This is a genomic window from Bacteroidota bacterium (assembly GCA_016718825.1).
In the GTDB taxonomy this organism is placed as follows: domain Bacteria; phylum Bacteroidota; class Bacteroidia; order J057; family JADKCL01; genus JADKCL01.
Map to the genome: position 1 here is coordinate 1 of JADKCL010000007.1, position 115,343 is coordinate 115,343.

The 115,343-nt window shown below is 51.8% G+C and carries 90 protein-coding genes, 5 tRNA genes and 3 rRNA genes; 56 read left to right on the forward strand and 42 right to left on the reverse strand.

The genetic code is table 11. The features are described 5' to 3' along the window. The first annotated feature begins 917 nt into the window (after positions 1-917). From IPN95_09605 to cydB, 3 genes are all read left to right on the forward strand, one after another. The gene (locus IPN95_09605) at positions 918-1,571 is read left to right on the forward strand and encodes a hypothetical protein (protein ID MBK9449658.1); all 654 of its coding nucleotides are present in this window, start codon (positions 918-920) and stop codon (positions 1,569-1,571) included. Between the two features lie 577 nt (positions 1,572-2,148). Further along, positions 2,149-3,477, forward strand: a complete 1,329-nt coding sequence (locus tag IPN95_09610; protein MBK9449659.1) for a cytochrome ubiquinol oxidase subunit I — start codon at positions 2,149-2,151, stop codon at positions 3,475-3,477. A gap of 4 nt (positions 3,478-3,481) precedes the next feature. Continuing rightward, positions 3,482-4,558 (forward strand): cytochrome d ubiquinol oxidase subunit II, encoded by a 1,077-nt coding sequence (gene cydB / locus IPN95_09615; GenBank protein ID MBK9449660.1) that lies wholly within the window; start codon positions 3,482-3,484, stop codon positions 4,556-4,558. A 216-nt stretch (positions 4,559-4,774) separates the two neighbouring features. Here the strand turns inward: cydB and IPN95_09620 are convergent, their stop codons facing one another. From IPN95_09620 to IPN95_09655, 8 genes are all read right to left on the reverse strand, one after another. Then, entirely contained in the window at positions 4,775-6,898 is a 2,124-nt protein-coding gene (locus IPN95_09620; protein MBK9449661.1) for a leucine-rich repeat domain-containing protein, read from the reverse strand. A 338-nt stretch (positions 6,899-7,236) separates the two neighbouring features. Next, positions 7,237-9,882, reverse strand: coding sequence for a T9SS type A sorting domain-containing protein (locus IPN95_09625; GenBank protein ID MBK9449662.1), 2,646 nt, complete (start codon positions 9,880-9,882; stop codon positions 7,237-7,239). 188 nt (positions 9,883-10,070) lie between these two features. Next, on the reverse strand, positions 10,071-11,705 hold the full coding sequence (locus IPN95_09630; protein MBK9449663.1) for a choice-of-anchor D domain-containing protein: 1,635 nt from the start codon (positions 11,703-11,705) through the stop codon (positions 10,071-10,073). After that, positions 11,602-12,549, reverse strand: coding sequence for a VCBS repeat-containing protein (locus IPN95_09635; protein ID MBK9449664.1), 948 nt, complete (start codon positions 12,547-12,549; stop codon positions 11,602-11,604). The genes IPN95_09630 and IPN95_09635 overlap by 104 nt, the downstream gene beginning before the upstream one ends. Next, positions 12,546-13,043 (reverse strand): VCBS repeat-containing protein, encoded by a 498-nt coding sequence (locus IPN95_09640; GenBank protein ID MBK9449665.1) that lies wholly within the window; start codon positions 13,041-13,043, stop codon positions 12,546-12,548. Before IPN95_09640 ends, IPN95_09635 begins: the two co-directional genes overlap by 4 nt. 75 nt (positions 13,044-13,118) lie before the next feature. Continuing rightward, positions 13,119-15,959, reverse strand: coding sequence for an HYR domain-containing protein (locus IPN95_09645; GenBank protein MBK9449666.1), 2,841 nt, complete (start codon positions 15,957-15,959; stop codon positions 13,119-13,121). Between the two features lie 318 nt (positions 15,960-16,277). After that, positions 16,278-20,204: a response regulator gene (locus IPN95_09650; GenBank protein ID MBK9449667.1), complete on the reverse strand. Its 3,927-nt coding sequence runs from the start codon at positions 20,202-20,204 to the stop codon at positions 16,278-16,280. Between the two features lie 649 nt (positions 20,205-20,853). Next, positions 20,854-23,223, reverse strand: a complete 2,370-nt coding sequence (locus tag IPN95_09655; protein ID MBK9449668.1) for a T9SS type A sorting domain-containing protein — start codon at positions 23,221-23,223, stop codon at positions 20,854-20,856. Between the two features lie 263 nt (positions 23,224-23,486). On the opposite strand from IPN95_09655, the gene IPN95_09660 reads away from it, so the two are divergent. The 7 genes from IPN95_09660 (at position 23,487) to IPN95_09690 (ending at position 28,104) form a co-directional block, all read left to right on the forward strand. Beyond that, positions 23,487-23,888, forward strand: coding sequence for a hypothetical protein (locus IPN95_09660; GenBank protein MBK9449669.1), 402 nt, complete (start codon positions 23,487-23,489; stop codon positions 23,886-23,888). A gap of 230 nt (positions 23,889-24,118) precedes the next feature. After that, a complete protein-coding gene (locus tag IPN95_09665) occupies positions 24,119-24,703 on the forward strand; it encodes a hypothetical protein (protein ID MBK9449670.1) in 585 nt (194 codons plus the stop codon). Between the two features lie 22 nt (positions 24,704-24,725). Next, the gene (locus tag IPN95_09670; GenBank protein ID MBK9449671.1) at positions 24,726-25,178 is read left to right on the forward strand and encodes a hypothetical protein; all 453 of its coding nucleotides are present in this window, start codon (positions 24,726-24,728) and stop codon (positions 25,176-25,178) included. 146 nt (positions 25,179-25,324) lie between these two features. Continuing rightward, a complete protein-coding gene (locus IPN95_09675) occupies positions 25,325-26,377 on the forward strand; it encodes a PQQ-like beta-propeller repeat protein (protein MBK9449672.1) in 1,053 nt (350 codons plus the stop codon). Between the two features lie 19 nt (positions 26,378-26,396). Beyond that, the gene (locus tag IPN95_09680; GenBank protein MBK9449673.1) at positions 26,397-26,978 is read left to right on the forward strand and encodes a T9SS type A sorting domain-containing protein; all 582 of its coding nucleotides are present in this window, start codon (positions 26,397-26,399) and stop codon (positions 26,976-26,978) included. 128 nt (positions 26,979-27,106) lie between these two features. Next, the gene (locus IPN95_09685) at positions 27,107-27,835 is read left to right on the forward strand and encodes a hypothetical protein (protein ID MBK9449674.1); all 729 of its coding nucleotides are present in this window, start codon (positions 27,107-27,109) and stop codon (positions 27,833-27,835) included. Continuing rightward, the gene (locus IPN95_09690) at positions 27,832-28,104 is read left to right on the forward strand and encodes a T9SS type A sorting domain-containing protein (protein ID MBK9449675.1); all 273 of its coding nucleotides are present in this window, start codon (positions 27,832-27,834) and stop codon (positions 28,102-28,104) included. The genes IPN95_09685 and IPN95_09690 overlap by 4 nt, the downstream gene beginning before the upstream one ends. A 154-nt stretch (positions 28,105-28,258) precedes the next feature. On the opposite strand, the gene IPN95_09695 is transcribed toward IPN95_09690, so the two are convergent. Next, a complete protein-coding gene (locus IPN95_09695; GenBank protein MBK9449676.1) occupies positions 28,259-29,749 on the reverse strand; it encodes a hypothetical protein in 1,491 nt (496 codons plus the stop codon). A 312-nt stretch (positions 29,750-30,061) separates the two neighbouring features. Between IPN95_09695 and IPN95_09700 the strand changes: the two genes are divergently transcribed. Continuing rightward, entirely contained in the window at positions 30,062-32,866 is a 2,805-nt protein-coding gene (locus IPN95_09700; GenBank protein MBK9449677.1) for a T9SS type A sorting domain-containing protein, read from the forward strand. 538 nt (positions 32,867-33,404) lie between these two features. Then, complete coding sequence (locus IPN95_09705) at positions 33,405-33,917, forward strand: hypothetical protein (GenBank protein ID MBK9449678.1); 513 nt, start codon at positions 33,405-33,407, stop codon at positions 33,915-33,917. Between the two features lie 494 nt (positions 33,918-34,411). On the opposite strand, the gene IPN95_09710 is transcribed toward IPN95_09705, so the two are convergent. Further along, complete coding sequence (locus IPN95_09710) at positions 34,412-36,652, reverse strand: T9SS type A sorting domain-containing protein (GenBank protein ID MBK9449679.1); 2,241 nt, start codon at positions 36,650-36,652, stop codon at positions 34,412-34,414. A gap of 1,434 nt (positions 36,653-38,086) precedes the next feature. On the opposite strand from IPN95_09710, the gene IPN95_09715 reads away from it, so the two are divergent. Then, entirely contained in the window at positions 38,087-38,431 is a 345-nt protein-coding gene (locus IPN95_09715; protein ID MBK9449680.1) for a DUF4372 domain-containing protein, read from the forward strand. Positions 38,432-38,732: 301 nt separating this feature from the next. Here the strand turns inward: IPN95_09715 and IPN95_09720 are convergent, their stop codons facing one another. Next, positions 38,733-39,077, reverse strand: a complete 345-nt coding sequence (locus IPN95_09720) for a hypothetical protein (protein ID MBK9449681.1) — start codon at positions 39,075-39,077, stop codon at positions 38,733-38,735. Between the two features lie 1,405 nt (positions 39,078-40,482). Between IPN95_09720 and IPN95_09725 the strand changes: the two genes are divergently transcribed. The 5 genes from IPN95_09725 to IPN95_09745 all read left to right on the forward strand — a co-directional run bounded on the left by IPN95_09725 (position 40,483) and on the right by IPN95_09745 (position 47,215). Beyond that, positions 40,483-43,242 carry a hypothetical protein gene (locus IPN95_09725; protein ID MBK9449682.1) on the forward strand — a complete coding sequence of 920 codons (2,760 nt, stop codon included), beginning with the start codon at positions 40,483-40,485 and terminating at the stop codon, positions 43,240-43,242. Between the two features lie 326 nt (positions 43,243-43,568). Beyond that, on the forward strand, positions 43,569-44,624 hold the full coding sequence (locus IPN95_09730; protein MBK9449683.1) for a hypothetical protein: 1,056 nt from the start codon (positions 43,569-43,571) through the stop codon (positions 44,622-44,624). Continuing rightward, entirely contained in the window at positions 44,624-45,565 is a 942-nt protein-coding gene (locus IPN95_09735; protein ID MBK9449684.1) for a hypothetical protein, read from the forward strand. The genes IPN95_09730 and IPN95_09735 overlap by 1 nt, the downstream gene beginning before the upstream one ends. Beyond that, positions 45,540-46,526: a PKD domain-containing protein gene (locus IPN95_09740; protein ID MBK9449685.1), complete on the forward strand. Its 987-nt coding sequence runs from the start codon at positions 45,540-45,542 to the stop codon at positions 46,524-46,526. The genes IPN95_09735 and IPN95_09740 overlap by 26 nt, the downstream gene beginning before the upstream one ends. Next, a complete protein-coding gene (locus IPN95_09745; protein ID MBK9449686.1) occupies positions 46,520-47,215 on the forward strand; it encodes a T9SS type A sorting domain-containing protein in 696 nt (231 codons plus the stop codon). The genes IPN95_09740 and IPN95_09745 overlap by 7 nt, the downstream gene beginning before the upstream one ends. Positions 47,216-47,294: 79 nt before the next feature. Here the strand turns inward: IPN95_09745 and IPN95_09750 are convergent, their stop codons facing one another. Genes IPN95_09750 through IPN95_09760 form a run of 3 tightly spaced genes read right to left on the reverse strand, consistent with a single transcriptional unit; the run spans position 47,295 to position 48,560 of the window. Then, on the reverse strand, positions 47,295-47,525 hold the full coding sequence (locus IPN95_09750; GenBank protein MBK9449687.1) for a hypothetical protein: 231 nt from the start codon (positions 47,523-47,525) through the stop codon (positions 47,295-47,297). Then, a complete protein-coding gene (locus IPN95_09755) occupies positions 47,512-48,198 on the reverse strand; it encodes a hypothetical protein (protein MBK9449688.1) in 687 nt (228 codons plus the stop codon). The genes IPN95_09750 and IPN95_09755 overlap by 14 nt, the downstream gene beginning before the upstream one ends. Then, complete coding sequence (locus IPN95_09760; GenBank protein ID MBK9449689.1) at positions 48,177-48,560, reverse strand: hypothetical protein; 384 nt, start codon at positions 48,558-48,560, stop codon at positions 48,177-48,179. Before IPN95_09760 ends, IPN95_09755 begins: the two co-directional genes overlap by 22 nt. Positions 48,561-48,691: 131 nt before the next feature. Between IPN95_09760 and IPN95_09765 the strand changes: the two genes are divergently transcribed. Continuing rightward, positions 48,692-48,976 (forward strand): hypothetical protein, encoded by a 285-nt coding sequence (locus IPN95_09765; GenBank protein ID MBK9449690.1) that lies wholly within the window; start codon positions 48,692-48,694, stop codon positions 48,974-48,976. Next, entirely contained in the window at positions 48,972-49,847 is an 876-nt protein-coding gene (gene nadC / locus IPN95_09770; protein ID MBK9449691.1) for a carboxylating nicotinate-nucleotide diphosphorylase, read from the forward strand. The genes IPN95_09765 and nadC overlap by 5 nt, the downstream gene beginning before the upstream one ends. A gap of 286 nt (positions 49,848-50,133) precedes the next feature. On the opposite strand, the gene IPN95_09775 is transcribed toward nadC, so the two are convergent. After that, positions 50,134-50,766, reverse strand: a complete 633-nt coding sequence (locus IPN95_09775) for a hypothetical protein (protein ID MBK9449692.1) — start codon at positions 50,764-50,766, stop codon at positions 50,134-50,136. After that, positions 50,763-51,110 carry a helix-turn-helix transcriptional regulator gene (locus IPN95_09780; GenBank protein ID MBK9449693.1) on the reverse strand — a complete coding sequence of 116 codons (348 nt, stop codon included), beginning with the start codon at positions 51,108-51,110 and terminating at the stop codon, positions 50,763-50,765. The genes IPN95_09775 and IPN95_09780 overlap by 4 nt, the downstream gene beginning before the upstream one ends. 255 nt (positions 51,111-51,365) lie before the next feature. Between IPN95_09780 and IPN95_09785 the strand changes: the two genes are divergently transcribed. The 10 genes from IPN95_09785 (at position 51,366) to rrf (ending at position 61,792) form a co-directional block, all read left to right on the forward strand. Continuing rightward, positions 51,366-52,163: an SDR family oxidoreductase gene (locus IPN95_09785; GenBank protein ID MBK9449694.1), complete on the forward strand. Its 798-nt coding sequence runs from the start codon at positions 51,366-51,368 to the stop codon at positions 52,161-52,163. Between the two features lie 256 nt (positions 52,164-52,419). Beyond that, the gene (locus IPN95_09790) at positions 52,420-53,832 is read left to right on the forward strand and encodes a M23 family metallopeptidase (GenBank protein MBK9449695.1); all 1,413 of its coding nucleotides are present in this window, start codon (positions 52,420-52,422) and stop codon (positions 53,830-53,832) included. Between the two features lie 124 nt (positions 53,833-53,956). Next, on the forward strand, positions 53,957-54,688 hold the full coding sequence (locus tag IPN95_09795; GenBank protein ID MBK9449696.1) for a T9SS type A sorting domain-containing protein: 732 nt from the start codon (positions 53,957-53,959) through the stop codon (positions 54,686-54,688). Between the two features lie 179 nt (positions 54,689-54,867). Next, a complete protein-coding gene (locus IPN95_09800; protein MBK9449697.1) occupies positions 54,868-55,530 on the forward strand; it encodes a DivIVA domain-containing protein in 663 nt (220 codons plus the stop codon). After that, positions 55,531-56,067, forward strand: coding sequence for a dCTP deaminase (locus IPN95_09805; GenBank protein MBK9449698.1), 537 nt, complete (start codon positions 55,531-55,533; stop codon positions 56,065-56,067). It begins immediately after the preceding gene. Between the two features lie 567 nt (positions 56,068-56,634). Next, positions 56,635-58,157, forward strand: a 16S ribosomal RNA gene (locus tag IPN95_09810). Positions 58,158-58,295: 138 nt separating this feature from the next. Then, positions 58,296-58,369 (forward strand) — tRNA-Ile (locus IPN95_09815). Between the two features lie 77 nt (positions 58,370-58,446). Next, positions 58,447-58,520: transfer RNA gene (locus IPN95_09820), tRNA-Ala, on the forward strand. A 216-nt stretch (positions 58,521-58,736) separates the two neighbouring features. Further along, positions 58,737-61,580: ribosomal RNA gene (locus IPN95_09825) — 23S ribosomal RNA — on the forward strand. A 100-nt stretch (positions 61,581-61,680) separates the two neighbouring features. Continuing rightward, positions 61,681-61,792, forward strand: a 5S ribosomal RNA gene (gene rrf / locus IPN95_09830). Together the 16S, 23S and 5S rRNA genes with 2 tRNA genes alongside form the textbook arrangement of a ribosomal RNA operon. 334 nt (positions 61,793-62,126) lie before the next feature. Here rrf and hslV read toward each other — a convergent pair. Both hslV and IPN95_09840 read right to left on the reverse strand, forming a co-directional pair. Then, positions 62,127-62,660, reverse strand: coding sequence for an ATP-dependent protease subunit HslV (hslV, locus tag IPN95_09835; protein ID MBK9449699.1), 534 nt, complete (start codon positions 62,658-62,660; stop codon positions 62,127-62,129). Then, on the reverse strand, positions 62,660-63,235 hold the full coding sequence (locus IPN95_09840) for an NADH-quinone oxidoreductase subunit I (GenBank protein MBK9449700.1): 576 nt from the start codon (positions 63,233-63,235) through the stop codon (positions 62,660-62,662). The genes hslV and IPN95_09840 overlap by 1 nt, the downstream gene beginning before the upstream one ends. A gap of 136 nt (positions 63,236-63,371) precedes the next feature. Between IPN95_09840 and IPN95_09845 the strand changes: the two genes are divergently transcribed. After that, the gene (locus IPN95_09845) at positions 63,372-64,235 is read left to right on the forward strand and encodes a geranylgeranylglycerol-phosphate geranylgeranyltransferase (protein MBK9449701.1); all 864 of its coding nucleotides are present in this window, start codon (positions 63,372-63,374) and stop codon (positions 64,233-64,235) included. On the opposite strand, the gene IPN95_09850 is transcribed toward IPN95_09845, so the two are convergent. Further along, positions 64,232-65,233 carry a rhodanese-related sulfurtransferase gene (locus IPN95_09850; GenBank protein MBK9449702.1) on the reverse strand — a complete coding sequence of 334 codons (1,002 nt, stop codon included), beginning with the start codon at positions 65,231-65,233 and terminating at the stop codon, positions 64,232-64,234. The genes IPN95_09845 and IPN95_09850 overlap by 4 nt on opposite strands. Before the next feature lie 461 nt (positions 65,234-65,694). On the opposite strand from IPN95_09850, the gene IPN95_09855 reads away from it, so the two are divergent. Together IPN95_09855 and IPN95_09860 are read left to right on the forward strand one after the other, a co-directional pair. Next, positions 65,695-67,488 (forward strand): mechanosensitive ion channel family protein, encoded by a 1,794-nt coding sequence (locus IPN95_09855; GenBank protein ID MBK9449703.1) that lies wholly within the window; start codon positions 65,695-65,697, stop codon positions 67,486-67,488. Between the two features lie 990 nt (positions 67,489-68,478). Further along, positions 68,479-69,468: a class I SAM-dependent methyltransferase gene (locus IPN95_09860; protein ID MBK9449704.1), complete on the forward strand. Its 990-nt coding sequence runs from the start codon at positions 68,479-68,481 to the stop codon at positions 69,466-69,468. Positions 69,469-69,872: 404 nt separating this feature from the next. On the opposite strand, the gene IPN95_09865 is transcribed toward IPN95_09860, so the two are convergent. Both IPN95_09865 and gmd read right to left on the reverse strand, forming a co-directional pair. After that, positions 69,873-70,817 carry a GDP-L-fucose synthase gene (locus IPN95_09865; GenBank protein MBK9449705.1) on the reverse strand — a complete coding sequence of 315 codons (945 nt, stop codon included), beginning with the start codon at positions 70,815-70,817 and terminating at the stop codon, positions 69,873-69,875. After that, positions 70,801-71,835: a GDP-mannose 4,6-dehydratase gene (gene gmd / locus IPN95_09870; protein MBK9449706.1), complete on the reverse strand. Its 1,035-nt coding sequence runs from the start codon at positions 71,833-71,835 to the stop codon at positions 70,801-70,803. The genes IPN95_09865 and gmd overlap by 17 nt, the downstream gene beginning before the upstream one ends. Before the next feature lie 193 nt (positions 71,836-72,028). Here gmd and IPN95_09875 point away from each other — a divergent pair, with 193 nt between their 5' ends. From IPN95_09875 to IPN95_09905, 7 genes are all read left to right on the forward strand, one after another. Then, positions 72,029-72,943 (forward strand): LD-carboxypeptidase, encoded by a 915-nt coding sequence (locus tag IPN95_09875; protein ID MBK9449707.1) that lies wholly within the window; start codon positions 72,029-72,031, stop codon positions 72,941-72,943. Then, positions 72,943-73,617, forward strand: coding sequence for a tRNA (5-methylaminomethyl-2-thiouridine)(34)-methyltransferase MnmD (mnmD, locus tag IPN95_09880; GenBank protein MBK9449708.1), 675 nt, complete (start codon positions 72,943-72,945; stop codon positions 73,615-73,617). Before IPN95_09875 ends, mnmD begins: the two co-directional genes overlap by 1 nt. 178 nt (positions 73,618-73,795) lie before the next feature. Then, complete coding sequence (locus IPN95_09885; protein MBK9449709.1) at positions 73,796-74,311, forward strand: hypothetical protein; 516 nt, start codon at positions 73,796-73,798, stop codon at positions 74,309-74,311. A gap of 58 nt (positions 74,312-74,369) precedes the next feature. Beyond that, positions 74,370-74,591, forward strand: a complete 222-nt coding sequence (locus tag IPN95_09890; protein MBK9449710.1) for a hypothetical protein — start codon at positions 74,370-74,372, stop codon at positions 74,589-74,591. Positions 74,592-74,606: 15 nt separating this feature from the next. Next, complete coding sequence (locus IPN95_09895; GenBank protein MBK9449711.1) at positions 74,607-76,154, forward strand: S8 family serine peptidase; 1,548 nt, start codon at positions 74,607-74,609, stop codon at positions 76,152-76,154. 100 nt (positions 76,155-76,254) lie between these two features. Continuing rightward, positions 76,255-77,055, forward strand: a complete 801-nt coding sequence (locus tag IPN95_09900; GenBank protein ID MBK9449712.1) for a hypothetical protein — start codon at positions 76,255-76,257, stop codon at positions 77,053-77,055. Positions 77,056-77,119: 64 nt separating this feature from the next. Then, positions 77,120-78,799, forward strand: coding sequence for a M28 family peptidase (locus tag IPN95_09905; protein MBK9449713.1), 1,680 nt, complete (start codon positions 77,120-77,122; stop codon positions 78,797-78,799). A gap of 4 nt (positions 78,800-78,803) precedes the next feature. Here IPN95_09905 and IPN95_09910 read toward each other — a convergent pair whose 3' ends face one another. The 4 genes from IPN95_09910 to IPN95_09925 form a co-directional block, all read right to left on the reverse strand. Then, positions 78,804-79,064: a hypothetical protein gene (locus IPN95_09910; protein MBK9449714.1), complete on the reverse strand. Its 261-nt coding sequence runs from the start codon at positions 79,062-79,064 to the stop codon at positions 78,804-78,806. Between the two features lie 254 nt (positions 79,065-79,318). Next, entirely contained in the window at positions 79,319-79,525 is a 207-nt protein-coding gene (locus tag IPN95_09915) for a hypothetical protein (GenBank protein ID MBK9449715.1), read from the reverse strand. Between the two features lie 110 nt (positions 79,526-79,635). Beyond that, positions 79,636-80,379, reverse strand: coding sequence for a hypothetical protein (locus IPN95_09920; protein ID MBK9449716.1), 744 nt, complete (start codon positions 80,377-80,379; stop codon positions 79,636-79,638). A 67-nt stretch (positions 80,380-80,446) separates the two neighbouring features. Continuing rightward, the gene (locus IPN95_09925; GenBank protein MBK9449717.1) at positions 80,447-81,910 is read right to left on the reverse strand and encodes a M81 family metallopeptidase; all 1,464 of its coding nucleotides are present in this window, start codon (positions 81,908-81,910) and stop codon (positions 80,447-80,449) included. Positions 81,911-82,058: 148 nt separating this feature from the next. Between IPN95_09925 and IPN95_09930 the strand changes: the two genes are divergently transcribed. Beyond that, positions 82,059-82,577: a hypothetical protein gene (locus IPN95_09930; protein MBK9449718.1), complete on the forward strand. Its 519-nt coding sequence runs from the start codon at positions 82,059-82,061 to the stop codon at positions 82,575-82,577. A 2-nt stretch (positions 82,578-82,579) separates the two neighbouring features. Here the strand turns inward: IPN95_09930 and IPN95_09935 are convergent, their stop codons facing one another. Further along, positions 82,580-83,629 (reverse strand): DUF3089 domain-containing protein, encoded by a 1,050-nt coding sequence (locus tag IPN95_09935; protein MBK9449719.1) that lies wholly within the window; start codon positions 83,627-83,629, stop codon positions 82,580-82,582. 355 nt (positions 83,630-83,984) lie between these two features. Between IPN95_09935 and IPN95_09940 the strand changes: the two genes are divergently transcribed. Beyond that, complete coding sequence (locus tag IPN95_09940; protein MBK9449720.1) at positions 83,985-84,938, forward strand: ankyrin repeat domain-containing protein; 954 nt, start codon at positions 83,985-83,987, stop codon at positions 84,936-84,938. A gap of 94 nt (positions 84,939-85,032) precedes the next feature. Here the strand turns inward: IPN95_09940 and IPN95_09945 are convergent, their stop codons facing one another. Beyond that, entirely contained in the window at positions 85,033-86,370 is a 1,338-nt protein-coding gene (locus IPN95_09945; protein ID MBK9449721.1) for a beta-glucosidase, read from the reverse strand. Positions 86,371-86,711: 341 nt separating this feature from the next. On the opposite strand from IPN95_09945, the gene ygiD reads away from it, so the two are divergent. Then, a complete protein-coding gene (gene ygiD, locus IPN95_09950; GenBank protein MBK9449722.1) occupies positions 86,712-87,476 on the forward strand; it encodes a 4,5-DOPA dioxygenase extradiol in 765 nt (254 codons plus the stop codon). A gap of 17 nt (positions 87,477-87,493) precedes the next feature. Here ygiD and IPN95_09955 read toward each other — a convergent pair whose 3' ends face one another. The 3 genes from IPN95_09955 to IPN95_09965 all read right to left on the reverse strand — a co-directional run bounded on the left by IPN95_09955 (position 87,494) and on the right by IPN95_09965 (position 91,010). Further along, positions 87,494-87,949 (reverse strand): hypothetical protein, encoded by a 456-nt coding sequence (locus tag IPN95_09955; protein ID MBK9449723.1) that lies wholly within the window; start codon positions 87,947-87,949, stop codon positions 87,494-87,496. A gap of 359 nt (positions 87,950-88,308) precedes the next feature. Next, complete coding sequence (locus IPN95_09960) at positions 88,309-90,360, reverse strand: hypothetical protein (GenBank protein ID MBK9449724.1); 2,052 nt, start codon at positions 90,358-90,360, stop codon at positions 88,309-88,311. A gap of 8 nt (positions 90,361-90,368) precedes the next feature. Further along, entirely contained in the window at positions 90,369-91,010 is a 642-nt protein-coding gene (locus IPN95_09965; GenBank protein MBK9449725.1) for a sigma-70 family RNA polymerase sigma factor, read from the reverse strand. Positions 91,011-91,422: 412 nt separating this feature from the next. Between IPN95_09965 and IPN95_09970 the strand changes: the two genes are divergently transcribed. Then, a complete protein-coding gene (locus IPN95_09970) occupies positions 91,423-92,001 on the forward strand; it encodes an N-acetyltransferase (GenBank protein ID MBK9449726.1) in 579 nt (192 codons plus the stop codon). A gap of 99 nt (positions 92,002-92,100) precedes the next feature. Here the strand turns inward: IPN95_09970 and IPN95_09975 are convergent, their stop codons facing one another. Beyond that, entirely contained in the window at positions 92,101-93,216 is a 1,116-nt protein-coding gene (locus IPN95_09975; protein ID MBK9449727.1) for a PD40 domain-containing protein, read from the reverse strand. Between the two features lie 89 nt (positions 93,217-93,305). Further along, positions 93,306-93,836 carry a TonB family protein gene (locus IPN95_09980; GenBank protein ID MBK9449728.1) on the reverse strand — a complete coding sequence of 177 codons (531 nt, stop codon included), beginning with the start codon at positions 93,834-93,836 and terminating at the stop codon, positions 93,306-93,308. 75 nt (positions 93,837-93,911) lie between these two features. Here IPN95_09980 and IPN95_09985 point away from each other — a divergent pair, with 75 nt between their 5' ends. Further along, positions 93,912-94,394, forward strand: coding sequence for a type I restriction enzyme HsdR N-terminal domain-containing protein (locus tag IPN95_09985; protein ID MBK9449729.1), 483 nt, complete (start codon positions 93,912-93,914; stop codon positions 94,392-94,394). 3 nt (positions 94,395-94,397) lie between these two features. Here the strand turns inward: IPN95_09985 and IPN95_09990 are convergent, their stop codons facing one another. The 7 genes from IPN95_09990 to IPN95_10020 form a co-directional block, all read right to left on the reverse strand. Further along, the gene (locus IPN95_09990; protein MBK9449730.1) at positions 94,398-95,582 is read right to left on the reverse strand and encodes an aspartate aminotransferase family protein; all 1,185 of its coding nucleotides are present in this window, start codon (positions 95,580-95,582) and stop codon (positions 94,398-94,400) included. Positions 95,583-95,585: 3 nt separating this feature from the next. After that, positions 95,586-95,996 (reverse strand): SufE family protein, encoded by a 411-nt coding sequence (locus tag IPN95_09995; protein ID MBK9449731.1) that lies wholly within the window; start codon positions 95,994-95,996, stop codon positions 95,586-95,588. 48 nt (positions 95,997-96,044) lie between these two features. After that, entirely contained in the window at positions 96,045-96,845 is an 801-nt protein-coding gene (locus IPN95_10000; GenBank protein MBK9449732.1) for a TonB family protein, read from the reverse strand. A gap of 34 nt (positions 96,846-96,879) precedes the next feature. Further along, a complete protein-coding gene (locus tag IPN95_10005) occupies positions 96,880-97,713 on the reverse strand; it encodes a TonB family protein (protein ID MBK9449733.1) in 834 nt (277 codons plus the stop codon). Positions 97,714-97,829: 116 nt separating this feature from the next. Beyond that, positions 97,830-98,207, reverse strand: a complete 378-nt coding sequence (locus tag IPN95_10010) for an energy transducer TonB (GenBank protein MBK9449734.1) — start codon at positions 98,205-98,207, stop codon at positions 97,830-97,832. Between the two features lie 71 nt (positions 98,208-98,278). Next, the gene (locus IPN95_10015; GenBank protein ID MBK9449735.1) at positions 98,279-98,980 is read right to left on the reverse strand and encodes a TonB family protein; all 702 of its coding nucleotides are present in this window, start codon (positions 98,978-98,980) and stop codon (positions 98,279-98,281) included. A 160-nt stretch (positions 98,981-99,140) separates the two neighbouring features. Then, positions 99,141-100,532, reverse strand: coding sequence for a PhoH family protein (locus IPN95_10020; protein MBK9449736.1), 1,392 nt, complete (start codon positions 100,530-100,532; stop codon positions 99,141-99,143). A 304-nt stretch (positions 100,533-100,836) separates the two neighbouring features. Here IPN95_10020 and IPN95_10025 point away from each other — a divergent pair, with 304 nt between their 5' ends. From IPN95_10025 to IPN95_10035, 3 genes are all read left to right on the forward strand, one after another. Next, positions 100,837-101,430: a YceI family protein gene (locus tag IPN95_10025; protein ID MBK9449737.1), complete on the forward strand. Its 594-nt coding sequence runs from the start codon at positions 100,837-100,839 to the stop codon at positions 101,428-101,430. A 117-nt stretch (positions 101,431-101,547) separates the two neighbouring features. Then, positions 101,548-102,783, forward strand: a complete 1,236-nt coding sequence (gene sbcD / locus IPN95_10030; protein ID MBK9449738.1) for an exonuclease subunit SbcD — start codon at positions 101,548-101,550, stop codon at positions 102,781-102,783. Next, positions 102,780-105,854: an SMC family ATPase gene (locus tag IPN95_10035; protein MBK9449739.1), complete on the forward strand. Its 3,075-nt coding sequence runs from the start codon at positions 102,780-102,782 to the stop codon at positions 105,852-105,854. Before sbcD ends, IPN95_10035 begins: the two co-directional genes overlap by 4 nt. 50 nt (positions 105,855-105,904) lie before the next feature. Here IPN95_10035 and IPN95_10040 read toward each other — a convergent pair whose 3' ends face one another. Continuing rightward, a complete protein-coding gene (locus tag IPN95_10040) occupies positions 105,905-106,525 on the reverse strand; it encodes a methyltransferase domain-containing protein (GenBank protein MBK9449740.1) in 621 nt (206 codons plus the stop codon). A gap of 202 nt (positions 106,526-106,727) precedes the next feature. On the opposite strand from IPN95_10040, the gene IPN95_10045 reads away from it, so the two are divergent. Continuing rightward, on the forward strand, positions 106,728-107,741 hold the full coding sequence (locus IPN95_10045) for a DUF4349 domain-containing protein (protein ID MBK9449741.1): 1,014 nt from the start codon (positions 106,728-106,730) through the stop codon (positions 107,739-107,741). Between the two features lie 352 nt (positions 107,742-108,093). Here the strand turns inward: IPN95_10045 and IPN95_10050 are convergent, their stop codons facing one another. Further along, positions 108,094-108,291 carry a hypothetical protein gene (locus IPN95_10050; GenBank protein ID MBK9449742.1) on the reverse strand — a complete coding sequence of 66 codons (198 nt, stop codon included), beginning with the start codon at positions 108,289-108,291 and terminating at the stop codon, positions 108,094-108,096. Positions 108,292-108,297: 6 nt separating this feature from the next. Between IPN95_10050 and IPN95_10055 the strand changes: the two genes are divergently transcribed. From IPN95_10055 to IPN95_10085, 7 genes are all read left to right on the forward strand, one after another. After that, entirely contained in the window at positions 108,298-108,621 is a 324-nt protein-coding gene (locus tag IPN95_10055; protein ID MBK9449743.1) for a hypothetical protein, read from the forward strand. A gap of 148 nt (positions 108,622-108,769) precedes the next feature. Beyond that, positions 108,770-108,841: transfer RNA gene (locus IPN95_10060), tRNA-Gln, on the forward strand. Positions 108,842-109,067: 226 nt separating this feature from the next. Next, a tRNA-Ala gene (locus IPN95_10065) sits at positions 109,068-109,140 on the forward strand. 92 nt (positions 109,141-109,232) lie between these two features. Further along, positions 109,233-110,750, forward strand: a complete 1,518-nt coding sequence (locus IPN95_10070) for a TROVE domain-containing protein (protein MBK9449744.1) — start codon at positions 109,233-109,235, stop codon at positions 110,748-110,750. Between the two features lie 222 nt (positions 110,751-110,972). Next, a tRNA-Asp gene (locus tag IPN95_10075) sits at positions 110,973-111,047 on the forward strand. 1,259 nt (positions 111,048-112,306) lie between these two features. Next, a complete protein-coding gene (locus IPN95_10080) occupies positions 112,307-112,744 on the forward strand; it encodes a hypothetical protein (protein ID MBK9449745.1) in 438 nt (145 codons plus the stop codon). A 63-nt stretch (positions 112,745-112,807) separates the two neighbouring features. Next, on the forward strand, positions 112,808-114,202 hold the full coding sequence (locus tag IPN95_10085) for a hypothetical protein (GenBank protein ID MBK9449746.1): 1,395 nt from the start codon (positions 112,808-112,810) through the stop codon (positions 114,200-114,202). 891 nt (positions 114,203-115,093) lie between these two features. Here the strand turns inward: IPN95_10085 and IPN95_10090 are convergent. Next, a complete protein-coding gene (locus IPN95_10090) occupies positions 115,094-115,294 on the reverse strand; it encodes a hypothetical protein (GenBank protein MBK9449747.1) in 201 nt (66 codons plus the stop codon). Positions 115,295-115,343: the final 49 nt, after the last annotated feature.

The following is a 115,343-nucleotide window of genomic DNA, read 5'->3' on the forward strand; positions in this document are numbered from 1 at the left end:
TGTGCCACTTCGTCCTTCCAGGGTGCCCGTTCGTCCATTCTTGCTGCGCGGGGTTTTGAGATGTTGTATTATTGAAACATGTTGCACGGAGTCTGCCAGGCGGGTCCGGACACATCATGCTGTAATACTCTTGCTAACCACTGGCTGCCACCCGAAATAATGAGGGTGGTGCGTTCTTCCGCTACGGGTGTTATGCATCCGGAGTGACGGGTCAAACCTAGTTTGCCCATGTGCAAAATGACCTATCAAAAGGTAATGCTTTGACCACAATCATTGCGCCGTCTTGCGGTGCAAAGGAGGATATTTATTATGGCCAAAATGGGTTGATATACAGGCCGATCAGGAGAGGTATGTCAGTGCGGGAAAATTGAGGTGAAAAAATTAAAAATATTTTCGTTTTGATGTACCATAATTGAATTCTTGGCGTATAGATTTGCAAAGAATGAATTTGAAGAAATAAACTGTTGCTGTTCCCTGACTCTGGCCACTAAGGCACTAAGGCACCAAGGTAACTTTTAGCCACCAAGACACATTAAGGCACGAAGAGAATTAACGATATTATGGTTTTAATTAGAAAGGAGTAGAACATGTAAATCATTGCTGGCTTCAGAACTTGCACTCCCTCTTGTAACAGCCGTTAGCCGCTCCACGTCGGCGTGATGTGGGGCATAAAAAATCAAGTTTTTTGCCAGTCGCCGTGTGTGATTCGAGCGGAATTGACGTGTGCGTATTGGTGTGTTTTACTTACCCATAAACAAAATGACATGGGAAAGCAATTTCGGAGTTGTTCATTTGAGCGGACAGTACGGTAACGTCCGCATGGTCATCGACCGAGGCAAGGCGCGCGCCCATTTGTCGGATGTTGTGACCAAGGATCGAATCATGACGGAGGAGGCTTTGCCCCGACGCGTGAAAACATGTCGGAATTCACTGGCGCAGCTTTGGCCGCGAGTGCATTGCGCAAGTGCCTTGGGAACCAAGCTACGGGATTTGGTGAGCGCTATTTGACTTCGCGTATGCAAGGGTTGATGCGCAGGATTGTGTCTCAAAGCAGTGGCATTGGTGGTGAACGTTCGGTCGAAATTGCAGCGAATGCAGCTATGGCCTACGATTTCGACCTGAACCGGGAAGAGCCATTAGCGGGAAGGTTCAAGGCAGATTATGATCTGCTGCCAAATCTGGACCGCAATATGGTGCAGCTGGATGTGCCCACGTTTGACACGCGTCTTGACTTGGCCAAGCCGCAAGGCGCAACGCATTTTCGCGTCTACCTTGTTGCCGGACTTCTTGCGGACTACACGTTTGTAGGTGGTACGATTCCCTATCAACCCGTCAATGCTGCGCTGAATGGCTTGAAGGCATCGGACCAAACGGCGGTATTGCCGTTGCGTGGCCCGTTGGTTCCGACGAGCATTCAGCTGACTGCGACGATCGCGAATGCGCCGGTCGTGCCTGTGGACGTGAGCCTGGTCGTCGGGCTCGGCATTGAGTTCTACCGACAAATCGGCGGTGCCAATACGCTGATGGGTTCGGGCAATGCCATAGAATTGAGCGTTTGTTTTAAACGCTGAAGAATTGGTTTTTTGCCGCTTGGCTGGCGGCTGGGTCCCGTTACTGAAAAGTAGCGGGACTTTCTATTGAAGCAGAATTTACAGAATTTGCAGAATCACACCGCGGGTTGAATTGTTGGGGTGATTGTCTGGATCAGAATCTTTAGATCAGCGAAGCTAATTTACAGGATTTGCAGAATTTCCGGAATTGTATCTTGGGTTGAATTGATTTGGCTTTTCGGGATCAGAACTTTGCCCGGTTTTCGTGTACCATGACTGCTCTCCGCTGTGCGTGACCAAAGTGACATGGGTTCCCGATGGGTGCATTAGCTTTGTATTCGATTCTTGTTGCGTGTCGCTTCAGGCTTCAAATCGGCTGGCTGCAGAAGGGTTTGCACACTGTGTTTCGCGTAGCGGAAAGGGCATGTGGTGTGGTCGTGAGGCAACAGCGTCTTAAACTGAAAGTCGGTGCGAGTGGTAGAAAGCAAAACGATTCGCCCCAAAGGATTTTTTTGCGGATCATCGGCAAGGATGGATTTGATTTGTTGTCATGTAAGTTTGTTGGGCTCCAACCGGAGCTGACCAAAGGAGGTGAATGATGGAAGATGCATTGCTTTATGATCGGATACAATTTGGCTTCACCATTTCGTTCCACTACCTGTTTCCGCAGCTCACCATGGGTTTGTCGTTGCTCATGGTTTGGTTCAAATGGCGGCATTTGCGCACAGGGGAGGAGATTTACAACGACGCCGCCAAGTTTTGGATGAAGATTTTTGCCATCAATTTCATGATGGGTGTGGTCACTGGCATCCCGATGGAGTTTCAATTCGGCACGAACTGGGCCAAATTTTCTGAACGCACGGGTGGCATCATCGGGCAAACGCTGGCGATGGAGGGCATGTTTTCGTTTTTTCTCGAAAGCTCTTTCCTGGGCTTGTTTCTGTTTGGGGAGAAACTGCTCGGTCAGCGCCTGCACTTCTTGACGGGATTTCTGGTTTTCCTGGGTTCGTGGCTGAGCGGATGGTTGATCATTGCGACGCATTCTTGGATGCAGCATCCTGTGGGCTATGAAATTGTGGAGAATGGCCGCTTTGTCCTGAATAATTTCTGGGCGTTGTTTTCGAATCCTTGGTTGTTGCCCTCCTACCTTCACAATCAGGCGGCTTCGTTGGTGACTTCGGCCTTTGTGATGGCGGCGGTCGGGGCATTTTACCTACTGCTCAACCGGCATGCGGCCTTTGGGAAGCTGTTTTTGCGCACGGGCGTGGTCGCAGGCTTGGTTGCAAGTCTGTTCGTGGCATTTCCCACCGGGGATTGGGCAGCCAAAAACATGGTACAATACCAACCCGTGAGCTTTGCGGCGATGGAGGGTCTATTTCATACGGAGGAGGGGGCCGAAATCGTGCTCATCGGGCAACCCGATATGCAGGCGGAGAAGCTCGACAACAAGCTGGCGGTGCCCAATGTCTTGAGCTTCCTTACCTATAACCGCTGGAATGCAAAGGTCAAGGGCTTGCACGAATTTCCCCGGGATACTTGGCCTACCAACGTACCGGGACTGTATTATGCCTATCATATCATGGTCGGTTTGGGCACGATCTTCATCGGATTGATGTCGTTGGCGGGTTTTATGCTCTGGCGAAAGAAACTGTTTGAGGCAAGATGGCTGTTGTGGCCGTTGATGCTGATCGCGCCTTTGGCCTATATCGCCAATCTTGCAGGTTGGTACACCGCCGAACTCGGTCGGCAGCCTTGGCTCGTGTATGACCTGATGCGCACGACCGAAGGTGCATCGCCCAATGTATCCGCCGGAAATACCCTCTTTACGCTGCTGGGATTCGTCGGACTTTACATGCTTTTGGGCTTGCTGTTTTTGCTGCTCACGGGCAAAATCATTCACAAGGGACCGCAAACACTTCAACACTAAGGCCATGGAGACTTTTTGGTTCATCATCCTTATGACCATGCTCACCGTCTACGTCGTGCTCGATGGCTACGACTTCGGTGCAGGCATCATTCACCTGTTTTTTGGCCGCGACGAACGTGACAAACAATTGATTACGCGATCCATCGGACCTTTTTGGGATGCGAATGAAGTCTGGCTCATCGCTGCTGGCGGTGTCTTGTTTTTTGCATTCCCCAAACTGTATGCAGCGTCCTTTTCCGGATTTTACCTGCCCTTGATCATGATTCTCTGGCTGCTGATTTTCAGGGCTATCGGTCTCGAGTTGCGGGGGTTGGTGGACAATGCACTTTGGCGAACTGCTTGGGACAAGGCCTTTGGGGTGGCGAGTCTATTGCTGGCCCTGTTTTTTGGATTGGCCTTGGGGAATGTCGTGCGCGGCGTGAATTTGGGGGGATTGGAAGGGAATGTCAGTGCCTTCGAACCGCATTATTTTTTCTTGCCACTCTGGGTCAGTGACTTTTCCCCGTTGGGCATCGACCTTGGGATCATTGACTGGTTTACCCTCATTTTGGGCCTTGTCGGATTGGTGACATTGACCATTCACGGAGCCAATTGGATTCGCTTCAAAACCCGGAGCAGCCTTCACGAGCAACTCCGAACCTGGGTTTTTCGGCTGAGCTGGGTATTGGTCGGCTTGGTCGCCTTGTCGCTCGTCGCTTGGTTGACGGTGCGGCCCGATCCCTTCCGCAATTTCCTGGACATGCCTGTGTTCTGGATCTTTCCGTTGCTCACATTGGCCGGATTGGTGGGGTTGCTGAATATCAAACGGTTCAAGCACGATGGCGCCGGATTCCTTGCTTCGACAACCTTCATCGTTGGTGCTGCTGCAAGCACGGCGGTTTCCGTCTTCCCTGTCTTATTGCCCTCCTCCAACGCCCTCCATCCCGACCTCACAGTGTACAATACCGCCACAGATGCGTATGGACTCCAAGCGGGACTGTATTGGTGGCCCTTTGCGGCGGTGCTTGTGGTGATTTATGTCGTCGTCCAATACCGCATTTTCAAGGGCAAAATGGACGATGTTGAATATGGGGAGCATTGAGCGGCCATTCCAGAACAAAGCGAAGGCGGCGCTACCCAAAACATGGTGTGAGCGCCGCCTTCGCTAATTCCTTGAACTGTGATCTTGAACTCCAACTCCAACGCAAACTCTAGGGTGCGTCATTGGCGTCCATAGTGTTACTGCTCAGGTGGGCTGATATCGCACGGAGGTAGTGTACAGTCAACCTCCCGATAGCCACAAAAAAACTTCTCTCAACTATTTTTTCAAATAAAGCCCATTCGCGATTTGAACAGCAATCGGCGCTAAATCGGTCACTTGCGTTTCCGAAATATCCAAATCTTCCAAACTCGTTAAGTAGCGCAAGGCTTCGATGTCCGACACTGCGGTATTAGAAAGATTCAACGTTTTGATTTTCACCAAGTCGCGCAAGGCTTCGATGTCCAAGATTGCCGTTTGGCTTACATCCAGCGAAGTCAAACGATGGAGGGATCGTACTGCGTCGATGGTTGTGATGCCTGTCAATGCGAGGTTTAGTTTTTCAAGCGACTGCAATTGCGCTAGTTCGTCGATCGCCGTCACCTTGCTGTTAGCCAAATCCAGATCTTGCAGGGCGCTGAGTGACCCAAGTGCCGCAACGGAATTCACATTCGAGAAGCCCAAGCTGAGTTCCTCCAAGGCCAGAAGGTTGCCCAATACGCCAATTTCCTGCAACGGATTGGACCCGAGATCGAGATGCGTCAACGCTGTCAAGTTACCTATCGGATCAATGTCCTTGATCTTGCAACTGAAAGCCCTGAGTTCTCGCAGCTGCAGCAGCCCGGACAAGGCGGAAAGGTCTGAGATGCTGGTGCTCCCAATGTCCAAACAGCGTAGCCCGTGCAATGCCTGCAGTGGAACAAGATCCCGGATCGGATTGCCTCTTAAATCAAGGGAATTTAGCCTTTGGAGTCCCTCAAGCCCTGAGATCACTTCAATCCGGCAATGCTTCACATCTAATTGCGTTAAGGCAACCAAGTTTTCAAGCGGACGGAGGTCATTGATCTGCGAACTGGGTGCGGTCAATGTCGTCAATTCCAGGCAGTTCTTGATCGGGCTCAAGTCGCTGACTTTGGTGTTTCCGATGACCAATACCGCGAGTCGAGGCATGCCGGCAAGCGGGCTGAGGTCCGCCAACTTGGAATTGTTGAGGTGGAGTTCCTTGAGATGGGTCAGTCCGTTGAGTGCCGAGATGGACGGACTTTTGGTACGACTCAAATTCAAAGTCTCCAATGCAACAAGTTGCTCCAGACCGTCGAGGGAAGTGGCTGGAACCTCGCTGAGATCCAAGGTGGTTAGTTGCGTGAGTCCCGACAATGGGCGCAAATCTTCCACGAATGTCAATTGCAATCCCAAGGAGCGCAGTTCGGTGAGTCCACTGAGCGGATCAAGGTCCTCAATGGACGAACTGTCGAGTTCAAGCTGCTCGAGCTGCGTCAATTCGGCCAAATGACTCCAATCTTCCAATTGGAGGTCGCTGAGGCAAAGCTTGCGAAGGGTGGGTGCGCAGGCTACCAAGGGGGCAAGGTCGTTGATGGAGGTAAAGTTCAGGTGCAGTTCCCGCAAGGCGCTCAGTTCACCAATCGATTCGAGGGAAGACACAGCTGTATAGCCGATATTCAAATGCTGCAAAGCCGTCAATGTGCGGATGCTTTCAAGATTCGTGAACGCACTACAGCCATGCAAACTGAGGGTTTCCAGGCAAACAAGGGAAGTCAATGGCGAAAAATCTTTCACCTTGCTGTTTTCGAGCGCCAATTGGGTCAATTTCGTAAGTTGGGAAAGCGGTCCAATTTCCGTAATGTGATCGCCAAGGAGCATCAACGATTCCAATTCTTGTAAGCCCCTGATTGGTTCCAAATCAGCAACGGGAGCTATCGAGCAATGAAGTATCCGCAACTTTCTCAGGTCCGACAATGGCCCAAGATCGGAAACAGGTGTAAGGCTCAGCCTGAGTTCCTCCAAGTTGACCAGTTGTTGTAAGGGACTGAGGTCACGAACTGGATTTTGGGTCAACGTCAGTACGCGGAGATGCCAAAGATCCGCCAACGGCTTCAAATCCTCAATTTCACAGTAGTCGGCTTTCAGACTACGCAGCCGAGGAGGCAGTTTGGAGGGCAATGTTCGAATGCGGTTGGGATTTCCTGCATTTTCAGATTGTAGCATCACCAATTCGCCGTTGATGATTTCAGGCCAACCATTGCTCAAAATCAATTCCTCCAGTTCCTCAAGATCCCCTACAGATGCAGGGACTATGCCCACGATGCCCGTTTGCCCCAAGTCTAATTTCTTCCATCCTTCGGCTTTCGCCTTGGCAATGAGTTCAGATGCTAAATCCTTCATATTATTTTATTTGCAGCATAGTGATTGCGGAAAAAGCTCGGGAAAATAGGCGAAACAAACAAGCATTCGTTGCAATTCCAGGCCTGAGTTTGTCAACTGCATGTGCGAGTGCCAGAGTCATCTTGAACTCCAACTCAAACTTCGGGCGCATTGGCACTGGCGGGGTTGCAGGCAGGGCGCATTGGGTGGCCAACGACCCACTGCGAAGGCGGCGCTACCCAAAACATGGTGTGAGCGCCGCCTTCGCTAAATCCTCGAACTGTGATCTTAAACGCAAACTCACCGGGCTGCCCTCCAAGGAAGACAGCCCGATCTCGTTAAGTTGGTTGCAAATCAATCTACTCCACCACAAACTTGATCCGTTTGGGCTCCGACATTCCTTGGGTGAGCGGCTCAATCCGGAAGAAATACACCCCGCTCGCGAGTTGGAAGTCCATGTCCCAGGTGTTTTCACCCTCGTTGGTGGACTTTTTCTCGCAATAGACACGCTTGCCGTTCATGTCCCAGACGCAGACTTCGACTTCGCCCATTTCGGCAGCATCATATTTCACGGTGAACTTGCCATCGTTGGGATTGGGGAAGAGCGTGGGTTCGGGCGCTGATGCCTCGGCGGAGACGGCGGCGGCCTTCGCGAATGGCGTTGAGAACTGGTAGTAGACTGACCAGGCAGAAGCCGGACCTTGTCCGCAATCCGTGTTGATGCGCCATTGGTATTGGGTCCCGGCTGTCAAACCCGTGATCGTGACACTTGTCGCAGGCGCAGCAACGGTGACCGTGGTCCCGGGAGGGATTGTACCTACCTTGCGGTACTGGATCGTATATCCCACCGCACATGGAACCGCGATCCAATTGAGCGTGGCAGACGAGTTGTTATTCGCCGTGACCGGAAGTCCGCCAGGTGTGGGGCAGCTGCTGCTCGGATTCACCTGGATCGTTGCCGAATTGGTGCAACCATTGGCATCGGTTACCGTGACCGAATAAGGACCCTTTTGCGTCACATTGATGGTCGGCGTCGTTGGACCCGTCGACCAGGCATAACTGACGAAACTCGGTGTGGTTGCCAGCGTACCGTTCACACCCGTGCAACCCAAAGGAGAATAGTTGATTGCTACAGCAGGCAAAGGATACATCACCACCGTCTTGGACGCAGTAGACTGACATCCCGCCAATGTCGTGACCGTCACCGAATACGTACCCGCAGCACTGACCGTGATCGTTTGTGTCGTTGCGCCTGTCGACCAGAGATAGTTACTGTAGCCCAATCCGGCGTCGAGCGTGACACTTCCGCCTTGGCAGAAGCCCGATTGTCCCGCAATCCCGTATTTGGGCGGAATCGGAGCAGTAAGCGTCGTGCTCAGGGTTTGGCTGCAGCCCGTCTCCATATCCGTGACCGTCACGGTATAGGTTCCAGCCCCGAGGCCGCTGATGTCCTGGGTTGTTTGCCCGCTCGACCATTGGTAGGTAAAGGTCGTGCCCGGTGCGCCGCCTGATACCGTGAGGTCGATCATGCCGTTGTTCACGGTATTGCAGGAAGGATTCATCGAGATGGCACTGAGCACAACTTTCGGGAACACGCAGACTTTCTGGCTTTGGGTGGAAATACAGCCATTGGCATCGGTCAATTGCAGGTTCACCGTGTAGGTGCCGGCTATCCCGTACGTATGGGTGGGCGCCTGTTGGGACGAGGAGCTGTTGTCTCCAAAATTCCAGGCATAGGCCAACCCGTTGATGGCCGCTGGCGTGAAGGTCAGCCCCCGGCCCACGCAGGTGACCATGTCACACTCCGCCCGGTACAACAACCGCGCGATGCGGTTTCTGCCTGTTCCGTTGAACAACGTAAATGTTCCCCCTGCCACCGTTTTGCCATCTGACTGGAGCGCAACCGCGTTGACCCCGCTGTTAAAGCCCGTCCCCGGACCAAAGGACGCGTCCAAGGTCCCATTGGCATTGAGTCGGACGATGCGGTTTCGTGCCACCCCGTTAAATAGGGTGAAAGCACCACCGACCACAAATTTCCCGTCGCCTTGGATGCTGATGGCATGGACAGTGGTGTTGAAGCCCGATCCCGGGTTGAATGTGGCGTCCAGCGCACCCGTTGTCGTGAGGCGGGCCATCCGGCTCCGTGCCGTGCCGACGTAATTCGTAAAGAGACCCCCAGCCACTATTTTCCCGTCGGATTGGATGCGAATGCAAAGCACACCATCGTCGAATCCGTTTCCGTTGGCAAAGCCGGTGTCCAAGGTGCCATTTGCATTGAGGCGCGCGATACGGTTGCGGTTTACCCCGTTGAAGGCGATGAAAATCCCTCCGATCAGGATCTTGCCGTCTGTTTGGATCGCCGTCGCCGAAACGTTGTTGTTTGCCCCGGAACCGGGGTTGAAGGACGTGTCCAAGCCGCCACTTGCATTCAAGCGCAGAATGCGGTTCCGTCCCACGCCATCGAAGGTGGTGAAGGTTCCGCCAACCACAAAAAAGCCATTGGGCTGAATCGAAATCGAAGCCACCCTGCCGTTACCAAAACCCGAACCGATGGTGAAACCGGTATCAATGCTTCCGTTGGCGTTCAACCGGGCCATTCCGTTTCTGGGGCTGCCGCTGTAGGTCGTGAAAGCCCCGCCCAACACGATCTTCCCGTCTGACTGGATCGCGATGGCATACACAGTGCCGTTGCAGCCCGTGCCGGGGTTGAAGGTGAGGTCCAGCGTACCGTCGGTATTGAGCCGGGCGATACGGTTTCTGGCCGTTCCGGCATATTGGGTGAAGGTTCCACCGATCAGGATTTTCCCGTCGGGCTGGATGGCAACGGCATGGACATCGCCGTTTGCCCCGGTGCCCGGATTGAACGCGAGGTCCAAGCTCCCTGCTTGGGCGCGAAGTTGGCTACCAGCGCAGACCATCAGCATCAAACAGATGCTCAACCGCAAAAGCTTCGAGATTTTTCCGTTGTTGCGCATCATCCGATCTGAAATATCATTCTTTGACATCTGCAAAGCAATCTTCATTCTTTTGGTCAAAAGTCCGGAGGGCCTTGGTTTCACCACTGATTCAACTGTCGTTGTTGCCTCCATTGCTTTTCGTTTTATTTTTCTTCTGAGAGGTGCAAAGGCTGGGACCGTATTGTCCCAGCCAATTGCAAAATTCATTTCCCAGCGGCGCGCGCCAGGTCAAGCCATTAATGGCTGATGATAAAGCTCGCCGGTGTGCCGGGGAAGGTGCCGACCGTCGTACTGCCGGTGGCAGTACAGCCATTGGCATCGGTGACGGTCACGTTGTAGGTGCCTGCGCCGACGTTGTTCACGTTTTGCGTCGTGACGTTGCCCGGTGTCCACAAGTAGGTGTAGCCTGGCGTGCCGCCCGTGGCGTTGGAGAGCAAGTTGGAGTTGCTACCCGCCTGACAGACGTTGCCGCTGTTGCTAGGTGCGACGGCAAGGGCGGATGCTGGTTCGCCGACCGTGGCAGATGCCGTCGTCGAGCAGCCGTTGGCATCGGTGATGGTCACCGTGTAGGTGCCCGCGGCGAGGCCTGACAGATCCTCGGTAGTAGCGCCATTGCTCCACAAGTAGGTATAAGCGCTGGTACCGCCCGTGACCGTGAGGTCGATCGCGCCGGTGGATGCACCGAAGCAGCCGACATTCGTATGGGTCTCGGTAGCTGCAAGCGCAGCGGCAGGTTGGGCGATGGTGACCGATGCGGTCGTGGAGCAACCATTGGCATCCGTCACGGTGACGGTGAAGTTTCCAGCTGCAAGGCCGGTGGCGTTGGCAACTGTCTGACCATTGGACCAAGCGTAGGTGTAAGGAGTGGTTCCACCCGTGGCAGATGCGGTGGCTGTGCCTGTGGTTGCGCCGAAGCACAGCACGTTGGTACCGACCGTGGCAGCTGCAGCAAGCACAACCGGTTCGGTCAGGGTCACGCTCAAGGTCGAGAAGCAAGTGGTGGTGCCATCGGTCACGGTGACCGTGTACGATCCCGCACCTACGTTGCTGAGGTCTTGCGTGGTAGCACCATTGGACCAAACGTAAGTGAAGGTCGTTCCAGGTGCACCACCCGTCACGCTCACGTCGATGGAGCCGTTGGTGGCGCCGTTGCAAAGCGGATTCAAGCTGGTGTTGGTCACGACAGGGGCATCATAGACGCAGACGATCTGTGAATTTGTGGTAACGCAGCCGTTGACGTCTGTCAATTGGAAGGTGACAGTGTACTGCCCGGGTGCGGTGTAGGCATGGGACGGGTTTTGTGCCGTGGAAGTGCCGGCATCGCCGAAGCTCCATGCGTAGGATGCACCGCTATTGGTGGCGTTGAAGGTGAGCGTTTTGCCCACGCAGGTGCTGAAGTCGCAGACTTGACCACCGCGCAAAGCAAAATTGTAGGGTGCCTCATCACAGTCGTTGTTGGCAACGTTGAGCGTGACCGTCTTTGCACCTTGGGAGGTGGGTGTAAAGGTCACGACGAATGTCCTGGTGCCACCTGCAGCAATGGTTGCCGGCAATGTGATGCCGCTCAGTACAAACATCGATGCATCTGTACCGGTGAGCGTGATGCCGCCTGTCGGGATCGTGAGTGCGGTGTTGCCCGTGTTGCTGATGGTGTAGGTACGTGCCAAGGATGAATTGGTGGCTACAACCCCGAAGTCGGTATGGTTGGTGGTCAATGGGGAAGTCGAACCATCTGCGATGGAAACACTGTTGCCAAGGACGTCGATTTCATTGGCTCCGCCCAGGCGGATCGCACAATTTTGATAGTTGGATACGGTAGTAATGAAATCTTGCTTGCCATCGGTGTTGAAATCGCCTACTCCAATCGACATAGGGTTCTGGACCTTGCTTACGCCAAATTACTGGAAGGATGTAAGTGCCCATTGCCCAATCTTCGAGACGTACAGAATGGCTATTGTCAAGGAAATTGACAGTGATGAAGTCGGGATTCCCATCACCGTTGAAGTCGCCTGCGGTGATCGACCTGGCACTGCCCCCAACAGGAACGATCGTCGGATTGGAAAAGGCACCCAATCCATTGCCAAAGAAGACCCGTACGTCATTGCCGCCACCGTCTCCACGCCCAACAGCAAAGTCTGGATTGGAATCTTTGTTGAAGTCGGCCACCGTGACAGACCAAGCACCGTTGTTGGATCCAGTTTGGAAGGGTACAGAAAGCGTTGATGAAAACCATCCAGCACCATCACCAAAAAAGACTGCAGCCGAATACAAATTGCTGTTGGCAATGACCACATCCGGCTTGTTGTCCTTGTTGAAATCGCCAACTGCAATTGCCCGTGGAAAGTTTACGACGGTGCCGTTGACAAAGGTGCTGCCAGCGGTGAATGTCCCCGATCCATTGTTGGTGAAAATCAAGAATCGCGAATAGCTCCAAGTCGTTACGGCCAAATCGATATCACCGTCGGAGTCAAAGTCAGCCCCGGCCATGGCAGAAGGCTCCCATGCCTGAGCATTCACGACGACGTTGGTTGTGCCCGGAATCGCCCCTGATCCATCTCCAAATCGGATCGAAATGGCGTTGGAGCTGCCATTGGCTACAGCGAGGTCTTGCTTTCCATCTCCATTGAGGTCAGCTACAACTATTGCGATGGCGCCTGCAGCAACCGGCACATCCGGCATATCCGAAAAGACACCGGTACCACTGCCCAATTTCACCGAGACAATATTGCTGGTCTGATTGGCAAAGCCAAATCTTGGTGGCCATCGTTGTTGAAGTCGCCAACGCCAACAGCAGTTGGGCTTCCAGATCCAGTCAGAAATGCAGGACCAGGGATAAAGTTACCTTGACTGCAGACAGGGTTGGTTACTGTGAGAGAAAAGCTGGTCGTGGCACTGCTCGCTGCACTGTAAGCTTTTACAGTGACAACAAAGGTACCCGCATTCTTGGGTGCAGTTATCCTTACATTTCCTGAAACGGGGTCCATCGAAAGCGTGCCGGAAAAATTGGCGCTTGCCGTGGCAAAGGCCCTAAGCGCACCCGATGGTGGAATTGAGGGTGTAACAAGCGTATTCTGCCCTGCCATTACCGTCGCATTGTTATAGGTTCCCAGCGTCGGTGCCTGCGCCATCACGAGTTGGGGAATGAAGAATGCCAGCATCAGCAGGAGGCCTGCGGTAGCATTGATCGAAAGTAATTTGTAGCCTTTCATACAATTGAATCGTTGAATTTTTTTTGTTGCCCGGGGCATGGAAAGCCCCGATGTTTTGACCTTGATTTCCATAGTTTATTGACTGACGTTGAACGTTGAAGGAGTTACAGGATGCGTGCCTACCGTTGTGCTGCCCGTGGCCGTGCAGCCGCGTGCATCGGTGACGGTCACGCTATGGGTGCCTGCGCCCACACCTGTGAGGCTGGAGGTCGTGAGGTTGCTCGGCGACCAGAGGTAGGTATAGCCCGGCGTGCCGCCGCTGGCATTGGCAAGCACCGAGGCGGTGTTTGCGTTGACGCAGACATTACCTGAGTTGGAGGGAGCAACGGTGAGCAGCGCAGGCACCGTTACCGTCACGGTGAATGCACACGTGGCGGAATTGGAGCTCGCATCGGTGGCAGTCGCTGTCACGGTGGTGACGCCTGCGCTGAATGTCGAGCCCGAAGCAGGCGAAAAGGTCACACTGCCACCTGCGCAATTGTCGGTCATCGATGCGGAATAGGTCACGGTGGCCGTGCTGACACAGCCTGGTCCTGCTGCCACGACGATGTTGCCGGGGCAAGTGACGACCGGCGCCTCATTGTCCACCACCGTTACGGTCTGCGCACAGGTGCTGGAATTTCCCATCGCATCCGTTGCAGTCCATACGACGCTCGTGTTGCCAATGGGGAAGATGCCAGGGGCGTTGCCGGTTACAGCCGCGTTGGGGGTGAGCACCGTGCCAGCGACCCAGTTGGATGCCGCGCCAGACAGCGCAAAATTGTTGAGGGTGCCGGATGTGTTGTTGCCGGAAGCATCGGCCGCCGTCGTGATGCCGGTATTGCTGGCTGTGGGCGCTCCCTCATTGAGATGATAGACACGCAGCAAGCCCGGTTCTGCATTCAGCTCCAGTTGCATATTCGCTTGAATCTGGGCTTGCGTTCTGGAATAGTCCCAGACACGGACCTCGTCAATCGCGCCATTGAACAGGCGTGACGCAAAATCGTCCTGCCCCAGCCTGAAAATGCCGCTGAGATTGATCGCAGGATGGGAGATGGGATTCACATAGCCGACGCCATTCAAATAAATCGTAGCCTGCGACGGTTCGATCACCAAGGCCACATGGTTCCAGACATTCACGTTGTAAACAGGACCGCCTGTCCAGGAGAAGGAATTGGTTTGATTATTCCAGGTATACCCGATTCTCGTCGGGTCCGAGTCGCCGATTGCAAGACCCGTGGCCACAGCGCCACTTCTCCTGAAAACGATGCCGTCGGTGGCGCTTTGCGGCCCGTTGGGTTTGATCCAGCACTCGATGGTAAGGGTGTTGGAGGTGATGTTGAAGCCATTGAATCCCACATAATCATCCCCTCCATCGAACTTAAGGCCATTGCCAAGCCCACCGCAATTGTCAGGCGCAAGGGGTGCTACGAGCGTTGTCGCGCCGGTGCAGAGGCCAGGTGAAGTGTTGATGGTCAATGCTGTGGGGCAGGTCAACGTGGGTGGTGTGACGTCATTCACCGTGACGGTGAAGGAACATGCTGCGCTGTTGCCAAAACTATCGGTCGCCGTGGCGGTGACGGTGGTCGTCCCCAATGCAAAGTCCGAACCCGAGACCGGGCTATAGGTCACCGCGTGCGTACTGCAAAGGTCTGTGGCGGTGGCAGAATAAGTGGCGGTTGCCGTGCAGTTTGTCCCCGCATTCAAGATTTGATTGCCGGGGCAAGTGATGACCGGGGCCTCATTGTCCACGACCGTGACGGTCTGCGTACAGGTGCTGGAATTTCCCATCGGATCGGTAGCAGTCCATACGACACTCGTGTTCCCCATCTGATAGGTACCGGGGGCATTGTTGGTGAAGACCGCATTGGGTATGGTCGCCGTGCCAACGACCCAGTTGGATGCCGCGCCAGACAGCGCAAAATTGTTGAGGGTGCCCGATGCGTTGTTGCCGGAAGCATCGGCCGCCGACGTGATGCCGGTATTGGTGGCTGCGGGTACTCCCTCATTGAGATGATAGACACGTAGCAAGCCCGGTTGCGCATTCAGCTCTTGTTGCATATTCGCTTGAATCTGGGCTTGGGTCCTGGAATAATTCCAAACGCGGACCTCGTCGATCACTCCATTGAACAAGCGCGACTGCAAATCGTCTTGCCCCAGCCTGAAGAGCCCGCTGAGATTGATGGCCGGATGTGGAACAGCGTTCACATAGCCCACGCCATTCAAATAGATGGTCGCTTGGCCAGGTTCGATCACCAAAGCCACATGGTTCCAGACATTTAGATTGTAAACGGGGCCACCTGTCCAGTTGTGAGTATTGGAATTGTCATTCCAGTTATAACCAATTCTGGTAGGATCCACATAGCCGATACTGAGGCCCGTGGCGACACCGGTCCCTCGCCTGTAAACGAGGCCATCGCCAATGCTTTGCGGCCCGTTGGGTTTGATCCAGCATTCGATGGTAAGGGTGTTGGTGGTGATGTTGAAGCCATTGAATGCGACATAGTCATTGCCACCATCGAAATCCAGGCCGTTGCCGATTCCGTCGCAGTTGTCCGTCGCAGCGGGGGGTAGGAGGGTTGTCGCGCCGGTGCAGAGGCCCGGTGAATTGTTGATCGTCAAGGCTGTGGGGCAGGTCAATGTCGGTGGTGTAACATCCAAATGGGTGAAACCCGCCATGCTACCTGTGCCATTCCCGTTTTCCACCGTCACGCTCCCCGATGCACTCCCCGCGACTGTTGCGGTGATCTCTGTGCTGGAATTCACCGTGAACAATGCCGCATTCGCCCCGCCGAATTTTACACCGGTCACCCCCGAAAAGTCCGTACCCGTGATCACCACCGTGGTACCGCAGGAACCGCTGCTTGGGCTGAAAGCCGTGACCGTCGGCACCTGGGCCTGCAGGGCGCCAGCGGAGAAGCCTGCCAGGGCTAGCAAAATCCAAGCACCCCTTTGTAGCAGGGCGGTCAGCGTTTTCCTTTTTCTTGTAATTCTGGTGTTTTGCATAACAAATCTCGATTTCCGCAGACCTATCCGCGCCGTTGCATCCGAAGCCATCCATGAAGTTTGCCCTGATCAGGATTCCGAATCAGGGTCGGACTTCCAGACGGGATTCATGCATGACCACAGCTAAAACGGCAGTGATCGCCACGATTGAACCGAGACAAAGTTGGGGTGGGCAGGCCTGAACGATCTTGCCAAAAAGGTGAACAATTCTGCCAAAAAAGGGCGTTTAGCGTGTCTTTGCGAAGGAAATTACATGTTTCCTCTTGCCAAGGGCTCCTTTCCGAAGCGTTGCCGGAAAAGTTTGGAGAAGTAGGCAGGGGTATCAAAGCCTGACATCAGTGCACCTTGCTTGATGGATCCCGCCTTGCCGCTATCCAACAATTCGCGGCCGACTTGCAGCCTGATTTCTTGCACGTATTTCCCGGGCCCCATCCCTGTGAGCTTGTTCAGGTTCCGGGTAAATGTGCGGACGCTCTGATGGAATTGTTCTGCGAGAAGGTCTGTGGACAGCCTTGTGTCGGTGACACGTTCCCTGACGAATGTTTCGATGGCTTGGAGCCAAATCAGGTCTGCAGGGCTGAGCGCTTGGCCCGGTTCTTCTGCTTCGTCCACATCGTTGCCTTCGGGTTCAAGCGTGTTTCTCGCCTCGACGTGATGGAGCAAGTTGAGGATGCGAATCTTCAGCTCTTCCTCGTCGAATGGCTTGGTGATGTAGTCGTCCACGCCTGCACGCAACACCAGGAGGCGTTCTTCACGGCCGCTGCGGGCGGTGAGCACCATCACCGGAATGGAGAAAAACCGTGGGTCCGTCCGTAAGCGATGGATCAAGGAAAACCCATCCATCACGGGCATCATCAGGTCGGTGAGCACCAGTGAGATTTCCCGATGTTCAGCCAGCAGCAACAGGGCTTCTTCCCCGTTGCCTGCCAGCAAAATTTCGTAATCGGGTGCCAAAATCGAGCTGAGAAAGGTCGCAAGCTGCGGATTGTCTTCGACGATGAGCAGGGAATGCCGCCGGCTGAGTACCGGGGGGGCCAGATTCTCGAGGTCGGATGTTGTTGCAAGTTGCGAAGGATCCAGCGGCAAGGCATCCATGTTCAACGCGCCGTAAACCTTGGGCATGGTGAAAACAAACTCCGAACCTACGCCGCGCTTGCTTTCCACTTCGATGTGGCCCTGCATCAATTCGGCGTAGTCCCGGGCCAGCGAGAGGCCGATCCCGGAGCCGCCCGCCATGTATTTTTTGCCTTCCTCGGCTTGGTAAAACCGCTCAAAGATCAGCGGCAACTCCGCCTCGGCGATTCCTTTTCCCGTATCCTTCACGGAAAACGAAATGTTGTCTTGGGTCTCCAGGACCTCCAATGTCACCGTTCCATTCTTGTCGGTGAACTTGAAAGCATTGGAAAGCAGGTTGGTGAGGATGCGCCACAGCCCCTTGTGGTCGGCTTGAATCACAAGGTCGGGCTTGCATTCGACCTTGCGCAGGAAAGTGAGACCCCTTCGATGTGCTTCCTCGCTGAAGGGCAGGGTCAATTCCTCCAGAAATCGTCCCAAATGCACCGGACCGAGGTTCAGGACCAAGTCGCCCTTTTCAAGCCGGGAAATGTCGAGCATTTCCTCGATGGATGAAAGCAGTTTTTTACTGTTTTCCTTGACGATGCTGAGGTCGTGTTGTACCGGATCGTCGGATTTCAGCTTTTGGGATGCCGCATTGATCGGACCGAGGATCAGCGTGAGCGGTGTGCGCAGTTCGTGGGAAACATTGGCGAAGAACCGCGACTTGGCCTCGTCGAGCTTCGCCAATTCCTGTGCTTGCTGCTCGATACGGGCCTTGTCTTCTCGGATTACCTCTGTGCGCGACTCCACCTCCCGCTCCAGCGCGATCCTTCTGCGTTTCAAGTTGCGAAATCGGACATAAACGAAGAAAAATGGCAAGCTCACCACCAGCAGGATAAACCAGATGCTGCGATAAAATGGCAGGGCCACATGCACCGGAATCACGATCTCCTCGGGCAACCAGTTTCCACGCGGGGTGCGTGCACGGATGCGAATCTTGAAATCCCCCGACGGCCATGCATCGATGCGGATGGTGTTTTCGGAGGTATATTTCCAGCGTTCGCTTTGTCCCTCGACAAGGTAGCTGTAGGCCGCCTGCCCCGGGGCATCCCAATCGAGCAAGGCAAAGCTGATTTCAACGTCGTTTCCAGACGAAGGCAACTCCAGCGTTTCGCCGGGTTTCCATGCCTGCGCCGTCGCGGCAGTCAAGCTGTCGCCTTGCAATTGTCGGATGGAAATGAGCCGAAAAGGAGGCTGAACCTGTGCGGTGGGCTGAATCGAATCGGGGTGGAAGGATACAATCCCGTTTACCGTCCCGAAATAATACCTCCCATCCGGATCCTCAAAGAATGCTCCCGAATTGAACTCTTCCTCTCCGATGCCATCTTCCTTGTGATAGACGTTGATCCTTCCATCCAGCTTGCTGATGGACATGAGGCCATAGTCGCTGCTCAACCACAACCGCTGATGCTTGTCCTCGACGACTTTGTAAATCGTTTCATTGCTGAGACCGTCCTTGTGTCCGTAAGCAGTCCATTCCCCGGTGGCAATGTTCATTTTGATCAGGCCCCGGTTTTGTGTGCCGACCCAGAGCATCCCTTCACCGTCTTCATGGACGTCATAGACCCTTACACCGGAAGGTTTTTGGCCTGCCGGGGTGAACCGGAACCATTGCCTTTGACGGGTGCGTGGATCGTAGGACACAAGACCTTCGCTGCTGCAAATCCACCAGTTTCCATTGCTTGCCTTTTCCATGCCATAGACTGAGGTATGGTTGAGCGGGTCTTCGGGCGTGTCGGCAAAAGCATGTTTTGCCTCCTTGTCGAGGGGATCCGCTGTAAAAAGGCCGCCGAGCAGGGTACAAATCCAGATTTTGCCCCCGGGTTCCTCGATGACGTTTCTGACTTCACCAGACCCATCCGGCACGAGACAATATCTTTTGACGCCTTGATGGGGACTCCAGAGCGTGGCGGCCCATTCACCGAGCCATTTGGCCTTGCCATCATCGGCCTTGCTGTTGCTGATGCTCAGGCCCATCAAGTTCCAAGGTTCATCATCCAGATGTTTCCCGATCTTCAGATGACGTGTCGCCCCTGATTTTGGGGACATCATGAAAAAGCCCATGTAGGTACCTACGATCAGGCTGTCGCTGATCCGGTCTATGTCCCGTACGCTGATCCTGTCGACGGCATCCGAACCGGTGAGGTAGTTGCGGAAATGGCGCGGCCTGCGGCTGAGGATGAAAAAACCATTGTTGGTGACGACCAATGCAACTTTGCCGAGGGTAATCACTTGATTGATCGTGGTAAATGAACGCGATGATTCCCCTTGCAAGATGTTCGTTTCCACGATGTGAAACTGGTCATCCAGAAAGTCGATCCGCTTCTCATTGAATAAATAATAACCGTCATGCGCCCGACTCAAGTACGGAGGCCATTGTAACATCTCCGCGGCCTCGTAAGGCGCAACTGCCTGCTTCAGCTGTTGTGACATCGATTCGATTTCATGCACGCCCTGAGGGTCTGCGCGCAGGATGTGTCCCCCTCTTTGTCCATCGTTCTCATCGACCAAGCGTATCAGAACGCCGTTTCCGTCCCATGGCCGCAAGAATTGCATCGTTCCCGCCAAGACCACCTTCGAACGATCCAATACCTTGGGCGGCAAATACCACAGCCCTTCCCCGCGATGGAAAAAATGGCTGCCATTCTCGGAAACCTCGATGATCCCATCGATCCGACCCAGGTTGCGTTCCCCAAAAGCTTTCCAGCCATCGGCGGGTGACCATCTCCAATTTTCGCCGGGATGGTTGGAAACAACGATGACGGAATCATTCACCGCGACGAGGATGTCGATCTTGGTCGGATCAAAAGGGAAATTCAGCTCCGGGCGCTTGGTTTCCAGCGGTTGGAGGGTATGCCAATCCATTAGCCCCAGTCCGCCCTCTGCCGAAACGTACCAAAGCGTATGGTCCTTCAGGCAGCGGATGTTGATGATGTTGTTTCCGTTCAAGCCACTTTCCTCCTTCGAGAAACGTTGGAAGGAATAGCCATCGAAGCGATTGAGCCCATAGCCGGTACCGATCCACAGAAAACCCGCTGCATCCTGTGCGGCGAATTTCACTGACCTGGACGACAATCCTTGCTCGAGAGAATAGTGCTGGATGAAAAAATTGTCTGGGCTCGTCTGACCCGCAACCCAATAGGGTAGGTGCAAGCCCAAAAGGATTATGAACAAGGATAGGTGTCTCAGAACCAAGCCTTGCATTCGACAAAAACGGTTGAATCTGAAGACGTCGTTGATGATCGAAACAGCTTAAGGCCAAATCCTTTTCTGGCCTATAATCAAAGGCAAGCTAGCACCTTCGCATGGATTTCCCTCGATTTTTTGAAGCGAACACTCGAATTCGTGGATCAGGAGGGGTTCTCCCGCCCGATTCCAACGGCGAAGTACACGGGGGCTTGTGCCCCAACTTCGAAACAGATGGCAACCCAATAGGTTGCTGATCTGACGGACTTTTGAATAGGCGGCCCGCCAGGGCGGGCCGCAAACTGTGGGGGCCGCTTTGCACCCGAGGCTTCCACCTCGGGCTACCGATAGACGGCCCCTTCGGGGCGGAAAAGCCAAGGGCTGTAAATTGCTACTGTTCAGTAATTTAGTGTCTTGTTATAGTAGAACGCAAAGAGCCGCAAAGTCGGGTTTCATTTGACTTTGCGGCTCTTTGCGCCGGCGCCTGTCCCGCGAGCGGGGCACCTTTGAGGTTGAATCTACCTCAATCCACAATCAGCCTAAACACCTTCCGTTGTCCAACCTCCGAAGTCACCTCCACCACATAAGTCCCCGCCGCCACGGCGCGCAAATCCAGCTTCATTGCATGATCAAGCTCCGAAACCTGCTGCGCCAAAATCTGGCGGCCAAACATGTCGTGGACCGTCACCGTCACGCCATAGCCGATCGGCGAAGCCGTCCGCAACCAAACTTCCCCATCCGTCGGATTGGGATACAGCGCCAAATCAGCCCATTCGCCGAGCTGATTTGCGATGCCGACGATGGTGATGTTGACCGTGTCGGTCACCGCTGTGCAGCCATTGGTATCGGTCACGGAGAGGGAGTAGCTTCCCGTTGTCGTGGCGGTATAGCTGTTGGCATTCGCGCCGCTGATGTTGCTACCGTTGAGGAGCCATTGGTAGGTGGTCCAAGTTTGAACCGATGTGAGCGTATTGCCGGATTGGGAAATCGTCGGATTCAAAACAAAGGCACTGACAGTGACGGTATGCGTGCTCGTGCAGCCGCTGCCATCCGTCACGGTGACCACGTAGTTGCCCGGACCGACATTGCTGAGGTCTTCGGTCGTGGCGCCATTGTCCCAGAGATAGGTAAATCCGCCGAGGCAGGTGCTGCCACCCGAAACGCTCAGGTCGATGCTGCCTTCGGTGCCATTCGGGCAACTCAAGGTCGAAGTCGCCGTCGTCACGATCGCAGGTGCAGCCGTCAAAGTGACGCTCGCCACGGAAGTCGTTCCGGCAAAGTCCGTTACCGTTACGGTATAGGTGCCCGCCCCCAAGCCGCTTGCGATGGAGGAAGTCGCACCATTGCTCCATAGATAGGTGTAGCCAGGGCATCCGCCGAATCCATTCGCTGTTGCAATCCCATCCGTTCCGTTGGCGCAGCTCACATTGAATCCGCAGGCCGTGGTATCTGTTGTTGCTGTCGCCGTAATTGCCTGACCGAGCACCGTCACCGACGCTGCGCAAGTCGAAAAATTTCCCATGACATCCGTGACGGTCAAGAAGACCGTGTTGGCGCCCGCATTGCTGCAGGTAAACGTTGTCTGACTCAAGGTGAGGCCATTGACAGCGCAATTGTCGGTGCTGCCATTGTCCACTGCGGCTGCGGTGGTGCTTGCATTTCCCGTCGAATCCAATGTCAAGGTAAGCGACTGACAAACAGCAGTCGGCGCAACGCTGTCCACGACAACTGTAACGGGAACCCTTACTGAATTCGTACAGGTTGCGGCATTGTAGGTCAGGATCACTTGCCCATTGCCTGTGCGTACGCCCGCAGCAATTGCGCCGCCGGTCACGCCACCGATGTAGGCCGATCCGCCGCCACCGCCGCCGCCAGCCCAAGCACCGCCGCCACCACCTGCACCACCGCCGCCGCCGCCACCACCATAGTAGCCGCCGCCACCGCCGCCGCCGCCCGAACCGGTATAGCCGCCGCATCCGATTACGCCGTTGCCGCCGTTTCCACCCACGCCCAAGGCGCCTGTAACACCGGTCACGCCAGAAGTGCTGCAATTCGAATTGCCAGCTCCACCATTGCCGCCATTGCTTGCCGTTGCACCAATCCCACCAGCACCGCCATTGCCGCAGCCGGCACCTTGGGTACCGCTGACGCCGGACGTGCCGCCACCGTTGCCGCCGGATCCGCCCGGACCTTGCAAGCATGAACCTTGAGGAGCACCTGCGCCACCTCCACCACCGGGCGCCACAATGACGCGATCGGTCAAGGCAGTTCCGACCAAACGCACATCAGAAGCACCGCCGCCAGCGCCGCTCGGGAAGGAGGGACTTCCGCCAACGCCAAGACCCGGTGTGCCGGGAATACCACCTCCATTGTAGCCATTTTGTCCGCCGACATAGATGTTCAAAACTTGGCCCGGGGTGACCGCCAATGTGCCGGTAGCGCTGCCGCCGAGTCCGCCGGTGCCGCCGGGTTGTGCGCCATTGAGGGTGCCCGCAGTACCTTGCGCGCCAAAGGCTTGAATGTCGATCGAGGTCACGCCAACAGGAACCGTAAACGTCTGCACGCCACCGGTGAAGTTGAAGGTATTGGTCCCACTTGCTCCGGAAACCGCTTCGGCATAATACATTGCCGTTCCTGAAGGTGAAACGGCAAAATTGGCGCCGCTCGCGCTTGTGCCGAGGGGAGAGCCGCCTACGGCAACGGTGTACCAATCGATGTTATTGCCCGTGGAGGTAGCATTCAATTGGGCAACGTCACCGGGACAAATCATGCCCGGCGTAGCCGTGACATTGCTCGGTGTGGCGCAAGGGCCTTGGGAAAACAAGCCTGTTGGCAGAATTCCCGCGAACAGGAGCAGCAAGCAAAACGTTTTGAGATGTAGCTTTTGAATCATTCTTTTCAATTTTTGAATATGTAGTTCATCCAAGTTGGACGCACGAGGCCCAATCGACCTGAAGTTGGAGAAACAAGATAGGGAAAAGGAGCGTGAGTGGCGCAAGGCCCATCGGAATTTATTTGCAAGTGGTTCGCAATTGGGTGCCGGTAGGTTTACCTTTATGATTTTGCAGACCTGCCAAGCGTTTAGAGTTACGTTTTTCGCCAGTTGAGCTGGACATCAAGTGGAACTTAAACGCACAAGGCATTTATTTACAGCTGATGAAACTTCAATTCCTTTCACATATTTCACCGATTGGCAGTGATGTCAATACCAATTCGATGAATGTGATGCGGCTTTATTTATTTGAGCCAGCGGAGGTCGTTGGTTTGCAATCGGCCATTCGGCATACCTTGCTGATCTCGATGGAGCCACTGGTCCTTGATTCATTGCCATTTGTCCAAGCTGAGAATTGTCGGCTGACTTTGCGAATTGCCGATCATGATGCTGGCATTTCCACCGAAGATGCGTTTCAATTTTATTGCGACCTATTGCCATCCAGCTACGAAGAAATGCTTGGGCTGTTGCAACCTTTTACCTCCGCGTCCTTGAACACATATCAGTGGCTTTACGACCTACCATGTGAGATCGAATTGCTGATTTCACCTACGGGGCAATGGTAATTTGTTGTTGGTCAATTAGTCCCTGCTAATGCAATTTGTAATCGTGATCGTAATTTATCCCCGTTGTGTAGGGACAGGTCGTCCCGATTCTCGGGATCCCTACACAACGGGATTGGAAATCAATGATGTATTCCAATCGTGCTTCTTGTTGATTCCCCATTCGCATACATCCCCAAAATCCCTATCTTTGAATCAACCGCCATTTTCGAGGCTACAAAATTCGAAGGAAAATGATCGACCGCGACATAGAAAGGGAATTGCTGCCGTTGCTGGGTTCGGGGGAAGAAATCCTCTGGGCTGCGCGTCCGCAAACGGGGATCAAATTGCGTACCTCGGATGCAGTTATGATCCCGTTCAGCATTGTTTGGTGCGGTTTTAGCATCTTTTGGGTGGTAATGGCTTATTCAATGGATGCGCCAATTCCCTTTGTGCTCTTTGGCGTTCCCTTCGTTTTCATCGGACTATATCTGGTATTCGGACGTTTTTTTGCAGATGCCAACCGTCGGGCCAAAACCATTTATGCCTTCACCCGCGAGCGTGTCATCATCCGCACGGGTGGGGGCAATACGACAGTCGAATCGATTCCCATTGCAAGTCTCGCCGAATTGACGCTCGAACAAAAGGCGGATGGCAGCGGGACCATTTTGCTGCGTCCCGATATCAGTACGCCTGGCGCATTGAACTATTCGCACAATTTCAATTCGAGCCGCGGACCCGCAAGGTATGTGAAACAAGGGCCCCGCCTCGAAATGATTGACAACGTGCAATCGGTCTATCAGCGCCTGCTCGACTTGCAACGGCAAATTCGGGTCTGAGAAATTTACCTTGGTACAAGCGATGGAATCCACGACACTGCTGAATGACCTCCTCTCTCGCGATGCCACCAAAATCTGGTCGGCTGCCGGTGCAATATTGAACAGTTGGGATCGCCCGATGCTGCTGGAATTGGCCCAACAGCTTCCTGAAATTCGGGAGAAAACCAAGGGCATTGACCTCGGCGGATTGCTGCATCCCAATTCCGTTCACCTTGAGAATGCCCTTCGCCGCATCGAATATGTCCGTGATTCAGAAGCCTGCCTCTGCAAATTGTACGGCGCCACACAATTCGACAATCCCCATCAGGAATCCGAACGCGGTCATGTGAAAATCCTGGAAACCAAATTTGCAGACGGCTATTATGTTGATTTTTATACCTGCGAATGCCAACATTGCCATGCAAAGTACAAGGTCAGCGAGCGGGAATACCATTATACATTTTGGACTTGGTCGGTTTTGGATCAAGTCTCCTAATAGGTATTCGGGTAGAAAAATCTTGCCACGAAGACACAAAGGCACAAAGGTGAAATGCTTTCCTTCGTGTCTTCGTGCCTTCGTGGCCAAATTCTAACCAAAAAAACGGCAAAATCATTATATTGCCTACTATTCAATCACTAGGTATGAAAAATCGTCTGCGTTCAATCGCTCTCACACTCGCACTCACGCTCCCTCTCACACTCATTTACGCCCAGTCATTTCCTGGCCTAAACTGGTCCTACGCATTGCCTGCGCCATCTTTTGGTTCGGCAGCATCGGCAGATGTGGATGAAGACGGTTTCCTCGAAATCATCTTCACCACCTATACCGCCGACGGCAAGGCCCACTGCCTGAACGCCGAAGATGGCACCGTTCGCTGGACTTTTGACATCGGTGGCTGCGGTGATGTGGCGCCGCTGATTTATGATTTTAATCAGGACGATACGTTGGACGTCTTCATCAACGGCAGTTGCAACCCCACCTGCTTTTGCATCAATGCCCGCACTGGACGCCTGTTGTGGTCGATGCCTTCGGGTGGAGGCGATTCGCCACCCACCGTTGCGGACATTGACGGGGACAACAAACCGGAGATCCTCTTCGGCAACTTCTCCGGCCAAGTCCGCATTCTCAACGGCGAAGATGGCAGCCTCAACCGCACCGTCATCTTTGCACCCGGGATCGGTGCGATTCAAACCGAACCGACCATCGGCGACTTGGATGGCGACGGCGACCTCGACTTCATCGCCTGCAACCACTTCAACAATGGTGGATTTTATACTTGGGCCTACGATTACGCCACCGACGACACCCTCTGGACGAATTACAAATTCGATACCGCGGCCACATATTATGCTTACCATGGCGGCGTTTTGGCAGACGTGGACAACGATACCAAACTCGAATATGTAATCGGTGACAATGCCGGCGCCATTCGGGCCTTGAATGCAGAGGACGGTTCGGTACTTTGGGAAGTCACGGGCCTCACCAACGTCATTTCGGCCCTTTCCTGCGCCAATTTCGACAATGATCCCGCCTTGGAAATCGTCTATTCCAACAACGATTACATCCTCCCTTACGACGACCATATCGGGCTGCTCGATGGAGCAACGGGCAATTTGGATTGGTCCTATCCGCTTGGTCTTTTCGGCGTTCAGGGGCGTCGCAATATCCGACATCAATGGCAATGGCAAACTTGATTGTGTATCCGGACATTATATGGGCGAAGTCATTGCGGTCGAACCCTTTACGGGATTGATTTGGAACTTTGATGCTGACCCTTTGTTGCCGTCGGGTTTGCCTTATTGGGATGTGGACCACGGCCCTGTCATTGCCGATTTTGACCATAATGGCACGATGGATGTATTTATGGTCGCAGGCTACGGCACCTATTTCCCGGATTCGCAGAATGTCGGCGTCGCCTTCTGCATCGAAGGCGGCCAAAATGCCACCGGCTGCCCCGAATGGCGGATGTTCCGGCAAGACGTCGAACGCAGCGGCTACCTTTCCGACCAAGACATTGCGGCAAGCTGCGCCCAAGTGAGCGTGGAAGCACCGGTTGCACCGGGAGCCACCGCTTATCCCAATCCTGCGACGAATTCCATTCGCTTTGAATGGCCATCTCACACGACGGAGCCCGCAAAACTGACGATTTTTGACCTCCAAGGTAGGATCGTCGCCGCGGAGGCAGCCTACAATATCGGCGAAAGGGTCGGATTGGAGATGGCTCCCGGGATGTATTTCTGGCGCTTGCTGCAGGGTGGGGAAAGCACATCCGGGAAGATCGAGGTTGTGCGGTAGGGGGGACGAACTTTAGAATTCAATTTCTGGCCACCACAAGGCACCAAGACACCAAGGGATAAGCGGTACATCTTTGTGTCTTGGTGCCTTCGTGGCGAAAACTCAGCCCAAAAACCATACATTTCAATATGAAATCAGTCCTCCTCGCACTCACCCTCACACTCGCTCTCACACCGTGCGAAGCACTTGCCCAGCCCACGATCACCATGTGCAACCGCACATTCATCAACGCTGAATTTATCAATTACCATACCATCCAATACGACACCTTTGGTGTCACGGCAGGAGTGGGCGGTGCCAATGCTGTCTGGGATTATTCAAATTTGGCAACGCAGAGTTCAATGGCGAATTTTGAAGGGTTTTATTATCCACAGAATACGCCTTACGGGTTCTTTTTCCTTTTTGCCAATATTGCTTCGAACTTTGATCTCAATTACAGTTTCAAGTATTATGCCTATTTGCCCAATGCGATCACCTATTACGGGTTTCATTATTCGCAGCAGGATTGCAACAAATACAGCGATCCTGCTTTGGAAGTAGTCTGTCCGATGAATTTCATGGATGCTTTTTACGATACTTATGGAGGTCGAAATTGCCAAAATGTCTATTTTTCGGGGGCTCGATCCGTTTCGTATGATGGATTTGGAACCCTGATGTTGCCTTCGATGACAGTGCAAAATGTGGTGAGGTTGCATACTTTGGATACAATGACCATTGCGGGAATAGCCCATTACCGCGAGACCTACAGTTGGTATGAAACTTGGCGCTATCTCCCGCATTTTACGATTGTGCGCGAGCGCATTGCAGGAACGTCCAATTCTACTTTTACCGCGACGCGGTACGATCTTTTAATGTGAATTCTACCGCCGAGGGGATTGGGGCTGAATCTGGTATTGTGCTGTTTCCCAACCCAGTCAACGATTTTTTGACGGTCACTGCGCCTGCGAATCTGAAAGCCAGGCATTTTGTGATTGCTGATGTAGCCGGGCGGGAACTTCGGAGGTTCTCATTGGACGGGGTACGGACCGCTGTTTCGATGGAAGGTTTGACCACTGGGATTTATTTGTTTCGTGTTTTGGATTTCAAGGGGAATTTGGTGGATTCGGGGACGTTGGTAAAGGAATGAGGTTGCTGTTGGGTTTGCATGTGTTGGCCTTGACTCCCGTGGACATCGAAGAGACTTGGAGGCAAGTCGCGAAATGGATTCCAGATTGCAAGGTGATCTTGCGTTAAGGTCCGAGCTCAAAGGCAAATAGGCCGGCTGAATTTAACAAAACCTCCTACTTCCCACCCCGCCCCTTTTTTTCGGGCGCAGCCTTCGTGGGCACTTGCGCGGGTGGGGTCTGCAAACTGTCGGTGGGAGTGGTTGCTTCTTCCTCGGTCACGGATGTCGCATCCTTCTTGAATTCAGCGGTGATGTCCAATTCGAAGGGTTTATCGGCAGCTACGGTCACCTCACGTGAAAGCAGTGCACCGCTGACTTCAATGTCGATTTGATTGACACCGAGGCTCAGATTCAGCTGTGAGGGTGACTGATAGGTTCGCATTTCACCCTGCGGATTCGTGACCGTAATAAAGTATTCCGGTTGGGTCGGGTTCACGAATTTTGCAGCCGCCGCCGGTCCTGTCAATTGATATTGGATCTGCTGTGAAGGATGTGTTTCATCCACCACAAACTTTCCGCTCGCATCCTCGTGTCCGGGAACGGATATGATATAGTGAAACTCGCCATATTCCGCATTCAGCGGCTTTCCTTTGGCGTTGAGACGCACGGGTTGACCATTCACTTTGAGCGTGGCACCTTCCGGTAAACCTTGGAAACCTACCTGACCTTTGCCCTTGGATTGTGCGTATTTGCTGTTGATCGACTCGGTTTTGAGTTTCCCGTTTTCCTCCGAAAGGGTGACCAAACTCGATTCCTCCAAATCCAACAAGGAATACCAGGCATTTCCCCGGAATCCCTTGACCTCCTTGTATTTGGAACCTTTGTCATAGGGATTCCATGCCGTCCACATCACCCTGTCTTGCGGATCAAAATAGGAGCCATTCGCGTTGAAATCCAGCAGCACGCAATTGACACCGTCCGCACCTTTGGCCGACATGTAGCTGGGATTCTGCAAATAGTGTTTTCCCTCTTTTTCAAATACCGTCAAGTCCTGATTGTCGCCCAAGTGAAAGGAATAATGCTTCGAAGGAATAATTTTAGGCTGCAATTCCGTGACTGTGGTCCAGTTCCAAGTCGTGACATGTCGATATGCTCCACGGTAGGCGGTATAAAACTGCGTTTGGTAGGTCGTTTGCGTGCTTTTGGTGGATGGGTTGTACCTCGATGTCGCAACCATGCGCGAGGCCTGATAGGGTTGGGAGTACCATTGCATCGTGTAGCTCGGATAATAACGCGAGACGGTACGCGGAACCCAAACCACGGAGCGATGATCAAAATAGCGTTTGTCATCTGTCGTTGCAGTGGCGGTCAAAACTTTGCCATCCGCGGCCTTGACGGTGATTTGGTCACCTGCCCCTTTGGAAAAAGTGAGTTCTTTGCCTTTGAAGTTGACCTTGACCTCGCCACCGGAAGCCGGCAATTCCCGACCGGAAATTTGTGGTTTTGCCCAGCCATATTGCTCAAAAATGTCCGCGCCGACTTCGAAGGGTGTTGCCGTCGAAACGTTGGGCGCGTCTGACGCCCGCGACATGCGCTTGAGGGTCTGCGCGTGCAGGGGGGAAATGAAGAAGAGAAAACCGAAAAGGAAAGGGAGTGAATGTTTCATGTTTCTTTCAATGAATTGAATGCAAAGGTAATGATTTAAGTGCCTAAAAATAAGGGGAGTTTGTGAAAAATCCGCTGCATTTGTGTCATATTTCTGTAGGGCCGTTGAATGTTTGCTTATGGAGTAGTTTGTTTATAATGAGTGGTTTTTGCTTTTCGCCGGAGGCAAATGTTCGATAGCCCTGCGGCAGGATGCCGCGGGCTCACTTAATAGCTTGGTGTCTTGGTGCCTTGGTGGCCAGACTACCCCACAACCCCAGTCAAAAAAATCCCTATCTTCACAGTCCCGAATCCCAACTTCAGGAATGTTAAGATGAAAAAATACGCACTCCATCTCTTTGCAGCCGCGACCGTCGTCGCTGCCATTGCTGCATTCGCCCCGGTCACGCAACCGCATCCGGCGAAATCCACCGACCTCCGCGCATTGTATTCCGCGCCGATGGAGAACAGCGCTGCCCGCAAGGCTTGGGAACGCAAGCGTCTCGCCGATCCGGCAACGGGCAACATTCCCGCCGGGATTCGCGCCCTCGAATTGGCATTCGCAGACAACCTGCCCAATGACCTCACCCAGAAGGTCGATTCGCTGAATGCCCCGTGGACACAGCTTGGCCCTTTTAACCTCGGCGGACGTACGCGTGCTTTTGCCAAGGACATTGCCAACCCTGCAATTCTGTTGGCCGGCGGCGTCTCGGGCGGAATATGGCGCAGCACCGACGCAGGCGCCACATGGACGCGCACGACCGCCGCAGCAGCGCACCCGGGCGTGAACCATATTGTGCAAGACATTCGCCCCGGACATACCGACACTTGGTATGCACTTTCCGGCGAAGCTTATGGGACCTCTGCCAGCGGTGGCAGCGCCTTTTACCTCGGCACCGGCATGTTCAAATCCACCGACAATGGCCTCAGTTGGGCCGTCATTTCCAGCACCAATTCGGGGACACCGCAAACGTTTGACAATGTCTGGGACGCTACCTGGAATGTCGCTGTGGACCAGGCAGATACCGTCAACAACGTCGTCTATGCCGCATTGCTCGGCGCCATCATGCGCAGCACCAACGGCGGCACAAGCTGGACCTTGGTGCGCGGCAGCAATTCGACGAATTTATCCTACTTCACCAACGTCATGACCACCCCTTCGGGCAAGGTGTATGCCGGACTGAGCAGCTACGATGGCGGCGGCACACATTTGGGCACGCACAAGGGCATTTGGCGCAGCGACAACGGCACCACTTGGCGCGACATCAGCCCGAGTTTTATGCCCACCACCTACCGCCGCATCGTCAGCGCCTGCAATCCCCTCGACGAAAACCGCATCTATTTCCTGCTCGCATCCGTCGATCCGGCATCCGGCAAACAAACCCGCGATTTCCAAGGCACACCCGAATGGAATGCCCTTTACCGTTACACGTACATCAGCGGCGATGGCACGGGTGCAGGTGGCGCGTGGGAGAATCTGACCGCAAATATTCCGGCGACCGGTGGCCCATTTGACCATTTTGTCGTGCAGGGAAGCTACAACTTATGCATCAGCGTCAATCCGGTCGATACCAATATGGTCATTCTCGGCGGGACGAATCTTTACCGTTCGACCACGGCCTTCAACGACAGCACCAATACCACGCACATCGGCGGCTACGAAGTCGGGGCAGGCACGCCGGTATTGTACAATGGTTTGTATCCGAATCAGCATCCCGATCAGCACGTGATGTTTTGGGATGCCAATCAGCCGAATGTCCTCTGGAATGCCAATGACGGCGGTATTTGGCGCTGCGACGACGTGACGGCCACCACGCCCAGCTGGACTTCGCTCAACAATGGCTATCAGGTTTCGCAGTTTTACACCGTTGCCCTCGACCACGGTACGCCCGGCAGTGACCTGATTGTCGGCGGATTGCAAGACAATGGTTCGTACTGGAACAATACCTTGGCCACGACCGATCCCTGGGAATGGGTGGCAGGCGGCGACGGCTCCTATTGCCATATTGCGGATGGCGGCAGCACCTATTATTTCTCCAAACAATTGGGCGTATTGGCCAAATGTGCGATCGACGCGAATGGGACTGTGACGGCCTTCGAAAGGATCGACCCGATCGGTGCGACGGGGTATCAATTTATCAATCCTTATGTCTTTGACCCTAATAATCAGAATGTGATTTACGTTCCGGCGGGGCAATCGATCTGGCGCAACAGTGACCTCTCCACGATCCCGATGAATGGCGGTTGGGACAGCATCACGACGAATTGGAGCCAACTTGCGGTGACCTTGCCCAACGGCCCCGAAATCACCGCGATTGGCATTTCCAAAACCCCTGCGAATCGGATTTATGTAGGTACGGACTCCAAAACCATTTACCGCATTGATGACGCCGACACGGGTAGCCCCACGATGACCTCCATCGCCGCTGCCACCATGCCCGCCGCCGGATTTGTCAGTTGCCTCGCCGTGCATCCCGATGACGGCGACAAGGTCGTGGCCGTCTATTCGAATTATGGCGTTTACAGTATATGGTACACCGCCAATGCCGGCGCCACCTGGGTCAAGGCAGGCGGCAACCTCGAGGCAAATTCGACGGGAACAGGGAATGGCCCTTCGATCCGATGGGTGCAAATCCTGCCATTGTCGAGCGGAGACGCCTATTTGGCCGCCACAAGCACCGGATTGTATGCCACCGACAGCCTCAATGGCATTGGCACAATATGGACACAACTTGCCGCCAATACCCTCGGCAAATCCGTCGTGGACATGATCGACTACCGTCCGTCGGATGGCCGCACCGTCATCGCAACCCACGGCTACGGCATTTGGTCCGCCACCATCACGGGACCACCACCCGTCGAGATTTCCCCTTCGAATGGAATCACAGCTGCCGAATTGACGGTCTTCCCCAACCCCTTGCAAGTAAATTCGAAGGTGGAACTCTCCCTGCCGAATGAAGAAAACGTCACCGTCGCCCTCTACGACGCCACCGGAAAGCAGGTTCATACCCTCTTCGAAGGCCAACTCCAATCCGGCAACCACCAATGGCGCCTCCCCCAATTGCCCACCGGCGTCTATTTCTGCCGTGTGAATGCCGCAAATTGGAGCAAGGTCGTGAAGTGCGTGGGGATGCGTTGATGTGGCATCACCCAAAAGGCAAAGCCTCGCACGGCTTGATAACCCGCAATGGTGATCCGGGTTCACCCAGAATGGGCCGTCTAAAGGTGCCGGGCAGCGGAAGCCCACGGTAAAAATGCCCGTTTGTTGGTTTTTTCGCGCCGAAGAGCCTGCCCGCCGCACGTGATTGCCGTCTATCGGTAGCCCATTCAGAGCAACAGAACCCTACGGTCAAGATACCCGTTTGGTGGTTGGTTTTCCGCGCCGAAGGTGCCGTCTATCGGTAGCCCGAGGCGGCAGCCTCGGGTAAAGAGGCCCCCTTCGAACATGCGCCCCGAAGGGGCCGCCTGTTGACCATTCTCGTTACCATTCCCAAGAACAGACGGCTCCTTCGGAGCGTTTACTGTAACCGATTTCCGTAACCTGACGCTTACGCATCAGGCTACCAACAGACGGCTCCTTCGGAGCGGAAGCACGGGGGAAGGATGGAAAAATTACAGCCCAACCGAGCCAAATACTGCAATTCCCTTCCCTATCTTTAACACTCAAAAAAAGGAACATGGGTAAATGGAGCGATTTTTGGGAGCTGAAGTTGCGTCCTTGGCGCCTCCGCCTTGAATCGAGGGCCCATCGCCGGATGGTCAAGCGCGACAACCGTTTGAAACCCGCCCCCTTCGACCACCTGACCGACGCCGACTATTTGGATGCCGAAATCACCCTCACGCGCACGCCCTGCTTCGGTTCTTGCCCTGCCTACACGGTATATGTTCGCGGGGACGGTTGGGTGGAGTACAATGGCGAAGTATTTGTGGAAGTGGAAGGCCACCAAACCGCGCAGGTCGATCCGGCCGAGGTGCGCAGATTGATTCAAGCCTTCTACCGGATCAATTTTTTTGCGCTGCACAATGAATACAAAACCTTCTGGACTGATGGCCCCATGTTGGGGGTGAGTATTTTGATCGCCGGGCAGTTCAAAGGCATCGTGGATGCCGGTGACGGCCCCATGCGGCTGTTCGAGCTGTCCAAAGCAATCGATCAAGTCGCGGGTACCAAGCGCTGGATTGGGGAGTGATGTGGAGAACTGCTGATTCGTCATCGCCCAGAATGGGCCGTCTATCGGTAGCCCGAGGCGGCAGCCTCGGGTAAAGAGGCCCCCTTCGAACATGCGCCCCGAAGGGGCCGCCTGTTGACCATTCTCGTTACCATTCCCAAGAACAGACGGCTCCTTCGGAGCGTTTACTGTAACCGATTTCCGTAACCTGACGCTTACGCATCAGGCTACCAACAGACGGCTCCTTCGGAGCGGAAGCACGGGGGAAGGATGGAAAAATCAAAGTACAAGGCTGGGTAATTTTGCGGTTCGGCGCCTGTCCAGCGAGCGGGGCGCCTTTGCGGTTTTCCCCGGCTTCGTGTCTTGGTGTCTTCGCCGTGTCCGCCGAAGGAGGGTGGCAAGAATACAGCACAAAATTGGATGAACACATCAGACTGCCGCCAAGTCAATTCAGCCATTTGCAGGTGGCGGCCCAATATGGGACACGCCAAACCTGCATACGACTGATTTTCCATTTATTCCAGAATCAATTTCTTGGTAATCACCTTGCCTTCAGCCATAACCCGTACCAAATAAACCCCTTTGGCCTGACCAGACAAATCGACACCATAAGAATAGACATCCTTCACCAAATCCATCGCCTGTACAACAGTCCCGGAAACATCCGAAATCTCAATCCTGCCCGCGTCCAATGTCTGCGTGTACACCGTAAAGCTTCCCGCGGTTGGATTCGGATAGATCGCCACCACATCCACAACCTCATCCATGACAGATGCCCCCTTTTCTGCTGGCGAATCCACCAAAGCCGCCACAAGCTGCTGCAATGCCGCGATTTGGGCCTGCTGCTTTGCCAGCGTAACATTTTGCGCCTCAATCATTCCTTGCTGCTCCTGCATTCCCTTCACCAACGGCACTACAAATTGGCTGTAGGCGAGGCTATAATTGTCATTCTCATCCTGTGGAACATGCACCCCGTTAAAATCATAGCCGATTTCCTTGGCTGCCTGCTCCACCTCCTGCGCAATAAATCCACTTTGGCGAATGGCAGTCGAGGCCGAAAAATCCTTGTCCAAATAGATCGCACGTACGCTGTCGGCCATGTTTTTGGTCAAAAATTCCTGGAACTTCCGCGTATCCAGGTTGTAAACGACAGGGCGCAAGCGGTTGATGAAATCCAAACCCTTCACATCCTCTTCGCTGATATTGTTTTTAAACCGACCATCCGATGGATTCGAAAAGGCCACTTGACCTTCTATTACGGTCACCGTCGTATTGCCGATCCGCACCTTGTTGCTTGCATTCACCACGGCATTGGCGCCAACAGCCGATGCATTGGTGAGGTTGTTGGTGCTGACATTGGCAAGGTAGCCTAGCCCCACGTTTTGGGTACCGGTTGTATTGGTGCCCAAGGCAATACAGCCCAAGGCCGTATTTTGACTGCCAGAACTATTCAATGACAATGTTCCCCAACCCATGGCAACATTTTCTGATCCTGAACTGCTGACAATCAAAGCTGCTCCCCCCATTGCCGTATTATGGCTGCCAATGCTATTTCCGTGCATGGCTTGATATCCCGTGGCTGTATTTTCGTAGCCTGTCGTATTGTAATAAAGTGCGTACGAACCCGTTGCAGTATTCTCGAAGCCACTCCAATTGTTGGCCATGGACGCATAGCCCGTGGAAGTGTTCTGATAGCCTGTCGAGCAAGCTTCCATTGCTGCAAACCCAATCGCAGTATTGTGGTTGCCAGTCGTATTGTAGCGCAAGGCATAGTATCCATTCGCCACATTTTCACGGCCACTTGTGTTCGCTTGTAGTGCATAATATCCAATCGCAGTATTCTTCACGCCAGAGCCGCCAGGCATGTTCCCGGACCGAAATCCAAAGGAGGTGTTGCCGCTAGCTGAACTCTCGATGCGGCCAGCCACCTGATTGTTTACCCTGAGATTCAACGGCACATTGTCGGTCGTTCCGATGAAATTCGTACCGTCCACGGTGCCGCCATTGCCCACCAACGACCAACCACTACCGCTTGCTCCCAATGTCTGCCAAGTCGCATTCCCCAGCGCATCGGAAACCAGCACCTTGCCCGCCGCAAGCGTGCCACCTGTGACTTGAAGGCCACCTGCAATCAGCTTGGCAGTCGTTCCTGTACCTGCGTACACCGCTGTGACGGCATTGTTCCCCAGCTGAATCGTATTGCTCGCACTCACCTTCGCCTCATTGCCGATCGCAGTCGCATTGCTCAAATTGTTGGTCGTCACGTCCGCATAAAAGCCGAGGGCCGTATTCCCGCTGCCGATCGTATTCGTCAGGAGTGTGGCCGCGCCATGCCCGGTATTGTTTAACCCTGTGGTGTTGTATTGTAGGGAAACCAATCCGCTCGCCGTATTGTAGTTTCCACTCGTGTTGCTGTACAAGGTTTGGTATCCATGGGCCGTATTCGCAATACCCGTACTATTGGCATTCATCGTTTGGCTCCCGACGGCAGTATTGTAGGCACCCCACGTATTGGCGGTCAATGCATGCTCACCGATCCCTGTATTGAAGATGCCACTTGTATTGGCTTTCAGCGCTTCATAACCCAATGCACTGTTTCTAGACCCCGAAGCAGACGTCAAGCTCTGAAAACCAAAAGCCGTATTGTAGGCTCCACCGATGGGAACATTGTTGATATTGTAGGACACATTGCTTTGCGCAAACGTCGCCGTCATGCATAGCAATACCATGCTGAGTAAAAGCAGATTCTTTTTCATTTTAGATTTTTGATTTACTTTCAATAAATGCACTACGAAGTGCGATGGCACAATGGTAGATGAATTAAAGCGATTTGACAGCAAAACTTCAGCAATGGCAACTATTGCTCATTAACGGCCATTATCCCGACTGAGTGAAGTTCTTCGACATAGCGTACCCTTTGGATGCAAACAACGGAAAATGAGCAGATTGGCCTACTTCCCCTCCCTCAAAGCCCTGCAAGGGCGACATCCCCTAGCGAAGGGTGCAGCCCTTCGCTGCGCGGGAACAATGACCCCGCCGATAACCGGGATTCGTTTTGGCCGAGGCCCCCGAGGTGGTAAGCTTTGGGCTGGAATGGGTTAAATGAGGGCAGAAAATAATTACTTACCAGTCTTGGTTTCCCGCCCAGAATCTTTAGATCGCCGCAGGCAATGGGCCGTCTATCGGTACCGCGTTCCGCGCAGCGAAGGCCTACTCTGAAAATGCCGTTTGTTTGTTCGCCCAGAATGGGCCGTCTATCGGTAGCCCGAGGTGGAAGCCTCGGGTGCAGCGAACCCCCAAAGTTTTTTCGGCTCTGCCGGGTCTCCTCAAGATTGCCATTGTTCGATGGTGATGGACTGCCTTCGAATTGGGCCCTCTGAGCGACGTTTAGCAAAAAGAGGTAGTGAATGCCAAAACTCCGGTGAGGCATTTTGTTTTAAAAGCCAGTTGGGATCGGGGTTTGGCGGATGGTTACAGGCTTTTTTCAATAGAATTCCTACGTTTCGTTGCTTAATTCACTGGCATATTACACTTCTCCTGACGACATATTTATTCTTTACTGTAAAGTTCCCTGAGTTCGTATATTCGCAAACCAGCAAAAGCCGTATATGAGTAATTTTACCATTGATTGATTGAAGGATTTCGATTGAGGGTGTGAGATAAGCCGAATCTTTGTATAAGATTCTATCAAAGTAAAGTTCCAACCAACTTTCCCATGGACAATTGACAAACACTTCAATTCCGCTAAATCGAATCACTGGACAGTCCGAATTTGCAATGTGAGAACGAATATTGTTTATGTATTCGTCGTAGGGTTGTCGGAAGAATCGCCAAGGTCGTTGGGGAATCCCCTTGTTATCATCCTGGCTTGGGGGGTAAAAAAAACGTACGGAAAATATCCATTTTCATCCATTTCGTTTAATTGTAAATAGGGATATGAATAATTTCCATACAATATACTTAGGCTATCCTTCGTTTTGGAAAATTCATGCTCGAAAAAATCTTGGATACAATACTCGAATTTCAGGAACAATCCCTCATCCAACAATGATTGCCCTTTAACATTTGTGAAGAGCAAAACACCCAAAACCAAGAATGCTAGTCGTTTCATACTCACTTCCCTCCAAAACAATTTCTAAAACAGTCATCAAGACAAGCAATAATGCCTACCTTCCCGCTACACCACAAAAATAGTCATCCCGCCCACAATCAATATTACAATTTTCGCCCAAAGGATCAGCATCCTTCCCCGAAATTTGTTCCAGAGGGAGGTCGCGCAGCACAAGTCCGACTTTGCCAGCAAGGGCCTTGATGTTTGGACGCACCTGACCGCGATTCGAATCCTTCCCATCGCGAAGGGCTTCAACACTCACTCAGAAAAAGCGCCATCTCAGGCCAAAAAACCGTCCTCCAAAGCCCTGAAAGGGCGACATCCCCTAGCGAAGGGTGCAGCCCTTCGCTACGCGGGAACCTACAACCCCGCCAACAACCGAGATCCGCATTCGACGAATGCCCCCAATAGTGGTACAGGTTGACCGGAATAATTGAACACTCGATGAAACTGATTCCTAGTGCCGCCATGATGGTAGAGGGCCAGCATATTGCTCCTGAGTATCGGGATAGGTGTATTCACGGCACTAGCCTACGGTACCACCTGCAGAAGTGTCAGTCGTCAAAGAAGATGCCGCCTTCCGCGGTTCGAATGGCCATCCCAAGGGATACCAGATAGTTTGAGGAATTACTCTTTTTTTTGAACGAGCGGTATTCGTCAGACTCATTATGGGTGTCGATATGGAAAAAACAATGAGATTGATTTATTGTCCTTGGAAGCGTTGATCAAATCACAATTTCCTCGTTTCCTCTCAGAACATCACCTTCTTCAAAGTAGTAGAGCATTTCATAGTCTGAAGCTATTTTGATTTCAGGCCATTTGGAAAAGTCGAAATAGTTGCTCTTATATTTTCTGGCCGAATCCAATTCTGGACTAGTTTCATAATTAAAGACTTTGCCAGAAAACCATATAGGTCGTTGCTTGCGTTTGTAAGTTTCGTAAATAATAAGGTCAATGTTCATTCGAAACTCTGTCCCGACAAATACGCGATAGCTATCCTGAAGACTCTTTTTTTCGTCTTCCGAATAATTCCGCCACCGATCTTGTTTCTCACAGGATGAAAGGGACATGAGCAAAACAATCAATTGGAAAATTGAATGTCTGATAACAATTGAACCCTTGGAAAATTGGATTTTCATCGGAAACACGAGAAAAATGATTCTCAATGACCAAAATAATGAAATAGCCTCGATATCGCAAGTGGAGCACAATTGATAACAAAGCTGCCAAGAAATGTTAGGATTGAAACCAAAAGATCAAGAACCAATCGCGATAAGACTGCCTGCTATCGACGATGCCAACTTCCTTTCTGGGCCTGTCCTCGGACCACAAGCCTCGACGTTTTTTTTACTTGACGTTCATGGGTATGAACGCCCATATTTAATTGTTTCTAGGGTATTACTGGGGGGCTGAACCGCTGCGCAACGACAACCTTATTCGTGGCTGAGATGCTTAGAAATGGCGCTTTCCACCCAGCATCTGACCATCAGGTCATCCACCAGACAATTTGACCCATTGACGGAAGCATCGATGAACCCTTCACCAAATTCCACCTCCTTCAACGGCCCTCCATCCAGCTCGGTCAGCAATTGCAGAAATCATGGAAACAAGATTGGTAGCGTCTGTATCCTACGTAGCTGCAAGCCGTAACCGTCTCAAATAGAATCGCCCAATTGCCAATAGCTATCGATTCCAGCGTTTGACTTCCACAGAATCGCTGATACATTGCCCTGATCTGTTCCAAATCAGCGCTCAAGAGATCGGTCATGAGTACGCTGTCAGTTAGGAACTCAGGAGAAACGAAAAGCTCCTTCCAGAAAGAAGGGCTTGCAACAGGTACAAAAACAAACCATACCCCCGCCTTTTGGTGGGAAACGCACCATGAGGTAGAATGTCCTTGAGAAGTTCCGACCTCTAAACGCGAATTCAGACCAAAGGGCTTCCTTTTCTGGCAAATCTGGAAGCACCAAAAGGGGAGTTTGGATTCACCGAAAAACTCCGAGAGAATGGATGACGCAATTTTCGTCCATTCTTCGAAACTCCAGTGCAAGTCATACCCGATAATTCCTTCGTGGAAGGAGGTATAGACCAGGAAGTCGCTTTGTCCTCGCTGTTGATAATTAAGGATTGGACGATCAGGGTTCGTGAGATTCTGCGATACCTTTAAGAGCGTCGAATGATCTATCGGCGAAGTCAAATTTGGCGAAACTTCCTGACATGGGGATGAAGTGCCGTCATGAATCGCTTCGCAAGCCTCAGAGCCAAGCGCAGAGCTGATTATTCCACCAAGGAGTGTCCGTCCCTGAAATCAATTGACCAGTTTCAAGAATTAGCCTCAATCTTTAAAATCGGAAAATATAGCAACACCTACACCCTGCCACACCCCGTCCGCAATTCCCACTTGCACCTTGCAAAGCAACAAGGAAAATTCTACCTTGGTCACTGTGGACCGGCCACGCATCTACCTTGTTTTCAATGATTCAAAAGCGCTTTTACCTGCTTTGCCTTGTTGGTTTCTGGACGATTGCCCTCCTTCGGGTTCCCCTGTTTGCGCAAAGATTTGACTGGGCGGCACAATCGACGACTTCCGGTGGGGCAGGAGCACTTGCGGTGGCCATCGGGGCACAAGGCGAAGTGATCACCGTGGGCAACTTTATGACCAGCACGGACTTGGATCCAGGTCCGGGCACATTCGTGGTTACGGGCTCCGCGACGGGCAGCAATGCCTACATCCAAGCATTGACTGCAAGCGGGTCCTTCTTATGGGGGGCCGCGATCCAAACGACCACGGGTCAGGCGCATGCGCGATCGGTGGAGGTGGACCCCTTGGGCAATATCGTGGTCGTGGGAGCCATAAGCGGAACCGTGGATCTGGATATCGGGACGGGGACCGACTTGCACACTGTGAGCACGCAGGGCATCTTCATCGTGCGGATTTCCCCGAGTGGCGGCTACCTCGGCGGGACCAGCATTGACCAGCCCAGCTTGCAATACGATAATGGTTCGGTATTGGCCTTGGATGGGGTCAATGGAATCTATGTCGTCGCCAATTTTATCGATTCGGTGGCCTTGTCTCCCGGGGTTGTACTCCACGACTCCGGTACGGGTGATGTGTTTTTGGCCCGTTTCGATTCTTCCTTGAATTATGTTTGGCATACGCATCTGGGTTCTCCGTTACAGGAACTCGGCTTCTGCGTCGCGACAGATGCCAACGGTGTCGTGATTGGTGCAAGGCTTATGGATCCTGTGGACGTTGACCCCGGTCCGGCGACTGTGCTTGTGGGATCTACTACCGCTGCAAGTGGACTTGTAGCACGGTATTCCCACGCAGGTGCCTACGAATGGGCCAGTGTATTCGTCAACACCACCTTCGGGGATGTAATGTTGATGGGGATCGCGGTGACGCCCAGCCGCGACATTTTGGTCACCGGGCAATTTTACGGCACAATGGACATGGATCCCGGCCCTGGGACAACATTCATTTCGTCACCCGCAAGTGACGATGTTGTGATCGCGCGGTTGTCTTCCACGGGGGCACTTGAATGGGCAAGGAGCATGGGAGGCAACAACCCCGACATGGGCCGCAACATCGTTACGGACACCGCCGGCAATGCCTATGTGGAGGTTCTGTATTATTCGGCCATGGACATGGATCCCGGTCCCGGAATTTATCAGGCAACCCTGCCCACCCCGGCAAACGTCCTTGACGCAGCGGTAGTGAAGCTGGATTCCCTCGGCGATTTTGTCTGGGCAGGAATTTTGACCGGCAGCGGGTCGGAAGGGCTCGGGGATTTGACGGTGGATGCAGCAGGTGAAGTCTTTGGCGTCGGCGGATTTGAAAACGCATTCGATGCAGATCCATCTCCCACCGCCACGTATGTCCTCAATACCCCCGTGCATGGAGAAAGCTTCATCTTTGCATGGAGGCAAGATTCATGCACCGACCTGCGGATGCGACTGGACAGCGTAGCGGGCCTCAATTGCACCGTCAACCAAGGGACGGCCTTCACCCATGCCGCTGGCGGACTTCCGCCCTACAGTTACGCTTGGTCCACCATTCCACCCGACCTGGACAGCATCTGCACCGTCGCGTCGGCCGGACTCTACACGGTCACGGTCAAAGACAGCAGAAATTGTGTGGATGCGGCGCAGGTATTCATTCCCGGACCCTCTACGAATGGCTATGATTTGCAAATCAACCTTGTCGCTGCCGCCTTCAGGCCGGGTGTCACGACCAATCTCACGCTTGATGCATTCAATGCAGGCTGCGCACCCATCTCAGGACAGGTGAAACTCAAGCTTTCGCCCTTCACGACCCTCGTGGCGGCGAATCCTGCGGCCACCCTCATTGCCCCCGATACCTTGAGTTGGAGTTTCGCCGCAATGAACCTTGACAGCGGCCATTTCGTCATTCAACTGAGCCTTCAGACCGCCATCACCGCAAACATCGGCGACACCATCCACCTACCCTTGGTGATCACGCCTACTGCCGGTGACGACTCCCCCATGGACAATCTCCGCGAAGATTACAGCTTCCCGGTGCAGAATTCCCTGGACCCCAACCGCATCGATGTCTATCCTCCCGGCGAATGCACGGAACACTACGTTTTGTCCGGCACACCCCTCACCTATACCGTTCAATTCCAGAACACCGGCAATGCAGAGGCCTTGGAAGTCGAAATTCTGGACACACTGCCGCTCACCCTGAACCCGCAGAGTTTTACCTTGCTAGGCAGTAGCCATACCGTGGTGGCCTCCTTCGTCGAGGATCAGGTGCTCGCCCTCACATTTCACGACATCCACCTGCCAGACAGCACCTCCAACGAACCGGCAAGCCACGGGTACGCCCTCTTTCGGGTAATGCCGCGGCCCAGCCTGCCGAGTGGTACGATCATCGCAAATCGAGCAGCCATCTATTTCGACTACAATCCGCCCGTGATCACCAACGCAGCCCGGGTTACGATGGTGGATGTCATACCCGCCTGTGCAGTCGGGGTAGCCCCCGTGCAAACCAGCGAAACGATTCACCTGTATCCCAACCCCACGACAGAGGCTTTTTGGATCACGGGCTTGACCGAAGATACCCAACTCCGCGTAGTGGACCTCTGTGGACGCACAATATGGTCAGGCCAAGCCTTGGCGGGCCAACCCCTCAAAGTCAGCGTAACCGGTTGGGCGCAGGGCCTCTATTGGCTCGACGCAGGGAGGGAAGGCCTTCGCCTGCAAGTGCGGTAGTAGCCGAATTTTTGAAGGAGGCAGGCGTCGCAAACGCAATTGAGGGACGGCATCTACCGGAGGCGGGTAGGCGCTTCTGCGCGAAAGCCCGTGGTAAGGATGTCAAAACCACAACTCGAAGCTTGGTGTCTTTGCGACCTTCGCGGACCTTTGCGACTTTGCGGTTCAACGGGGGCAGGGCTTTGTTAGCGGTTAAACCGGGGGCGGGGATACATGTCTTGGATACCCAACCCCGCAACACCTACCCAAATTGTCCGTTCCCGACACTTCCATCCGAAGCCCGCCACGCACTTTGTTAAAATCCACTGATTTCCTATTTTCGTCCTATGAATCGGAATCTTCTCATCGGTATAGTATCCTTTGCTTTTGTTGCTGGCTTGTTTTTCATCCCCTTGACCAAAAAATCCGACGCCCCCTTTCTAGCGAGATCCGGGGGTGTTTTCGAGGGCGAATCCGAAGAAAAGGAGGGTGGAAAAGAAGAAAAATTGCGGCAAATCCGTGCCCGCTACGCCCAGGAATTCAAGCAAATGCGCGACCCCAAGACCAATACCGTTCCCATGGAACGGCTTCGTGCTGCCTATACCTACATGAATAGCCTTCAAGCCACAGGCAAGACCGAGGCCGCCATCGCTGGCGTCAATTGGACCGAACGCGGCCCCGACAACGTCGCCGGTCGCACACGCGCCATCCTCGTGGATCCCAACGACGTCACAGGAAACACCGTCTTCTCTGCAGGCGTATCCGGCGGATTGTGGAAGACCACCAACATGAATGCGACCAATCCCACTTGGACCGTCGTGGACGATTTCTTCACGAACTTGGCCATCACCAGCCTCGCCGCAGACCCTTCCAATCCACAAGTGATGTATTTCGGGACCGGCGAAGGCTACTCCAACCTCGACGCCGTACGCGGTGACGGCATCTGGAAAACCACCAATGGCGGCACCACTTGGACGCAACTTGCAGCCACCACGGGCGCGACATTTGATTTTATCCAACGCATCGCCGTCAATTCGACCGGCATCGTGTTGGCCGCGACAGCTACCGGTGGCTTGCAACGCTCCAGCAATGGCGGCACTACCTGGACCAAAGTCCTCGGGACGGGTCTTGGCATCACCGGGGCAGCGAGTAATTTTGGCTACGACGTCGAAATCGCCGCCAATGGTGATGTTTATGCCTCCATCAACGGCTCCGTCCACAAAAGCACCAATGCGGGAGTCACCTTTGGCGCAGCGCAAACACTTGGCATTACAGCAGGTCGCGTCGAATTGGCTTGCGCTCCCAATGACGCCAACTATGTCTATGCGGTCGTCGAGAATGGAACCGTCGTGAACGGCATCTTGCGCACGACGAATGCCGGTACAACTTTAGCGATGCATTGATGGTGGGTGGAATCGACCTGTTCAAATCCACCGACGGCGCAGGAACCTGGACGCAGATCGCGCATTGGTATGGCGGCTTTGGCTTCCAATACACCCATGCCGACCAACATATCATTTATTATCAGCCCGGCAGTTCGACGATCTGCTACTTTGGCAACGACGGCGGCATCTACCGCACAGCGAACGCCAATGCAGCTACGCCCACCATCGACTTCAAGGGCAATGACTACAACGTGACGCAATTTTATTCCTGCGCGATCCACCCGACCGCATTTACCGACTATTACCTCGCCGGTGCGCAGGACAATGGCAGCCATCAGTTTACTGCCGCTGGCATCAATACGACCACCGAAGTCACCGGCGGTGACGGCGCATTCTGCCACATTGACCAGGATCAACCGCAATTTCAGTGGACGCAATACATCTTCAACGACTTCTTTGTGTCGACCAATTCCGGCTCCTCTTGGACGAATGTGACCGCTGGCGGCACCGGACAATTCATCAATCCATCCGATTACGACAATACGGCCAATATCCTGTATTCCGGGCACAATGCGGGTCAATACCTCCGTTGGAGCGATCCGCAGACCGGTGCCACATTTACCGGGGTAGGAGTAGCGGCCTTTGGTGGGGGCTCTGTGAATGCAGTTACAGTTTCTCCGAATACCGCCAACCGCGTTTTCTTTGGCATCGACAATGGCCGTGTGGTCAGTTGCATCAATGCTAATGCAGTTCCTGCCGGCACCAATATCAGCACGGGCTTGCCGGCAGGAGCATCTGTCTCTTGTATCGAAGTGGAGACCGGAAATGACAATCACCTTTTGGTGACATACAGCAACTTTGGCGTCAACAGCGTCTGGGGAATCGCTCAATGGCGGTACTTCTTGGACCTCTGTCGAAGGCAACCTGCCCGACATGCCCATCCGTTGGGCGCTGTTTAATCCCAACAACAGCGATCAAGCGATGATTGCCACCGAACTTGGCGTCTGGACAACCGACAATTTGAATGGCGGTGCCACTGTTTGGGGCCCCTCCAACACCGGCTTGGCCAACGTGCGCACCGACATGCTCCAAATGCGGCAGTCGGATGATTTTGTGATCGCCGCGACGCATGGCCGTGGCCTCTATTCGACGGATGCATTCACCACACCGACCGCCCTCTTTACCTCCGACAAGCAGCTCACCTACACCACCAAAAGCGTGCAGTTTACCGACCAAAGCTACCGCGCCACTTCCTGGCTCTGGAACTTTGGGGACGGATTTACCTCCACCGCGCAGCACCCGTCACACGTGTACGCGACCGCGGGTAAATACAACGTGAGCCTGACGATCAATGGCGGCGCATCGAGCGTGACCAAAAACCAATTCATTCACATCCTGCCCGACCGTCAAACGCCCTATGTGGTCGCTTCAGATGGCAGTACCTTCGAAATCAACCCCGATGACTTTGGTTCGCAATCCATCCGCGGGGGCGTCAACAAATGGGAGCGGGGTGTCCCTGCCAATTTCCTTGTCACCGTCAATTCGCCCACCAATGTCTGGAAGACGGATTTGGATGCTGACCTGACGGCGGGAGATTATGCCTGCGTTTTGCAGACCCCAAGCTACAACTTCACCTCCTCGGCTTCGGCCTATACGCTGCGCTTCCGACGTAGCATGGAAATCGTGTCCTGCAATGCTCCCTTTGCCGCGCAGGTACAGTATTCAACGGACAAAGGAGATACCTGGACCAGGTTGGGTGTCAATGCCGACCCTGCATCCACCAACTGGTACAATCGCGGTCCTGCGACGGGATGCCCTGTCGATGCCTCCGTATTCGCCGACCGCTATGGTTGGACGATCACGAGCAACAATACGCTTTGTACCTACAATCTCACGGTCGGTGTGTGCCCGCCTTGGTAGGCCAGGCAAACGTCTGCTTCAGATTTGTCTTGTCGGTCGCGGCTGGCTCCAGCCCTCTAGGGTATGCTGCAGACGGTTTTATGGTGGATGACTTCGAAATTCTGGGTCCTGTCAATGCACCCAGCGGACTCGACGTACAGGGGAGCCCACTCAAGGGGATTTGGTCGGGCAATGACGTGGCGTTGACTTGGGAAACCTATCAGGAAATGAACAGTGCAAGGTTTGAGCTCGAGCGCTCCACCGACGGCATCAACTTCATTGCCATTGGTTCTGTGCCGGCACAAGGAAATTCGGCCGTGAACCATGCGTATGCTTTTGTGGATCAGCAACCTGCCGGCGAGCGCATTTTCTATCGGTACCGTCAGTTTGACCTCGATGGCAGTGCCCAATTTTCCAATACCGTCGAATTGCAGCGTTCCGCTACCGATGCCTTTGCCATGATCGATGTCTTCCCTAATCCATTCACGGATGCCTTGTACATCCGCTTTGGGGAGGTCTTTCCTGCGGGTGGTGAATTGGGAATTTTCGATCCTTCAGGACGCCAAATCCACCGCGAAACGCTTGCAGCCTCCACGACGGAGCTCCTGCCCCTCCGCGAACAGGTGCAATCCCTGAAGCCCGGCATCTACTTCATCCGCCTGAGCTACCAAGGAAAAATGCGCACCGCGAAGGTGGTGAAGCAGCCATGATGGATGTTCACCATGCGCTAGGTCTCAGTTGAAATGAATCATTTGTTTGCGACGATCCTAAGCGTTCCGGATGGGGCGATTACTCATACGAATGGCGCTTGAGTCCAAGCGAAAGCTGTTTCAGTAGGGAATCCAAGGGCAATTTGTTGCCTGATATCAAAGTCAGGTTCGGATTGGTTGAGACTGTGCGCGCATTCGTGAAGGAATCGATTTGTATCGAATCCAACGCGAAATTGTAAAGCAAAACGTTGCTTTCGACCGTAGATCTCTCTGCAAGATAGACCCAAGTCCGGCGTTCATAGACATTCATGATGGTCTTGGGAAAAGCTTCCTGTACCAGCGGACAACCATAATTGTAAAATTCCATATTGGGGACGTTGTGTTCCCAATTGGGTACGAAAACGATCAGATCGATTTTTTCCTTCGAAGCAAGTTCCGCCAACTTGGCACAGTCTTGCTCCAGATGCCGTTTTTCTTTTGACGGGCATCGCGCCACCGGCAACGGCTTTGTTGACATGCTGATTGACCACCATTTCGGAAAAGCTCGACTTGGAAAAGACCACGGTCACGACCATGGCAACCATTCCGAATTTCAGGTACTTGTCACTGACTTTCAGCAAGTCGCGGTTCCAGAAAAAAGCCAGCCCACTCAACAGTGGAATCCCCAAAAACATCCGTGTGGAGGAGAGGAAAATGGTATCGATATTGTCATTGACCTTGTTGATTCCCAATGTGATAACAATGAACACAATGCCGAAGACCAAGGAAAGCCCTTTGCGCCAATCCCGCTTCAATTGATAGATCCCCAGCAAAAGAATGACCACCAAAATCAGCCATCCCAATGGCCAAATCAAGGGGGTGAAGTAGCCGAAGAATTTGTCAAGGCTCGAGAAGTTTTCGAAGATTTTGCCGAAATCGAATTGGATCTCCCACATCCGATGGACAATGTGCTCGGGGTGGCTCACACGAAGGATTTGGCCCAAAACTCCAGCAACAGCACCGGCATGATCGCAAGGAGGTTGATCGCATAAAACGAAATCTGCCGATAGTTCAGCGTCAGCAAATACAGCATGACGGGCAATGAAAAAACCAGCGAATTCGGATTGAAAATATACCCCAAGGCAAACGAAAAAGCGGCAAGCAGCCATCCCGACTTTTTGGAAGGATGCATCAACGCCGGAGCGAGGAAGCTGCAAAAAAACAAGCCGCTAATGAAGCCCCGCGTGATGGACGTCAAAATCCCATATTCGATCGGCAGCAAAACTGGAATGACCAGAAACACCATTCCTTCAACTTTGAAGCCGTTTTTGAAGAGTTTTCGAGAGAAATATACAAACGGGAACATGGCCAAAAAGGTGGAGCTAATCGGCAATGCATAGAAGTGGGAATACGAAGGAGCAGCAAAGGAACCGCAAATAGCGATTCCAACATGAAATTGTAGTTCTGCCCGTAGAAATACGGCTCGTGAAATTGGCCATGGAGGTAGTCTGTAGCTCCTTGCCAAAAGATCAGGTCATCACTCCCTACGAATTTGAAATTGAAAGTGGAGAGCAAGACGATCCGGTCGATCAACAGCAAAGTGAGCAACAAGGCGAAGGTATTTCTATCTTGATTGCACCATACCAATACTTTTTTCATAGACGCAAGCCAGCCTTTCCACGCCTAACGAGGCTTTCATTGGTTCAAGTTTCACGATTCCAAGGCAGAAATCCAAATCTGAGCAGTCAGCTGCATTTTTCGCTATTAATTGTTCACGATTAATGATTCATTTGCACATGGATTTTCTCAACCACCCCGAAACCGACCGCATCATTGCCGGTGCGCATTGCAAGAAGACGTCCACGAAGGCGACCACACTACTTTGGCATGTATTCCCGCCGAAGCCGTGCAGCGGGCGCGTTGCCTTGTGAAGGACGAGGGCATCATCGCCGGCGTCGCTTTAGCCGAAAGGATCTTCAAGCGTCTCGATCCGGAAATGAAATTCGAGTTGATGATCCCCGACGGCAGTCCCGTCAAGTACGGTGATGTTCCTTTTTACATCGAAGGCCGTACGCAGGCGATCCTCACCGGCGAGCGCCTTGCCCTGAACTGCATGCAGCGCATGAGCGGCATTGCGACGATCACGCATACCATGAATGCGCAATTGGCCGGTCTCCACACCAAATTGCTTGACACGCGCAAGACCACGCCGCTCATTCGCCACCTTGAAAAATGGGCCGTGAAAATCGGCGGCGGAGAGAATCATAGATTCGGACTCTATGACATGATCATGATCAAGGACAATCACCATGATTATGCCGGCGGAATTGCGGCGGCCATCCACCGCACCCACGAATACCTCAAAGCCAAAGGCCTCGACCTCAAAATCGAAGTCGAGACCCGTAATTTGGACGAAGTCAGGGAAGTGCTTCGCACGGGCGGCATCCACCGCATCATGCTCGACAACATGAGCCCGGAACTCATGAAGGAAGCCGTCGCCCTGATCGGCGGGAAGTACGAGACCGAAGCCTCCGGCAATATTGTGTTGGAAAATATCCGCGAAAAGGCGCTGTCAGGCGTGGACTACCTGAGCATGGGTGCGCTCACGCATAGCGTCAAGAGCTTGGATATTTCGCTGAAGGCGGTGAAGTGAAGGGGGGAAGCGGTGGCCTCCCATTAGAAGCGGCGGCCTCCGGCCGCAACGCTGATGCTGCATTCCAGCCTCCGGCTGCTAAAAGAAGAGAATCGCTGACATTGCATTTCCAGTGTCCCGCATGGTGGAGCCTCCGGCTGCCAAAAGAAGAGAAACATTGACGCTGCATTCCAGCCTCCGGCTACCAAAAGAAGAGAATCGCCGACGCTGCATTCACCGTCTTGTCCAGCATGCAAGCGCCTCCGGCTGCCAAATGAAGAAACAACCGTCAGCCGAGAATTGGAGATCACGCCACCGCCCCAGCCGACTCATTAAACTTCCGGTACCACCCCAAAAACACTTTCGGGAACAATACAAATGCCAGCAACGACTGCCCAATAACGAACACCTCACTCGAGCCAGGCATATTGAACTGCTTGTAGGGCATCACAGCTGCCAATACCATGACCAACAACAAACTAAAAACATAATTGAGCACCGGCTTGGAACGCCCCATGGCTTTGTCAGCATTGTATTTCAACCGGAAATACATCGGCAAAAAGGCAAACGTAAACACGAGCGCACCTCCCATAATCATGATGTTGGCCCACGGCCAATGCATGTTTTTGAAAATGTAGCCCACGCCGAATAAAAACGCGGAACTGAAACCCATTGAAAACACAAACTTTTTCATAAGAGAATATTTTTGGTGAAGAATTACAAGGGTCATGGAGTGGTCGATTTCTTCCAATCCGTTGGGGCTCACTTGCATATAGACCTTATGGTAAGCTTCGTGGAAGCCCAATCCGGCCTCCATCGCATCCTCGATCCCACAAGCGAAATGGTCCAGCAATTGATCTCCAAGTCCGGGATGCGAAATCCCCCGCTGCTGAATTTCCTGCTCCAGGAATTCCAGTTGTTGATCGGTGAGTGTGATCATATTGAAAAGGCTAAATCAGGTAGGGGATCAATGAAACGTCGAACGGTGGCAAAAAAGGCAACAAGTTCGGAGACTTGGCTCGCCGCCTCTGTTTTGCCGGTTTCGGTGAGGGCATAATACCGGCGCAAGCGCTTGCCGATATGTTCGTCTTGCACGGTCACGTGGCCGTCGGCCTCGAGCTTGTGCAAGATGGGATACAGCGAACCTTCCTTGAGCAGAATGCGTTCTTCGGAAAGTTCCTTGACCTTCTGCGCGATTTCATAACCGTACATGCGGCCGTGTTGCTTCAGCACCTGCAAAATCAAGGTGTTGAGCGTGCCTCTGAGAAGTTCTTTTGAATACATAGTGCAATGATACATCGGGTATCGATGCATTGCAATAGCAGGTATGATTTTTTTTTTCTTGTAAACCCCTCCTGAAAGGTTAAAAAGAAATTGCGACTGATTCAGGACGATACCAACCCGTTTTGAATCAAGTACATTGTAGGCACTGTTTTCATTGGGCTGTCAGAAAAGCTGCCAAAAGTCATCTTTTGGATTTTCGAATGTCAGGAGATGCAAGTCCTGACCAATTTAATTTTGCACCCAAATCATCTCACTATGAAAACGATTCAGGAAATTTTCTCTCTCAAAGGTAAAGTCGCCATCGTGACGGGCGGCGCCAAAGGGATCGGTCAAGCGATCGCGATTCGATTGGCAGAAGCTGGTGCCCATGTCGCCATTGCAGACATCGACCCAAAAGCTGCGGCCGAAACACAAGCACTCATTGAGAAACTAGGCGGTTCCGCCCGCGTCATTGTGGACGATGCCGCAACGATCGATGATGCAGCAGCGGTCGTGAAATTTGCCGTGGACGCCTTTGGAAGATTGGACATTCTCGTGAACAATGCCGGCATTTTCCGATTTCAATCCTTCGTCGACCTTACCCCCGAAATGTGGGATGCGACCATCAACATCAACCTGAAAGGCGCTGCATTCCTTGCCCAAGCGGCCGCCAAACAGATGATTCAGCAGGGCGAAGGCGGGCGCATCATCAATATTTCCAGCATCGATGCCTACCATCCGACCGGAAATTTGAGCCACTACGATGCCAGCAAGGGCGGACTCGAAATGCTGACCAAGTCGATGGCCCGTGAACTCGCGCAGTTCGGTATTTTGGTCAATTCCATCGCACCGGGCGGAATTGCCACCCCGGGCGTTGCAAGCATGATGGGGGCGGGGACGATGGATGCCGAGACTGCCAAGGCGGTCACTGCTGGATTTTTGGCCACCTTGCCGCTCAAACGCATGGGTGAACCCGAAGAAATCGCCAACATGGCGCTGTTTTTGGCGAGTGCAGCAGGATCCTATTGCGTAGGTTCATCGTTTGTCGTCGATGGCGGTGCTTTGATTCGATAGGATTTTCCGGGATTGGACATTTCGGAAGCGGTAGGTCGATTTTCGAACTTGCCCCGAGGATGGAATTTTCCGATTTCCATGCCGATTCGACCATTGGCCAAGATAAATGCGCCAACGGGAAACTACACCTTATATATATAGGAGGATTTGTCGATTATCGTGTAATCCTTGGACGCGTATTCCATCATTGAAAAAGGGTCGGAGTACGGCATCAGTCAGAATTGTCCGGGAGGAATCAACGTGAACGACCAATCGTATGAAGATCCACAAAATTTGTTTTGTTCTGCTCCTGCTTGCAATTGTTACCAACCTCACTGCTCAGGATATTCGTGAATCCGCGGGGCGGAATTCCGATTTGGACGAGCAAAATGCGGTTACCCCTTGCTTGACCGACCGCGATTATGCCTTGCTGGAACAAGAGGTAAGTACAAATCTCATCCGCCTTGGACTGCAACCTGGGACGAAAAAATCCACGGATGTCGCTTCAGTTTCGCTGGGTTGGCCACTTGAGGCTGATCCGAGCCTGCGCGATTGCAGTTATTATCACGTTTCGGCCTACGTGGACCAAGATACGCTTCCCGGCACGTTTCGGGATTGGAACTGCGGCACCGATACCTACAATGGTCATCGCGGCACCGACATTTCTACATGGCCGTTCAACTTCCACAAGATGGACAATGACCTCGTCAAAGTGGTCGCAGCGGCCCCGGGCACAATCATTGCAAAGCATGATGGCGAATTTGACCGCAACTGCACCGGCAACAATCTCACGGCCAATTACATCATGATCCAGCATGGCGACGGTTCGAGTGCGCTCTATTGGCATATGAAAAATGGCTCCGTGACGCAATCACCCGTGGGTGCTACTGTAGCTGCAGGCGAATATCTGGGTGTGGTCGGTAGTTCCGGTAGTTCGTCTGGGCCCCATTTGCATTTCGAAGTATGGGCGGGTTCTGTTGTCGCAACGCGGATCGATCCCTTTTCCGGTTCCTGCAATGCATTGAACCCAACCACTTGGTGGGCAGCCCAGAGGGATTACAAGGAAACGGCAATCATGCGGGCCTCTGCCCATACCACCGATATCGTGATGCCGCCATGCCCGACCACGGAAACCCTCAACGAGGGCGCTTCCTTCACCATTCCATTCCAAGGGGCTGGATTACCTGCCGGCTACGCCAAATTCTACGTCTTTTTCAGGGAGGAAACGGCGGGATTGACAGCAGACATGAGCATTCTTGATCCTCAAGGCAGTACCTACCTCAACTGGAATTACGTGAGCAGTTCCAGCAACGAAGTCCGGGTGCAGGGTTGGTCCAAGGTCCTGCCGACGACTTCGGGGACCTATACGTTCAGGGCAACCTACAATGGAGTCACCTGCGAATCAACCTTCGACATTGTCGGAATCGTAGGTGCGCAGGAGGCAATGGGGGATGGAATTCGAATCTATCCTAACCCAACCCATGGATCATTGACGGCGGAGCTAGCATCTTATCAGGATGGACTCACCTTTGAGATGTGGGATTTTGCAGGTCAAAAGGTTTTCGAGATGCCGGTCGAAGGGAAGCAGCAACGCTTGGATCTTCCCAGCGAATTGCGTGGTCTGCATTGCTATCGGTTTCTGCGAAACGGTGTGTCGGTAGCATCCGGCAGGGTTCTCGTTGCGGAATAGGCGGCGTCCAAAGGGTTCTGAACAAATCAATCTCGGATGGTAGGTGTCAGTTCGCAGCGAAATAGTCGTTAGATTTTGGTAGCTTAAGGGCTGAATCGGCCCGATGCCTGTTCAAATCTATCCTATGAGACGTTTTTCCCAGGTCCTTCTTTTGATCATCGGATGCCTTAGCCAGGTGCCCTCTGTTTTTTCACAATGCAGTCCTTCACCCAATACGGGCGGCACAACCTTCGCTTATGGCGTCACGGACTCCATTACGCCCGCGGTATTCGAGCCGCAGCCGTTCGTTGCCTGTGACAATTCACTCATTTATTATAGTGGCAACAATCCCGACACTATATATATGGAGTCAAGTTCAAGACTTGTGGTGAGGAGCAGCTTCAATTTGGTCGTCTATCTGCGCAACAATTGTCAGCTGCATATCGACACAACTTCCCCGGGCCTCAAACATTTCAAGGAGATTGTCTACGATCCTACCTTCACCATGTTTGTCGATACCGCGGGCATCACCGTCGTCAATGGATTGACGAGTTGTCCTGGATTGACCTATTCCTATGCTTCATTTCCAAATGGCGTGTCGCCTTGCACCCTTCCAAGCGCTATTGTAGAAGGTCTTGGGAGCTCCGAAATTCATGTCTATCCCCAGCCTGCCCAAGACAGATTGAACATATCCGTTCCCATCTCGATGTCGCAGACCATGTTGACCCTTACCGCGAGTGATGGTCGCTTGGTCGGGCAGCAGCTGATTGGCGCAGGAAATTCGCAGATTGACATTTCCAACCTTTCCGCCGGCATTTACATTTTGATGGCTTCGAATTCAAAACAAAGGATCATTCGCAGGATAGTGGTCGAATAAACCCTTTTAGGCTTCTTAAGCCCTCAACCGTTCATTGGATTGAACGCAAAAAAGGTCAGGCAATTCTATTCTGTGTAAAAATGGGGTTCAGTGGCGATGGCAGCTTCCGTAATTTTGAATTTTGGGGCGATCTGATGGCCTCGAATTCTAGAAAGTTGCATTAAATAAGCACGCGCCAAATGGTTACTCCAATCGAAATTCGTCAACACACCTTTAAGAAAGCATTTCAGGGCTATAACAAAGACGATGTCCACAACTATTTGAATCAGCTTTCGATGGAGTGGGAGCGCATGGTGGAAGACCTCAAGCGCTTGAAACTCGAATTGGAGAAGACTTCTTCGGCCCTCGACAACCTCCGTCAGGTCGAGTCTGCATTGCACAAAACGCTGCTGCAGGCCGAGGAGACTTCCAAATCGACCATTGAGAATGCAAAATCCACTGCCGAACTCCGTATTCAGGAGGCAGAAGCCAAGGCTAAGGAAATGCTGAAGAATGCGATTGAAGACCGTAGCCGCGTCGAAATGCAAACCAATGAACTCGTTGCGCGCAGAAATGAGATCCTGAACCAGCTCAAAAGCTACCTGACGGCGCAGACCGAGCGGTTGCGCACATTTGAGGAAAAGGAAATGAAGGGACCGCTCGCCATGCCGGTCGATATTCGCCATGAACAACCTGTGAAGCCCGAGTCAGAAACCGTAGTGGAGATCAAGACGAAGCCCGAGAATGTTGTGGTAGAGGAAAATGAAACCGGCAACGACAAGGAAAACCATTCCTTTTTTGAAAAATCCGTAGCTTCGACGTCCGTTTCGACTGTCATCAACGACATCGCGGATGAATTGTAAATGATACTTTCAGATTCGAAGATCCTGGAGGCCATTGCCAAAAAGGAGATCGTGATCGAGCCCTATGACAGGGATTGCTTGGGCACAAACAGTTATGATGTACATCTCGGCAAGCACCTTGCCGTTTACGTCGATCCCATTCTTGACGCGCGGAAGCACAATTTGATCCGGGAATTCGAGATTCCGGAGGAGGGATTTGTCCTGATGCCCGGCACACTCTATTTAGGTGTGACCGAGGAATACACGGAGACCCATACCTGCGTACCCTTCTTGGAGGGGAAAAGCAGTGTCGGCCGTTTGGGGATCGACATTCATGCAACGGCGGGAAAAGGAGACGTTGGCTTCTGCAATACCTGGACATTGGAAATTTCGGTTTCGATGCCAGTACGTGTTTATGCAGGAATGCCGATCGGTCAACTCATCTATTTTGCCGTCGATGGCGACATTGTGAACGCATATAACAAGAAGGCTTCTGCGAAATACAACGACCGAACGGTGAAACCTGTGGAGTCCATGATGTGGAAGAACAAATTTTAAGTTCGGCTTTGGTGGATAAAGCAGGTCCATCTGAGCAGAAAAGAAGATTTTATTATCCGATTCGGTATCGTTTTGAAGAATTTTGAAAATTAATTTCCCTCAAAATCCTGCCTTCTGATCACTGAGAATGCGTTTTTCCGACCGGGTGATCAAAAATACTACGAAGGTTCGTAATTTTTTCAAGCTGATTATCAGGTGATTTACGGGATACTTCAAAAAAACTTTCACCCTGCGTTTGCGAATCCAAAACAACCCTCTACCTTTGTCATCCCTCCACAGAAATAGTGGACGGTTCCTCTGGAAAATGAGGAAAAATCTTTGAAAAAAAATATTGCAAAATCGAAAAACACTCGTACCTTTGCAATCCCTTTACGAAAGTAAGGTACTCGACAGGGTTGGATGACCCGAAACGAGTCTAAAAAATGGTTCTTTGACTAGACGAGACAAGAGATCGACATTAAGCACGGGCGCCCAAAATGGCAACGTCCACTTCTATGATCGGGACTGACAGCAGCGATGTTTGTTGGCGAAGGTGGTAGGAGTTGGAAGCTAAAAACAAAAATTATTACAATGGAGAGTTTGATCCTGGCTCAGGATGAACGCTAGCGGCAGGCCTAATACATGCAAGTCGAACGGTAAGGCCCTTTCGGGGGTACACGAGTGGCGGACGGGTGCGTAACGCGTATGCAACATACCTTCAAGCGGGGGATATGCCAGGGAAACTTGCAACACCCCATAGCATTTCGGGACCGCATGGTCTTGGGATTAAATATTTATAGCTTGGAGATTGGCATGCGTGACATTAGCTAGTTGGCGGGGTAACGGCCCACCAAGGCGACGATGTCTAGCTGGTCTGAGAGGATGATCAGCCACACTGGGACTGAGACACGGCCCAGACTCCTACGGGAGGCAGCAGTAGGGAATATTGGACAATGGGGGGAACCCTGATCCAGCCATGCCGCGTGAGGGAAGAAGGTCCTCTGGATTGTAAACCTCTTTTGGCGGGGGACAAACCTGCACTATACGTGCAGCTGAGGGTACCCGCAGAATAAGCACCGGCTAACTCCGTGCCAGCAGCCGCGGTAATACGGAGGGTGCAAGCGTTGTCCGGATTTATTGGGTTTAAAGGGTGCGTAGGCGGTCGAATAAGTCAGCGGTGAAATCCTCCGGCTCAACTGGAGAACTGCCGTTGATACTGTTTGACTTGAGTTCGTCCGAGGTCGCTGGAATGCGTGGTGTAGCGGTGAAATGCATAGATATCACGCAGAACACCGATTGCGAAGGCAGGTGACTGGGACGCGACTGACGCTGAGGCACGAAAGTGTGGGGAGCAAACAGGATTAGATACCCTGGTAGTCCACACCGTAAACGATGGATACTAGGTGTCCGGCCTTTCGGGGCTGGGTGCCCAAGGGAAACCGATAAGTATCCCACCTGGGGAGTACGTCCGCAAGGATGAAACTCAAAGGAATTGACGGGGGCCCGCACAAGCGGTGGAGCATGGTTTAATTCTAAGATACGCGAGGAACCTTACCTGGGCTAGAATGCCCCTGACAGGCCGTGAAAGCGGTTTTTCCTTCGGGACAGGGGTGCAAGGTGCTGCATGGTTGTCGTCAGCTCGTGCCGTGAGGTGTTGGGTTAAGTCCCGCAACGAGCGCAACCCCTATCATTAGTTACCATCGGGTCATGCCGGGGACTCTAATGAGACTGCCTGCGCAAGCAGAGAGGAAGGTGGGGATGACGTCAAATCATCATGGCCCTTACGCCCAGGGCTACACGTGCTACAATGGACGGTACAATGGGTCGCAACACTGCGAAGTGAAGCAAATCTCAAAAAGCCGTTCTCAGTTCGGATCGGAGTCTGCAACTCGACTCCGTGAAGCCGGAATCGCTAGTAATCGCGCATCAGCATGGCGCGGTGAATACGTTCCCGGGCCTTGTACACACCGCCCGTCAAGCCATGGAAGCCGGGGGTACCTGAAGTCGGTGGCCTAACCGCAAGGAGGGAGCCGCCTAGGGTAAAACTGGTGACTGGGGCTAAGTCGTAACAAGGTAGCCGTACCGGAAGGTGCGGCTGGATCACCTCCTTTCTGGAGCTCACGGACGATTGTCCGGGTGTTCGTGCAGTGTCGTCTCTCTTGTCTCAATAGCATAGCTTTGGTACCGCGCTGCGGTACCGGGGATTCTGGAGTCTGGGGCATGGTCGCTTCACGGGCGGCTTGGCACCGGGGCTTGTAGCTCAGGTGGTTAGAGCGCGACACTGATAATGTCGAGGTCCGTGGTTCGAGTCCACGCAGGCCCACGAGGACAGAGCGGGAAAGCAGTGCGAGTGAGGAGAATGAACCCTCTTCACTCACACTCCACCCTCGCACTTCTTCCGGGGGATTAGCTCAGCTGGCTAGAGCACCTGCTTTGCAAGCAGGGGGTCGTCGGTTCGACTCCGACATTCTCCACTAAAAACAGCATGCGTACGGTTCGGTAAATCCGAGCCAGGGATCGACCCCTTCCCGGGGCCCCTTGGCAGGAAACGGACTATGCGGCGCAGCTTTGGTTATTTGACGTACGGCGAAGGGAGGAAGCGGTTGTGCAGCGATGCACGACCGGGCAAAAGAAATTGTATTCGAGCGTTTGGCAAGGCCTTGCCTCGGACGCCCCAGGCGGGCGTCAAAGAGAAAGCAAGGTAGGGCGCACGGTGGATGCCTAGGCATACAGAGGCGAAGAAGGACGCGGTAAGCTGCGAAAAGCTGTGGGTAGGCGCAAACGGCCTTTGATCCACAGGTGTCCGAATGGGGAAACCCTTTAAGTCCGCAAGGACGGCGAACCCCGTGAACTGAAACATCTAAGTAGCGGGAGGAAAATAGAACAATAGTTATTCCCCAAGTAGCGGCGAGCGAACGGGGAACAGCCCAAACCAGGGGAGTCTCGGCTTCCCTGGGGTTGTAGGGCGGGCATAATGGATCCATGAACGAGACCGGAGGACCGTTGGAAAGCGGCGCCAAAGAGGGTGACAGCCCCGTACGGGAATCGAGAGTGGCCAGGCCCTGTCCCTGAGTACCGCGGGACCGGAGAAATCCTGCGGGAATCCGCCAGCACCATCTGGCAAGGCTAAATACTACTGTATGACCGATAGTGTACCAGTACCGTGAGGGAAAGGTGAAAAGCACCCTGGACAAGGGAGTGAAATAGACCCTGAAACCGTGCGCCTGCAATCAATCGGAGCCACTTCGGTGGTGACGGTGTGCCTTTTGCATAATGAGCCTACGAGTTGCTCCTCGGCGGCAAGGTTAAGTCCTTAAGGGACGCAACCGAAGCGAAAGCGAGTCTTCACAGGGCGTGAAGTCGCCGGGGGCAGACGCGAAACCTTGTGATCTACCCATGAGCAGGATGAAGGTTCGGTAAAACGGACTGGAGGTCCGAACGAGTAAACGTTGAAAAGTTTTTCGATGACTTGTGGGTAGGGGTGAAAGGCCAATCAAACTGGGAGATAGCTCGTACTCCCCGAAATGTCTTTAGGGACAGCCTTGTGTATGAGTGTCACGGAGGTAGAGCTACCGATAGGGCTAGGGGGCCTCACCGCCTACCAAACTCTGACGAACTCCGAATGCCGTGACATGCTCCACAGGAGTGAGGGCGGGGGTGCTAAGGTCACCGCCCGAGAGGGAAAGAACCCAGACCACCGGCTAAGGCCCCAAAGTCTGCGCTAAGTTGAGCTAACGAGGTCCGACTGCAGAGACAGCTAGGATGTTGGCTTGGAAGCAGCCATTCATTTAAAGAGTGCGTAACAGCTCACTAGTCGAGCGGTCGGGCATGGATAATGATCGGGCATCAAGCGCAGCGCCGAAGCCGTGGATTGTACAGCGATGTACACTGGTAGGGGAGCATTCTCGTCGCCGGGAAGCTGTGATGCGAGTCATGGTGGAGCGTCGAGAAAAGCAAATGTAGGCATGAGTAACGATAATCAGGGTGGGAAACCCTGACGCCGTAAGACCAAGGTTTCCTGATCAACGCTAATCGGATCAGGGTTAGTCTGGACCTAAGGATAAGCCGAAGGCGATTCCGATGGACAACGGGTTAATATTCCCGTACTGTTTGCATTGCGATGGAGGGACGCAGGAGTGACACTGCCGCCACGAGACGGAATTCGTGGTTAAAGGGTGTAGGGAAACCGAAGCCCGACAGTACCGCAAGGCCCCGGCCGAGCGGATAGTGCAGGTAATCAAGCTGCCTAGAAAAGCTCCTAAGCTTCAGATGCAAATACCAGTACCGTAAACCGACACAGGTGGTCGAGGAGAGTATCCTAAGGCGCTCGAGTGATTCACAGCTAAGGAACTCGGCAAATTCGTCCTGTAACTTCGGGAGAAGGGACGCCTACCCTCGCGAGAGGGAGGCCGCAGTGAAGAGGCCCAGGCGACTGTTTAGCAAAAACACATGGCTTTGCGAATTCGAAAGACGACGTATAAGGCCTGACACCTGCCCGGTGCTGGAAGGTTAAGAGGGGGGTCATCCGCAAGGAGAAGCTCTGAATCGAAGCCCCAGTAAACGGCGGCCGTAACTATAACGGTCCTAAGGTAGCGAAATTCCTTGTCGGGTAAGTTCCGACCTGCACGAATGGTGTAACGATCTGGGCACTGTCTCGGCTGTGAGCTCGGTGAAATTGTACTGCCGGTGAAGATGCCGGCTACCCGCAATGGGACGAAAAGACCCCGTGAACCTTCACTACAGCTTTGCATTGACAACGGGCCAGGGATGTGTAGGATAGGTGGGAGGCTGCGAACCGGTATCGCCAGGTATCGGGGAGCCAGCGGTGAAATACCACCCTTCCCTTGCTTGTTGCCTAACCCCGCGAGGGAGACAGTGCATGGCGGGTAGTTTGACTGGGGTGGTCGCCTCCAAAAGGGTAACGGAGGCTTCCAAAGGTCTGCTCAGCACGCTTGGTAACCGTGCGTAGAGTGCAATAGCATAAGCAGGCTTGACTGAGAGACTTACAAGTCGCACAGGTAGGAAACTAGGGTATAGTGATCCGGCGGTACCGCGTGGAAGGGCCGTCGCTCAAAGGATAAAAGGTACTCCGGGGATAACAGGCTGATCTCCCCCAAGAGCTCATATCGACGGGGAGGTTTGGCACCTCGATGTCGGCTCGTCACATCCTGGGGCTGGAGAAGGTCCCAAGGGTTCGGCTGTTCGCCGATTAAAGTGGCACGCGAGCTGGGTTCAGAACGTCGCGAGACAGTTCGGTCTCTATCTATTGCGGGCGTTAGACGTTTGAGAGGGGCTGGCCTTAGTACGAGAGGACCGGGTCGGACGAACCTCTGGTGCACCTGTTGTGACGCCAGTTGCAGCGCAGGGTAGCTATGTTCGGAAGAGATAAGCACTGAAAGCATCTAAGTGCGAAACTCGCCTCAAGATGAGACGTCTTTATAAGGGTCCTGGGAGACGACCAGGTTGATAGGGTGTAGGTGTAAGCGTGGAGACATGCTCAGCCAAGCACTACTAATTACCCGTAGCTTTCCCCCGCCGCGTGGAGTCCGCGGCGAGGCCGGGCCAGACGCAAGAAACATTCTTCAATTGCCCAAATAAAACGCTTCCTCCCATCCCATGCGCCATCAAGACATTGATGGTGGCTTTAGCAAGGGTGTCCACCTCTTCCCATCCCGAACAGAGAAGTTAAGCCCCTTAGCGCCGATGATACTGCAGTAAAATGCGGGAAAGTAGGTCGCCGCCACTTTTTCATACACAACCCGTTCACCAAAAGTGAACGGGTTTGTGCGTTTTATGGGCATTTCGATTGACTACAGACTTCCAATCTCAATCTTTACAGGTCCAGCGGGCAGACGTTGAGTTCAAAAGGACTCGGCCACAAGACCAATTCTCGCTGCTAAGTGACATTCGGTAATGGCGGGACTCGCATGGGAAACAAATGGTTTACTCCCTGGCTTTGCAATGGCGACTTTGAAGGCTGAGATTTGGCTGGAGATCGATAGGCATTGGCATGAAGCCTTCGACGCCATCATTTGAATTCGCCCCAAGTGACCCCTCTTAATTGCGGTCCGAAACCGAAATTACAATTCGAAAATGGTGAAGTTGTGGTTTGTATAGATGCAAATGTCGGCTGCGATGGTGAGCGCTTCTTCAACCATTTGCCTTGCAGTCAAATGTGGAGCGTGCTTTTTCAAGGCCAAGGCAGCTGATTGGGCATACATTGAGCCTGATCCAATCGACAAAACTTCCTGATCTGGAGAAAGTACGTCTCCTGATCCACTGATGATCAATCCCTCATCTTTGTTCATCACGATCAACATGGCTTCCAAACGACGAAGGTACCTGTCGGTTCTCCAGTCTTTGGCTAATTCAATTGCTGCCCGGCGAAGGTTAGCACGATGCATGTTCAGCTTTTCCTCAAGACGTTCGATCAAGGTCAGTGCGTCGGAGGTGCTGCCGGCAAAGCCGACCAAGATGCCACCCTCTAACTGCCGAACTTTCTTGACGGTACTTTTCGCAATGGTCGTGCCCATCGTGGCTTGTCCATCAGCACCGAGTGCCAATTTGCCATCGTGGAATATTCCTAAAACGGTAGTAGCGTGAATTTTTGGAATCACTTGGTTTTGCGGTCGCGTACGCTGTGCTGATTGTTGTGCGTCTCAAAGGCGTAGATGTCGCCAAAGTTTGCATTGCGCTTTTTGCGCAAAAACTCAAGACGGCCCTTCAAGTCGTTGACTTCCACCAACAATTTGCTCTTGTCAAAAATTGCTTCCGAGCGATAACGGAAGTTGAAGTCGTATTCGTCGCTCATCACAATTGCTTCCTCGGGACAGACATCCTCGCAAAAGCCGCAATAGATGCAACGCAACATGTTGATTTCAAAAGTTTCCGGATACCGCTCCTTGGAGTCGGTAGTCTCCGCAGCTTGCATGCTGATCGCAAGCGGTGGACAGGCGCGTGCGCAGAGTCCACAGGCTACACAGCGTTCCTGACCAAGTTCTTTCACCAATACGGGCCGGCCTCTGAATTCGGCTCCCAAGACAGGACGCTGTTCTGGGTAATTGATCGTGACCTTCTTTCTAAACATGTGTTTGAAAGAAAAGGCCATTCCCTTGAAAATCTCAGGAAAGTACATCTTGTGTACGAAGTTGAGATCCCGCTCTCCTTGTTTTCCGCTTTGGATACCCATATTTCCGAACTAGGAATTAATTGACGTTGCGACACAAAGTAAAACAAAAAAACTAAGAAATTTGTTCCAGAAAAAGGGTTCTTGCCAAATTGATCTGGACAATTGGAGATCACTTCGCAGTGGGTCATGCTGTTCTATGAAAGACATTCGCTATTTCTTTTATTTGTCTCGTCCCATCAACGTGTTCATTACGTTGATAGCCTTTGCATTGGCAGTGCATATCGCGAATGGGAACCTGGCTGTGGCCCTTTCAGATCCTCAGTTTTGGTGGGCTTGCTTGTGTCTTACCGTGATTTCGGCCACAGGCTACTGGGTCAATGATGCGTTTGATTTTAAGATAGACAGGGAAAATAAGCCTCGCAAAGTCATTGTCAATGCCCACCTTTCAGTCAAGAAGGTTTTGACCGCCTACTTCACAACGGTTGTGCTTGTGCTGGCGTTTTCCGTTTTGATGCAGCCTCCTGTACTTTTTGCGGTAAATGCGGGCGCGATCGTTCTCCTTTTTCTATATGCTTCATTGCTCAAGCGCACGACAGTTGTCGGTAATATCGTCATCGCAACGCTCACGGGGTTGGTCGTTTACTACGCAGCATTGTTGTATGTGCCACGTACAGCCTTGATGTGGACGATCATGTTTGCCTTTGAGGTTACTTTCATTCGAGAGGTGGTGAAGGATATGGAGGACATCAAGGGTGATTTGAAGTTTAAATTGCAGACCCTGCCCATTAGGATTGGCCTCAAGGCAACCACAAGGGTGGTCTTCGCGAGTTATTTCGTCTTCGTCGTGAGCTGCTACGCCCCAATCGCAGAGGTTTTGTTACGTGGGTTGCCGTTGAACGTGGCCTATCTCATCAGTTCAATCCTATTTGTGCAAGCACCTGCAGTTTTTTTGGCATCGAAAATCCTCAATGCCAGGGAAACACATGAATTTGGACGGCAAAGTAAAATGCTGAAGTACTTGATCTTCTCCGGGATGCTGTCGGTGTTGTTCCTGATCTAGTGAATCTGCTTTTTGAGATAGTTGGGGTCAGGATTTTCAACGTACAGCTTCGAATTGAGTCCACGCAGGTAATAGCCGCGTCCATCCCACATACGGCGACGTGGATTTTCCATACAGGACTCTGAACAGCATCCTTCAAGTCGATTGGCACAGGAATCGCAGATGAGAAAATGCGCATTGCAGTCTGGGCTGGCACAGTTGATGTATTTTTCTGTTGCCGAACCGCAAACTTTGCATTGTGCGAGCACATCAGGATTTACGTGGTTCACAGGTACCACGACGCGCTGATCAAACACGTAGCAAGAACCCTCAAAATCCTCACCTCCGGCTTCATGACCATAGCGGATGATGCCGCCATGGAGTTGATAGACCTCCTGAAACCCCTCGCGCATGAGGAGCCTGGAAACCTTCTCACATTTGATTCCGCCCGTACAGTAGGTATAGATTTTTTTGTTCTTGTAAGCTTCAAGTTCGGCAAGCTTCTCGGGCAGCTCCCTGAAGTTGTCGATGTCCAGGCTGATAGCGTTTTTAAATTTCCCGAGTTCTGTCTCATAGTTGGACCGCGCATCAAAGATCACGATGTCAGGATCATTGGAATGAAGCATTTCGCGCCATTCTTCGGGCTCCACATAATTGTTGACGGGTTGCGTCATATCCAAGTCTTCCAATCCCAAATGCACGATTTCCGGGCGCACGCGAACGTGCAGTTTCAGGAAGGTATGGCCAGGAACATCGTCAATCTTGAATTGGGTCTCATGAAAAACGGGATGGTCTGCGATCCATTTCATGTACGCACGTATCGGCTCCAAGGGGCCCGATACCGTCCCATTAAGACCTTCCTTGGCGATGAGAATCCGTCCAAGAAGACCATTCGTTTTGCAAAATTCTTCCATTGCATCACGCTCGGCCTCAGGGTCGGGTACTGGAACAAAGTTATAATAGAGCAGCACTTGGTAGGGCTGCGCATTCGCCGATAAAGCAGTATTAGAAGCTTCCATTTTCGGATGCAAAAATAGGCAAAAATAGGTTTTGGAATATGACTTGCCTCAGTTCCCGCCTGCCAATGTGCTTTTTAGGCCTTTGGGATCCGCAGAATTGCAGCTTTTGGTGCCGAAGAAAGCGCTTCCATCCGCAAAAAATATAGGCAAGAAATAGTCCACCCACCCAAAGTCGGGGCAGGAAACGAGAGAAAATTTTTGTCGCAGTTTCAACGAGTTCTGCAACTTTTAAGCGATGGAGCGTGGAGGAACAAGCAGCACTTGGAAAGATAGAATATGCGCTTTGCCGCATCCCAGCCACCACCCTCTACGGAGAGAAGAGGACCATCGTACGCCTAAGATGCAACAAACCGTTGGATTGCACAATTTGACTGGAGATTTACTTCGAATCGTTTTCCATGGGTTTATTCAGTGACAATCCTTTTGCCGGCTTGCCGCTTCCTTTTTTCTAAATTCGCAGCATGAAATCCCCATTCTCAAGACCCTTTGGCTTCCTCGGCATTTTGACCTTTTTGCTCGCATGGCCGACTACCGTTTTGTTCGCACAAGACTCGGTTCCCACGGCTGCGGACACGTCTGCCTTCGTTGTGGGACTACAATCGACGGTGCTGTTTGATTCGTTGGACTATATGGAAACCGGGCAGCACCGCTTCAGTCTGCGGTCGCCCTACGAAACGGTACTGACGCACCTCTATTATTTGCAGGACCAGAATTGGCATCCGGATTCTGCCGCGATGACGCTCAACATTGCAAATCCAATGGGGGAGGAGGCAAAAGAGAAGGCGATCAAGCTTAAGCAGTTTCTCGATGGTGGCGGATATTTCATTGACGTGGATGCATTGCCGCGCAACTCCAATTACACCGATACTGTCTCCGGCCTTCAAAAGTTCGTGCTGACAACTGCCGAGCCAGACGTCTTTTTATATAAGAAGCCTCGGGGTTGGGTCTATTCGTGGACAACGGTTCAGGCAATCGATCGGTTGCATGCGCGTGTTTTTCCATTTGGAACGATGAAATGGCTTCCCAAATGGTCACAGCAGCCCTTTTTGGGGATCAAGTTGTGGCAATTTTTCGGAGTGGTGCTTTTCATCGTGTTTACCGTGCTGCTTCATCAGTTGCTCACGAAGCTGATCGGCGTCTTGCTCGAGTCGGTGTTGCAACGCCACGTTCGCAAAGACAGGGCACTCAAGTTTTTCACAAAAATTGCCCGTCCGATTAGCTTGTTGATCCTGTTTGCCATTTTGAATGTCTTTTACCCTGCACTTCAGTTCTCCGGTGAGGTCAACAAGTGGGTGGTCAACGCGTTTAGAATCATGATTCCGGTCTACCAAATGCTGATCGCGTTGCAAGTGGTAAATCTCCTGATGGCTTATTTTGAGCAACGTGCCAAGGCAAGCAAAAGTACCCTTGACGATCAGCTCATTCCGATGATTCGCAACTTGCTCAAGGGAATCGTCGTGGTGGCAGCGATCATCTACATCATGAACAGATTGGCGGTGGACGTAACTGCCTTGATCGGCGGGGTTGCTTTTGGAACCCTGGCATTTGCATTGGCAGCCCAGGACACGATCAAAAATCTGTTTGGTTCAGTGGTGATTTTCCTGGACCGCCCGTTTCAAATTGGCGATTGGATCATCATTGGTGAGCATGAAGGCGTGGTAGAGGAAGTGAGTGTACGTTCCACCCGCATCCGTACGTTTGGAAATTCGCTGATTTCGATTCCCAATGGAAATATTGCTTCTGCTGCCATCAACAACATGGGTGCAAGGGTTTATAGGAGGTTTGTCACTCGAATCAATCTGCATTATACGACGCCACCTGCCCTCATCGAACTGTTTGTCGAGGGTATCCGCGAGCTCGTAAGGCAACACCCGGGTACAAGAAAGGAAGCGTTTGAAGTCCATTTCGAGACGATGGACGACAATTCGTTGCAGGTTTTGGTCTATGTTTTCTTTTCCGTACCGTCCTGGACGCAGGAATTGGAGGGCCGACAGTCCCTCTTATTGTCCATTTTGGAGCTGGCAAAGCAGTTGGATGTCAATTTTGCCTTTCCCAAACAGGTCATTAACATCCACACAGCGCCGCCGGAAGCCGGGTTGGTTGAACCGTTAGCCTTTGACTTGGAGTCTGCCAAGGCCGCCATGGTCCGATTTCTTGCCGATAACAAGGCGCGTCAGGCGCAACCCAGACCTAGAACGGAAGTCCTCTTGGGCGGTTCCGACGTTGATTCCGACAGCGGACAGGTAAATGTGTGAAGATGGCGTGAGCTCTGGGGAGATGATTGGATAAAACCATCCAGAATCAAGGTTACAGCCCGTTGATCGAAAGAAAATGGGCCTGAAAAAGTGGGCTGTAATCATGTATGCTTGAAATTTTGCCCCAATCCAGCGGCAGATGTCTTCGTCGTTGTTAACGTAGGCAGACCGTCTCACCCTGATCAATGAAAGGATCCGAGTTTTTAGGCGTTAGCTTCCAGAATCTAATTGGTGGCAAACTAGGTTGCTCGCAAAAAAGGTCAACCCAGACCTGCATTTTTTTGCAATTGACCTGAAAATCGCTATTTTTGAGTTGGAAGATAGGAAAACACAGTTTTCCCTGCAGGTTTGACTCGTGCCTGCCAGACATTTTAGATTGCGCCATCCCCTGATAGGAATTTCGGGGTGGAGGTCCATTTTCTAAAAAATAGCAAAAATATCTTACATGCTTCATTGGGAAAATGTGCCATGATTGGGCCTTGCTGGGCCAAGGGCCGAAGTCCATGGACTACTTTTGTACGGCTAAGAATAAGTCGCAAATTGATCGGTGTTTGTTGGGTCTAAAGTGGCGGTAGAATGTGCCCATTTGCATGAATGGGTTAGTTTTTCAACCGTGATAGGGTTGTTTTGCGAGGATTGGAATCTTGCTAATTTAGATTTGGCCACTCAGGTTCATTGCAAGATGCAAGCCTGATGAAATGTGATATGTTTGCCTGCATTTCTTTCATGCATCAGCGATAGCACGAAACTTTTTATTTGCATTTTCCGAATACGATGTGAGATATTTGCACTCATAGAACTCGTGATTTAGAACTCGGTATTGTATTATCTGTAAGAATCCCACTCGTTGAACTCGTAGAGAAGTCTGTGTATCAGTCTGTCTTCCAATCGGTTCTTCCAGATGCAATGCTGTAGTGTTTGTTTGTGTATTGATAGATATAGTAGAATTTTTTTGTAGTTACATTATGTTTCACCGTCCAGCATAATATTATGTTGGCCAAAGAACTTTTTGTTATGAAACAGAGAGAACTCGTTCCATGTGCCGCTTGCGGCAGTGACAATTATGCTTTGTACCCTGTGCACCTAAACCCTTGGCTGCCACAGAACTACACGTACTCGAAATGCAACGAATGCGATTTTGTGTACGTGAACCCTCGTCCTCTGCCTGAGGAGGTGGAGGAAATTTATGCTGCGCATACGAATCCCTTTGACCAGGAAGAGTATGAAGGCTTGGACGTTGAAGGTGAAACCCTCGAAAGATTGGTGCATCGCCTCAAACGCGAAATGCCCGAAGGTCACATGCTTGACATGGGATGCGGTCGTGGCGATTTCCTGAAAGTTGCTCACAATCATGGATATACGGTTCAGGGTTCTGACCTCTCAACCGCCGATGGGCCACACAAAGACATCCCGATTTTTCAGGGATTTCTCAAAGATGCCAATTTCCACGCTGAGGAATTTGACATTATCGTCACCAGAAACACGCTAGAGCACATTTTTGACCCGAATGAAGACCTACGGGAACTCAATCGTATTTTGAAGCCCGGAGGCTTACTTTATGTCAAAGTGCCGCACGTAAAATATGAAGAAGGTTGGAGATGTAAGGCGTTTTTTGGGTTTAAATCCCTCTTTACACCTCCTGTGCACCTCAACCATTTTAGCACCTCTACCTTGAGCGGAATATTGAACCGTAACGGATTTGAGGTCATCTCCTGGGAGAGTGAAAAGCCTTCTAAATCAAAGAATAAGCTCAAAAATGCCGTTCTTGAAACAGGTTATGCTGCCATCGATACGATGAAGGCTGTGACCATGGGAAAGGCATTTCCAAAGCCCGTACTTTGTGTTTTGGTACGCAAAATTGGCGTGCCAACCTACTCCGTAACGTTGGATCTTCCACTTCGTGAGCCAATTCATCCAGTATCAACCGATGCTGTAACGAAATTGCGCAAAGATGTGAAAAAGAGACAGCTCACGGCTTGATTGAAATCTAAGTTTGCAGCGTTCTTTTTCAGTTTTTATTCAGATCGTTTCCTCAGGAATTTTCCAAAGTTTCTTGACTGGAATCGATATGCATGAAAATTGTTAAAAATCGTTCTTTTTCGGCAAGCGCTGATCAGTTTGGGAGGAACGCCTAGGCTGAAAGGTTTTGCCGCTCGTGTACTGCAACGAGTTCTCTATATCTATACACTAATGAAACTCGGGGCTCCCCGCCCCGGTTTCATTTTTTTTTGTGTATACCCCAAGACGGAACACAACGCCTTCACCCCAAGGCGGAACACAGCTCTTCCACCCCAAGACGGAACAGAGCGCCGCCACCCCAAGTCGGAACACAGCTCCGCCACCCCAAGCATCCCAGCTTCAGTCTCGCAGTTCGGCAAATACCCTCAACGATTCAAGTACCGTTGTGAATTCGCTTTGAAATCTTGAATGGTCCTTTGGATTCCTTCCGCCAAGTCAATCGTATGGTGGAATCCCAGCGCGTGCAAACGACTTACATCGAGCCATTTCCTTGGGGTTCCATTGGGTTTGCTGCTGTCCCAGACGATTTTTCCTGCGTAGCCGATGGCTTCTTGGATCGCTTCTGCAAGTTGTTTGATCGTGACGTCGATTCCGGTTCCAATGTTCACAAATCCCGGCTCGTTGTAGGTTTCCATCAGGTGTAGGCACGCAGCCGCGCAGTCGTCCACATGAAGAAATTCGCGACGTGGACTGCCGTCGCCCCAAAGTGTGACTTCAGGCTGCGAACCTTCCTTTGCTTCCCAGAATTTTCTGATCATCGCCGGCAAGACGTGGCTTCCTTGAAGATCATAGTTGTCATTGGGGCCGTAAAGATTGGTGGGCATCGCAGAAATGAAGTTGTCGCCGTACTGCGCCCGATAGGTTTCACAGAGTTTGATGCCCGCGATTTTTGCGATCGCATAGGGTTCATTGGTCGGCTCCAGCAATCCTGTCAGGAGTGCATCCTCTGTGATGGGTTGCGGTGCCATTTTGGGATAGATACAAGATGAGCCTAAAAAGAGCAGCTTTTTCACGCCATTCAGATGCGCTTGATGAATCACATTGCTCTGAATCATCAAGTTATCATAAATGAATTCGGCGCGACGGCTATTGTTGGCGACGATGCCGCCGACTTTCGCTGCTGCCAGGAATACATAGTCCGGCTTTTCCTGTGCAAAGAATTCGGCGACTGCCGCCTGATTGCAGAGGTCGAGTTCGTGGTGCGTTCGCACCATGATGTTGCTGAAGCCGGCAAGCTCCAATTGGCGCACAATGGCCGAGCCGACCATTCCGCGGTGGCCCGCAACATAAATCTTAGCTGATTTTTCCATAAGAGGCGACTTGGGATGCTTCCTTGAGATCGTTTTCCATCATGATGGAGACCAATTCCTCGATACCGACTTTGGCCGTCCAACCCAATTCACGCGCTGCTTTAGAGGCATCGCCAATCAGCAGGTCCACTTCGGCAGGCCTGAAATACCTGGGATCAATCACCACGATGGTCTTTCCCGTTTTGCGGTCAATGCCCTTTTCATTGATTCCTTCGCCTTCCCATGCAATCTCGAATCCTGCGTATGCAGCCGCCAATTCGACAAAGTACCGCACCGTATAGCATTTTCCAGTAGCAATCACGTAATCCTCGGGCTGCGGCTGCTGCAACATCAACCACATCGCTTCCACATATTCCTTTGCATATCCCCAGTCGCGTTCGGCATCCAAATTGCCCAGTTTCAAGACATCTCGGAGGCCAAATTTGATTTCGCTCAAGCACATCGTGATTTTCCGCGTCACAAACGTCTTGCCCCTGCGCTCGGATTCGTGGTTGAAGAGAATCCCGTTGCAGGCATACAATTGGTAGGCTTCGCGGTAATTTTTGGTGATCCAGTAGGCATAGATTTTCGCCACCGCATACGGGCTCCGCGGATAAAAGGGCGTTTGCTCCGTTTGCGGAATTTCTTGCACCTTCCCGTAGAGCTCAGAAGTTGAAGCCTGATAAAAGCGCGCCCCCGGGCAGTGGTTCATCATCGCGTCCAAAATGCGAAGGGTCCCGATCGCATCGACTTGTGCGGTGTATTCGGGAACTTCGTAGGAAACTTGAACATGGCTCTGTGCGCCAAGGTTGTAAATTTCGTCAGGTTGGATCTTCGAGAGGAGTTTGTTCAGATTCGCAGAATCGGTCAGGTCCCCATGATAAAGCGTCAAACCTTCTCGGAGGTGATCGATGCGCTGCGTGTTGAAATTGCTCGCGCGACGGATGATGCCATGCACTTCATAGCCTTTTGCCAGCAGGAGTTCGGTCATGAATGACCCGTCTTGCCCGCTGATACCCGTGATCAATGCCTTTTTCATTCAGTTTTCAATTGCATTGCAAAGCTACGGTCATGCATCCAAGGCGCAAAACAGAAGGCAAAAGTTTAGCTGTGGGTCTCGTTGGGCGGGATTCAGGCCTTCGGATGCTGAATTCGCGGTCTCCAAAATATCTTCTAACTTCTTTGATCGCTTGGAATCAGCAGGCATCGCCAAAAATGTTAACTTTGAGACTATGCGATTTGCACCATTTTTGAAGCCGGGCGACAAAGTTGGACTTCTGAGTCCCGCCCGCAAGATCAGTCCTGAAGAGGTGGCCCCTGCCATGGCGAGCCTGCAAGAGTGGGGACTCATTCCCGTTTTGGGGACACATATATATAGTGTGTCACGGCAGTTTGCCGGAACCGACGCCGAGCGCATCGAAGACATGCAAAAAATGATTGATGATCCCGAAATCAAGGCCATCCTTTTTTCGAGAGGAGGGTACGGTTGCCTTCGGATTGCCGATCAAATCGATTTTTCCAGGCTCAAGCAGTTTCCCAAGTGGTTGGTGGGATTCAGTGACCTCACCGCTTTTGGCGCAGCCATGCTGAAGGCTGAGGTGGCGAGCATTCACGGGCCGATGTGCATTTCCTGGAACGGCAAAACGGCAGACCCGATCTCGCGCGGGCATCTGCGCGAAATGTTGATGGGCAACGTGCCCAAGTACAGTTATGTCCCGTCCAATCCCGATGCTTGCCGCACCGGACAAGGAACCGGCCGACTTGTTGGAGGCAATTTGAGCATCCTCAGTCAGCTCATCGGTACGCCCCATGATATCGACACAAAAGGGAATATTCTTTTTATCGAAGACATCGACGAGTATCTCTACCACATCGACCGGATGATGATTCATCTCAAACGCTCCGGCAAGCTCAAAGGACTTGCAGGGCTCATCGTGGGGGGATTCAATGACATCAAAGACAATGAAATCCCATTTGGCGCGACCATCGAAGAAATTGTGCGCGATGCCGTCGGAGCTTCCGATTTCCCGATTTGTTTTGGATTTCCGACAGGCCATTGGCCATCCAATTATCCCTTGGTGGTGGGTGCCAAGGCGACATTGAGTGTCAGTCACGCGATGGTTGAGCTAACGATGGAGCTCAAGTGATGGTGCGCCACGTGGTGCAAACTGCCGATGGCTCGCATTCCTTGTTTGTTCCGGAATTGGATGAGCATTACCACAGCCGCCACGGTGCGCTCCAGGAAAGCCGTCATGTGTTTATTGAAATGGGCTTGCGAAGGTTCGTGGATCAGGCCGAGCCGATTCGTATCCTCGAAATTGGTTTTGGAACCGGGTTGAATGCCTTGTTGACGGCCTTGGAATGTTTTCCCAAAGGTCTCGAAGTGGAATACTGGACAATTGAGCGGTATCCGCTGACGAAAGAAGAGCTTGATTTGCTCAATTATCCTGACTTGGTCGGGGATGATAGCGCAAAACGCATTTGGGATTTGATTCATGCCGCCGATTGGGAATCCATGACGCCGATCGAATCGGGTTTCAGCATTTGTAAGCGCAACGCCAAAATCGAAGAATTTGACATTCCTTCGCAAGTCGACTTGATCTACTTCGATGCCTTCGCCCCGGAAAAGCAACCCGAACTCTGGACCGAAGCCATTTTTCAGAAGATGTACCGACTGCTCGACGACGGCGGATTGTTGACGACCTATTGTGCAAAAGGCGACGTTCGCCGCGCCATGATTGCCGCCGGTTTCCAGGTCAAGAAGGTTCAAGGCCCGCCAGGAAAAAGGGAAATGCTGATTGCCACCAAAAATGCGCACTAGATTTCTCTAGGTCAATGGGCTTAGTTATCAATAATTTATGCGTACAAGCCCGTCATTCACCCTCGTCCAATATCACCCCAGCCGTTCATTCCTAGTTTAGCTTCGCTGAACTTCGTTTTCATTTCTAATTTCTAATTCCTCATTTCTCATTCCCCCGCCACCCACGTAAATTGCACCCATGTCCACGCCCAAGGTAAATGAAGCGGTCAGAAAGCAAGTGCGTCAGTTCTTCAATCAGCTGACGTTGATCTTCATTGGTTTTATTGGGAGCATTTTTCTGTTTTTGCTCTCGGTGCTGATCGGCGCCCAATCAGCTGATCCCAAGTCGCATGATCTGGACACCGTTTTGTTCATTTCCGCGCCACTGTCCAGCATGGCTTTGATTTTGATTTCCCATCGTCTTTTTCTGGCACGGGCAAAGTCTGCGCGCGAGGCCCAGAAGCTCTATGAGAAGATGGATGCCTACCGTGGCGCAACCGTAGTGCGTTTTCTATTGCTTGACGGAGCAGCATTCGTACAATTGATCGCCTTTTTCCTGACTGAAAACCGGATTTTCCTTCCGATTGCCTTGGTCGTAGCCACTTTATTCATGTTGTACAGGCCTGGCTTGGAGCGTTTTATCAAGGACATGGAACTCAACGAGGTGGAGGCCCAAGTGATTCGGGATCATTCGCAGCGTGCCTTGGTGCCTTGAGGAGGGCCCCTTAAAATTTCGTGCACCTTTTCCCTTCGAATACGTATTTTTAGGTACGATGAAAATCAAAGGTACCATGACCCATGTCCCGCTTTCCGGAGGATTTTGGGGAATTGAAGCAGAAAATGGCCGCCGTTTTCGCCCTGTAGGTCCTGTTTCCGAGGAATTTCTCATTCAGGGACTGCCGGTTGAGGCCAAAGTGAAGGAATCCAAAGGATTTTCAATTTTCATGTGGGGCACCGACGTCGAGGTGCTTTCCATCCAGAAACTAGAACGCTAAACAAACCCGATTCCAATGGAAATCAAATTGATACACATCCTGGGCCCCGTTTTTGCTACGGTCGCCATGTTTTTTTACGGGCGCGCCTTGGTGGACCGCGACAAAGGCCGGCAGGTCAATATCTTCCCAACCCTGATTCTGATCGGTGGGGCCTTGACCTTCATTTTCTTCACTGCGAATGGCACCCTGCTCGACAGGATTTGCTATCTGCTGCTCGATATCGGCATCGCGATGATCATCGATTCGCGCTATTTGGCCTACCACCGTGCCCACCCCAAGGTGTTCTGGGTTCCGGGATTGCTCGCGGTGATGATTTCCCTCGGAATTTGGGGCACAGCTTGGGCCTTTGGATGGAAAATCACCACGATGTGGCAGCAGCCAACCACGCACGCCTTGGAGAGCAAAAGTGGCGAAATCCTGCTTGAATTGGGCTCCGACGACGAAATCAATGAGCTCGAAGGGCTGATGGAAAAATACGACGCCACCTATTCACGCGCTTTTCCGATGATCTCCGAAGACGAAGACGGCGACCTCGCACAATTTTATCTTGTGGATGTAAAAGACGGGGATCGCGTCGGTGAATTTCTCTCCGAGGCGAATGCCGACGATGAAAATATCGACGATGCGGCACTCAATGGCCCCATGCAACTCGAACTTCCACCTTCCAATCCCAATTTGCTCTCCAATCCTGCCGGGGATTTTCTCGCGAATGACCCTGACATCACGCAGCAATGGTGGTTGCAGCTCGCGGTCGCGAATGGCGTGCACGAAATGTTGCGGGACGCAAGTCCCAAGCGCAAAGCCATTGTGGCCATTATCGACACAGGCGTCGATGGCGATCATCCGGATTTGCGGAAAATTTTCGGAAAAAGTCCTGGAGATACCGACGGGCATGGTCATGGCACGCATTGCGCAGGACTCGCGGGCGCAAGCACCAACAACGGGCTCGGCATGGCAAGCTTCAATTGGGAAGGCCGCTTCATCGAAATCCGGGGTTATCAAGCATTGGGCAAAAACGGGCAAGGCACCGACTACTCGGTCGCCTCGGCCATGATGGCAGCCATCGAAGATGGCGCCGATGTCTTGTCCATGTCGCTCGGCAGCAATCGGCCGGCCCCCAAAGTACAGCGCGAAGCCGTCGAATATGCACTGCGCAAGCGTTGTATTGTCGTCGCCGCAGCCGGCAACGATTACGGCAGCGATGCGCGCAAACATAGCCCCGTGGGCGTGAAGGGCGTGATCGGCGTCGCCGCTGTCGGGCCTGATTTTCAGCGCACTACGTTCAGTAACATCAACACCAACCTTGGAATGCCGATTGCAGCACCGGGCTTGGACATTTTTTCCACGATTCCCGGCGGAAACTACACGTCTATGAGTGGCACGAGCATGGCCACCCCGATCGTCTCGGGACTCATCGGTGTCATGCGTTCGATCGATCCAAGTTTGGATGCCCCTGCAGCATGGAAGATTCTGAACGAAACAGGCCGGACGGGTCCTTCCTTTGAAGAAGTCGGTGCCGTCATCGAACCGTACGCTGCATTAGCCCGGGTACTGAAACGTTAGCGGCCTCTTTTGCGGATCCGATTGCCGCAGGTATCGCTTGGTTCACTTCATTTTTCAATTGGCCGGGCTTTTTCGGATATTTGCCGAAAATCCCGTGAACATGAAAAATGCCATTCTGGCTTTTCTTTTTCTCTTTTCTCTCGTTGCCTGCAAAAAGCCGCAGGAGTCCATTGCCACCAAAATCAAAAAGGCCGATCATGTAGAGGTCACCTTTTTTGCCGACGGTCAGCAGGCGAGGCCCATTGTTTTTTCCGACGCGGCAATGCTCGATAGCCTTTCCAAGTTGGTCTCCGACACGCCGATGGAACCCAAGGGCTGCGCTTCCGATGGAAAAATCAGTTACAAAAAGGGTGATTCGCTCATTTTTGAAGGCGAATTCAGTCTTGGTAAGGAATGCGGACACATTGCATTTACCGACGGTGGAAAAAATGGCGCCTTACAGCTTGCCTCATTGCCCATGAACCTGCTCACGCGTTTGAAAGCCAAGCAAGAGTCCTCCAAGCTTGAAAAACTTGGATGGTTTATTGGGAAATGGACGCAATCCGAAGGGCCCGATTTGACCAGCTACGAGCAATGGACCCGCGCAAATGATCACCTTTTCAAAGGTCGGGCTTGGACTTTATACCATACCGACACCGTGCATTCCGAAACCATCGAATTGCTTTGGGAGGGTGACGACATTTTTTACATTCCGACGGTCAAGGGAAATGCCGGCCCGGTTCGGTTCAAATTGACAGAAAACAATGGCCAATCCGCTGTCTTTGAGAACCCCGAGCATGATTTCCCGACCAAGATCACGTATGAAAACCGCGGGGATTCGATGCTGTACGCCAAAATTTCCGGGATGGTCAAAGGAAAAGAAGTTGCCAAGGAATTTCCGCTACAGCGGGCAAAAGACTGATTGTTACCAGAATCCTCCATTGCAGCAGCCATTTGCGTAGATTTGCCGAATTCAGAAAATAGATATGAAAAGGACATTCAGCAGGATATTTTTCACACTTTTTGTAGGCTTGGTGCTGCTTTCGGGCTCTGCCACAGCGCAGTCCACCGTCGCCAATCGCATGAAGGAACACATCGTGTACCTGTCGAGCGATCAGTTGGAAGGCAGGGAAACAGGCAAAAAGGGTGAGGAAGTCGCCGCGGCCTACGTCGTGGAGCAGTTTAAGGGAATCGGCCTGCAACCCAAAGGCATTGACAACGGTTGGTTGCAGCCTTTTGGCTTCATGAACCTGCTCAAGCCAAAGCCCGATTGTGCCTTCAGCCTCGATGGCAAGTCGATGAAAATCACCGAAGACTACATCATTTTTCCGCAAAGTGGCGACGGTGCACTCTCGGGAATTCCCGTTTATGTTGGCTTCGGAATCCAGGCTCCCACCTTGGAGCATGACGATTACAAAGCGGTGGATGTCAAAGGAAGGGTCGTGTTGATTGACCGCGGTACCCCTGATGCCGACGACCCCCATGGCAAATTCGGAGAATATGCAGCCATTGATCTGAAAGTAGAGACGGCGATCAAAATGGGAGCATCCGGAATCATATTCGTGGATCCGACCAATCAAGCACTTGAAGCTCCTGTCGTCAATTATAGCCGCAAATCCGTAAGAAAATCAATTCCAATCGTTTACCTCGCCAATACGAATGCAAAGGCGGTGACCGGGAAAACGATTTCCGCAAAAGTCGGACTCGACGAGGAAAATCTGACCGGCCACAATGTGATCGGCTTCATGGACAACAATCGTCCTTACACCGTCGTCATCGGCGGGCACTACGACCATTTGGGCTTTGGTGATGACGGTTCGTTGCACCGCGGCGAGCCTGCTGTGCACAACGGCGCCGACGACAACGCATCCGGCACGGCATTGGTCATCGAATTGGCGCGTGCAATCGCCAATGAAAAATCCTTGCACCAATTCAACTACCTCTTCATGACCTTCTCCGGCGAAGAAAAGGGACTTTATGGCTCCAATTACTTCTGCAAAAATCCGACGATCGACCTCGCCAAGGTGAGCTGCATGCTCAATTTTGACATGGTGGGCCGTCTCGATCCGGAAAAGAATACCCTTGGCATCAACGCCGTCGGGACCTCGCCCTTCTGGAAAGAAGCGATGGCAGGCATTCAAATTGACGACATGAAGGTCAAAACGGCCGAAAGTGGCGTCGGCCCCAGCGACCACACGAGCTTCTACCTCAAGGATTTGCCCGTGCTCCATTTCTTCTCTGGAACGCACAGCGATTATCACAAACCGAGCGACGATGAGAACCTCATCAACTATGACGGGGTGGACAAAATCTACCGCTATGTATGGGCTTTGCTCGTCAAAATGAATGAAAAGGGCGAAAAACTCGCCTTCACGGCGACCAAAAACGACGAAGAAGGCGAGGCGCCACGCTGGAAAGTAAGTTTGGGCGTCGTTCCGGATTACCTGTTTGATGGCGAAGGCATGCGCATCGACGGCGTGACCGAGGGTAAGCCTGCTGCCAAAGCCAAATTATTAGCTGGTGACATCGTGATCAAAATGAACGACGACGAAGTCAAGGACATGATGAGCTATATGCGTGCCTTGGCCAAGTACAACAAAGGCGATACCATCACCGTCGTTGTGTTGCGCAAGGGCAAGGCCAAGAAGAAGAAACTGACGTTCTAAGGCCTTAGCGCGAAAGGTAAATCACAAGAAGTACGAGCCACCAACTGAGGAGTGCCGCATTGAGCAAGATGCCAATCAGGGCAGGTAGCCGTTGTTTGTCCCGTTCGAAATACCCCAAAATGCCCAGCAAGGTTCCGAAAATCGTCACCAAGGGAGGGAAAACCGTATTGAGAACAGGGATCACGTTGGTGTAATGCAAGGCAAACAAGATGCCGGCAAACACTGCCAAACCAATTGCCAATTTCCCAAATGAGCTGCGTCGCATCTTCGTTGCTTTTCCGCAAAGGAACGCCAACGACGGGATTCAAGCAAATATGAGCTGCAAAGAGGCTATTCTTCGGATTTTTCCTCGATTTTAGCTGGCCACTCAAGTTTCATCCGTTTGCCGGGTTTGAAATGGTCGACCTTCTCACCGTTGACGGTAATCTCGCCTTTTTCCTCCAGGATCTTGATCTGAATGTTCTGCTTGGTTGTGGGTACGAATTCGACATTCGCGACGCCGAGCCAGCCCTGACATGCTCATATTGCCCATTTTTCTTCAAAATGCTTGTACATGTCGGCGGTGGTCCCGGTTTGGAAGGCTTCGCCGGATTGCGATTCGAGTTTGAGTTCGATGAGATTACCGCGGCGGGCGACAACGGTGGCTTCGAGGTTTCCGGTCTGCGCGGGTAAAACCCCAAAAGCAAATGCAACGGCAATCAAAAGGAGGGTAAGGTGTTTTTTCACTGGATGCTAGATTTTGACCAGTGTACGTTGAATGTCAACGATGGTTGAATGCGATGGATCAGGCGCCTCCCCGTAGCGACTTTGATTAATTCATTCGCCTGAAATTCAGGCTATTTGCATTTGTAGGAATATTCTTCTGTTCCCTTTTCGGATCCGTCGAGGTACTTCAACGTACATTTCAGCGGATAGCCTTCCGGATTGTAAGTGCATTCGCGGGTATGGCTGAAATCCTCGTAAATCCCGTCTAAGTCATTGTGTACCTCCTTGGCTACCAAAAACTTTGGCTGATTTGGAAAACACAACGGATTGTATTCCGGATTTCTTTTGTCAGTGTATTCGTATAGAATTGTCATCGAAGGCGCGCTGTTGCTATCAGGATAGTTTTCAAAACGCTCCTGTTTGACCATTTTTTCACCTTCGTAGGAAAATTTGCTGAATTCAGCGACGACTGTATCTTCCAAAAAGGGCGTTTCAAACGTCGTAAAGCGAACAACCTTTCCTTCTGTATCATAGTCATACGTATGGTAGAAATGGCTCACGCTCAAATCATCATAGTCAACGAAGCCGATCATGCGATTGGCATCGTCATGAAAATAGAGGAAGGAGAAGCCACGGGATTCCATCGAATTCAAGACTTCCAAGCCATAATTGTACTTTTCGGAGTAATACCCGCCTTCCGTAGAGGGGCGGTCGACTTGTTTGAGCTGCCCGGATTTCTTGTCGTATTGATAAAGTGTGGTGTCGATACGGCCCTCCAACGCCTCGATCTTGCGGGTCAGTTGGCAGGTCTTTTGTGCCGAAGCGCTGAAACCCAAGGTCAACATCAGGAGAAAAAGGGCGAATTGACTTTTCATGCAGTGTAATCTTTGAATTCAAGGAGTCAGACTTCAAATATCTGGAAATCTCGGGTTTTTTGCACCGTTACCGCCAATGCGGCACCTCGTCCAGCGGATAAATCGGCCGCGGACAATCCACGTAGTCCAATTGAAACACATCAACATTGGTGATACCGCGCGTGATCACGTTCACGGTCCGGCGATTGTACTTGACCATGCGGAAGCGGAAGGGAAATAAATTTTTGACGACGACAATGTCAGCTTTCCAGAGATTGATGCCCAAGCCGGTGAAATCCGAGGCAAAATAGGCAGGAAAAGGCATTTCGGTGAGGATCACATGGATCCCCTGATGCTGCAAAATGGTCGTTTTGCCCCATTGGGTGTCGATCCGCTGCGTGACTTTTCCTTCGAATGCGATGGGCGGATTGTGCTCCGGATCAATGCGCCCGCCAATGTTGAGCCGAATCGTGGCGCCGCGTTCGGCACGCCAAGCTTCTTCTGCTGCCTCCGGATCACGTATCGGAACATAACTCCGCAACTGCGGTGCATGCTTGAGCAAGGCCGCCAGAATATTCGTATTCGCGCCCGGCGCCCCGGCGCCTACGGTATCGCTGATGTCGCAGAAGACGACCGTCCCCAACATCCGCCGGAGGCGCGAACGTTTGGCAATCTGAATTGCAGCCTCGACCGATTTTGGAATCGGATGTTTCCGGTCCCGAATGGCCCAGCAGCGATCCGCCAACTCGTCGGCGAGGCGGTCTGCAAGTGCTTGATCGTTGTCCGTGCTGATCACCACGCTCCAGCCCATCTGTTCGTCGTCCATCCAGATGTGCACCCAAAAATTCGCAGCCACCAATACGCCCGGCATCCGTTCCATCTGCTTCATCCGCCGGATGATCCCGCGCATCGGCTGGAAAAAATCGATTCCCCAGCCGCCGCCTTTCAGGATCGGCAACTTGCGAAAAGCGGTGACGGGCTTGATTTCGCCCCGGACCATGCGCATCAGCACTTGGCCCGCCTTGCGTCCCACGCGCCGGAAATCCCGGTGCGGATTGGTATGGTAACCCACGATATAACTCGCCAATTCGACATTTTCCCGGGTCACATTCGCATGCAAATCAAAGGAAACGGCCACCGGAAAATCCATTCCGACCACCTCCCTCACCGCCCGCAGCAAAGCTGTCTCCGGATCGCGCATTCCCACGACGCCCATCGCGCCGTGCATCGAAAAGTAAATGCCGGCAAGGCCTTCGATTCCCTGAATTCCTTTGACCGCCTTGTCCAGAAATTCTTGAAAAACTTCAGCCTCGACCGGCCCGCCGGACCAAGCCCAGGCTGCGTAAATCGGCACGATCTCAAATTCGCCGTTCCCATATTTCTGCACTGCTTCCCGGAATCCGTAGGCCTGGGCTTTGTATTTGTCGGCAAAGGCCCAAACGGCCTCGCCTTCGCAGTAGGCAAAGCTGTGAAACTCGCGCATGGTGGTCGTGAGACTGCTGAATGAGTTCGTTTCCTGATGCAGCTCGATGAACGCAAGTTTTTTGGCCATGCGCGAAATTAGGCAGGAATGGCGGAATTGCCGTTCCAATACTGGTTCTCACCGCAATTTTTGGAGGATCCTGTGATGCAAATTCGAAGCGGATGCTTATTTTGACATCCAATCACCCTCGGCGGCCTGCCGCCCAACGAAATTTGGCATGGAAAAAAGAAAAGTTACATCGGAAGGCTATTTCCGGCTGTTATTGATTTTGTTTGCTGCGATGCTGTTTTCGCAGTTTACGCTCGTCGGGACCATGATTTTCCTGCAACAAATGGGCGAAATCCATCTCGACGAGGCGGGATTGTCCACTACGATGATGTATGCATTGATTGCAGCGGCAACCGTTGGCTTGCTTGCCAGCAATGTCGTCGGCAACATGTTGATTGTCAAGGCACGCTCCAAGCCGACCTTGTCTGAAAAGCTGCGTGGCTACCAAACCGCCTCCATTTTGCGCTACGCACTCCTTGAATTTCCGACCGTCGTTGGGACATATGGCTTTTTATCCACCGGCCAATATTGGTTTTTCACCTTTTCGGCGGTCGCAGTAGCCCTTTTCTTGATGATCATCCCGCGCAAGGAGAAAGTCTGCGAAGTTTTGCAGCTCAACCATGACGAAATTGCCCTGCTCAACGATCCCAAGGCGGTGATCATGGAGTATGAAACAAGCGCTGACTGAGGTTATTTTGCAGCCGAATTTTCTTGCAAATACGTGTTGGCCCGGAGAATCGCATTTTCGCGCACATCCAGCCAAAACAGGTTGTAATCGGCGATGTGGAAGTTGTTGCTGCTGATGATGCTTGTTCCTTTGACATCCGGTTTGGTGACCCAGAGATAGCCACCGTGCACTTGCGTTTTTAGAGCGCCTTCATAAACTTCATCGTAGCTGCCCATCACCGTTCCTTTGTGGGAATTCAGTTCCGAGGGGAGCGTATCCATCCGCCACGTGATCGGGTTCACGACCGTCGCACCGTCATACCATTGCGGATGTTTGGGCGCCGTCCCCCATTCAAAGCTGCACCATGAGGCGAAACAGCCCGTTTGCTCGGGCGAAGAACAGGGCTTCAACACAGAAAAGGTATCCGCCGGGACCGGCCATCCGGCGATGTAGGCCGCAACCAATTGATTTTGAAGCGGCTTGTCGTCAAAATAGTCCTTGAGCAAGTGGATGGCATGCGCCGAACCTTGACTGTGGGCGACGATCATGACCGGGCGACCTTGGTTGAAGTTCGCCATGTAATACTCAAAACTGGCTTTCAGGTCGCAATAGGCTGTATGAAAGGCTTTTCCGTTGGAGACGCGGTCATCGTTGTCAAAAAAGGCGCCGAGGACCATTTGGCGGTATCGGGGAGCAAAGACGCGCCCGGCACCATTGAAGATGCTGGCTTGGTGCTTGATGGTCGTTTTTTCAGTGCGGCCATTAAGTTTTGCATCCGTCAAGTCGCCATTCCATTCTTTTTTCCCAAACAATGTCGTCGGATGGAGGAAAAATACATCCACTGCGGATTCTGATTGCCCATCCTTGAGTGATGGGAGGGGAGTTCCATCTGCGAAATCCTTTTTCTCAGGATGTGCGGCCCAATTTTCGAGGTTGCCGTAATCGGGCGGAACCGGGCATGACTCCTCGCTCCAGGATTTTTTGGGTGCTTTGGTGAAACTGCATCCGGCGATCAAACCGGAAAATGACACAACGAGGGCAGTGACTGCGAAGATTTTGGAATTAGCTTTCATCGAGGCGCAAAATTAGCCAAAATGAAAGGATTTGGGCAGGGACTAAAAAGAAAAAAGGGTCAGGAACGGGCGTTCCTGGACCCTCAAGAATTATAATACGGAATTAATGTCTTTTTTACAGCAACAACAAGAAGTTGTCTTTGAGATAACAGGTGCAAGATCATCGGTTTTTTGCGCGCCCCGACATGCGTTTTTGCCCAATAATTTCTGAATAACCCTGTGGATTGTACAATAAACTAAACATGGAGGCAGAGGCCAATGTGCTGGAAAATGTGCGTTTTTTCAAAAGAATGTCTCCGCCAGAATGTGCATCCTTGCGGAAATGAACTTATTTTTGATTCAATAACTTAAGGGTTTGAAGATTTTGGGATACACGCGTCTCTGCTTGTTGCTTTTGGGAGGACTCCTTGTCCTATCCAGTTGTCGTTCGCACAATGCTGCCTTGTTGGATGCGGTCGAGCGGCAGGAGGTGGGCAATGTGAAACGCCTGCTTGATGGCGGAGCAAAGGCAGATGTCCTTCCCGAGGGCGGTTCCATGTTCCCGATCGAATCGGCCGCCAAAGGCGGAAATCCGGCGATCGTGAGGCTGTTGTTGGAGGCTGGCGCATTGCCCGATGCTGCAAAAGGAGACAAGTCTCCGCTGTGGTGGGCCATGCTCAACGGCCATCAGGAAGCCGCAGTCTTGCTCCTCGACGCGAATGCAAAGTTTGACGGTCCTGCCATCGACGGGATTTCGCCGTTTTACTTTGCTGTGATGCAAGACTATACCGAGCTGGTTACCAAAATGATCGCACGTGATGCGGATGTCTACGCGCCCGGTCCGCAAGGAACACCGCTGCATGAAGCTGCCGAAAATGGAAATCTACCGCTCGTGCGACTGCTCGTTGCGACAGGCGCGGAACCCAATCGCATCAATGACTTGGGCGAGTCGCCGATTTTTCTCGCCGTGGCAAGTGCGCATTGGGAGGTCGTCGAATGGATGGCGGCTCACGGCGCCAACATCAATGCGACCAACAATTTGGGGCAAACCGTTCTGCACCAATGCGCTGCAAAATCCGATTCGATGGCAATTATCAAGCTTTGTGTCTTGAAGGCAGATCCCGAAATCCAGAATTTTGTGGGCGAATGCCCGCTGCACGTCGCAGCTGCCAAGGGGAACCTTCCGGCCGCGCGCGCCCTCATTGAAGACTGCCACGCCGACCTCAATCCCCGCGATCACCACGATCTCAGCCCCGCCGGGCTCGCCTACCGTGAAGGCCAATCCGCCATGGTAGAATTCCTAACGGAAAGAGGAGGAAGACTTCGGTGAATGAAAATGAGAAAGTTAAAAACTCAATTCCTAACCTGATTCTCAATTCTCAATTCTCAATTCTCCATTCTCAATTCCCCATTCCCCATTCTCATCATTTCTTGATAAATTCTGAAAACCAGTTTCCTGAGTCCTTGATGCGGCGTTGCTGGGTTTTGTAATCGACGTGAACCAAGCCAAATCTTGGCATATAGCCTTCTGCCCATTCGAAGTTGTCCATGAAGCTCCAGACGAAATAGCCAGCGACATTGACGCCTTCTTGCTTGGCTTTCAGGACTTGGGCAAGATAATCCTTGAGAAATTGGATGCGCCGCGGGTCGTGAATGTGGTCGCCGTCGACTTTATCGGGAAATGCGACACCGTTTTCTGTGACGATGATTTTTTTCACGGTCGGCATGGCGGCGAAGCGTTTCAGCAACGTGTAGATGCCTTCGGGATAAACTTCCCAGCCCATGTCGGTGAGGTCCTCTTTTGCGACGCCAAACTTGACGGGCTTGACGACATTGGCCCGGATGAAGGGAATTAGCGAGGATTTGACGACTTGGCGGGTGTAATACTGCAGACCGATGAAGTCATATTCGAAGGCCAATTTTTCCGCATCGCCCGGCTCCATGTGTTTGTGAATGCTGCGAATCAGGGGCAAATCCTCCGTCGGATAACCCAATCCGCATGCCGGATCGATGAAAATGCGGTTGATCAAGGCATCGACACGTTTGGCGGCCTCGATATGTTTGGGCTTGTCTTCCTTGGGATGGATCGGGCTCGCGCTGATGGTCGTGCCCACGTGGGCATTGGGCACATTGGCGCGAATGATGCGGCCGCCTTCGGACTGACACATGGCGGCATGGTGGCAGGCGCGCACAAATGCACGGATGCTCCTGCGCCCTGGCGCATGAATGCCCAACAAATAGCCCAAACTCGTGAATGCCAACGGCTCATTCAGCACCATCCAGTCCTTGACGCGGTCACCTAACCTGCGCGTCATCAAGTCGGTGTATTCGGCAAAATGGCCCAGAATGTCGCGATTGACCCATCCGCCTTTGTCTTCCAACGCTTGCGGCAAATCCCAATGGTAGAGCGTCATCCACGGTTTTACACCCAATTCAAGGGCCTTGTCCACCATGCGCTCATAGAAGTCGATTCCTTTTTCATTGGGCGTGCCTTTTCCTTCTGGCAAAACCCGTGACCAAGCGATCGAGCACCGGAAATTCTGAAGGCCCATTTGCTGCATCAGCGCGATGTCTTCGGGATAACGGTGGTAAACATCGCAGGCATCGTCGCCATTTTCACCGGTTTTGATCTTCCCTTTTTTGTGGCTGAAGGTGTCCCATACCGAAGGGCCTTTGCCGTCTTGGTTCCAAGCGCCTTCGATTTGGTAGGCCGCTGTGGCTGCACCCCAAAGGAAATCCTCCCCGAAGTCGCTGCCCAACATTTCTTGTTCAGCACTCCAGTTCAAGGCTTTACCTTGGCCTGCCAACAATCCCGCGCCGACTAATCCGGCGATTTTGAGCCATTCTTTGCGATCCATGCTCCAAAATAGTGATTTTGTCCAGACGGGCGACGATTTCGAAGTGCATTCATTCTTAAATGGTGATCCTTTGACGCAAACGGCGATTCTTACCGAATTTGCTGCAAAACGACCTGCAATTTTGTATTTTAGCCAGCATGAAACGGTCGGAATTCCTCAAAGCTTTGGGCCTTACCGGTGTAGGCATCCTTGGATTGCGTCATTGGATCGAAGCAGCATCGAGTTTGCCGCCAACCGAAGGGCTGATGCCCGCCTTGTTTGTAGGTCATGGCAGCCCGATGAACATTGTCGCCGACAATGATTTCACACGCGCACTTCGGGCTTTGGGTCCGAAATTGCCGCGTCCTAAAGCTATTTTGGTCATTTCTGCGCATTGGTTGACCCGCGGTAGTTTTGTCACAACCAGCACAAAACCTGCAACCATCCATGATTTTTTTGGATACCCCGACGAATTGTACAAAGTGAGCTATCCAGCGTCAGGTTCACCGGCATTTGCCAAGGTAGTTTGCGATGCCATCGTGAAATTTGACCCGATGGTGGACCAGGATCGTGGTTTGGACCATGGTGCTTATTCCGTTTTGATGCATCTTTTCCCGAATGCCGATATTCCAGTGCTGCAACTAAGCATCGACCGCGCAAGAAGTCTGGAGGAAGTTTACCGCATCGGAAAGCTGCTGCAACCCCTCCGCGCCAAGGGTATTTTGGTGATCGGAAGTGGCAACATTACCCACAATCTGGGTCTGATGGCCAAGGAAGAAGATGCCGTCGTCCCGGAATGGGCAGAAGAGTTTGACATTCGTGTCAAAAATTTTCTGGAAAGACAAGACGACAAAGCCTTGATCAACTATTCCAATTGGGGCAAAGTCTCCGAATTGGCGCATCCTAGCAACGACCATTTTTTGCCTTTGCTGTATGCGATTGCTATGCGCGGAGAATCCGATTCACTCAATTTTTTCCACGAAGGATTCAGCTACGGCACATTGAGTATGCGAAGTTTCCAAATCGGATAAGAATTTATTGCTGAAAATCAGTGCTTTCCCAAGGCTTCGGCCTTCATTTTGGCCTCATGCTCTTCCTTGAAAAAGCTATGTTTGTCGTAGTGCTTTTCGACATTTTCCGGCACGCCTTCAGACTGGTAATCGGCGAGGGTGCGGCGCGGAACGGTAATGGTGACCTTGTTTCCGTTGGGAGCAGTGCCCCGAACGCGTAGGCGGTCTCCATCCTCCAAAATCGACCTGACATAGACCTTGGAGCCCTTGCGCAGTCCGCGGGCATTGCGCGCACGGGCGACAATTCCGTAACCGGTGATGGCAAAGGTTGGCTTTTCGGAGCCTTCGGATGGCGCAGCGGTTTTGCTGGCAGCCGGACTTTTGGAGCTTGGCGCAGGCTTGGAACTTGAAGCGGGTTTGGACGCTGGCTTCGGACTGCTTTCGTTTTGTTCCTTTTTGAACAGAAACGGAAAAATTTTCTTGAGAAAAGACATTCTAATTAATGCTTTATGTATCGAACCCCAGAGCGGCACGTTTGTACGATGCGCTTCGGGGAGTGACAGATTCAAAATGTTGCCAAAATCGGCGGGGTCGAAAACAGGGGAAAGCAAGTTTGCATTCAGGCCTCCGACTTCGAGCCAAATTTAGGGAAATTCGGAAAAGGAAAAAATTGCTGAAAAGAACAATTGCCCCGCATATCATGGCACCGTTCAGCGTCATGTCATGCAGGGCATTGATCTGTGATTCTTTCCTGGCTGCTGCCTGCAAATTTTCCTAGGACAATCAGGGGAAAACAATGTGAAATTAACCACAAAAGAACTTCAGGCAGCAGCCAGAAAAGTTGGTTTCGACCTTAATCGAGCGTTTTGAGGGCAGTCAAATATTCATCAAAGCGAGTTTCTTCCATCGTGACCTGCACGATTTTGTCGCCGTCATCATTGGGGAGACGCGTCATGCCGAGGTAGGGCATGGCATTCTTGAATCCGATCACTACGATCCATCCATCCATTTTTTCCGGAACCCGGCCAAAACGATGAAGCTGTCCCGTGGTAGGCTTGCCGGCCATGATCGAATTGATATCTGTGAAGGCGATGAAGGCGCGGGTGCTTTCATAAGCGACACGGCCCGTCAACCTGACCTTGATTTCGCGGTGATTGTTCCCAGCGAATTCGTTGGCAGCAACCTTGTTCAATGCATTCCAACCCAATTCCTGGATCAGATATCCTGAGATCAATTCAGTTCCGGCTTTCTGGAACTTGCCTTTGCGGAGGCCTTGGAAATACTTGTTTTTCCCGTTGTGGCCAAGGATGAGGTTGTCTTCCAAAGAGCTCACAAAGACTTGCCGCAACTTCGCAATGCGAATCAACCGTTCGGTTTCCTCTTTGCTGACGCTGCGGTAAAGGAGTTGCCGCCTTGCATCTGCCTTTGTGAGATCGACTCCGAAATCATTGTAGTTTTCGGTCGTGGTGAGCATTTGCTGGGCAAACGTGTTGAAGTAGGCAATCTCTGCATCCTGGCTTTTGCGGCCTTTTGCATCGACAACGAGTTGATTGGCAACCATTTGGTCCACTTTCCAAAGCTCCTTGTCCAAGTTGTCCAAGTACGTTGCCAATCCGGCTTCATAGTAACCCATGTCGCGCATCACGCGCATCCGCTGCCTGAATTCGCGGGTAGAAACCCAGGAGTTGGAGAATTCCGGATAGGTTGCCAATTGGTTGAGGAGCACATTCCAGTACTTTTCGCCATCGCAATCGCACCAGAATTCGTCGAGATACAGATTTTCCAACGGCATCAAGATCATTTTCTTTTGCCTGCCTCCGACCGGCGCCAAGCTGATCTCACCCTTGTCGTTGCTGTTGCCGTGGTACAACTGCATGTCATGGGTTTCGACATTGCGATTGGGCGCAAACTCTACATAGATGTCTTTTCCAGGGGCCAATTTGAGGCGACGACCTGCAGCGGTGGCATCGATGTACACCGCTCCGCCAGCAACCAATTGTTGTCCGTTGGAAAAAGTCGTCAGATTGGAATTCAAATAATCCGAGCGGTTGTAGACTTCCTTCAATTCGACTTGAACCGTTTGCGTCACCGATTCACCGCTCGCTGCATCGACAAAAGCGTTGCGTGGAATGTGCAACAATGTGCCTTTGGGGCATTGCAGCAGGTGGTCATTGTTGGGCTCAAGCTGATAAAATCCACTTTGGGTGGCGGTCTGCGAATAAAGTTCCCGCAGTGGGAACGGATCCATTTCACGCACCGGAATTTCGAATGCCGGCGTGGTGACCGTCAAGCCAACATCGTTGGAGGCGGTAGGGTAATCAGGGTACTTGGAACCCTTGACCGGAGTTTTCCGGGTTGGAATCCAGCCATTTTGAGTGGTCAGACCCTGATTTCCCTTACCTGTGCCTAATTCTCCTGTGGGCAGAAGATTCAATTCAGAATTACCGTCTCCGAGCAGACTAGATAAGTTTTCATCGGCGGGCGCCTCCGTTTCGGGATAGTCGCCGGCATCGCCGCCAAGGGCAGGAGTGCTACCGATTGTATTTTCATGGACTTGCGGATTGGGCAAGCCGGAATTTTCACTGGAAAATGGGCTGAATATCAGGAGGATTGCAGTCGTGAGCACGGCAAGGGCACCCAAGCCATAGAAGCCGTAGCGGAAAATTTTTCCCGGGCTTGTCGGGCCGGGAACTGGATTGGCCGGGAAGTTGGCTTGCAGCTTGGCGATCATCTCGGCCTCCTTGGCTGCCGAAGGCGTGATCTTGGGCGGTTGTGCCAGCACGGAGTTGGTCGCCATTTCCATCAGGCCTTCGCCATCCGGACTAGCGACATCATGCTCCGCGAGGTAGCGCCTCAGGATTTCGTCAAGAGCATCGTGTGCGTTATTTTTTCCTTGGAAGTCCATTTCGCGTTTCAATCCTGACCGACGGAGGTGAGTGCCTCCTCGACCAGCTTTTCCAATTTTGTTTTAGCCCGTTGATGGTAGACCTTCAACTGCTCGGCAGGCTTGTGCACATACCTTGCAATCTCGGTGTAGGGCATGTCTTGGCTGCGCAACAGGAGCAATACACGCTCCCAATCGGGCAATTTCGCAAGGCAAGCATCCAAAATCTGCATCAGCGAGTCTCCCGCAGTATCCGGTTCACGGAAGGCATCCATCGAGGCCTCCACCATCAGCTCCTGCACTTTCCGTTCCGTCTGCATCAAAGGATCACTTTTGGAAGCCTCGAAGTTCTGCTCATTGAATGTGCTGAAACTGAGCTTCTCTTCCCGCTTCTTGTTGTCGCGGTAATGCCGACGGAGGTTGTTGCAAAAGATCGTGAACAGAAAACTGCCAAATTTTTTCTCCGAGTTGAATTCGTAGCTGTCGATTTTCTCTACGGTCTTGTACAAAGTCTCGTAGATCATGTCCCAAGCTGTGTCTTCGTCGAGGTGCCAAGAACTCAAAGCATAGGAATATAGTTTACGTCCATACCGCTCATACAAGATCTGCACGGCCTTTCCGCGCTGTGCTCTCAGCAACTCGTATGTGGGGGTGTCCTGCGCTTTTTGCATCCTGATTCTCACTCAGAAACTGATAAATCTAAAACAATTTGGTAACAACGCGTAGGGTGGATACGGCGACAACTTGTATTGGTTGTTGATTTGTTGGGGAATGCTCCAATTTTTCGACGAAATGATTACTGGGTGATGATTTTGTTGCGGAAATGCCCATTGGTGGCGCATTTTCTAATCGAATTCATATTTGAGGACTTCAATGAGGGCCATCCTGATCAGTTTTTGGGAATGAAGTTGTATATTTGCTTATCATGGCACTAGAAATAAGAAGAACCCCAGTGTTGACGGGAGAATCGGCGAAGCGCTTTCTCAAGGAGATTAAGACTGTCAAGGCCAAATTCTCCAAAAGGAAGATTGAAGCAATGATGGCGCAGACGGCCCAAATGCGAAAAAATGCAAAATTTTAGAGATGATCGATCTCGCACTGGACTGCGAATGGCACAAACTAACGCCGTCAAATCCGATTTCTGAGTTTGATTGTGGGAACGAAGACCTGAACGACTTCTTTCGTTCCGATGCTTTGCAGTACGCGGAGCAACTCCTAGGTAGCACTTATTATTTTTCGACCAAGTCCGGAGGTGAAATCGTTTGTGCCTACACGCTTTCAAATGACAGTATCAAAACCTATGACTTGCCCAACAATCGAAAAAGGAAAATCCGTGATGGAATTCCTAGAGAAAAGCATATTCGATCATTCCCAGCGACATTGATCGGACGATTGGGGGTCAGCAATAAATTTAAAGCTTCGGGTATAGGTTCGCAGCTCATGATGGTAATCAAGATAAACTGCATACAGGAAGACGGGGACCGTTGTAGATTTCTAGTCGTTGATGCTTACAACGAAGCTCAAGTCCTCCGATACTACGAAAAGAATGATTTCAAATTTCTTTTCAGCTCCGAAGATCAAGAGAAGGAATACCACCAAATGGATGGAAGTCAAATTTTAAGAACAAGGTTCATGTATTTCGACTTGCTAGCCTTGCGCTAGTTGCCGCAAAATCATCAAACTTGTCCTAATTGAAATTTCCTCGAGAGCCACCCCCTCGAACTGCTCCTCGCCCTCGCTCTCACGCTCCCTCTCACACTGTTATTCCACCCATTCTGCCAAGAACACATTCGTGTCGTGGCCGCCGCCGTTGAAACGGTTGCTGGAAAATGCGACGTACTTGCCGTCAGGGGAGAAGATCGGAAATGCATCAAACGTACCGTCGAATGAGATTTGCTCCAGCCCAGTTCCGTCCACATTGATCAGGAAAAGGTTGAACTGACGGCCTTTTTCGCCTTTGTGGTTGCTGGCGAAGATAATTTTCTCGCCAGAAGGGTGCCAGCTCGGGGCCCAGTTGGCCTTGCCGATATTGGTCACTTGCTTCACATCGGATCCATCGGCATTCGCAACGAATACTTCCAATGCGCCCGGCTCGACCAAGCCTTTTTTCAGCAAGTCTTTGTAGCTCTTTTGATCTTCAGGCGTCGTAGGACGCGAGGCGCGCCAGACCAACTTCTTGCTGTCAGGGGAGAAGAAGGCACCGCCATCATAGCCCAACGTATTGGTGATCTGCGCCGGATTGCTGCCATCGATGTTCATCGTCCAAAGTTCGAGGTCGCCGCTGCGCGTCGAAGTGAACACGATTTTTGTTCCGTCAGGTGAAACGGTGCCTTCGGCATCGTAACCCTTTGTGTTGGTGAGCTGACGGTTGAAATTGCCTTTCAAGTCGGCAACAAAAATGTCATAGGTGTCATACACCGGCCAGACATATTTGCCATCGACCTTGCGCTCAGGCGTTGGTGGACAGGTGTCGGCGGCCAAATGTGTCGAGGCATACAGGATTTCCTTGTCGCCGGGCATGAAGTAGGCACAGGTGGTACGGCCTTTTCCTGTGCTGATGCGCTGAGGCACGGCACCGACGGTTCCTGCAATCGGCATCATGAAAATTTGATCGCATTTGGCATCCCATTCGGCAAAATCGCTTTGGAAGGAGAGCATTTTGCTGTCGAAGCTGAAATAAGCCTCGGCGTTGTTGCCGCCCTTGGTCAATCGGCGCACATTTTTGAAGTGGCGCTCGCTTTCATAGCGCAGGGTATCCGGAATGCTGTCCACCTTGGTGGAGTCCTGACCTTCGCCATTTCCCTGTTTTGCGGTTTCGTTGCAGCTTGTTGCCAACAAGGCCGCCATCAATACGAGAAGCGCGGCGCCGGATTTCATTACAATTTTCATTTTCAAAATGCAGATATCAAATGCGGCGCAAAGGTAGGAAATTTCGTGGGTGGGAAATGCAACGAATGGAAATTCTCTTATTTAATCAACCTGAAGTCAAAAGGAATGGTAACCCAGCACCAAACGGGCTTCCCACTTCGCATGCCTGGAGTGCATTTTAGGTTTGGGATTTGCGAGGTGACTGCGCGGCTCAAAATAGGATGTGGATCGCTATACAGCGAATGCCGATTGTAATTTCCTTGCCGGTCCAGCAAAATTCTTACCACAACCTTGCCTTCAAGTTCCTGATCCTTCGCTTTTTTCGGGTAACCGATTTGTCCCTTGATCTCATTCAGGTTGAGCGGGACGGGCTCCTTGTCCAGCAGCACAAAATCATTTATGCCCGGTATGGAATCGTCACTCTCCACTTCCGATTCCTCCCTCTCAATGACTTCCACGTCCTCTGCAGAAAAGTCAAGCGGAGGTGGTGCCTCCCCTGGTTGAATCTCAATCAATTGGGACAGGTCGTCCTCCTTGGATTCAGTTTGTTTCTCAGCAGGTGAGCAAGATGACATCCAAATCACCATGGGCGCGAACACGAGGATTGAATTCAAGAACTTTCGGGTCATCGGCGGATCAAATTTAGCGGTGGTTGGAACGGCTTTCTTTTTTACCTTGCAATGTAGAAAAAAGTCCGACGTCTGATGCCGCAATCACTTCCCCAATTTCAGCTTGAGACCCGTGCAAGTGCGCGAGGGCCAGAGGTTTGGGATGGCATCCGGAAGCAATGGCTCGTCTTGACCCACGAAGAGCAAGTTCGACAATGCCTGATTCAATTTCTGACCACCGTTTGTGGTGTTCCCAAGGGACTCATCAGCCTTGAAAAGGGCTTGAATTACGACCGCCGGCGCAAGCGCTACGACTTACTTGTTTATGACCGTTCCGGCAAGCCTTTTATATTATGTGAATGCAAGGAGCCGCGTGTACCCATCGACGATGCCGTGGTGCAACAGATTTCCGTGTACAACCACAAGATCGGCGCACGCATTCTCATCCTGACGAATGGGCCGCAACTGTTGGCTTTTGCGCAAACGCAACCCGGAAAATGGACTGGATTAACCTTGCCCGATCCGGATTTGCCCGGTGGAGAAGCATGGTTTGGGGAAGCAGAACGGTTATTGTCCTGAAATTCAGCTTTCAGCAGAGATGGCAGCTGCAAGGATTCGCAGGCCATCCCGCAATTCATCCTCCGAAATCACCAACGGCGGCGCAATCCGAATGGCGGTATTGCAATGCAAAAACCAATCGGTGATCACGCCATGCTCCAAACACCGCGCAATCACACGCAAGACGCGATCAAATTCGCCGACCTCGGCAGCATAGAGCAAGCCTTTTCCACGTAATTCCAACACGCCGGGCACATTCAATTCTTGCTGAATGATCGTTTCCAAACTTGCCACCCGCTCGACCAAGCGTTCGTCCAAAATCTTGTTCAGAACCGCCAAGGCGGCCGCGCAATTCACCGGATGTCCCCCGAATGTCGTGATATGCCCCAAAACGGGATCGTGCGTGAGCACCTGCAAAACCTCCTGACGCGAAACAAAAGCGCCGATCGGCATGCCGCCGCCCATTCCCTTGGCCATCAGCAAGATATCGGGAATTACACCCAAGCCCTGAAAGGCAAACAAGTCCCCTGTCCGGCCAAATCCGGTTTGGATTTCGTCAAAAATGAGGAGCGTGCCTGTGATGTCGCAGCGCGTGCGGAGGGCGTACAGCCAATTGCGCGTGCCCAAGCGTACGCCCGCCTCGCCTTGGATCGGCTCGACGATCACGGCGGCCACGCCTTCATGGATCGCGTCAATCGCAGCGTGCGAGCCAAATTCGACGAAGGTCACCCCGGGCAGAAAAGGGCCGTAGCCTTCCTTGAGGCCGGGAGCACCAGTGACGGAAAGCGCGCCATGAGTCGAACCGTGGTAGCTGTTGTGGAAAGCGATGATTTCGGAGCGGCCGGTGAATTTTTTGGCGAGTTTGAGGGCACCTTCGACGGCTTCGGAGCCGCTGTTGACAAAGTAAACATTGTCGAGGGTCGGGCCGAGTTGGTCTGCGAGCAGCGTGGCAAGTGCCACTTGCGGTGTCAGGACAAATTCGCCATAGACCATCGTGTGCATGTAGCGCGCCGCCTGCGCTTGCACGGCCGCGACCACTTCAGGCGCACAGTGGCCGACATTGCTCACGCCGATTCCCGAAATCAGGTCGAGGTAGCGTTTGCCGTCGGGTGCATAAAGGAAGCAGCCTTCGGCGCGGGCAACCTCGACGAGCATCGGCGCTTGGGAAGTTTGAGCGACGTGGCGCAGGAAAAGCTGACGTTGGTCCATGGATCAGGCGTTTTCGGCGGCGACCAATTTGATTTTTTTGACCATCGAGGCAAGCCCATTCGATCGGGTCGGACTGAGATTTTGCGACAAACCGATCTTATCGAGGAAATAGAGATTCGCCGTTGCAATTTCTGCTACCGGTTGATCCTGGAAAATGCGCAAGAGCAAGGAAATCAATCCTTTGGGAATCATGGCGTCGCTGTCGCCGTCAAAATGCATTCGACCGTCATTCAAAGAATAATGCAGCCAAACCTGACTTTGGCATCCACGCACCTTGTGGTCTTCGTCCCGAAACTGCTCGGGGTAGGCGGGAAGATCCTTGCCAAGGGCAATGATGTATTCGTATTTGTCATCCCAATCACCGAGGAATTCAAACTCGCCAATGATCTCTTCTTGTATCTCTTGAATGGTCATGCCACCGATTTTGGTGCAAAGGTAGGGGAAATGCGGGTTTGGGAGGGATTACCATTGCACTTTGCCTTTGTCGTCTTTGGGGAACAGCTTTGCCAAATGGAATCGCTCCAAAGAATCACGGGTACCTTTGAGAAACCGATTGCCATCGACCATTACTTTCTCCAGTTTGGGAAGTTTCCAAAGTTCATCCGGTAGGTGGCTCAATTGGCAATTGCTAAGGCCGAGGTATGTGAGTTCTTTCAGGTCTTTGATGTTTGTTGGAATCGAGACAATTTCATTTCTACTCAGTTCCAAATAAGTGAGATTGACCATCTTCCAAATGGGCATTGGGAAGGATTTTAAGCCTTCTCGATGTCCATGAATTTCCAAAATCTTATTGGGATAAGGATGTTCGCAGGCCTCTTTGACATTTTGGAATACCGTTTTCAAACTGTCTTCGACTTCCGGCTCGGGATCGCCTTGGTCAAGAGAAAACCTAAAGGGAATTGTGATCCAACACTTCACCGGCTTTCCAGCTTGAATCCCAGGATCACACTGCAATCGTTGGATTTCTCTCGCAACTGCCTTCAGCAATGCAGGATGACCTTCTTTCAGTGCAACGTGCCTGACATAATTTCCTTCTTCATCGATGAGGATTCTGAGTTCTACGGTCCCTTCGATTTCCGCTTCCTTTGCCATGGCGGGATAACCTATTGACTGCCGAATTTCGTCAAGATTGTCTGGCCAAGGCTCCTTTTCCAGCAATTGAGGCTTGAACGGGTCGGGTTCGGGGCCCGACTGATCTGTGCTGAGGCTGTCACATCCGCAGAGCAAAAGAAGAAGGAAAATTGCGAGTATGTTGACTTTCATGGTCTTATGTGAGGAGCTTGAGAGGAGTTGCCTTTCACCATTGCACTTTGCCTTTGTCGTCTTTGGGGAACAACAGTTCACCATGTGACTTGACCATTGATTTCTGCAGGCTTTTGGGGAACAGGTTTCCATCAACCATTATTTTTTCCAACCGCTGCATTCCCAATACTTCGTCGGGTAAGTGCGTAAGTTGGTTCCTGGAGAGGCCCAAGTACCATAAACTATGGAATTGGGCAATCTCCACGGGAATTGTTGTCAATTGATTATCACCAAGTTCAAGTCGGCGCAAATTCGGAAAATTCAGCACCTCCATCGGGAATTCTGTAAGTTTTTTTCCGTGTAGGAAAAGCTCCTTCACATTGGCAGGATCTGCCAAAAGTGCTTCATCGAGACTATGAAACGAGGTTTTGGCAATATCCTCAGCAACTCTTTTCAAATTCTTGGGTTCCACCGTTTCCACTGCATCCGAAGGCAAGAGTTTGAAATCAAAAGGAATTGTGACCCAAACCTTGATGGGCTTTCCGTATTGAATTCCTGGTTTGAACTTCAAGAATGCAATTTTGGATTCGACGGCTTGGGTCAAGATCGGATGCGGATTCTTGATAATAATGTGCTTCACGTAATTGCCCTTTGTGTCAATTTGCACTCTTATGATCACTTTCCCCTGAATTTCTGAGGCTTTTGCATCGGGTGGATACCCGATCATCCTCGTAAGCTCATTCATATTGATAGGCTCGGGTTCCCTTTCTAAGAGAACAAATTCATTAGGACCGATCTCGCGCGGTTCATTAACCTGACAAAAGCTCCAAGTTGGAAGCCACAAAAGTCCACAAAAAATTAAATAGCGAATGACGTTTGGATGTAGCATGACATTGGTTTTGAATTCAATACCAAGTTAATGTTTTCATCCAATTTTTCAAAACCTCGATGAATTTCTGGATTTCGGATGTAAGCCAAACATCGGAGTTACCTCACCGTCTTTATTTATTCATATCCAAACTTAAACGGAATTGTCACCCAGGACTTGACCGCTTTGCCTTCTATCAAGGCGGGCGTGAAACGGATAAGGTGCAAGACGGGTTCGACAGCTTCAGTGCACATCGGATGCGCTGTTTTGAGGATAATATGCTTCATATATTTGCCGTTTTCATCCATCAGAAGGCGCACGATGACTTTGCCTTCGATGCAAGCTTGCGGATGCCGAATGAGTTGCTTGACCGAATCAAGGTTCAGTGGGACAGGTTCCCTTTCAAACAGGATAAATTCTTGTGGTCCCGGCGTCTTGTCTTCTTTGACCTGCGCCAAACCTTTTTCCGCACAGATTCCAACCAAAAAGAAACACAAAAGCGTAATTCGTCGCATGCTGATCATTTTCCAGCATCAACGAAAGGGAACCCTAAAAAAGTATGGGTTTTGGGGCGAAGCGTGGAAAATCAATCCGTCAGCAACTCGATATGCTCAAGGTTTTCTCTTGCCTTGTCGATCGCAGCCTTAGGGATGTCGTTGTTGCTGATGTCCAAGGCACGCAAAGACTTCATTTTCTTGAGAAAACCGGGAACAGCCTTGATTTGGTTGCCGTTCATCTCGATTTCCGCGAGGGCAGGCAGCTTGGCCAAGACGCTCGGAATTTCGGTGAAATTGTTGTCGTCCAAAATGATCTTGGTCAAGCTCGTCAACCTTGAAATCCTTGGATCCAGGGTGTTGAGCTTCTGACCGCTGAGGTCCAGCGTTTCCACGACTTCGGTGGTCGTCAAGGCTTCGTCGAGGGAGGTGAATACCTTGGTACTGTTACCTGCATCAAACACAATCGGCAACATCACAATCGACTTGATCGGTTTGCCCTCCTTTTTTGCCGGGGTGAATTTCAGTTCGGGGATATGGGCTGAAACGGCGTCGCTGAGCAACTGAGAGGGAGATTCCGTGATTTGGTGAGATTCGACCTTGCCGTTGGGGCCGACGGTGATCTTTGCGATGACCTTGCCGGATGCACCTGCGCGCTTGGCTTCGAGCGGAAATCCGATCTTTTGTTGGACCGCCTCGCAATTCAAGCATTCGGGGGGCGTTTCGGTCTGGGCCTTGACCTGTGTCGAAACAAGAAGGAATGCGGCAAACAAAAGGCTGAAAATCGTTTTCATAGACGACAAAGATAGTGCTTTTGGAAAATTTACATTTCCCGAATGCAAGAACCGTACCATCCTGCCGTTAGATTTTGGCCACGAAGACACAAAGGCACAAAGTCAAGCGATATTTCTTCGTGTCTTCGTGCCTTGGTGGCCAAATTTTCAGCATGCAATTTTACAGCAACTCATTCGCCAGATTGGCCAATTCGGAGCGCTCCCCGCGTTGCAGCGTCACATGTGCTGCCAGCGGATGGTCCTTGATTTTGTCGACCAGGTAGCTGAGGCCATTGGATTCGGAGTCGAGATAAGGCGTATCAATCTGCCGCACGTCGCCCGTGAAGATGATCTTCGTCTCTTCGCCAGCCCGCGTGATGATCGTCTTGACCTCATGCGGCGTGAGGTTTTGGGCTTCGTCGACGATGAAAATGATACGGGAGAGGCTGCGGCCGCGAATGTAAGCCAGTGGCGTGATCAGCAATTTTTCGCTTTCCACCATTTCCGTAATCGTCTTTTGCTCAGGGCTCGCATCCTTGAATTGGCTCTGAATGAACTTCAGATTGTCCCAAAGCGGCTGCATATAAGGATCGAGCTTGCTTTTGATGTCGCCCGGCAAGTAGCCGATGTCCTTGTTGCTGAGCGGCACCACGGGGCGTGCCATGTAAATTTGCCGGAATTCGCGGCGACGCTCCATCGCACCCGCGAGGGCGAGCAGGGTCTTGCCCGTGCCGGCCACGCCCATGAGCGAGACCAAACGCACATTCGGATTCAGGACCGCGTGCAAGGCAAAGGCCTGCTCTGCATTCCGGGGCGTGATGCCATATGCTGAACGCTTTTCAACCTTCTCGATCAATTTGCTGATCGGATTGTAGAATGCCAACACCGAACTTTTCCCATTTTTCAGGATGAAATAATGGTTGGAGCGCACGTTCGAGAGGCCCAATTCGCTGGGATCAATGCCGTCGGTGCGGTAGATTTTGTCGATCAATTCGTGGTTCAGGCCTTCCATCAAACTGAAGCCATTGTCCAGCTTTTCGATGTCTTTGACCTTGCCCGTGGTATAATCCTCCGAATGCAAGCCTACCGATTTGGCTTTGAGCCGCAGGTTGATGTCTTTGGTCACCATCACCACCTTGCGATGGGGATGCTCTTTTTGCATCGCCAAGGCGGAGTTCAGGATCCGGTGGTCGGCTTTTTGCTCGCCAAACACTTCGTTCGCATCAAAATGACCTTCGCGGCCCATGGCGACCATAAATTTTCCGTGAGAATCCCCATTGATCTCCGTCCATTGGTTCATCAAATCCTTGCCCGACAGATCGTCCAAAATGCGGATGAATCCCCGCGCTTCGTAGTTGATCATGTCGTTGCCCTTCTTGAAGTTGTCCAATTCCTCAAGGACGGTGATCGGAATCACGACATCGTGTTCCTGAAAGCAGTTGATCGCATTGTGGTCGTAAAGGATCACCGAGGTGTCCAGCACGAAAATTTTGCGGTCCTTACTCGATTTGACTTTTGCACGAGCGTTACGTTTTGGGGTGGTGTTCCCGGCTGATTCTTGGGTTTGGAACATAGATACCTTCATTAACGTGTGTGATAACCAAATCTATCCATGTGTAATGCCAATCAGGAGCAAACTTTCTTCACAGGCTGGGGAGAAGTCGCATTCGAATGACCACTTTACAGAATGGCATACCTTGGAATCGTAGTCTACACACCGGAATACGTTCCCAGGCGGAAAATGAATGCCGGATGTAAGAAAAGTGCTGATAGAATAAAACATGTATATACATGTATTGTTATCACCTATATTTGCGGACGGATCCGATGGATCATCCCAACTCGATTAAAGCACAATGTATATTCTCAAAAACAAGATGAAGAAGATTTCCTACCTGTTCGTTTTCGCCATGGCAGCGCTCTTTTTGGCTGTTCCAATGACCTCCAAGGCTCAAGTATGGGCAAGCGATGGGGTACACTCCACTGTGATGTACACCGTCAAGCACGTCGTCACACCGATGTTGGGTGTCTTCAAGAAGTTCAACATTGAGATAACCTTCGACCCTACAAAGCCGCTAGAAACCAAAATCAATGGTACGCTGGATGCAAGTTCTGTGGTGATGGGCATGGATAAATTGGAAGGTCATTTGAGAAGCCCAGACTTCTTTGATGTCGCCAAATACCCGGAGTGGTCATTCCAATCCACTGGCATCACCGTCAACAAAAAGGTAAAATCCAAAAATGGCTACTTTGCTGCCGGCAAATTGACGGTACGCGGTGTGACAAAAGACGTGGTAATCCCATTCGAATTTTTGGGCAGTAAAGAAGACCCACGCGGAGCCACCGCAGGGTTTGCCGCTGAATTCACCATCAACCGTGTGGACTACGGCGTGGGCCAGCCAGACGGCGGCGGTATGGTGAGCAACGATGTCAAGATCAATGTCATGCTTGAGATGCATCCTAAGAAATAAAATAGCGAATTGAAAACAGGAGTTCCCGTCTTGGTGAAAGCTGAGACGGGAATTTTCTTTGTATCCATCTGGACAACTTTTTCAGCAACAAACCGCGCCAATCCAGAAATTGGCTTCATGAAAATCTTGCATACAGCAGACTGGCACTTGGGCAAGCGCCTCGACCGCTTTGACCGGTTGCCCGAGCAGCGGCAGGTGATGGACGAAATTTGCCGCATCGCCGATGCCGAAAATGTTGACGTCGTCCTCGTTGCCGGAGATCTTTACGATACCTTCAATCCTCCGATCGAGGCGACCGAATTGTTTTACCAGACCTTGAAGCGCCTCGCCAATGGCGGAAAACGGCCTGTGATCGCCATCGCCGGCAACCACGATTCGCCAGACCGCATCGAGGCACCCGACCCACTCGCCCGTGAATGCGGCATCATTCTGGCAGGATTTCCGCATTCGGAAGTGCGCCCATTCCAACTCGAATCCGGTCTTGCGGTCACCCATAGCGAACCGGGCTTCCTCACGCTCACTGTGCCTGGAATCGGCTATCCGCTGCGGCTCCTGCTCACGCCCTACGCCAACGAAGGCCGTCTCCGCAAAGATCTCGGCGCAGAAAGGCCTGAAGCCCAGATGCGTGAATTGCTCGAGGCGCATTGGAAGGAACTCGCCTACCGGCATTGCAATGACCAAGGCGTGAACCTGCTCGTGGCGCATTTGCTGGTAATGTCGCAAGGAGACGAGGTTCCCGACGAGAATACTGCCGAGGAAAAATCCATGGGTCCGACCTCGATGGTGTACACCCAAAACTTGCCCGAAGGCATCCAATATGCTGCCTTGGGCCATATCCATGGCTATTGCAACATGCCCGGCGGGCCTTGTCCTGCTGTTTATTCGTCGAGTCCGCTCACATTTTCTTTTCCGACGCGTGGTCAAAATGCTGCACCAAGGTCCAAAAATGTCGTGATCGTCGAAGTCATGCCCGGAAAACCAGCGCAATACCGTCCCGTGGCACTCACATCGGGCTTGCCCGTCCTGCGAAGGCAGTTTCCAAATCCGGCGGCAGCGGTCGAATGGCTCCGCGAAAACCAGGAATGTTATGTCGAATTGTCGATCGAAACGGAAAATTATATCAGCGCCGAGGACCGTCGACAGATCATGACGGCCCATTCCAGGGTCGTAGGTCCGATTCCGGTTTTTACCAATGCGGAACGTATCGGCGCAGTTCACGGAAAGGCCATCGACGTGAGCCGTACCCGTGAGGAGCTTTTTCAAGACTATTTCCTGCATTCAAAGGGCGTCGAAGCCAATGCCGAGTTAATGGACTTGTTCCGCGAAATCGAAAGGAAGGAGGTGTCGAAATGATTCCATTGAAACTGACCATCAAAGGTTTGTATAGCTACCGTGAAGAACAGGTCATCGACTTCACCAAGCTGGCTGAGAACCATCTTTTCGGCATCTTCGGAGCAGTGGGGAGCGGGAAATCGGCGATTTTGGAGGCCATGACCTACGCCTTGTATGGCGAAACAGCCCGATTGGGTGGCAGCGACAAGCGCTCCTACAACATGATGAACCTGCAATCGCAGGAAATGCTCATCGTCTTCGAATTCAAAACCGCCACCAACGAAGGGGAAAGCCTTTACCAATTCCGCGTCCGACACACGCGCAATTCCAAGAAGTTTGATGATGTACGTTCGCCAGCACGCACGGCCTCCATCTGGAAAGATGCTGAATGGCAGCCACTTCCCACGACCGATGCGGAATCCATCCTGAAACTCTCCTACGAGAATTTCATCAAGACCATCATCATTCCGCAGGGCAAATTCCAGGAATTCATGCACATGGGCGAGACCCAGCGCACGCGTATGTTGCGGGAATTGTTTGGGCTGGATCGCTTCGAATTGTCCATTCCGACCGGGCAATTGATCAAGGAAACCGAAACCGCCCTCTCCGTTTTACAAGGCCAATTGATGTCGCTGACCGAGACAAATCCGGAGGAGATGGCCGCCAAAGAGGCAGAATTACTGGAAATCGGGGATTCGCTGGATAAGGAAAAAGTCCACCTTCAATTACTGGAAACGGCTGTCGCAAGCATTCGGCAACTGAAAAAGCTGGCGGATGATCGCCTTCGAATTCAAGAAACGCTCAATTCATTGCTTTCCAAAAAGGAAGAATGGGAGCGGAGGGAGGCCAAAGCGAATCAATTCCAAAAGGTGGTGCTGGACTTCCGCGAATGGATCAACACGGAAAAGCGCTTGACCCGCGAATTGGAACTTGCCCGAAATGCCCATTCGAAGACCGTTTCCGACCTTGAATTGCTCCTTCCACAACTGAAATCTGCCCGGGAAGCAGCAGTCAAGGCAAAATTGGCATGGGAAGCTCGCGGCGAATTGGAAGCCAAAATCAAGGATTGTACGCATTTGGAGGCCATTCGCAAGGCGACCGATGCCTTGGTTGCCGTAGAGGAACGCCTGAAAAAAGGCGAGGCCTTGCTGTTGACGGAAGCGCAGGCGATCAAGGAAAAGAAGGAAGCCAAGGAAACGGCGGACAGCACCATCGCCACCCTGCGGCAAGCGATGCCCGATGAAGCGCAAGTCAACGAAGCCTTGGCATGGTACCAACAACGCCGCAACCTGCAGACGCAGTTGGAGACATCCAACGCCCAAGGGAAGGCCATTGAAGCGGAGCGTTCGGAACTCTTGTCGGAACAATTGTCCCTTGCCAAAGCGCATTTGGGAGCAGATCACACGGGTGAAATGCTTTCAGTAGCCTTGCAAACGGCATTGGACCAAATCCAAGCGGAGATTCAAGCTGCGCGCTTGGACAAGGAGCAGATCACGCACAAGGAGGGACTTGCAGCCTATGCGGTCGATTTGGCCGCGGGGAATCCATGCCCCTTGTGCGGGGCTGTGCATCATCCGGCGCCCTATCATCCCGGGGAGGCCGTTGAGAAAATAAAATCCAGTGAATTGACGATCAATGCCTTGGAGGCAAAGCTGAAGCCAATGGAGCGTGCACTTGCCTCCGCAAATGCAATTACGGTGAGGCTGGAGGAAAAGGGAAAGCAATTATCCAATCAGCAGGCAGAGGCGGTCCGGATTCAAAATTTGATCGCTGAACATTCGAAGGCATTTCTTTGGGCACAATACGATTCTAGCGACGCGACCAAAGCTGAATCTGACCGGCTTGAGGCTGCCAAAATCAAAAGTAAAATTGTTGAAACCGAATCTCAGCGTTCAGCCATCGACAAGGAGTTGGAGACTTTGCTGGGCAATCAGGAGCGGTACCAAGCAGCTTTGGGGAAGTTTCGGGAAGATAGGAGCCAATCCGTCGGACTCCGCGACAGCCACCTGCAGCAACGTACGGTTTTTGTCTCCGAATCGGATTTGCAGCTGTCATTGGAGGAAATTGCACGGTTAAGTCAGCAATTGAGCGCAGAGCTGAAATCCATCGAACTAGCCAACACGACGACGCAGGAAACCGAGCGCAACTTGGATTTGAAGCGTGTCGAGCTTGAGCAGCGGCAGCTTTCCACCAACGCCGAATTGGTACGTTTGGAAAAGGATGCTGGCGAAAATCAAGGAAAAATCGCTGGAATGCTTTCAGCCTCCGGCTTCGCTTCGGTCGCCGAGGTGGAATCGATTTTGGGCTGGAACCTCGATTTGGAATCCGAGCAAAAAGCCGTCACCGCGTTCAAGATGGAACTCCAAACCGCCGAATCTGCCTTGGCGATGCTGGTCGCGCAGGCTGGCAACGAGGAATACAATGCCCAAAAACATGCCGAAACGGAATCTGCGATCCTGGCATCCAAAGTCCAAATCGATGAAAAAACCGAGCGTCAATCCTTGCTGCGTGAAGCATTGAAGCGCATTCGGGAGGAATTGGCGCAACGCAAGGCGCTCGAAGGGCAACAGGAAGCCCAACGTCGCCGCTTGGAAAACTTGAAGATCTTGGAGCGGCTGTTTGTCGGTTCGGGCTTTGTCAAATACGTTTCGACCAAATATTTGCAAGAGCTTGTGGCGCGCGCAGATGTGCGCTTTCGGCAACTCACCCGAAATGCGCTGAGCCTCGAGCTGGGTACAGAAAACGAATTTCTCGTGCGCGACATGCTCAACGGCGGGCAAACGCGTAGCGTGAAAACACTCAGCGGCGGTCAGACATTTCAGGCGAGCCTTTGTCTGGCGCTTGCCTTGGCCGACAACGTGCAGCAACACAGCGGCAGCAGCCACAACTTTTTCTTTCTGGACGAGGGCTTCGGAACGCTTGACAAGGAGAGCCTTGCGGCAGTCTTTGAAGCTTTGAAGCAACTCCGGCAGGAAAACAGAATCGTCGGCGTGATTTCTCACGTGGAGGAAATGCAACAGGAAATCGAGGTGTATCTGAAGGTCACGCAGACGGAGGAAAGAGGAAGCTTGGTGAAGGGGAGTTGGGAATAGCGCCTTGGCGCTACCCTCGCTCTCACTCTCCCACTCGCTCTGGCATTCGCCTATTTCTTCACCCCCAAAAACCTGCAAACCCAGCCTTGACCATTGTGGTAAAGGCCTTCGTGGAGCTTGATTTCGCCTTCCAGCATTTCCAGCACCTCAAAATCCGGGAACAATTCGCGGATTTCATCGAGGGAAAAGAGCAGGTCGGCATCCTTGGGGCCTCCGGAGGCTTGGTGGGGCTGGTATTCGAGCTGTTTTTTGCCGAATGCCTCTAAAATCACCATTCCGCCCGGTTTCAGTGCAGCCACAAGTTTGGGATATACCACCTTGCGCACCTCCCAAGGGAAATGCGCGTAGATGAATGCGATCACGTCCACGCTTGCCGGCCGATAGCTGACCTCCATGGCATCGGCGACCACGTATTCGATGCGGCGGCCCATGTCAGCTGCAAGTCTGTCCGCTTTGTTTTTTCCCTCGACACTCAGGTCAAAGGCTTCGACAGACCATCCGCGGCTAGCTGCGAAGGCGGCGTTTCGACCTTCTCCTTCGGCAGGCAGCAGGATTTTTCCGGGAATGAGTCCGCTGAGTTTGTCCTTGAAATAAACATTGGGTTCGGTCCCGTAGGCCCATTCCGGCGCGCCGTAGCGTGCATCCCACATCTCTTGGATCGGTGAATTCATTCCGAAAGATAAAAACTTCCACCTGTTTGGAATGGACTCGCCCCGAAAAATTGTTTCCCAATTTGGGTTAGATGTGAAAGTTGTCAAACTTGTGAATGATGGGTATTTGGAGGCTTTCTCGCGCAACCAAAGCCCCGAAACTTGCGATAGACCCAACAAAATTTCCCGTCTATCTTTTTCTTTCACTTATTCCGATCCCATTATGAAATATTTCAGAATCAGTATTGCAACGGCCGCTATTGCAGGTTTGCTTATTTCCTGTAGCGCCAACATGGACCGCAACAATCAATCCTTCGACAATTCACCTGCCCCTTCGCCCGGAACCTCAACTGCTCCGAGTTCAGGAAGCGGCTATTACGCAGAAGAATCCGCCAAGATGAGTGCCGATGAAGCCGATGTAAAGGACCTCGTTTCCAAAAACGACACCGAACTTATGTCTTCCTCCGCCGCCACGGGCGGGCCCAATCCTGATACTTCCCACAAATTCATTCGCACGGCAGACGTACGTTTTCGTGTGAACGAAGTCCGTCCGGCAACCTTTACCATCGAGAAAATCACTGCCAAATTCGGAGGATACGTAGCGCATACGGCCTTGGAAAGCGTCATCGACAATGTGAAACAGACCCCCATCAGCGACGACAGCACCCTGATCACGACTTACTACACTGTCAGCAATAACATGACGCTGCGGGTGCCTGCGGAGAATCTTGACAGTACGCTCCGGAGCCTGGGAACCTTGGTCGAATACCTGGACTACCGTCGCATCAACGTCGAGGACGCTACCTTGAGGATCCTCCGCGAAAAGCTCGCCGCCCGTCGCATTGCCTATTCCAACCGCCGTCTCGAAAAGGCCGCTGACGGAAGCGAAGCCAAATTGAGGGATGTTGCTGCGGTGGAGGAAGCTTTTTTCAACAAACAAACCATGGCCGACGAATCATTGCTTCGTACCCTCGAACTCAAAGACCAAATCGAATTGAGCACGATCACCCTTCAAATCTATCAACGTCAAGCCTGGAAACGGGAAATGGTCGCCAATGAGAAGAACATTGATGCCTACAAGCCAGGGTTCTTCCACGATCTGGGTGAGGCGATTGCCCGCGGATGGCAGGGATTGTTGACCCTCATCGTCGGCTTGGCCCATTTGTGGCCCTTGTTGATCATCGTGCTGGGCTTGGTGATTGCAATCCGGTTGATCCAACGTCGACTGAAGAAATAATCGAACACGGAACGCAGCCATTTTTCCTGTAGCGGGGGAATGGCTGCGTTACCTTTGATTGCCCTTTTCAATGCCGTGAAGCGCGTTTTGATGCGCAATTCTGCCTAGTTGGCGTTACCTTTTGCCGAATTTGTCCATTGACTTTATTGCGGGCCAAGTCATCTTTGTAGCGTCTTCTGTTGCCCAGGGCATAGCACTGTCCGATCACCCTACCCGAATCGCGCTATGTTGACCTGAACACGTTTGAATTGAAGGCATTGTGCTGCTTTGCAGAAATGTGAAGCCTCAAGGCTCTGGAATCAGAAGACAATCATTCATCGCCCCCTCTTGGAAAGCCCCGTCAATGGGGCTTTCATTTTGATACAGGTTTGTCCTCGGCAGATGATTCCCGTTCAGCCACCGGATTCTTACCATTCGCACGTAGCTTCCTCCATATCCATCGCAGGACATCGCCTCCCCGCACCACCATCCAAATAAGGAACACGAAAAACACGGCAATCTCAATTTGATTGTCCCAGAGCGCGTTCCAGATGTCGACGGCAATTTCCATGGTGCAATGATAATCTATTCATGGCTGATTCAGAATAGGGATGGATTCGTAGTTGCTCACAAAACCAGTTCGACCGTTGGCGCAATATCCCAAGCCGTTCATGTCGCAATATCTGCAATTGGAACTTTTTTTGTTGTGAGTGTAAAAACCCTTCCTAAGTTTGCATCGTATTCAGAAACAAAAAACGAATACAAGTATTTATTCGAAACCAATTTTTTAAAAACTCTTAAGCAAAAACAAAAATATGAAATTCACCGCATCCATCAAAAGTCGTCAGCAGCACACCAATCTCGGTGGTATGCGGAGAGGCTTTCTGGGCGCAGCGGTTGAGGGATTAGATCCCAGTTTCTTAGGGTGTGCGGTGTCGCAAAGACATCGATAGATGAACAATTAAGTTCCATCGCACACCCGGATCATAAGATTCGGGTTTTTTTATGCCTTGATTGTAGCGCCACGCACCACCGAATAAAGTTCACTCAGCCCTCTGGTCTAATGGCTAAGGCACCGGACTTTGAATTCGGGGACGGAGGTTCAATTCCTCCGAGGGCTACGATAGCAGTGTGAGATTCCAGCGTGAGTCTGGAGGAAGTGCTGCTCAAATGTAAATTGCTGATTTTGAGTTTGATTTCCGCTTCGTTGCGGGGTGATACTCCATTGATTTGTCAAAATTCTAATTACCTATATTACGTTCTTTCCATTCTTACAGATTGAAGCATCGCAGTATATTGTGAAGCCGTAACTTCTCATGTCCTGCTGCTGACTGTAACAACAAAATTGGGTTGCCATGTACCAAGGCTGGCGAGTGTCCCTTGCAAGGACGTTGGGTGGGTTCGATTCCCACGCGATCCACCTATGCCTGAATTTTTTGAAATGAAGGCGCTTTTCTGGCCATGTCGGTCAGGAATTCAAAGAAAAAATTGATCCGAAAGGAGGATAAAAACATGAAGTTCAACATTCGTACTCCACGTGCCCCACAGGTTCAGAACCACGAAGGCGCAAAGGCTTGGAGCTTGTCCAAGGAATTGGAGCTCTACACTGCGGTCGTGACGACCACGCTCTCTGACAAGTTTTACGAAACGGGTGGTGAACGCCTCAAGCGGATCCAGAATTTGATCAAGGATGTCGATCCGCAATTCGTCGCAAAATTGGCAGTGTATGCACGTGAAAGCATGTACCTCCGTAGCATCCCGCTCGTGCTTGCCGTCGAGCTTGCAAAGGTGCATCAAGGTGACGACTTGGTGAGCCGATTGGTGGCCCGGGTCATCCAACGTGCCGACGAAATCACCGAATTGCTGGCATTCTACCAACATGCCAACGAGCGTAAGTCGGTCAAAAAGCTGGGCAAGCTCAGCAAGCAGTTGCAAAAAGGTTTGGCATTGGCATTCAACAAGTTTGACGAATACCAATTCTCCAAGTACAACCGCGATGCAGATGTAAAACTCCGCGACGCCCTGTTCTTGGTGCACCCACGGCCAAAAACCGAATTGCAACAAGTGCTCTTTGACAAAATCGCAGCCGACACCCTGGACACGGCTTACACTTGGGAAACCGAGTTGAGCCGCGCAGGTCAGGAGGTCCAAGGCACTGAAGACGACAAGAACCTTGCCTTCGCAAAGCAATGGGAAGCCTTGATCGACAGCGGTAAATTGGGTTACATGGCGATGCTTCGAAACCTGCGCAACATGCTCCAAAAGGGCATCTCTGACGCACACCTCGACAAAGTCGCCGCAATGCTCTCCGACCCTAAGCAAGTCGCGAAAAGCAAGCAGTTCCCATTCCGCTTCCTCTCTGCCTACCGCGAATTGCGCAGTGAAACCAACTTCCGTGCACCGCAGGTCATGGAAGCACTGGAAGCCGCAATCCGGGCGTCGGTGGTCAACATGAAGGGCTTTGGTCGCGATACCCGGGTCTTGATTGCAAGCGACGTTTCAGGCTCCATGCAGGTGCCGGTCTCTGCAAAGAGCAAGGTGCAAATGTATGACATCGGTCTGGTGCTGAGCATGTTGCTGCAAAGCAAGTGCGAGCGCGCGATCACGAGCATCTTTGGTACGGAATTCAAGGTGGTAAATATGCCACGCGCTGAGATCCTTGCTAATACTGACAAAATGAACCACTACAGTGCGCAAGTCGGCTGGGCGACGAATGGTCACCTGGTGATCGAGCACCTCGTCAAGACCAAAACGGTCGTCGACAAGGTCATGATCTTCACCGACATGCAACTCTGGAACAGCCAAGGTGATGGCGGTCACCTCGGCAAGGCTTGGAAGCAGTACAAGGGCATGGCGCCTGGCGCAAAGCTCTACCTGTTTGACCTGCAAGGCTACGGCCAAGCACCAATCAACGTGCTGCGTGACGATGTCTTCATGATCGCTGGCTGGAGCGACAAGATCTTCGACATTCTCCATGCTATCGAAAACGGCTCCAACGCGTTGGATGAGATTCAAAAGATCTCCATCTGAGCACGGGGAGCCCGACAGACAAGCTGAATTGAGATTACCAAGTGTTGGGAAGGCCGTTGCCTTGGGAATGGTGAAATGCCGCCCAGGCCAAGGCTCGGCCTTCCCCAACACAAAGCAGTGGCGGTCGCTGTTGTCGGGCGTAGGCGGGAATGCCGCCATCGCGAGACATTAGCTCCCCACAAGCAGGGCCTCGTCCTGAGTATCTACGGGGCGGGCCCAACCGGGGCTGAAGCACATAGGCTGTGTGCCTGATTGTCGATCAGGATGGAGCGGGTTCGAATCCCGTCAGTCCCGCCAAGGTTTGTGTGTGCATGGCTTATGTACACAACGGAGCCCGTAAGCTCCACATTCTTTGAAAATTACTGCAAGAGCAGTGTCTGCATCAGCCGATGCAGGCCATCGAGGATAGACACCGTAATATCCGGACTGTGGGCCCGTAAGCCCGCAGCAACTGAGCCCGTAAGCTCAGTCAGCAGGCCGTAACCTGCCGTCCTTTCAAAGCTATAGTGCAAAGCGTAATTTGACGTATTGGTTTTTTCCTGTTTTTTTATTGAGCTGATTTGATGTTTTTTGATTGACAGGAAGGAAGAAATAGTGAACAGTTAACAGGGAGTAGTTAGCAGTTGGCATTGGGAGTTTCATAACTGCTAATTGCTAACTACTAATTGCTAACTAGCTGCAAAACAGTTTCTTCCATTCCTGCTGATCAATCTTTAAAAAGATATTGCGTTCCGAATTTCTGGAATGCAGAAGAGTTGCCTTGGTGCCGTAGAAGAGCGTTACTTCGTTTCCATCCGGGGATTGGCGGGTTCGATTCCTGCTCACCCACGCCATCGTCGCCGATTTGCGGGGACACATTCAAATTCGTGGGTGTAGTATAGTGGTAATACACCGGAAGCCGCAAGGCCAATAGATCGCTTTTCGCCTTTTGCCCGATGGTAATTCTTCACAAAACAAGGAAAATGAGTGCCGTGTGGCTGTGTTACTTCACCGTTAATGATAAAACCACAGTCAATTGATTGCCTTGTTGTTCCTTTTTAGAAAAATGAAGCTGTGAATGCCGTAGAATTGTGTTCCTTCGAATGGATTGCTAGTCCAAGTTCACGGCCTTTGGGAGGCTGCCGGGGCAAACAGCAATGTTTGCAAACACAAAACGACTGTCGCTTCCCGGATTCATCTTGTCCCTAATTCTTGCTCAAATTCAAAGCATACTTGGTGCCGTAGTGGCGTGTTACTTCGATTTCCAATTCGAGTGGTCGTGGGTTCGAATCCCATCCTGCCTTCGGGTAGGTAGCTCAGTGGTAGAGCACTTATGTCACGCTGCGTTTGTCGCCCAGGTTATTTTTTGTGATCACCTCCCAGCCCAGCTACGGATCTTCAAAATCAATTGATTCGAAGAAATACCGTCACATATAATTCGTCCTTGCCATACACCTCAAATCTACCATGTTTTGAAAGTCAATCGGAAAATGAATGAGCTAGATCATGGTTTTTGATATGCGGCTTTTCTTATTTAGGCTTTGGATTAAATTTTCTCATAAGATCAAGTAAATGGGATGAAAGCATTCTTCAAATTCATGTTGTTGGTCATCATTTGGATGAATTTTATATCAGTTTCTGCCCAATCCGGCGATGCTCCGAAACAGAATCCCAAAACACCCTACCAAAATGAACTGAAAGCCCTAAATGCATTCCTAGTGGATTTTGAGGACGGATTTTTTGGTTATATCGAGGTGGTGGATGGACAGATCCAGATACAGTTCAAAGAGGGGAAATTCTCAAAATTTGATTTGGAGAATATGACGGAACCTGAGCTGAATGAAACTTACGGACAGGTTACTTGGAACTGTAAGGATGATGACGCCTGTGTTACCACTGACTGGAGTGAGGAAGGAAAGGAGACCGGTATCCTCTTCAGCGGTTCGGGTTCGGCAGAGTTGGAATATTTGATGGAACTTCTCAATGGGTTCATAAAGGCTTACAGAGCTAAATGAGCCTGTTTATCGGAATACAGATTGATGCCTTTTTTGATTACATGTCGAATGTCAAATTTACATATGAATAGGATTCTTCTATTAATAATGGCGGTCATGCCTTTCTGCATTCTGTCAGCGCAGACCGGCAACCCACAATCGGCCTATTCCCTGGAATTTGTAAATACAGATTCTGTAAAAGCGGGCGGCGTACTGCCATCAAATCATTTCTGGCTTGTAAACCGGAGTTCCGGGAAGCGTACCCAGGTCAAACTGCCGGATATGGCATATGTTTCTGCGGGTGAATTCCTTGCCGAGAATGTTATCAAGGTCAAGTCTGCAAGATCTATGGTTGAGTGGTCGAAAGGGGGAGATTCCCTTTATTTATTTATAGTTACCCAGGACACCGGTCGATTTCTTTACAACCATAAAAACGCTAGGCATAGTTTTAAAAACGCAGGAATTGCATTGACCTGTTTTATCGAAGCGGATAAGAATCTGTTTGATTCCAAAGGCAATTTTCTTTCTTCCAGCTACTGGCTCAGCAATTATGGACATGTGTATGAGGTACAGTGCATGGACTGCAAGGAAATAGCAGATTGGAGGAGTTATTTCACCCTCGATTGCAAGAAACTCAGATTCACCAAGCAGGGAGCTACAAGAGTGCATGTCATGAAACAACTTCTGGTGCATATGTGGGGAGATAGCCTCTTCGCTTTCGACATTCCGGGCGACAAGCAACTGGGCGGTTACCCAACGGTGCCGCTGGAAGTCAGAAATGTCTTTTACAAATCGGGTTATTCCCCGACTTATGATAAAATCCTTGACAATGAAAATTTTTTTCCTGTGCGCCTGGGTGCCGACAGCTGGACTTACCTCGATGAAACCGGCAAGGAGGCGATGAAGCCGTTCCAGGCGCACCTGGCGTTCCCTTTCATGTTCAACAAAAATCTGGCTCCGGTGAACCTGCATGGCGCGTGGGGCATAATTAACAAGGAAGGGACGATGACCTATCCCTTTCAGTTTGATTCTATTTCCATTGGTTCGGGGCAATCCACGACTTATTTCTACCGGCATGATTCCACATTCATCATGAGCCCGGATGGGCGCATGCAGTATTCCAGAAAAAGCAAATCTCCCACGCAGGTATCAACTAACCCTGTGCGTTCCATAGAAAGCACCTGCCTTGTATATATCTTTATGAGCGAAGACGAACAGCGCAAAGCTTACATCCTCGTGAACCTGAGTTACGACCCCGCAAAAGTTGACCACGCCAAAATGGTGAATTGGGTTTCCTCCGCCATAAAGTCAGAGCAAGCCGCCATGTGGGAACGCGGTTTATCATCATATGGTACATCCTTCAACAACCCATACAGCGCTGAACTCATGTATGTAGGAAAAGGTTGTTACGGTCTTGAAAATGAGTACCGTCAGAAGTCGTCCTGGGTGACGGTTTTCAGCAAATCGTTTCTGGATTAAAGCTGCGTACAATACCCCACCCCCATTGGAGTTCTGAAGCATTATTCAAAGGTTCCCTCGATATGAATGCCGATGAAATCCATGATTGGTGGTCAATTTTGTTTATGCTTATCGGAAACTTTGCCAGTAAACCTGCTCGTCATGTCGACCGAAGTGCAGGCAGTGCGAAGCACTGCCGAAACGGAGCGGAGACATCTAGTTCGCCACGAAACACCTCACGCATACCCACGACGCATACGGGCAACCCATACCCACGACGCATAACCGCAACGTGAGCTGGACGTGCAACTATATGAGCTAGATCTCTCCGCTACGTCGCCTACGGCGCTTCGCGCCTTGACGACTTCGGTCGACATGACAATTCGCGAACCTACCGGCAATCATCTCGATAAGCATAATTTTGTTAAAAAGGAAAATTTCTCTATTTCAGAGATTTCGGTAACTGTTTCAAACATGAAATGGATAGCAAGTGCTTCCTGCCAGCCGTGGAAAATAAATTCATCACCACTAGTTTTTCAGGTATCCGCAATTCTCTCTTGTCCATTTTTAAGAAGGATTTTTGAATCCCTCTCACTTATTATAAAGTGTTGCATTTATTGTTTGAAAATAGGAATAATGGAAACGGAAAATCAAGTGCCGTAGAGAAGGGTTACTTCGTAACTATAACGGTCCTAAGGTAGCGTACCTCGGGCGACCGAGCAAGCGAAGTCGGGTTGAAATCCGACAGGGTAAAAGCTTTCTTGAAAGCGTAAGTCTCTCTGAGATGTCGAATTACCGGTTCACTGTCCACCGCAAGGGGATAAGAACGGCGCTCCAAAAGAGCATCTCCCTTTTCGCCTTTTGCCTTGATGATCCAATTCATGCACCAGTGAAATTGATCAGTGCCCATGCTCACTTTTCGTTTTTCACTTTTAACTTTTCACTTACTCGGGTGCCGTAGTCAAGCGTTACTTCCGGATACTTTGGTTCGACTCCAAACTTGAAGGGCGCACCTTGGTGCTTACTTCTCGCTACGCTGGATGCCTTTTGCCCCGAAAGAAATACTGTTTCCTGCTTTTTACCGATGAAATCAGCCGCGCGTCGAGCTTCCACTTGACCGCGGCAGTTTTCTCCAAACAAGGTGGAGCTGTTCGCTTTCCCA

What these genes read in the sequence shown, in the direction of transcription:
- IPN95_10010 (MBK9449734.1), bottom strand. Translation starts at nt 98,207, where the DNA reads ATGCGACGAATTACGCTTTTGTGTTTCTTTTTGGTTGGAATCTGTGCG.
- IPN95_09670 (MBK9449671.1), top strand. Translation starts at nt 24,726, where the DNA reads ATGGAATCCACGACACTGCTGAATGACCTCCTCTCTCGCGATGCCACC.
- IPN95_09975 (MBK9449727.1), bottom strand. Translation starts at nt 93,216, where the DNA reads ATGAAATCCGGCGCCGCGCTTCTCGTATTGATGGCGGCCTTGTTGGCA.
- IPN95_09865 (MBK9449705.1), bottom strand. Translation starts at nt 70,817, where the DNA reads ATGGAAAAATCAGCTAAGATTTATGTTGCGGGCCACCGCGGAATGGTC.
- IPN95_09910 (MBK9449714.1), bottom strand. Translation starts at nt 79,064, where the DNA reads ATGCGACGCAGCTCATTTGGGAAATTGGCAATTGGTTTGGCAGTGTTT.
- mnmD (MBK9449708.1), top strand. Translation starts at nt 72,943, where the DNA reads ATGGTGCGCCACGTGGTGCAAACTGCCGATGGCTCGCATTCCTTGTTT.
- IPN95_09930 (MBK9449718.1), top strand. Translation starts at nt 82,059, where the DNA reads ATGGAAAAAAGAAAAGTTACATCGGAAGGCTATTTCCGGCTGTTATTG.
- IPN95_09905 (MBK9449713.1), top strand. Translation starts at nt 77,120, where the DNA reads ATGAAAAGGACATTCAGCAGGATATTTTTCACACTTTTTGTAGGCTTG.
- IPN95_09605 (MBK9449658.1), top strand. Translation starts at nt 918, where the DNA reads ATGTCGGAATTCACTGGCGCAGCTTTGGCCGCGAGTGCATTGCGCAAG.
- cydB (MBK9449660.1), top strand. Translation starts at nt 3,482, where the DNA reads ATGGAGACTTTTTGGTTCATCATCCTTATGACCATGCTCACCGTCTAC.
- IPN95_10025 (MBK9449737.1), top strand. Translation starts at nt 100,837, where the DNA reads ATGAAGAAGATTTCCTACCTGTTCGTTTTCGCCATGGCAGCGCTCTTT.
- IPN95_09965 (MBK9449725.1), bottom strand. Translation starts at nt 91,010, where the DNA reads ATGCAAAAAGCGCAGGACACCCCCACATACGAGTTGCTGAGAGCACAG.
- IPN95_09990 (MBK9449730.1), bottom strand. Translation starts at nt 95,582, where the DNA reads ATGGACCAACGTCAGCTTTTCCTGCGCCACGTCGCTCAAACTTCCCAA.
- IPN95_09730 (MBK9449683.1), top strand. Translation starts at nt 43,569, where the DNA reads ATGAATCGGAATCTTCTCATCGGTATAGTATCCTTTGCTTTTGTTGCT.
- IPN95_09750 (MBK9449687.1), bottom strand. Translation starts at nt 47,525, where the DNA reads ATGAATGTCTATGAACGCCGGACTTGGGTCTATCTTGCAGAGAGATCT.
- IPN95_09660 (MBK9449669.1), top strand. Translation starts at nt 23,487, where the DNA reads ATGAAACTTCAATTCCTTTCACATATTTCACCGATTGGCAGTGATGTC.
- sbcD (MBK9449738.1), top strand. Translation starts at nt 101,548, where the DNA reads ATGAAAATCTTGCATACAGCAGACTGGCACTTGGGCAAGCGCCTCGAC.
- IPN95_09620 (MBK9449661.1), bottom strand. Translation starts at nt 6,898, where the DNA reads ATGAAGGATTTAGCATCTGAACTCATTGCCAAGGCGAAAGCCGAAGGA.
- IPN95_09900 (MBK9449712.1), top strand. Translation starts at nt 76,255, where the DNA reads ATGAAAAATGCCATTCTGGCTTTTCTTTTTCTCTTTTCTCTCGTTGCC.
- IPN95_09630 (MBK9449663.1), bottom strand. Translation starts at nt 11,705, where the DNA reads ATGTCGATTGGAGTAGGCGATTTCAACACCGATGGCAAGCAAGATTTC.
- IPN95_09970 (MBK9449726.1), top strand. Translation starts at nt 91,423, where the DNA reads ATGATCGATCTCGCACTGGACTGCGAATGGCACAAACTAACGCCGTCA.
- IPN95_09885 (MBK9449709.1), top strand. Translation starts at nt 73,796, where the DNA reads ATGTCCACGCCCAAGGTAAATGAAGCGGTCAGAAAGCAAGTGCGTCAG.
- IPN95_09840 (MBK9449700.1), bottom strand. Translation starts at nt 63,235, where the DNA reads ATGGGTATCCAAAGCGGAAAACAAGGAGAGCGGGATCTCAACTTCGTA.
- IPN95_10040 (MBK9449740.1), bottom strand. Translation starts at nt 106,525, where the DNA reads ATGAATTCACCGATCCAAGAGATGTGGGATGCACGCTACGGCGCGCCG.
- IPN95_09935 (MBK9449719.1), bottom strand. Translation starts at nt 83,629, where the DNA reads ATGAAAGCTAATTCCAAAATCTTCGCAGTCACTGCCCTCGTTGTGTCA.
- IPN95_09985 (MBK9449729.1), top strand. Translation starts at nt 93,912, where the DNA reads ATGCCGCAATCACTTCCCCAATTTCAGCTTGAGACCCGTGCAAGTGCG.
- IPN95_10035 (MBK9449739.1), top strand. Translation starts at nt 102,780, where the DNA reads ATGATTCCATTGAAACTGACCATCAAAGGTTTGTATAGCTACCGTGAA.
- IPN95_09610 (MBK9449659.1), top strand. Translation starts at nt 2,149, where the DNA reads ATGGAAGATGCATTGCTTTATGATCGGATACAATTTGGCTTCACCATT.
- IPN95_09790 (MBK9449695.1), top strand. Translation starts at nt 52,420, where the DNA reads ATGAAGATCCACAAAATTTGTTTTGTTCTGCTCCTGCTTGCAATTGTT.
- IPN95_09740 (MBK9449685.1), top strand. Translation starts at nt 45,540, where the DNA reads ATGCCCATCCGTTGGGCGCTGTTTAATCCCAACAACAGCGATCAAGCG.
- IPN95_10020 (MBK9449736.1), bottom strand. Translation starts at nt 100,532, where the DNA reads ATGTTCCAAACCCAAGAATCAGCCGGGAACACCACCCCAAAACGTAAC.
- IPN95_09960 (MBK9449724.1), bottom strand. Translation starts at nt 90,360, where the DNA reads ATGGACTTCCAAGGAAAAAATAACGCACACGATGCTCTTGACGAAATC.
- IPN95_09655 (MBK9449668.1), bottom strand. Translation starts at nt 23,223, where the DNA reads ATGATTCAAAAGCTACATCTCAAAACGTTTTGCTTGCTGCTCCTGTTC.
- IPN95_09700 (MBK9449677.1), top strand. Translation starts at nt 30,062, where the DNA reads ATGAAAAAATACGCACTCCATCTCTTTGCAGCCGCGACCGTCGTCGCT.
- IPN95_10045 (MBK9449741.1), top strand. Translation starts at nt 106,728, where the DNA reads ATGAAATATTTCAGAATCAGTATTGCAACGGCCGCTATTGCAGGTTTG.
- IPN95_09685 (MBK9449674.1), top strand. Translation starts at nt 27,107, where the DNA reads ATGAAATCAGTCCTCCTCGCACTCACCCTCACACTCGCTCTCACACCG.
- IPN95_10055 (MBK9449743.1), top strand. Translation starts at nt 108,298, where the DNA reads ATGATAATCTATTCATGGCTGATTCAGAATAGGGATGGATTCGTAGTT.
- IPN95_09775 (MBK9449692.1), bottom strand. Translation starts at nt 50,766, where the DNA reads ATGATCACACTCACCGATCAACAACTGGAATTCCTGGAGCAGGAAATT.
- IPN95_09920 (MBK9449716.1), bottom strand. Translation starts at nt 80,379, where the DNA reads ATGAAAAGTCAATTCGCCCTTTTTCTCCTGATGTTGACCTTGGGTTTC.
- IPN95_09680 (MBK9449673.1), top strand. Translation starts at nt 26,397, where the DNA reads ATGGGCGAAGTCATTGCGGTCGAACCCTTTACGGGATTGATTTGGAAC.
- IPN95_09845 (MBK9449701.1), top strand. Translation starts at nt 63,372, where the DNA reads ATGAAAGACATTCGCTATTTCTTTTATTTGTCTCGTCCCATCAACGTG.
- IPN95_09805 (MBK9449698.1), top strand. Translation starts at nt 55,531, where the DNA reads ATGATACTTTCAGATTCGAAGATCCTGGAGGCCATTGCCAAAAAGGAG.
- gmd (MBK9449706.1), bottom strand. Translation starts at nt 71,835, where the DNA reads ATGAAAAAGGCATTGATCACGGGTATCAGCGGGCAAGACGGGTCATTC.
- IPN95_09640 (MBK9449665.1), bottom strand. Translation starts at nt 13,043, where the DNA reads ATGAAAGGCTACAAATTACTTTCGATCAATGCTACCGCAGGCCTCCTG.
- IPN95_10005 (MBK9449733.1), bottom strand. Translation starts at nt 97,713, where the DNA reads ATGCTACATCCAAACGTCATTCGCTATTTAATTTTTTGTGGACTTTTG.
- IPN95_09735 (MBK9449684.1), top strand. Translation starts at nt 44,624, where the DNA reads ATGGTGGGTGGAATCGACCTGTTCAAATCCACCGACGGCGCAGGAACC.
- IPN95_09705 (MBK9449678.1), top strand. Translation starts at nt 33,405, where the DNA reads ATGGGTAAATGGAGCGATTTTTGGGAGCTGAAGTTGCGTCCTTGGCGC.
- IPN95_09855 (MBK9449703.1), top strand. Translation starts at nt 65,695, where the DNA reads ATGAAATCCCCATTCTCAAGACCCTTTGGCTTCCTCGGCATTTTGACC.
- IPN95_09725 (MBK9449682.1), top strand. Translation starts at nt 40,483, where the DNA reads ATGATTCAAAAGCGCTTTTACCTGCTTTGCCTTGTTGGTTTCTGGACG.
- IPN95_09720 (MBK9449681.1), bottom strand. Translation starts at nt 39,077, where the DNA reads ATGTCCCTTTCATCCTGTGAGAAACAAGATCGGTGGCGGAATTATTCG.
- IPN95_09895 (MBK9449711.1), top strand. Translation starts at nt 74,607, where the DNA reads ATGGAAATCAAATTGATACACATCCTGGGCCCCGTTTTTGCTACGGTC.
- IPN95_09850 (MBK9449702.1), bottom strand. Translation starts at nt 65,233, where the DNA reads ATGGAAGCTTCTAATACTGCTTTATCGGCGAATGCGCAGCCCTACCAA.
- IPN95_09955 (MBK9449723.1), bottom strand. Translation starts at nt 87,949, where the DNA reads ATGTCTTTTCTCAAGAAAATTTTTCCGTTTCTGTTCAAAAAGGAACAA.
- IPN95_09860 (MBK9449704.1), top strand. Translation starts at nt 68,479, where the DNA reads ATGTTGGCCAAAGAACTTTTTGTTATGAAACAGAGAGAACTCGTTCCA.
- ygiD (MBK9449722.1), top strand. Translation starts at nt 86,712, where the DNA reads ATGCCCGCCTTGTTTGTAGGTCATGGCAGCCCGATGAACATTGTCGCC.
- IPN95_09945 (MBK9449721.1), bottom strand. Translation starts at nt 86,370, where the DNA reads ATGTTGGGCAGCGACTTCGGGGAGGATTTCCTTTGGGGTGCAGCCACA.
- IPN95_09760 (MBK9449689.1), bottom strand. Translation starts at nt 48,560, where the DNA reads ATGTTCCCGTTTGTATATTTCTCTCGAAAACTCTTCAAAAACGGCTTC.
- IPN95_09980 (MBK9449728.1), bottom strand. Translation starts at nt 93,836, where the DNA reads ATGACCCGAAAGTTCTTGAATTCAATCCTCGTGTTCGCGCCCATGGTG.
- IPN95_10080 (MBK9449745.1), top strand. Translation starts at nt 112,307, where the DNA reads ATGAAAGCATTCTTCAAATTCATGTTGTTGGTCATCATTTGGATGAAT.
- IPN95_09785 (MBK9449694.1), top strand. Translation starts at nt 51,366, where the DNA reads ATGAAAACGATTCAGGAAATTTTCTCTCTCAAAGGTAAAGTCGCCATC.
- IPN95_09890 (MBK9449710.1), top strand. Translation starts at nt 74,370, where the DNA reads ATGAAAATCAAAGGTACCATGACCCATGTCCCGCTTTCCGGAGGATTT.
- IPN95_10050 (MBK9449742.1), bottom strand. Translation starts at nt 108,291, where the DNA reads ATGGAAATTGCCGTCGACATCTGGAACGCGCTCTGGGACAATCAAATT.
- IPN95_10000 (MBK9449732.1), bottom strand. Translation starts at nt 96,845, where the DNA reads ATGAAAGTCAACATACTCGCAATTTTCCTTCTTCTTTTGCTCTGCGGA.
- IPN95_09995 (MBK9449731.1), bottom strand. Translation starts at nt 95,996, where the DNA reads ATGACCATTCAAGAGATACAAGAAGAGATCATTGGCGAGTTTGAATTC.
- IPN95_09765 (MBK9449690.1), top strand. Translation starts at nt 48,692, where the DNA reads ATGGAGGTAGTCTGTAGCTCCTTGCCAAAAGATCAGGTCATCACTCCC.
- IPN95_10085 (MBK9449746.1), top strand. Translation starts at nt 112,808, where the DNA reads ATGAATAGGATTCTTCTATTAATAATGGCGGTCATGCCTTTCTGCATT.
- IPN95_10015 (MBK9449735.1), bottom strand. Translation starts at nt 98,980, where the DNA reads ATGAAAACGATTTTCAGCCTTTTGTTTGCCGCATTCCTTCTTGTTTCG.
- IPN95_09665 (MBK9449670.1), top strand. Translation starts at nt 24,119, where the DNA reads ATGATCGACCGCGACATAGAAAGGGAATTGCTGCCGTTGCTGGGTTCG.
- IPN95_09780 (MBK9449693.1), bottom strand. Translation starts at nt 51,110, where the DNA reads ATGTATTCAAAAGAACTTCTCAGAGGCACGCTCAACACCTTGATTTTG.
- IPN95_09925 (MBK9449717.1), bottom strand. Translation starts at nt 81,910, where the DNA reads ATGGCCAAAAAACTTGCGTTCATCGAGCTGCATCAGGAAACGAACTCA.
- IPN95_09625 (MBK9449662.1), bottom strand. Translation starts at nt 9,882, where the DNA reads ATGTCAAAGAATGATATTTCAGATCGGATGATGCGCAACAACGGAAAA.
- IPN95_09875 (MBK9449707.1), top strand. Translation starts at nt 72,029, where the DNA reads ATGCGATTTGCACCATTTTTGAAGCCGGGCGACAAAGTTGGACTTCTG.
- IPN95_09795 (MBK9449696.1), top strand. Translation starts at nt 53,957, where the DNA reads ATGAGACGTTTTTCCCAGGTCCTTCTTTTGATCATCGGATGCCTTAGC.
- IPN95_09675 (MBK9449672.1), top strand. Translation starts at nt 25,325, where the DNA reads ATGAAAAATCGTCTGCGTTCAATCGCTCTCACACTCGCACTCACGCTC.
- IPN95_09695 (MBK9449676.1), bottom strand. Translation starts at nt 29,749, where the DNA reads ATGAAACATTCACTCCCTTTCCTTTTCGGTTTTCTCTTCTTCATTTCC.
- IPN95_09800 (MBK9449697.1), top strand. Translation starts at nt 54,868, where the DNA reads ATGGTTACTCCAATCGAAATTCGTCAACACACCTTTAAGAAAGCATTT.
- IPN95_10070 (MBK9449744.1), top strand. Translation starts at nt 109,233, where the DNA reads ATGAAGTTCAACATTCGTACTCCACGTGCCCCACAGGTTCAGAACCAC.
- IPN95_09710 (MBK9449679.1), bottom strand. Translation starts at nt 36,652, where the DNA reads ATGAAAAAGAATCTGCTTTTACTCAGCATGGTATTGCTATGCATGACG.